This window comes from Terrabacter sp. GCM10028922 (assembly GCF_042666095.1).
Taxonomy (GTDB): Bacteria; Actinomycetota; Actinomycetes; order Actinomycetales; family Dermatophilaceae; genus Terrabacter.
The window spans coordinates 455,919-571,261 of sequence record NZ_JBHTFG010000006.1 but is presented as its reverse complement, the minus strand read 5'-3'; the positions used below and the strand labels follow the sequence as shown (position 1 = coordinate 571,261).

Sequence of the window (115,343 nt, the reverse complement as noted above, 5' to 3'; positions counted from 1 at the left end):
GGCTGCCGGCTCGTCGCCGGTGGCCGGGCGCTGCTCGCGCACGCGGCGCTGCTCGGCCTTGGCCTCAGCCTTCTTCTTCGTCGGGCCGATCACCATGATCATGTTTCGGCCGTCCTGCTTCGGCGCCGACTCGACGAAGCCGAGCTCGGCGATGTCTTCGGCCAGGCGCTCGAGCAGACGGCGCCCGAGCTCGGGACGCGACTGCTCGCGACCGCGGAACATGATCGTCACCTTGACCTTGTCGCCGGCCTTGAGGAACCGCTCGACGTGGCCCTTCTTGGTGCCGTAGTCGTGCGGGTCGATCTTCGGACGGAGCTTGATCTCCTTGATGACCGTGTTGACCTGGTTCTTGCGCGCTTCCCGTGCCTTCATGGCGGCTTCGTACTTGAACTTGCCGAAGTCCATGAGCTTGGCGACCGGCGGCTTGGCCATGGGCGCCACCTCGACGAGGTCGAGATTCGCCTCCTCTGCCAGACGAAGCGCGTCCTCGACGCGGACGATGCCGACCTGCTCGCCGTTAGGGCCAACCAAGCGCACTTCCGGGACCCGGATGCGCTCGTTGATGCGAGGCTCGCTGATGTGGTGCTCCTAAGTTCGATGAATGGGTGACCTGCGGGTCATGCTCTCGTGATGGTGCTGGCGACCATCATGAGAAAGGGCTCCCCGTGAGTGCACGAGGAGCCCAGGTTTGCGAATGCCGTGAGGTGACCTCAGCGGCAGACGGCACAGTCAGCAGGCCTCCCGGAGGAGACATCGAGCCGTGCGACCTTGGACCCGGCAACCTGGTGGTCGACGCGGGTGGAAGCGAGCTTCTCTTGCACGTCCATCTCGTGTCGCTGCTGGAGCGGTGACGTGAGAAGGACTGGTCAGTGCTCCATGCTAGCAGCCGGCACCGCGTGGTCCGAATCGGCGGGGGGCGCCGTCGGGTCGGCCTCGGCCGGGGCACGGCCGCGGCGCCGGGCACCGGCGAGGGTGCCGCCCATCGCGACGAGCACGCCCAGGACCGAGACGACGAGGAAGCCCAGCTGCCAGCCGCCATGGTCTATCGCGAACCCGGCGACCGGGGCACCGACCGCCGAGCCGGCGGTCATGGCGGAGCCGTGCCAGCCCATCATCTCCCCGCGGAACCGCTCGGGCACGACCCGGCTGAGCTGCTCCACGGTGGCGGTGATGGTCGGTGCGCACAGGACACCGGACACCGTGATCAGCACGGCGAAGCTCGGTACGCCGAGCGCGAGGGCCACCGGCGCGGTCGTGGCTGCGAGGCCACCGAGCAGCCAGAAGACCGAGAACGAACGGTGCCAGGCGCCGTAGACGAGCCCGCCGACCAGGGAGCCGGCGCCCCAGAGGGCGAGGATCCAGCCGATCGACTCGGTCGCGCCGAAGGAGCGCAGCGCGGCCACGATGGCCACGTCGGTGCCGCTCAGCACGAGCGTGGAACAGGCTGCGGCCAGGTAGACGGCTGCGACCGGCAGCGTGATGAACCCGCGCCACGCACCGGGAACGGGTGCCGGGTCGAGGCCGGCGCTCTGCGGTGCCGCGTCGGCCGCGAGCTCGGCCACGGCGTCGGGCGCACCCTTGATGGCCGGGTCGGCGAACCACAGCACGCACCCGGCCAGCACGCCGGCCATCTCGACGGTGAACAGCGCCAGGCCGGTGTCCCACGAGGTGGCCAGCCAGACGCCGAGGGCCGGCCCGGCCATGAAGGACAGCTCGGTCCCGGCGGAGTCGAGCGACAGCGCGGTGCGGCGCTGCTGCTCGGGGACGGACCTGATGATGACCTGGCGCAGGATGGAGAAGGTCGGCACGACGAAGAGCCCGGCGAGGGCGGCGAGCGCCATGAGCGGCGCGTAGTCGACCCACGGCGCGATCGACCAGCAGACGGCCTGGATGACCAGTGACGGTGCGACCGTGCGGCGCAGCCCGAGCCGGTCGAGCATCCGCCCGCGCCAGGGACCCGAGATCGCGATGGCCACGGTGGCGGCTGCGGTGACGAGCCCCGCCTCGCCGTAGCTGCGGTCGAGCGCCGAGACGACGTGCAGGGTGAGCAGGACCGTGCCGGCGAACATCGGCACGCGGATGAGGAAGCCGAGCGCGAGGGCGTTGCGTGTGTCACGAACCGCCAGCACGCGCTGGTACTGCCTCACATCCATTGGCCCAGCCTGTCATCCCGCACCCACAGCGGGCACCCGGTTTCCCGGAGGCCGAGCACCCAGGCCACCGACGGCGCGGGGCGCGGGAGGCAGCGCACGGCATACGGCTCGTCCTCTTGTGATCGACGGCGTGGGAGGACAAAGGTGGGGTCATGGCAAAGATGCCCGGCAGATCAGACCTTCCTGCGGCCCCCAATCCCGCCTCGCCGCAGGACATCCGCAACGTCGTGCTGGTCGGCCCCGGCGGGGCCGGCAAGACCGCACTCTTCGAGGCACTCCTCGCAGCGCGCGTGCCCGGTCAGCGGCCGAGCAGCGGGGACCACGTCCGGACCACGACGCTGACCGCCGCGTCGATCGAGTCCGGTGCCGTGACCCTCAACCTGCTCGACACCCCCGGCTATCCCGACTTCGTCGGTGACCTGCGCGCCGGGCTGCGGGCCGCCGATGCGGCGGTCTTCGTCGTGTCGGGCGCCGACGACATCGACCGGCCGGTGTCGCTCCTCTGGCGCGAGTGCGCAGCGGTCGGCATGCCACGGGCCGTCGTCGTGACGCACCTGGACCAGCCGCGGGCCGACTTCGCGGCCACGGTGGAGACGTGCCGACGCACTTTCGGCGACGCGCGCGCCACCCACTGGCCGGTCATCGAGAACGGCTCGGTCACCGGGGTCGTGGGCCTGCTGACGGGAGACACGTCGCAGGAGCACGAGGACGCGCGGACCGCTCTCATCGAGTCGGTCATCGAGGAGTCGGAGGACGCGACCCTGCTCGACCGGTACCTCGAGGGCGAGACCGTCGACACTGAGTCGTTGCTCACCGACCTGAGGGCCGCGATCGCCCTCGGGACGTTCTTCCCCATCGTCCCCGTGTCGCCGCCGACGGGTGCCGGCGTCGAAGAGCTGCTCGGCATGATCGAGAGGGCCTTCCCCGACCCGACCGTGCACCCGCTGCCGGCCGTGACGAGCCCTGTGGGCGGGACCATCAACGACGTCGCGTGCGACCCGTCGCAGCCGCTCGTCGCCGAGGTCGTGCGCACGACCACCGACCCGTACGTCGGCCGGCTGTCGCTCGTGCGTGTCTTCTCCGGCACACTGCGCGTGGACGAGACCGTGCACGTGTCGGGTCACCTCGGCGACTTCGTCGGCCACGAGGTCGCCGGCCACCCGGCTCACGACGACGACGAGCGCGTCGGCCCCCTCGCGTCACCGTTCGTCGAGTCCCACCGTCCGCGCGGTACCGCCATCGCCGGCGACGTCGTGCTCGTCTCGAAGCTCACACGAGCCGAGACCTCGGACACCCTGTCGTCGAGCGAACGGCCGGCGGTCGTCGCTCCGTGGCTGCTGCCCGAACCCCAGCTGCCCGTCGCGATCCGGGCCGCGACGAAGTCCGACGAGGACAAGCTCGCCGGCGCGCTGCAGCGGCTCGTCGCCGAGGACGTGACGATGCGGATGGAACACTCGGCCGAGACCGACCAGGTCGTGCTCTGGACGATGGGACAGGCCCACGTCGACGACCTCATCGGCCGGCTGGCCGAGCGTTACGGCGTCTCCGTGACGGCAGAGCCGTACCGCACTGCCCTGCGGGAGACGTTCGTGCGCAAGTGCTCCGTGCAGGGCCGGCACGTCAAGCAGTCGGGCGGCCACGGCCAGTACGCCGTGTGCTCGATCGAGATCGAGCCGCTGCCCCGGGGCTCCGGCTTCGAGTTCGTCGACAAGGTCGTCGGCGGTTCGGTGCCGCGCCAGTTCATCCCGTCCGTCGAGAAGGGCGCGCGGCTCCAGCTCGAGAAGGGGCTGCTGACCGGCCACCCCGTCGTCGACGTGCGAGTGACCCTCACCGACGGCAAGGCACACTCGGTCGACTCGTCCGACGTCGCGTTCCAGACGGCGGCCGCACTCGCCCTCAAGGAGGCCGCGAACGAGTCGACCATGGCACTGCTGGAGCCGATCGACCGCGTCGACATCACGATCGCGGACGAGTACCTCGGAGCGGTCATGTCGGACCTGCGCGGACGCCGCGGCCAGGTGCTCGGCACCGAACCGGCCGACGACATGGGACCCGAGGGCGGCTGGACGGTGGTGCACGCCGAGGTGCCGCAGTCCGAGCTCTCCCGCTACTCCATCGACCTGCGCTCGGTCTCGCACGGCACGGGCTCGTTCGTGCGCGAGCCGTTGCGCCACGACCTGCTGCCGGCCGACAAGGCGCGCGACCTGCTCAAGGCCTGACGGGGAACGACGGGGACGGCCACGGTGCTCGTGCACCGTGGCCGTCCGCGTCTGCCCGGCACCGGTCAGAGCCGGACGACCATCTTCCCCACGTTCTCGCCGCGCAGGACCCCGAGGAACGCGTCGACGGCGTGGTCGATGCCGTCGGCGAACGTCTCGCGCGAGGTGAGGGTGCCCTCGGCGATCCAGCCGGCTGCCCGCTGGGCGTACTCGCCGCCGAGGTCCCAGTGGTCGCCGACGAGGAAGCCGCTGATGGTGCCGCGCGTCTGGATGAGGCGCGCCAGGTTGCGCGGCCCCGGAGCCGGCTCGGTGGCGTTGTAGACGGAGATGGCGCCGCAGACCGCGATGCGCCCGCCGAGCCGCAGCGAGCCGATCGCCGCCTCGAGGTGCTCGCCACCGACGTTGTCGAAGTAGACGTCGATGCCGTCGGGGGCCGCCTGCCGCAGCAGGTCGGACACCCGACCGTCCTTGTAGTTGAAGGCGGCGTCGAAGCCAAGGTCGTCCAGCAGGTGGTCGACCTTCTCCTGCGAGCCGGCGCTGCCGATGACACGGCTCGCACCGAGCGCCTTCGCGACCTGGCCCACGACACTGCCGACCGCTCCGGCCGCGCCGGACACGAAGACGACGTCGCCCTCCTTGAGGCCCGCGATGCGGGTGAGCCCGGCGTATGCCGTGAGGCCGGTCATGCCGAGCACGCCGAGGTAGGCGGATGCCGGGGCGACGGACGTGTCGACGACGCGCACTGCACCGGCCTCGACGACCGACTCCTCGCGCCAGCCCAGGCCGTGCAGCACGTGGTCGCCGACGGCCACCCCTTGGGCGCGGGACTCGGTCACGACGCCCACCGCGCCGCCGTGCATGCCCTCGCCCAGCGCATACGGCTCGGCGTACGACTTGGCGTCGCTCATCCGGCCACGCATGTAGGGGTCGACCGACATGACCTCGTTGCGGACGCGGACCTGCCCGTCGGCCAAGGTCACGGGCGCGGCCTCCACGAGCTCGAAGTCGTCGTGCGTGGGCCAGCCGACTGGGCGGCTCCTGAGCTGCACCTCACGGGGGTGGGTCATTGGCTCTCCTTCTGGGACAGACGTTCTCGGCATTTTGGCGATCTGGCAGCGGGTCTCGTGATGGCGTTCAGTCGACGACGATCTCGACGGGGATGTTGTCGCGCGTCGCGTTGGAGTACGGGCACACCTGGTGAGCGGTCTCGACCAGCTCGCGACCGAGCTGCGGGTCGATGCCCTCCGGCAGCTCGACGTGGAGCACGACGCCGAGACCGAAACCGCTGCTCGACGAGCCCGAGAGGCTGACGTCCGCGGTCACGGCGACGTCGAAGTCCTCGACCCGGCGCCTGCGCGCGACGAGGCCGAGAGCGCTCGCGAAGCACGCGGCATACCCGGCGGCGAAGAGCTGCTCGGGGTTGGTGCCCTCACCACTGCCACCGAGCTCGCGCGGTGCGGCGAGCGTGACGTCGAGGCGGCCGTCCGACGTGACGGCGCGACCCTCGCGGCCGGAGGCGGTCGCGGAGGCGACGTACTGGGCGGTCTGGGTGATGGTGGTCATCGGGGCTCCTCATATTGTGAACAATTAGATTGTGCGCAATTTGATAGTACAGTGGTGTCATGAGCCCGTCCAATCCGACCTCCCGCGGCGCGAGCGCCCTGAGCCTCGAGCAGCAGATCTGCTACGCGATGCACACGACCGTCCGCGCCTTCGACGCCGTCTACCGCGACCTCCTGTCGGAGCACGGGCTCTCCTACCCGCAGTACATCGCCCTGATGTCCGTCGGGGAGCACGGACCGCTGACCGTCGGGCACCTCGGCGAGCTGATGCACCTCGACTCGGGCACGCTCTCGCCGCTGCTCAAGCGGATGGAGGCCGCCGGCCTCGTCGGGCGGACGCGCGACCCCGAGGACGAGCGGCGTGTCCTCGTCTCGGTCACGTCCGCCGGCCGCGACCGACTGGCCGACCTCGGCGACGTGCCGCGCCAGATCGCCGTGCGCAGCGGCCTGTCACGCAGCCAGCTCATCGACCTCCAGCGGACCCTGCAGGCGGTGACCTCAGCGCTTCAGAACGCTGACGTCTCCACGTGAGATGACCCTCGTCCACGTCCCGCCGGGCTGGTTGCGTAGTGTCCAGGGCCACTTCCACGTGGCACGACGAAGCCGCCCCCACCATCGCGGTGGGGGCGGCTCCCGTTGGGCCTCAACGCGGTTCGTGAACCTGACCCAGCAGGACGAGCGCGCTCAGCCGGCGCTGCTGGGCCCGCGCCCAGAGCAGTCGCGGCACGACCACCGGAACGAGCACCGCGACGACCTGGAGCACCTCGACCATCTCAGTAGATGTTGCTCGGGCGGACCATGCCCTCGGCGAGGTCACCGAAACCGGGTGCCATGATCGCGCCCGGGTGGAAGTCGATCTCCTCGACGATCGCCGTCTCGGTCGTGATCAGCAGAGCCGCGATCGAAGCAGCGCTCTCGAGGGCTGCCCGGGTGACCTTGAGCGGGTCCATGATGCCGAAGTCGAACATGTCGCCGTACGTACCGTCGACGGCGTTGAAACCCTCACCGGTGAGCAGGCTCGACACCGTGGCCACCACCTCGTCGCCCTCGTAGCCGGCGTTGATCGCGATCCACCGCAACGGCTCGGACAGGGCCCGGCGGACCACTTCCCGCCCGATCGCGTCGTCACCGGTCAGCTCGACCCGGGAGACGGCATCCTGCGCCTGGCACAACGCCGCTCCCCCGCCCGCGATGATGCCCTCCTCGAGGGCCGCCCGGGTCGCCGCCAGGGAGTCGTCCACCCGGAGCATGCGCTCCTTGAGCTCCACGCTCGTCGCACCCCCGACCCTGATGACCGCGACACGGCCCGAGAGGCGCGCCGTCCGCAGCTGGAGGCTGTCCTGGTCGGCCTCGATCCGGGCCCGGTCGAACTGTGTCTCCAGCTGACGGATCCGTAACTCGACGAGCGTCGGGTCGCCGTGACCGCCGACGATCGTCGTCGACCCCTCGGTGATGGTGATGCGGTCGCACGATCCGAGGTGGGTGCGCGTCACCTCGCCCAGCTCGAGGCCGGTGTCCTTGGCGACGACCTGCCCGCCGAGCGCGATGGCCAGGTCCTCGAGCTCCGCGACGCGGCGGTGCCCGAACCCGGGCGCCCGCACGACGCACGAGCGCATCGTGTGGTGCATGTTCCCGCCGACCAGCAGCTGCAGAGCCGGTCCGTCGACGTCCTCGGCCAACACGACGAGCGGCCGGTCGGCACGCTTGGCCACCTCGATCGTCGGCATGATGTCCTGCACCTGCGAGATCTTCTTGTTGGTCAGCAGGATGAGCGGGTTCTCGTAGACGGTCTCCATGCGCTCGCGGTCGGTGACCATGTAGCCGGAGATGTAGCCGTGGTCGAACTCGATGCCGTCGACGACCTCCACCGAGAGACCGAGCTCGTCGGACTCCTCGGTCGTCACGACACCTCGCCGTCCCACCGAGCCCACGGCCTCGGCGACGACGTCGCCGATCACGTCGTCGTCGCTCGCGGCCAGAGCCGCGATCCGCCTGAGGTCGTTGGGCCCGCCTACCTCGGCGGCCCAACCGGTCAGCGTCTCGACGACGACGGGCACGGTCCGCTCGATGCCGCGCCGGACACGCATGGGGTTGGCGCCGGCATCCACGGCGCGCAGGCCCTCACGGACCATCGCCTGGGCCAGCACGGTAGCCGTCGTGGTGCCGTCGCCCACGACGCCGTTGGTCTTCATCGCGACCTCCTTGACGAGCTGGGCGCCCATGTTGGCGAACGGGTCCCGCAGCTGGATCTCACGCGCGATCGTGACTCCGTCGTTGGTGATGGTCGGCGGTCCGGTCAGCTTCTCGAGGACGGCGTTGCGTCCCTTCGGGCCGAGCGTCACCTTGACGGCATCCGCCAGGGCGTTGACCCCGGACTCGAGAAGTCGTCGGGCGTCCTTGTTGAAACGCAGTTCCTTGGCCATGGTCTTGTCCTTCGTGATTCGGACGGAGACCCGGCACCGGCCGCTGACAGCCGCCGGTCCCGGTCGCCGTCAGGGGATGAGAATCGCGCGTCCGCGCACGCGTCCGGCGTCGAGGTCGTCGATCGCCTGCTGGAACTCGTCCAGGGGGTACTTCGTGGTGTGGAGCGTGACCTTGCCCTGGGCGGCGAGGACCATGAGCTCCTGCAGGTCGTTGTACGACCCGACGAGGTTGCCGATGAAGCTGATCTCGGTCGAGATGACGTCGATCGTGGGGACGTCGATGTTCTCGCCGTAGCCGACGACGTAGTAGCTCCCGGCCCGCCGCAGCATCGCGGTGCCCTCCCTCGTCGCGCCGCCCTCACCGACGAAGTCGACGACGGCCTCGGCGCCCTTGCCACCCGTCAGCTCGAGCACCTTCTCGACGTGGGTGCCGTCGGCGACGATGCCGTGGTCGGCACCGATCGAGGTGGCGAGCGCCACGGCCTCGGGGTTGCGGTCGACCACGACCACGGTGGCGCCCGAGATCGCCTTCAGCACCTGGATGCCGATGTGGCCGAGGCCACCGGCGCCGATGACGACGCAGACGTCGCCGGGACGCGTGGCACGGGCTGCCTTGGCGGCAGCGTGGTATGCCGTGAGGCCGGCGTCCGCGAGCGCCGCGACGTCCGAGGGCTCGAGGGCGTCGTCGATCCTGACGACGCTCCGCGCGGTGGTCCGCAGGTACTCGGCATAGCCGCCGTTCGTGTCGATGCCCGGGAACCGGCTGTCCTCGCAGTGCACGTCGTCACCGGAACGGCAGGCGCGACAGAGGCCGCACGTGATGAGCGGGTGGAGGATGACCTTGTCGCCGACCGTGACGTTGCTGACGGCGTCGCCGACGGCGTGCACCCAGCCGGCGTTCTCGTGGCCGATCGTGTAGGGCAGGGCGACGCCCGTCTTCTCCTCCCACTGCCCCTCGAGGATGTGGAGGTCGGTGCGGCACACCCCGGCGCCGCCGATCCTGACGATGACGTCGAGAGGTCCCTCGACCTGGGGTTCCGGCACCTCCGTCAGCTGCAGCTTGGTGTGGTAGCCGATGACCTGGACGGCCCTCATGACGTGCTCCTCGTGTCCGTGATGTGCGTGGTGATGCCGGTCGCGTCGCCGTCGGCGTAGCGCGTCGCGAGCAGTCCCCGGCAGAAGTGGGCGTTGCCCTCGATCGAGATGCGCACCGACCGGGCCAGGCGCAGCCGCAGAGGCAGCTCCTCGTCGGGCACGCCGACCCCGCGCTCGTCGACGACGACGGGCTCCGACGGGGCGACGCCCAGACCGATGTCGGTCCGCCGCCGCAGGAGCGCCTCCTTGGTCCGGCCGGCCGGCAGGTCGCGGAGCGTCAGGCGCCCGAGGTCCTCCTGCAGGACCGACCCGGACGTCAGGGCCGCCATGACGCACCGCTCCATCGCTGCCGTGTGGGCCTTGCGCAGGAAGGTCAGCCGCAGGGCGTCGAGGCTCTCCTCCGCCTCGGCCCCGAAGGTGCCCAGGTACCCCGCGTCGGCCGCGATCCCGGCGTTGATCTTGTCGGAGTCGTGGTGGTCGTCGAGCAGCACCGTGACCTCGCCGATGCCCCGGACCCGCCGCAGCGCGTCCTGCGCGTCGGAGACCATGAGGTAGGCGAAGTTCGGCGAGCAGAACGACGTCGGCAGCCGCAGGTGCACCGTGAGCCCGGACGGGTGCAGGGCCACCGAGCGCACGAAGCCGAGCTCGGTGACCGGCTCGTCCAGCTCGGGGTCCATCACGGTGGACAGCGCCGCGATCACGTCGTTCGCCAGGGATGCCCCGTGCCGTGCCGAGGTCCGGCCTCGGGCCGTCGGCGAGGCGGTCGGAGTGGCGACGGCGCTCATGACAGCACGCTCTCCCTGGCACCGGCCGCGACCTCGAGGCCGGGCTCGGGCGTCTCGGCCTCGGGCAGCCGCAGTGCCGCGGGCACGTCCAACCCGTACATCTTGGCGGCGTTGAGCCCGAGGATCTTCTTCTTCGCCGTCGTGGTGAGCGGCGCGTACTCCGTCATGTCCTCGGGGATCTCGAAGTCGACGAACTTCTCGATGAGCCACTTGGGCGTCCACAGGGCGTAGTCGCTCGAGAACTGGATCTTGTCCTCCCCGATCCAGTACATGAGCTCGCCGATGATCTGCGCGAAGTACCGCGGCCTCGTGTGGATGAACGGGATGGCGACGGCGAGACCCGCGTGGACGTTCGTCTCCTGCGTGGCGATCCAGCAGAAGTCCTCCAGTCGCGGCAGGCCGCAGTGCTCGACGACGAAGTTGAGGCCCTGGAAGTCCGTCGCCACCGCGTCAATGTCCGCGACGTCGAACGCGTCACGGTCGAGCGGGATGATCGTCGGGCCCTTGTGGACGTGGATGTTCGTGATGCCGAGCTCCTGGGCGGCCTCGAGGTACCTGTACGACCACCGGTCGGTCAGCTTGTAGCCGCGGGAGTCCCCGTGCCACTCCGCGGTGTAGAGCTTGACGCCCTTGAGACCGAACCGCTCGGCATCGCGCCTCAGCTGGTCCAGGCCCGCCTGCTCGTTGCGCGGGTCGAAGTTGTGGTTGTACGTCAGCCTGTCCGGGTTCGCCTGGGTGAGTGCCCAGGCCTCCTCGGTCTGCCCGAAGCCGTTGGCGTAGAAGTCGCCGAGGAACGCCGGTTGGAAGATGGCGTGGTCGACGTAGCCGTCCTCGAAGAGGTCCTTCATGAGTCGGTCGCCGCCGTAGTAGGTGTAGGTGTCGTAGTCCCACACGACCTCCTCGGGGCTGAGGTTCCGGTGGTAGTCGTAGAAGCAGTCGATGAACTGCTTGCCGTGGATGTTCTTCAGGTTCGACTCGCGGCCGTCCCACAGGGCGACGTGCGCGTCGACGACGTAGTACTTCTCGCCGTTCTTCTCGTACATGGCTTCCTCACTTCGTTGTGCAGGGATGAGACGCGTCGGGGATGGAGCCGGCGGTCTGCGCCGGGATGCCGCTGGGCCGGCTGCGTGGACAGGCCGGGTTCGGGGCCGACCCAGCGGCATACGAGCTCCGTTGCGCGTCAGTCGTCCTCGGTGACTGACGTCAGTGGACGCTGAGGTCGAAGCCGATGTACTCGGCGGCGTCCTCGGGGCTCGCGAAGAGCATCGTCTTGTCGTCGAGGTGGACCATCCGCCCGTAGTGGGTGGAGCTGATCTCCTCGAAGACGGAGCCGTCGAACTCGGTGCCGAGGGCCTCGGACAGCTCCTCGTAGTCGAAGCTGAGCAGCTGGGTGCCGTCGACGCGGATCATCGAGGGGTACTCGGTGAGCTCGACGCCCTCCTTGCGTCCCATGACCTCGGCCACGACGCGACCGACGGGGGTGTTCATCAGGGTGACCCCGCACATGTTGGAGAACGACGCCTCCGAACCGAACTGCATGCTCACTGGTCCAACTCCTTCGGAATGTCGAGCCCGATCTCCTCGAGCAGGGTGCGGAACTTGTCCTTGGCCGCGTCGAGGGACGTGGCGAAGGTGATGGTCTTCTCGGCCGGCTGCGACCAGATCGGCTGCAGCGCGTGTGCCGCGGCGAGACACCTCGGCACCCACGTGGACAGCCACTGGCCGACGAGCTCCTTGTTGGCCGCGCCGTGCTGCTCGTCGCGCACGAGCAGCTGGAAGAGGTTGCGCGACGCCGCGAGGTCACGGGCGTAGTCGTTCTCACCCGTGCCGACGAGCGTCGGGGTGATGTAGTCGCCGTTGCGTGCGGCGATCTGCATGACGAGCTCGCTCCGGAAGAGCTGGCCCACCAGCTGCTCGAAGACGACGTTCGTCGCGAACGTCAGCTCGGCCCAGTCCCCGACCGCGGTGAGCTCCTCCACGGTCTGGCGGGTCGGCTGCCACTCGGGCGCGTTCTGCCAGACGTCTCGATGCGTGCCGCCGTCGAAGCCGATACCCGCCTCCGACAGGTCGAGGTTGAACAGGGCGAGGTCCTGCGCGAACCGCATCTTGTGTGCGGCCGCCACGGCGACGGCGTTGTTGATCATGTTCGTCGGCGCCGACCGTTGGATCGAGGTGAAGACGTGCAGGGCGATGCCGTTCTCGGCGTGCATCCAGGCTCCGAGGTTGCGCTCGATGAACATCACCCAGGCGTGGTTCCACCCCTCGTACGCACCCGCCCGCTTGGCGTTCTCGAGGCACCGGCTCACCTGCCGGACGACCGCCGAGTTGTTGCGGTAGATCGTCTGCTCCCACTCCTCGTTGGGGTCGAGGAAGCGGTGCCAGTCGGAGGACTGGGCCTTGGTCCACTCCTTGGGGTAGCCGCCGGGACCGTTGCCGAAGCCGTAGATCCAGCCCTGCGTCAGGTGGCGGTCAGGGTCGGGCTGCACGTCGACGGTGACGTCCTCGTACATCGTCGCCCGGAGCTTGGCCGGCTCGTAGTAGTTGTAGGTGCGGCTCCTCGAGCTGGGGAACTCCAGGGCGCCTGCCTCGGAGTCCGTGAACTCGATCCTGGGGAAGCTGCGCGTCTTCTGGTCGGTGATGTCAACCATGTCAACTCCGTCATTGGTGTTGTTGTGGGTGTTGGTGATTCGTGGAGGTGAAGCGCTCAGGCGGTGACCGGGCTCGTGAACGAGTCGTGGAAGACCTGGTCTCCGGGCACGCCCTGCGCCTCGAGGAAGAGCAGCGCGGCGTCCACCATGGGCGGCGGGCCGCACAGGTAGACCTCGCACCTCGCCAGCTCGGACTCGCGCCGCGCCACCACGTCGGTGACGTTGCCGGCCTCCGGTGACACGCCCATCGGCATTCCTCCTCGGGACGTGTCGTCGAGCGACTCGGACAGGCACGGGACGAACTCGAAGTCGCGCAGACCCTTTCCGAGAGTGAGGATCTCGTCGACGTAGAAGAGGTCAGCCGCCGTCCGGGCGCCGTAGTAGAAGCGGACCGGACGGGTGCTCTCGGTCTCGTTGAGGTGGCGCAGGAGCGAGAGGATCGGGGCCATCCCCGCCCCTCCCCCGATGCACACGACGGGAAGGACGTGCCCCTCCTTGATCGTGAACGAGCCGTAGGGCCCGTTGACGTGCAGCTCGTCCCCGACCGCGAGGCCGGACGGGCCACCGTCGAGCAGCGCCGAGAACGTCCCGCCCGGGTACTTCTTGATGAGGAACTCGACCTCGCCCGGGGTGGACTGCGTCGTCGCCATGGAGAACGAGCGGTGCTCGTTGGTCCCCGGGATGCCGATGTCGCTGTACTGACCGGGCTTGAACACGTAGGTCGCCGGTTCGACCGCCGTCAGGCGCAACGACACGATGTCGCGCGTCATCGGCTCGATCGCCGTGACCCTGGTGCGGACGTCCTGGATCGGCACCCCGCCGAGCAGCTCGTCCTCGTCGAAGTTGAGCAGCTCGATGGTGCAGTCGCTGAAGGCGTGCGCCCGGCAGAGCAGGACGTAGCCCTCGTCGACCTCGGCGTCGTTGCAGGCGAACGTCGAGTACCGCTCCATCTGGATCTCGCCGTCGAGGACATAGCTCTTGCAGGCCGAGCACTGGCCCTCGCGACACCCGTGCATGAGGTGGATGCCCTGGCGGAACGCGGCGTCGAGGATCTTCTCGTCCTCGCCGACCTCCATCTCGATGTCGACGGGTTCGAAGTAGATCTTGTGGGTGTCGGCCACGGGGGCCTCCTCTCGTATCGGTCCGGGCCCGGCGGTTGCGGGGGTTGGCGGCGCCACTCATCCCTGGCGGCGCCGCCAACCCGATCTGGCGGTGGAGCCGGGCGGCCGGGTGGCGACGGTCGCCGCTCAGGCGACCTTCGTGCCGTTCGCGCGGTACTCCGCGACGTGGGCCTGGCGCTCCGCGTCGGACATCTCGTTGAGGAGCACGTTGGGGCTCATGAACGTGTTGCCGCGGATGTCGTCGAGCGTCCACATCTTCTGGGGGTCGAGGTCGAGGTGCGGCTGCCCGATGAGGGTCTTGCCGTCGTCGCGGACGTAGCCGAGGTCCTTGACGATGTCGGCGAGGTCCTTGTCGTGGTGCAGGGTCTCCCACTCGCGGAAGCCGGTGAGCCGCCCCATGTTCGGCGTCTCACGCCCCTCGTACTCCGACCGGAACGCGACGGCGTCGGTCCAGTAGCACGTCTCCGAGCAGTAGGTCCGCCACTGGTCGTCGACCTTCTCCACGACCATGTCCTCACGGATGAGGGCCGGCACCATGCACGTCCAGCAGCGGTGCGGGTACTGGTAGCCCACGTCCTCGAAGGCGATCGGCTTGTTCCTGCCCGGGTAGGCGAGGCGGTTGTAGCTCTCCCACCACTTGCCGTACTTGCTGTACCACCCGGGGTACTTCTCCTCGAACCACTCGAAGTCCGTGTCCGTCATGGTGTCGATGCGCCAGTAGTTCACCGGCCAGCCCGTGGCGAAGAAGCGGGCGACCTCGTGGACGTAGCCCTTGTTCGTGATCCGGTTCCAGGCCTCCTCGACGAGGTCGTGCGGGATGGTCAGGCCGTACTTCTCGAGCGGCAGCAGGTAGCTGCGGTAGTAGTCGTCGTAGATCCACCGGCGCCACATCTCGGCGTAGCTCTCACGGTCCTTGCGGCGGTCCTTCGTGCCGTACTCGATGAAGGTGCCGATGGCGGCGTCGACGACGCAGTGGTTGTTCCACCACGCGTAGCGCAGGTCGCGCTCGAGGAGCGGCCGGTTGCGCTCGTCGGCCAGGGCCATGAGCAGGATGGAGTAGCCGTTCGAGATGTGCCGTGACTCGTCCGACTGGACCGAGTGGAACACCGTCGGCAGCAGGTAGTCGCCGTTGGCGGCCGCCTCGTCGGGCATCGCCACGAAGAGCGTGTTGGTGAACGCCGTCTCGGCGACGACCGTGAGGTAGATGTTGGCGGCGGTGATCGCGTCGCCGGTGATGAACCCCTCACCGAACTGCCGGCCGATCGTGCCCGCGTAGTTGTTCGCGAACGCCTTCTCCGTCATGTCGAAGCCGGCCGGGTCGATGTACTGGTTCATGTACAGCTTCTTGAGGTTCATCTGGATCGTCGAGTGACGGACCTCGTCGATCATCTGGACCGCGAGCCCGTTGTGGATCTCCGGGTTGGGCACCGCGTCGATCGCCATGGGCATGGCGCGGGCGGCCGAGATCTCGGGGAACGGGATGATCGACAGGAACAGCTTCTGCCACTCGAGCCAACGCTGCTGGACCTGGCGGAACATGTTGCCGCGCACCGCGCCGTCCATCGCGCCGAAGACGCGGTTGTCCTTCTCCTCCTCCATCGGGAAGTAGGACCGCATGATCTGCTTGAGCGGGTCCTTCTTCGGAGCCTTCTCGAACGTGTAGTCCGTGCCGAAGCGCGTCGCGGGCGTCGCGAAGGTCGGCTCCCACGTCAGCTCGGAGATCTTGGCGTGGGCCTTCGTCAGACTCTGTCTGCTCACTCTTGCCTCCTGGTGTCGGGTCGGTCCGGGCGGACCGAGCCGGTTCGGCGGATCGTTTCGCCGTGTGGAAGGAGACTCGCGCCGTGCCGCCGGGGCGGCTGTCTCAATGTGAGAGCGGGCGGCCACCTGACCTGCGCCGTCTCACTTTGAGACGGCCCGTGCGTGCACGCCGAGACGTTCCTTGCCGAAGACGGGGGCCGCACGGACACTGGGCAGAACACGCAGGCGCACCGTCGCGCCGCCAGCCGAGCAAGGAGCTGAGCCGTGGCCCACCGAACCCAGGCAGTCGAGCTCGCCAGGGACCACTTCATCGAGTCGGGTGTCGTGTCCGGGACCGTGCGGGAGGTCGTCGGGCAGTCGTGGCAGCGCAGCACGCAGGCCGGTGTCAACCCCGAGCTCGTCGAGCCTGCGTATGCCGCCGGGCTGGGTGACTCGGACATGCACCGTCTCGTGGGCAACGTGCTCGCGAGCGCCGCCGCGCAGCTCGGGGACGAACCGGTGAGCATGATCTTCGCCGATGCTGCCGGCCACGTGATCCACCGGGCCTGCACCGACTCGGCCCTCGGGAGGCGGCTGGAGCGGGTGAGTCTCGCGCCCGGCTTCACCTACGCGGAGGAGTCGGTCGGGACGAACGGCATCGGCACGACGCTGCTGACGCGCACGCCGACGCTCATCGTCGGCAGCGAGCACTTCACGGAGCCGCTCATGATGTTCGCGTGTGCCGGGGCGCCGGTGCACCACCCGATCAGTGGCGCGCTGGTCGGCGTCCTCGACCTCACGTGCGCAGCCGGCGTCTCCAACGGTCTCCTGCTGTCGTACGCGCGGTCCATCGCCGAGCGCATCGAGGCCGAGATCCTGGCGAAGGTCTCGGTGAGCGAGCTGACCCTGTTGCGCGACTACCTCGCCGCCTGTCGCCACGCGACCGGTCCGGTCCTGGCCCTGGGCGACGAAGTCGTCATGATGAACCGCCTGACGCAGCAACGGCTCGACGTCGCCGACCGCACCGCGCTGGTCGCCCGCACGGGTGACGCCATCGGCGAGAACGCCCCGCTCACGCTCGTCGCCGACCTGCCGAGCGGCACCGTGGCCAGGCTCGACTACCGACCGACCTCGGTGGGTCCGAGGGTCGTCGGCGGGGTCTTCCGCGTGCAGCTGCAGGAGCCCTCCAAGCTCTTGGGCGGCGGAGGGTCGAGGCACCTGCGACCGGTCTCGGTGTCGCTGCCCGGGGTGGCGGGAACGAGCCCGGAGTGGGTCCGGGTCATCCTCCAGCTCCGCGACGCCCATCGCACCGGCGCGTGGGTCGTCGTCGAGGGCGAGCCCGGCGTCGGAGCGTTCTCCGTCGCCCGGGGCATCCACCTGGCGCACTCCCCGGAACGGCACTTCCGGGTGCTCGACGCCGCGGCGTCCGACGCGGACCCGGAGGCCTGGTTCGACGCGCTCGTCGACGAGCTCTCGACCGACGAGGGAACTCTCGTCATCCGTCACCTGGACCGGCTGAACGCCACTCTGGTCGAGTCGGTGGCCTCGCTGCTCGTCGAGCACTCGGACCGCTCGCAGGGTGCCGCCCGCTGGGTCGTGGCCACCCGCACTCCGTCGACGCGCAGCGAGGCCGTCGAGACGCAGGTCGTGCCCTGCTTCGACCGGACCGTGGTGCTCGAGCCGCTGCGCCACCGGCCGGAGGACATCCGGGTCGTCATCCCGCACCTGCTGCGCTCGCTGTCACCGAACCGGGAGCTGCACATCTCGCAGTCGGCCGTCAACCAGCTGACGCGCCATCCGTGGCCGGGGAACGTCGGCCAGCTGCGTGACACCCTGCGCAAGATCGTCACGACCAAGCGCAGCGGCACCATCGAGCTGGCGGACCTCCCCCCGGAGTGCATGGCCGTCGGCCGCCGGAGCCTCACCCCGCTCGAAGCGCTGGAGCGCGACGCGATCACCCGTGCGCTGGACGACCACGGCGGCAACAAGGCGCTCGCGGCGCAGCACCTCGGCATGTCGCGGGCAACGATCTACCGCAAGATCCGCGGCTACATGATCGACCCACGCCCCTGACCCGTCGACGACGGACCGCGCCGAACGCTCAGGGGATCACGATGGAGACGGCGTGGATGAGCATGCCGATGAGGCCGCCGACGAGCGTGCCGTTGATCCGGATGAACTGGAGGTCGCGGCCGACCTGCAGCTCGACCCGCTCGGCGGTCTCCTTGCCGTCCCAGCGCTCGACGGTGTCGCTGATGATGCGCGTCAGCTCGGTGCCGTAGCGGTCGATGGCATAGATCGTCACGTCGCAGATGCGGGCGTCGATGCGCGCGCGCAGTGACCCGTCGGCGAGGAGCCGCTCGGCGAGTGCTGTGACCTCCTGGACGGCCCTGGCTCGCAGCGGCCCGTCCTCGTCTTCGAGGGCCGCGACGACGACGGCACGGAGCGACCCCCACAGCGACATCGCCGTGTCGGCGACCTGCGGATGGGCGAGGACGCGTTCCTTGAGCCGCTCGGCCTTGGCCTGCGTCACGGGGTCGTTCTGGAGGTCGTGGGCCAGGTCGACGAGGAGCTTGTCCAGCGCCTGCCGCACGTCGTGCTGCGGGTCGTTGCGGATGTCGGCGAGCCACTTGAGCGCCTCGATGTGCGCCTTGCGGGCGACGATGTCGTTGATCGCGTCGGGCACCCACGCCGGAGCCCGCTGGGTGATGAGCGACTCGAAGAGGTCCTGGTTGTCGACGAGCCACACGCGCATCTCGTCGAGTGTCAGGTCGACGAGGCCGACGTGCGCCTGGTCGCGGACCACCTGGTCGAGCAGGCCGCCCGCGAGTGAGCTGATCGGTTCCTTGACGAGCCGGGGAAGCACGGCCTGTTCGATGACCGCCCGCACGTCCTCGTCGGGGATGCGGTGCAGGGCGTGCACCGTGACGGTCGCGACCTCGTCGACGAGCCGCTTGGCGTGCCCGGGCGCGAGGGCCCACTCGGCGGCGCGTCGCGTCGGCTCGGCGTCGAGGACGCGTTCGCGGATGATGTCCTCGCGCATGAAGTTCTCGCTGACGAACTCCTCGAGGCTGCGACCGATCATCTCCTTCTTGCGCGGGATGAGCGCCGTGTGCGGGATCGGCAGCCCGAGCGGGTGCCGGAACAGCGCCGTCACGGCGAACCAGTCGGCGCACGCGCCGACCATCGACGCCTCCGCGCCGGCGTTGACGAAGCCGAGGATGCCGTCGTCGTGGCCTCGGGTCAGGACGTAGACGACGGCGGCGAGGACGAGCAGCCCTGTCGCGACGAGGCGCATCCGCCGCAGGTCCCGCCGGCGCTGGGCGTCCAGCGCCGGGTCGACGATGAAGCCGAGCGGCCCACTCGGCATCGGGCGCCGGGTGGCCTGAGCCGACGGGTGCTCGGCCTCGCGCACGTCGGAGGTCGGGGCGGGATCGCGTTCTCGCGTCGCCTGGGGTGTGGTGTCCACGATCGGCACCTCCGCGGGTGGTGTGCTCAGCGCGCCGTCTCGAGCGCGAAGGTCAGAGCATCGATCCTCGCACGGGTCTCGCCGTCGGTCGCGATGCGCTCCCCTATCCGTGTCGCGATCGCGCCGACCCGGTCTGCGTCGAGCCCGGGCTCGAGCGCCAGCACGACACGCAGGACGCCCGCTCCTGCCGGTCCACCCGCCTCGACCCGGTGACCCGACACGTCGGGCTCGGCCGCGACGGCGGCGCGCACGGCGTCCGCCACGTGCGCATCGTGGTGGCTGGGCTGCCACGCGCGCTCCTGGGCGAGCGCCCAGAGCATGCTCGGACGCAGCACCGTGGCGTGCGGCGAGGCCACGTCGACGAGGAGCACCTGGCACTCCTCGCTGATCGCAGCCTGTGCGGCCGCGGCTGCGCGGACCGGCACGGGCCTCGCGTCGGGGTCCCATGCGGCGAGGGCTGCGAGCGAGGTGAACATCGGCAGGGCCCGCGACCCGTCGGGTGACGTGAGCGTCACGGCGGCCATGTCGCTGCGGGTGTCGACGGCGTGCAGTCCCGACTCGTCGACCTCGGAAGCGACGGTCACGATCGGGACGAGCCAGCGGGCGGACGCGACCTGCGCCATGAGGTCCAGCTCGGTCTCGTCGCCCGGATCCGAGTGCGCCCGCACGAGGGCGTCGAGCACTGCGGTGTCGGCCTCGCCGGTGTCGCCGGTGAAGGCGTGCGACGGGATGGACTTGCCCGCCCAGGCCTGCCCGGCCGAGTCGGCGGGACGCCCGTGCTCGTCACGGTGCTCCCGGTGCTGGTGCCGGTGCTCCTGTTCGGGCCCGTGGCCGGGTGCGGGAGTCGTCATGAGCCGGGGCGCCCCGCGACGTCGAGGGCCTCGGGGAGCGTGAACGCGCCGCGGTAGAGCGCCGAGCCGACGATGGCGCCCTCGACACCCTCGCCGACGAGACCCCGGATCGCCTCGATGTCCTCGAGCGTCGACACGCCTCCGCTGGCCACGACGGGCCGGTCGGTGCGCGCGCACACGTCGCGCAGCAGCTGGACGTTCGGGCCCTGGAGCATCCCGTCCTTGTTGACGTCGGTGACGACGTAGCGCGCACAGCCCTCGCGGTCGAGGCGCTCGAGCGTCTCCCACAGGTCGCCTCCCTCACGGGTCCAGCCGCGTGCCGCGAGCGTCGTGCCGCGTACGTCCAGGCCGATGGCGACGCGGTCGCCGTGCGTCGCGATGATCGAGGCCGTCCACTCCGGGTCCTCGAGCGCGGCCGTGCCGATGTTGACCCTGCGGCAGCCCGTCGCGAGGGCTGCATCGAGCGACTCGGTGTCGCGGATGCCGCCCGACAGCTCGACCTGCAGGTCGAGGCGGCCGACGATGGAGGAGATCAGCTCGCGGTTGCTGCCGCGTCCGAACGCGGCGTCGAGGTCGACGAGGTGGATCCACTCGGCACCGGCGTCCTGCCAGGCCTTCGCCGCCTCCCACGGGTCGCCGAACTGGCCGCCGGTGCCGGCGACGCCCCGGACGAGCTGGACCGCCTGCCCGTCGGCGATGTCGACCGCCGGGAGCAGCTCGAGGCGGGGCTGGTCGGTCATGGGTCAGGCGCTCCTTCGGAGGTCGATGATGGACGTCCCGAGTATGCCGCGCGTCCGCCCGGTGCGAGGGACCGGCCCGGTGCGTGGGCGTGCCCACCAGGGCGTCCACGGAGGGGTGCCCACTCGGCTGCCGAGGCGTCGCCGCGGGTGAAAGTGCCCACTCGACGTGGGAGGTGCTCGACAAGCACGTCGAGTGGGCCTTTTCACCCGGCGGGCGGGCTGTGCTCGTCCGGCGGCACGGCCGCGGGATCGGTACTGTCGGGAGCCCCACCGGCCGAGGTGACCTCGGCCCGGTGGCGCCACAGGACGTAGCCGAGCCCGACGACGACCACCAGGGCGATGAGCCCGATGCGCACCGGCCAGGACACGTCGAGGAGCGTCGTGACGACGAGCGTCCCCAGGGCCGTGCCGACCGTGGTCGGCAACCCGGGCCTGCTACGCCGGCGACGCGGGTAGAGCGCGCCGGTCGGGCGCCGGCGGCCCGCCGAGGAAGCCGTGCGCCGGGTCGTCCGACGGCTCGCGCCGGCCGGCTTCGAGCTGGTGCGCCTCGTCTTCCTCGTCGCCACGGCTCCTCCTCGTCGAGGCCGAGCACCCTCGTCAGGAAGGGCCGCTCGGCGTGGTCACAGGCTGCGGACCCAGTTCTCGAGCAGCTGCGCTCCGGCATCGCCGGACTTCTCGGGATGGAACTGTGTCGCGCTCAAGGGGCCATTCTCGACCGCGGCGACGAACTTCGCACCATGCCGCGCCCACGTGACCCGCGGCGCGACCCGCGCGAACGCACCGGTGGGAACGAGCGTCCACTGCTGGACGGCATACGAGTGGACGAAGTAGAACCGCTCCTGCTCGACGCCCGCGAAGAGGCTCGAGCCGTCCGCCACCTCGACCTCCGACCACCCCATGTGCGGGACGATGTCGGCGGGTAGCCGCTCGACCGTGCCGGGCCACTCGCCGAGTCCCTCCAGCGGGCTGCCGGACGGCTCGGTCGACCCGTCGAAGAGCACCTGCATGCCGACGCACACGCCGAGCACGGCACGCCCGCCGCTGAGCCGCCGGTCGATGATGCGCGGCCCGTGGGCGGCCGCGAGCCCGGCCATGCACGCGTGGAAGTTTCCGACGCCGGGCACGAACAGGCCATCGCACTCGAGCGCCCGGACGGGGTCGTCGGTCAGGGTCACGCTCGCCCCGACGCGCTCGAGGGCGCGCACGGCCGAGCGGACGTTGCCACTGCCGTAGTCGAGGACGACGACGTCGGCGCTCATCGAGGAGCCTCCATCGTCAGAGGGCTCCCTTGGCGCTGGGGATGCCGACGACGCGCGGGTCGGGCGCGATCGCGGCACGCAGCGCGCGGGCGACGGCCTTGAACTGCGCCTCGACGATGTGGTGGGGGTCGCGACCGGCGAGGACGCGCACGTGGAGGCACAGGCCCGCGTTGTACGCGAACGACTCGAAGACGTGACGCGTCATCGACCCCGTGAAGTGGCCGCCGATGAGCACGTACTGCTGCCCCTCCGGCTCGCCCTCGTGCACGACGTACGGGCGGCCGGCGACGTCGACGACCGCGTGGCACAGCGCCTCGTCGAGCGGCACGGTGGCGTCGCCGAAGCGTGAGATCCCGGACTTGTCGCCGAGCGCCTCGCGCAACGCCTGGCCGAGGACGATCGCGGTGTCCTCGACGGTGTGGTGCACGTCGACGTCGACATCACCGGTCGCCTTGACCGTGAGGTCGATGAGCGAGTGCTTGCTCAGCGAGTGGAGCATGTGGTCGTAGAAGGGCACACCCGTGGACACGTCGGACGTGCCCGTGCCGTCGAGGTCGAGCCAGAGCTCGACCGACGACTCGGAGGTCGCGCGGGTGATCTTCGCGGTGCGGCTGCTGGGGCTCATGCGTCGGGCTCCTGCCGGTCGACGTGGGTGGGTGCGAGGCGGGTCATGGCCGTGAGGAAGGCGGTCGTCTCGTCGGGGTCGCCCGCCGTGACGCGCAGGTGGTGGGCGATGCCCATGTCGCGTACGAGGACTCCCTCGTCGAGCAGCGCCTGCCACGTGGCCTTCTCGTCGCGCAGGCCGCCGAAGAGCACGAAGTTGCTGTCGCTCGCGACGGGGCGTGCGCCGAGCTCGGCGAGCCGGTCGACGATGCGGTCGCGCTGGTGCTTGATGACCTCGACCGTGCCCAGCATGACGTCGGCGTGCTCGAGCGCGACGCGGGCGATCGTCTGCGTCGGGCTGCTCAGGTGGTAGGGCAGCCGGACGAGGCGCAGCGCGTCGACGAGCTCGGGTGCCGCGACGAGGTAGCCGAGCCGCCCGCCCGCGAAGGCGAACGCCTTGCTCATCGTGCGCGTCACGACGAGCCGAGGGTGGCCGGCCAGGAGGGTCAGCGCGGACCGGGTGCCGGGCCGGGCGAACTCTGCGTAGGCCTCGTCCACCACGACCACGGCGTCGGGAGCTGCGTCGAGGACGGCACCGATGACCTCGAACGGAAGTGCCGTGCCGGTCGGGTTGTTCGGCGAGCACAGGAAGACGATCGACGGGTCGTGCTCGCGCGCCTGGGCCGCCGCGGACTCCGGTGTGAGGTCGAAGGAGTCGGGCTCGCTCGGGGTGCCGCGCAGACCGTCGACCCACGCGGTGCCGTGCGTCTCGCTGATGATGGGGTGCATCGAGTAGCTCGGCGTGAAGCCCAGCGCGACCCGACCGTGGCCGCCGAAGGCCTGCACGACGTGCGAGAGCACCTCGTTGGAGCCGTTGCCCGCCCAGAGCTGCTCGGGTGTCACGGACACGCCGGACTGCTTCTCGACGTATGCCGTCAGCGCCTTGCGCAGGTCGGTGAACTCACGGTCGGGATAACGGTTGAGACCCGCCACCTCGCCCGCGAGCGCCGCGACGACGGCGTCGACGACGACCTGCGGCACCGGGTAGGAGTTCTCGTTGGTGTTGAGCCGCACCGGGACGTCGAGCTGCGGGGCGCCGTAGGGCGTGCGGCCCCTCAGGTCGGGGCGCAGCAGCCGCTGCACCTCGTCCCTCGCCGACGGGCCGGCGGAGGCGGCGCCGCCCTCGGTGCCGGTCACCGCGGCACCTCGTCGCCGAAGCGGGCCGTGACCGCCTCGCCGTGGGCTGGGAGGTCCTCGGCCTGGGCCAGCGTCACGACGTGGCGGGCCACGCCGCGCAGGGCCGCCTCGTCGTAGTCGACGACGTGGATGCCGCGCAGGAAGGACTGCACCGACAGGCCGCTCGAGTGGCAGGCACAGCCGGCCGTGGGCAGCACGTGGTTGGAGCCGGCGGCATAGTCGCCGAGGCTGACCGGGCTGTGCGGGCCGACGAACACGGCTCCTGCGTTGCGCACGCGGGCGGCGACGTCGTCGGCGTCGCGCGTCTGGATCTCGAGGTGCTCGGCGGCATACGCGTTGACGACCTCGAGTCCCGCGTCGACGTCGTCCACGAGAACGATGCGCGACTGGGTGCCCTCGAGCGCCTCGGTGACGCGTTCGGAGTGCTTCGTCGCGGGCACGCGACGGCCGAGGGCGCGCTGGGTCGCCTCGGCGAGCTCCTCGCTGTCGGTGACGAGCACCGACGCCGCGAGGGGGTCGTGCTCGGCCTGGCTGACGAGGTCCGCGGCGACGTGGTCGGGGTCGGCGGAGTCGTCGGCGAGGATCGCGATCTCGGTCGGTCCGGCCTCGGCGTCGATGCCGATGAGGCCTTTGAGGAGGCGCTTCGCGGCGACGACCCAGATGTTGCCGGGGCCGGTGACGAGGGAGACGGGGTCGCAGACGACCTGAGCGCCGTCGACCCTCGCCCATTCGGGGTCGTCGTCGACGAAGCCGTGCGCGAACATCGCGACCGCCTGGGCGCCGCCGACGGCGTACACCTCGTCGACGCCGAGCAGCGCGCACGCCGCGAGGATCGTCGGGTTGGGGTAGCCGGCGAACTCGCCGACGTTCTCGCGCTGCGGCGGGGACGCGACGGCGAGCGAGCCGACCTCGGCCAGCTGGGCCGGGACGACGTTCATGATGACGCTGCTCGGGTAGACGGCGAGGCCACCGGGCACGTAGAGGCCGACGCGGTCGACAGGCACCCACCGCTCGGTCACGGTGCCCCCGGGCACGACGTGGGTCGTCGTGTCGGTGCGCCGCTGGTCGGCGTGCACGATGCGGGCGCGGCGGATGGACTCCTCCAGCGCGGCCCGCAGGTCGGGGTCGAGACGGTCGAGCGCGGCCCGGAGCACGGCCCGCGGCACCCGCAGGTGCGTCGGCCGGACCCCGTCGAACCGCTCACCGAGGTCGCGCAGCGCCGCTGCTCCTCGATGCTCGACGTCCTCGCAGATCGGCCGCACCTGCTCGAGGGCGGCCGTGACGTCGAACTCGGCTCGGGGCAGGGCCCGGCGCAGGAAGCGCACGTCGAGCGTGCGTCCGCGCAGGTCGAGGGAGGACATCATGGGTCAAAGTCTAGGAGGCCCCCTCGCGCGCAGGCGTCGCGGTCTCAGGGTGCGGAGACCGTGACGGACGTACCGTCCGGCCTGCCGAATCCTGACCGGCGACTGGGGAAGGACTGACCAACGGCTGACCCCGGCGCCACGGGGTTTCCACGACGCTCGTGTGGCCGCCGCCCGACCGGGCGGGGCACGCCCGACTCCCCTACCGCACAGGAGATCCCGTGCCCCGTCGTCATTTCCCGGCGCCGCCTCGCGGCCGTCCTCGCAGGCCTCGCCGTCGCCGTCGTCCCCGCCTGCGTCGCGCTCACGACCGCGGCCGGCTCGCCCGCCGCGGCGTTGCCGCCTCCGGCGGCTGCACCGGTCTTCGCCCCAGCCGTGGCGACCGCTGGCCCGCTCACCGTCTCGCAGGCCATCGGGTCGCAGGCCGGCCAGACTTCGAGCGTCCGCGGCTACGTCGTCGGCCAGCCCACCGCGACGAACACGGTGGTGAGGTCGAGCTTCCCCAACGACTACGCCCTCGCGATCGCGGACTCCACGTCGGAGACCTCGACGAGCCGGATGCTCTACGTGCAGATCCCGTCGGCCTTCCGGACCGGCTGGGGGCTGCGCACCAACCCGTCGCTCATGGGACGCCAGATCGACGTGACGGGCGCGCTCACGGCGTACTTCTCGCACCCCGGCATGACCGGCACGACGGCGTTCTCGTTCAGCGGGACCTCGACGAGCACGCCGCCACCGACGACCACCACGACGACGCCCACGACGACCACGACGCCCAGCCCGACCGGGACGTCGAGCCCCTACGACTCGACGTACTGGAAGAGCGCCCTCGGGCTCAGCGGTCCCGCGCTCGAGACGGAGCTGCACCGGATCATCTCGACCGACGTCACGACGCTCTCCTACGACCAGGTGTGGACGGCTCTCAAGGACACCGACCAGGACCCCTCCAACAGCGGCAACGTCATCCTCGTGTACAGCGGTCGCAGCCAGTCCAAGTCGACGAACGGTGGCGGTGTCGACGACTGGAACCGTGAGCACGTCTGGGCCAAGAGCCACGGCGACTTCGGCACGAGCGCCGGCCCCGGCACGGACGTGCACCACCTGCGCCCGGAGGACGTCACCGTCAACTCCGCGCGCGGCAACCTCGACTTCGACCTCGGCGGCTCGCCCGTCTCGCAGGCGCCGGGCAGCTACGCCGACGGCGACTCGTTCGAGCCGCGCAACGCCGTCAAGGGCGACGTGGCCCGGATGATCCTCTACATGTCGGTGCGCTGGGAGGGCGGTGACGGCTTCGCCGACCTCGAGGTCAACGACAAGGTCGCGAACGGCACGGCACCCAACATCGGCAAGCTCTCGGTGCTCAAGCAGTGGAACCTGCAGGACCCGCCGGACGCGTTCGAGAAGCGGCGCAACCAGGTCATCTACGACACGTGGCAGCACAACCGGAACCCGTTCGTCGACCACCCCGAGTGGGTCGGCGCGATCTGGGGCTCCTGACCGACGCCCCGTCGGCGCACCGGGACGGCGGCCGGCTCACGACGTCTGGTCGATGAGCACGGCCGTCTCCCAGGCCCACTGGCGCCACAGGTCGTAGCGACCCGACCGGCCGCCGTGGCCGGCGGCCATCTCCGTGCGGAAGAGGACCTGGGCCGGGTCTGAGGCCTCGAGGTCGGCATGACGCAGCGCCGCGACCCACTTGGCGGGCTCGGTGACGAAGACCCGCGTGTCGTCCAGCCCCGCCGTCACGAGGATGCTCGGGTGCGGTCCCGGACGCACGTTCTCATAGGGGGCGTACGACTTCATCAGGACGTATGCCGTCGGGTCCTCGAGCGGGTTGCCCCACTCCTCCCACTCGACCACGGTGAGGGGCAGGCTGGGGTCGAGCACCGTGGTGAGCGCGTCGACGAACGGGACCTGGGCGTGGACGAAGCGGAACCGCTCGGGCGTCTGGTTCACGACGGCACCGATGAGCAGGCCCCCCGCCGACCCGCCTTCTGCTGCAAGGCGATTGGGTGCGATGAGGCCCATCTCGACCAGGTGGTCGGCGCAGGCGATGAAGTCGCTGAACGTGTTGGGCTTGGACTCGAGCTTGCCGTCGTCGTACCACGAGCGGCCCATCTCGGACCCGCCGCGCACGTGCGCGATGGCGAACACCCACCCGCGGTCGAGCAGCGAGAGCCGGAGCACCGAGAACCACGGATCGCTCGAGATGCCGTAGGCGCCGTACGCGTTGAGCAGGCCGGGTGCCGTGCCGTCGGCAGCCACGTCGTGCCGGTGCACCACGGAGATCGGGATCCTCGTGCCGTCGGGCGCCGTGGCCCACTCGCGCCGCTGTCGGTAGCGTCCGAGGTCGACGTCGCCCCGGAGGTGCTGCTGCTTGAGGAGCGTGAAGGTGCGGGCGCGCACGTCGTAGTCCTGGACGGTGCGGGGCGTCACCAGTGACTCGTGCACGACCTGCAGCGTCGGGGTGCTCGCCTCGGGGTTGACGCCGACGTGGAGCGTGCCGACGGGCTCGCCCACCGCGATGTCGTGCGCCTGGCCCAGACCGTTGGGTGCATCGGGGTCGCGCAGCACGACACGCACGCCGGTGCCACCCTCTCGACGCAGCGACACCGCGATGAAGTCGTCGAATCCCTCTGCGCCCGTGACGTACTCGTCTTCACTCGTGACGCCCAGCGACACCCAGTCGTCCGCTGAGGTGCTCGTCACCGGTGCCACGGCCAGCTCGAAGTTGACCCGGTTGGCGTTGTGGGTCACGAGCAGCTGGTCACCGAACGGCTCGATGTCGTACTCGACGCCTTGGCGCCGCTCGGCGACGACGCGCGGCGTTCCGAGCGGGTCGCCGGCGTCGAGGACCCGGAACTCGCTCGTCGTCTTGGACCCGATGGCGACGATGACGAGCCGGTCGTCGCGGGAGCTGCCGACCCCGACGAAGAAGCGCTCGTCGGTCTCCTCGTGCACCAGGACGTCGGCGTCGGCCGGCGTGCCGAGCTCGTGGCGCCACACCTGGTGCGGGCGCCAGGCGTCGTCGACGCGCGTGTAGAAGAGGTGCTGCTCGTCGAGCGACCACGCGAGGGACCCGCCCGTCTGGCGCACGACGTCGTCGACCACCGCACCGTCGGCGATCCTCCGCACCCGCACGTCGTACCGTTCGTCACCGACGAGGTCGACGGCATACGCGAACAGGTCTCCTGCCGGCGAGACCTCGCTCGCGCCGACGGCGAAGAACTCGTGGTCGCGCCCCTCCTCGTTGTGGTCGAGGAGGACCTCCTCGCCGGCCGGAGGGCGGTCGCCGTCGAGGGTGGGGCGGTCGGGGTGCTCGGAGACGAGGACCCGAGCCTCCACGGCGTACTGCTCGCCCTCGACGGTGCGCGAGTAGTACCACCAGCGCTCGTGCCGCACCGGCACTGAAAGGTCGGTCTCCTCGATGCGCGAGCGGAACTCCTCGAAGATCTCCTCGGCCATCGGCCTCAGGTGCTCGGTGCGCTGGGTCGCGTACGCGTTCTCGGCGGCGAGCAGCTCACGCAGCTCGGGCGAGTCGCGGTCGGCCATCCACGCGTACGGGTCCTCGAAACGGTCGCCGTGGTGCTCGCGCACGACGGGGTCGCGGCGGGCGACGGGCGGCTGCTGCATCCGCGCAGTCTACGAGCGGGCAGACGGAGGCGACGCAGGGCCATTGAGCTGCCGAACGACCGGAGGGCCCGGGACCACGAGGGTCCCGAGCCGCCCGACCTGCCGTGCGATGGTGCGGCGTCAGTGGACGACGACCTGACCCTTGGCCGTCTGCGTGCCGGAGTCGTAGACGACCGAGCCGGAGTCGTCGGTCACGACGAGGCGGAACGTGTCCCTCCTGGCCGTGTCGCTGACGGTGACGACGCCGTGGTAGCCGGTCGTCCCGTTGACGGTGACCGGGCCGGCGAACGTCGCCGTCGTACCGGTCACGACGAGCCAGTCGAACGTGCCCGTCGCCACCGCGAACGCCGTGCCGGCGAGGTCGTACGTGAACGAGCCGGTCGGCTGGGTGCCGCCGCTGGGGTAGCCGACGGACAGCTGGAAGCTGCCCTTGGCCGTGTGCGACGGGTCGGACCTGAGCGCACCGGCCGGTGACTGGATGGTGCCGCCACCCGTGACGAAGCCGGCCGCCGGGTCGTACACGACGACCGTCGTGGTGTCCGTGTCGCCGTTGCCCCACTGGTCGGTGACCGTGACGGTGACGGTGTAGATGCCGGCCGCCGCGTAGACGTGGCTGCCGCTGACGCTCGAGCCGGTCAGGGTGCCGGGCGAGCTCGACCCGTCACCCCACGCGATCGACGCCGTGTGGGTGTCCAACGCGTCGGCGTCGGTGAACGGGGCACTGACTCCGGCCGGCGCGCCGACCGAGACCGCGCCCGACGGACCCGTGACCGTGCCGACGACGGGGGCGACGTTGGTGAGGTCTAGACCGACGACGACCGGGTCGTGGTCGGAGATCCGCAACTCGTCGGGCGCGTACAGACCGGCGACCTGGCCGGCGCTCTTGAACTCGACGTTGTAGTCGAGGACCGAGGGCTCGTCCGCGTTGATGTGCCAGTCGCCGACTCCGGTGACCTGTGCGCGGATCGAGTCAGAACCGAGGGCGTGGTCGAGGTAGCCCCACTGCCCGTCGAAGGCGTAGGAGTACGCCTCGTCACCGGCCCGTTCCGCGATGAGGTTCGTGAAACCGGCGGCCTCGAGCGTCGTGATCGGGTCCTCCTTGGCGTACGAGTTGAGGTCGCCGAGGATGAGCACGTCGGGGTCGCCGGTGCCGGTCGGGTCGGTGCCGAGCCAGTCCGCGAGCAGCGTGGCGGAGACGGTGCGGGCGCGGTTGCAGTTGCCCTGGCCGTCGCCCTGGTCGTCGACGGCGCCGCCGGGGCCGCAGCCGCTGCCCTTGCTCTTGAGGTGGTTCGCGACGGCGACGAACGTCCCGCCGGTCGTGTTGTCGCGGAACGCCTGGGCGAGCGCCGGGCGGTTCTTGGGGCTGTCCGTGCCGGCGTTGACGAAGGCGACCGTGTTGAGCACGGCCGTCGTGCCGACCGGCGTGACCGAGGCCGGTTTGTAGAGCATGCCGACCTTGATCGCGTCGTTGCCCAGCGCGTCGACCTGCCCGGTGCGTGCGTCGGCGTCGACGAACGCCCACGTGCCGTCACCGTCCGCCTCGTTGAGCTTGTCGACGAGGAAGCGCACGGCGCTGTCGGTCCCGTAGCCGTCGTTCTCCATCTCCATGAAGGCGACGACGTCGGCCTCCGTGCCAGAGACTGCGGCGACAGTCTTCCTCCACTGGCGTTCGAGCTCGGTCGCCGAGTTGGCCCCGCGGCAGTCGATCGGCGGGCCGGCCACGCCACCGGTGCAGTTGATGCCGGTCACGTCGAGCGTGTTGAAGAAGTTGAGCAGGTTCATGCCGACGACGCGCGTGTCGCCGCCCACGGCGGGCGGGCTCGTGGGACGCGCGTTGGTGGGCTGGAAGTCCACCGAGCCGCCGAGCGCGTTGAACGGACGGATGCGGTAGGCGTTGGGGCTCGAGGCGTTGCCGCCCCACGTCCAGTTGAGGACGCCGACGATGCCGGTGGCGGTGTCGCCGCCGCGCAGCGTGTTCGACGCGGACAGCGGCTGGCCACCGCGCGCGAACGGGATCGGGTCGGGGTTCTGGAACTGCGACGCGTCGTCGAGGACGATCTTGCGCAGGTTGTTCGCCGCCTGGACGGCGGCGGCGTCGGCGCCCGGGGCTGCGACGTTGGTCGGCTGCTCGAGGCGGCCGCCCTGCGAGAGGGTCACCTGGCCGAATCGGCCGAGCTGGAAGTGCTCGGTCACTGACATCTCCTGAGGAAGCCGCACGAGCATGCCCTCGAAGCGCTCGAGGGCGGTGTCGGACGCGACGGGGAAGGTCACGTCGGTCGGGCTGACGGTGCCCGTGCCGCAGACGGAGATGGTGCCGACACTGACCTGTGTCTGGCCCTGGTTCTCACCGGCCGTGCCGGTGACCGTGACGACGTCACCGAGCTTGACCGTGTTGGCGTTGCTGCCTTCGAAGACGAAGATGCCGTCGGAGGTGTCGGGGTCGTCGTCACCCGTGAGGTCCTGGAGGAAGAAGCCCCGCAGGGCCGGCGCCGCGCCCTCGTAGTCACCGACGACGACACCTCGCGTCGTCACGGTGCCGGTCACTGCGGCGGTCGAGCCGCTCCCCTGGATGGTCGGGATCGGCGTGATCGCGGCCTCGCACGGGTTGGCGGCGGGCACCGTGAAGCGGACGACGACGTCGCTCGCGAGGGTGTCCGGTGGGTCGTTGGTGTCCTGGTCGGCGATCGCCGACGCCGACACCGTCAGTGCGCACGAGTCGCCGGGCGCGAAGTCTGCCGAAGGGTCGAGGGTGAAGCTCGCCCCGCCACCTGCGACCGCGAGGGTCTTCGTGCCGGAGACCGAGCAGGCCAGCGAGAACGCGCCGTCAGCGGCGGTGACGGGCTCTGAGAAGGTCACGGAGAGGTTCGAGTCGACGGCGACGTCGGACGCCCCCTCGGCGGGTGTCGTCGACGTCACGGTCGGCGCGGAGTCGGTGGCCGGCCCTGTCTCGATCGTGTGGCTGCCCAGCCCGTCGAACGTGTTGGTGGCGAAGCCGGTCCACTCCACGGCGGGGTCGAAGGCGTCCGAGCCGGTCGGGTCGCCGGCGACCACGGCAGGCACCCGCCGGATGGTGTTGTCCGTCGTGTTCGTGGGGTCGGTGCCCCAGCCGGCGGCGCCCGGGTCGGTGCCGACCTGACCGATGACGTCGATGACCGTGGTGCCTTTGCGGAGCACGACCGCGTCGTTGCCGTTGTAGGTCACCGAGCCGCTGAGCTGGTCGGCAGCCGCGAGCAGGGTCGCGTCGTTCGTGCTCGTGCTGTTGGCCACGACGTACGCGTCGCCGTCCGCCACCGTGCCGGTGAGGCCGATCGTGGTCCCCGCCGTGGTGCTGCCGTTGGAGAAGACCTGGACGTTGTAGCCGGCGGCCGCGAGGTTCACGCCCGCGCCGGTGCCGTTGTAGACCTCGAAGGCCTTGTTGTTGCTCGATCCCTCGACGTACTCGCTGAAGAACAGCTCCGTCGGGGTCGCCGCTGAGGCCGGTCGGGCCGCGACGAAGGGGGTGACGCCCACGGCGAGCGCAGCGGTGGTGACCGCGGCGACCCTGCGTAGGACGGGACGAGAATGACGCATGGATCTTCCTCCCTGGGACCGGCTCCTCCGCGCGGTCTGCGGTCACCCTAGACCCCGGTCTGCCGTCTCGCGCGTCGAGACGCCGACGGATCTCTGAACGGCCGGTGACATGACAGACCGAGCCGCGCGGGTCGGTCAGAGCTGGGGCAGGCGCCTCGGCCAGGCGGAGAGCGAGCGCCGCGTGACGAACCGTCGGAGGGTCCCGTCGACCGGGTCGTCGAACTCGAGGACGGCCGAGAGCAGCTGCAACGGTGAGCCGAACTCGTCGAGGGGGACGTCGCGCTCGACGGGATAGAGCGGGTCGCCGACGATCGGGATGCCGAGGCCGTTCAGCTGGCATCGCAGCTGGTGCGTGCGTCCGGTGCTCGGCGTCAGCCGGTAGAGGCCGAGCGTCTTCACCACCCCGTCGGCGGCCGGCGCGGTGTCGAGCAGCTCGACGAGGGTCTCGGCGTTCGGCTCGGCGCCCGCCACCTCGTGGGCCTGGTGCGTGCCGTGCTCCTTGACGAGGTGGGTGCGACGCAGGAGCGGAAGCTCGAGGTCGTGTCGCACGGGCGCGACGGCGAGGTACTGCTTGCGCGCGAGACCCTCGGCGAAGACGCGCTGGTAGGGGCCGCGCCAGCGCTGCTCCGTCGTGAACATCAGCACGCCCGCGGTCGGCCGGTCGAGCCGGTGTGCGGGTGTGAGCCGGTCGAGGCCGGTCAGCACGCGCGTCCGCGCGAGGGCGCTCTGCACGACGTGGCGGCCGCGCGGCATGGTGGCCATGGCGTGGGGCTTGTCGACGACGACGATCCGCTCGTCGCCGTGGAGCACGACCGGCTCCTCGGGGTGCACCACCTCGCTCGGGAGGTCGCGGTGCGCCCACACGACGGACTGGGGCACGAAGGGCGCGCCGGGGGCGACCGCCCGACCACCAGCGTCGACGAACTCCCCCGCGGCCAGCATCCGGTCGACCTCGTGCGCCGCCAGTCCCGGCGCGAGTCGCTCGACGAGGTGGTCGCGCAGGGTCGGCCACGGGCCACCCTGCGGCATACGGAAGCGCTGTGCGTCGACGCCGTGGCGCGGCGGCAGGGGCGAGGCCTGGATGGCTCCGCGGGCCACTCAGTCCTCCCCGAGGACGGGCTCGCCCCGCACGATCTCGACGTCGTGGCCCAGGAAGCGTCCGTATGCCGCCGCGGCGCGTTCGACGTCTCGCCACCGTCGCGTGCCGAGCGGAGCGAACGGCGTGACCTCGAGCCGCACGCCGTCGGAGCGCTGCTCGCGCCGCCAGGTGCCGGCGACCTCGCCGTCGACGACGAGCGTCGGCTTGAAGACCATGTTGCGCCCGGGCACGACCCGAGCGACATGCTCCGGTGGGAGGCCCAGGTCGCGGCGCTTGTAGCCGAGGAGGAACTCGTCCCACTGCGGCAGCAGGTGGACGCCGACGTGGCTCGTCGGCGTCTCCGGGGCGTCGACGTGGGTGAGCCACTCGGTGGCGTCGACGACCTCGCGCTCGATGCGGTCACCGAGCACCTCGAGCGCCTCACGGGTGACGGTGAGGGTCTTGTCGAACCAGCCCGCGAGGTCCTTCTCCGTGACGGGTCCGTGGCTCCGGACGTAGCGCTCGGCCATCGTCGCCAACCCCTCTTCGCGGGACACCTTGCGCGACAACGGGACCCACGAGTCGATGAGGACGAAGCTCGGCTGCTTGCCGATGAGCGGACCCTGGCAGAGCAGTCCGGTCATGCAGTGGTGGCCGACGAGGTGGTACGCCCGCTGACCGGTCGGGTCGATGCCCGCGTCGACCAGCATCGCGACGACGTCGGGTCGGCTCATCGGCTCGGTCAGGTGCTCGCGGAAGAGCCGCCCGGCGAGGTCGACGTCGCCATCGCCGAGTCCGAGCTGGGCGTAGCGCGTCGTGAGCGCCGTCCCGCGCGGGGAGGCCAGCAGCTCGCACATCCACCGGGCGTCCTCGGCCGGGACCCAGTGGATCGTGCCGCGCATCGGCCAGGTGCGCACGATCTCGCGGTCGTGCACCGCCTGCTCGACCTCGGCGAGCGTCAGCCCCGAGCGCACGGCCACCGACCAGGCGCCGCTCGCGTAGTCCTGCGCCTGCAGGGCCCCGAGGGTGCGGGCGACCTCCAGCGCCGAGACGGGCGAGGCCGCGGTGCCGAGCGGCGGCGCGAGCCCGAGCGCCGACATCCGCGCCCGGCGCAGGCGCCGTCTCTCGGCAGCCGCCATCAGCTGAGGCAGGCCGGGCCGAGCAGGGCCTTGAGGTCGCCGAAGAGCGCTGACGTCGCGTTGACACGCAGGGAGTCGTCGAGGGACATGAGCACCGACCGGCCGGGCTGGGTCAGCTTGACCTGCACCTCGGTCGCCCCGGGGTGCTCGCCGAGCACCCGCTTGAGGCTCTCGGCGACGGCCGGCGTGGCCCGACCGAGCGGAAGCGTCAGCACGACGGGACCGCGCGGCCCCTCCTTGATGTCGGGGATGGTCAGCTCCTGCGCGAAGACCGAGATCGAGTCGTCGCGGGCGCTGATGCGTCCCTTGACGGCGCAGACGGTGTCCTGGGCGAGCATCGTGGAGTACGTCATGTACGCCGACGGGAAGAAGAGGCACTCGATGGCGCCGTCGAGGTCCTCGACCGTCGCGATGGCCCAGAGGTCGCCCTTCTTCGTGCGCTTGAGCTGGAGGCTCGTGATGAGACCCGCGACCGTGACGGGCGTGCCGTCGGGCTTGGGGTCGTCACCCATGAGCGAGGCGATCGAGGTGTCGGCGTGCGTGGCGAGGATGTGCTCGATGCCGAAGAGCGGGTGGTCGCTGACGTAGAGGCCGAGCATCTCGCGCTCGAACGAGAGCAGGGTGGCCTTGTCCCACTCCATCGTCGGCACGGGCGGCAGGCCGTCGAACGCGTCGGCTCCCCCGCCCTCTGAGGCGTCGTCACCGAAGCTGCCGAAGAGGCTGTCCTGGCCGATGGCCTCCTGCTTCTTGACCTCGACGAGGGCGTCGATGTAGCGCTCGTGCACCTCGACCATGCCGCGACGGCTCTCGCCGAGGGAGTCGAACGCGCCGCCCTTGATCAGCGACTCGATGGTGCGCTTGTTGCAGACGACCGCCGGCACCTTGGAGAGGAAGTCCTTGAAGGAGGCGAAGGCGCCCTTCTCCTCGCGCGCCTTGACGACCGCCTGGACGACGGGCAGGCCGACGTTGCGGATGGCGGCGAGCCCGAACCGGATGTCGGTGCCGACGGCGGCGAAGTTGGCGATCGACTCGTTGACGTCGGGCGGGAGCACCTTGATGCCCATGTGGCGGCACTCGTTGAGGTAGAGCGCCGACTTGTCCTTGTCGTCGCGCACGCTCGTCAGCAGCGCCGCCATGTACTCGGCGGGGTAGTTCGCCTTGAGGTAGCCGGTCCAGTACGACACGAGGCCGTATGCCGCCGTGTGCGCCTTGTTGAACGCGTAGTCGGAGAACGGGACGAGGACGTCCCACAGCGCCTTGACCGAGGCCTCGTTGAAGCCCTGCGCCTTCATGCCGGTGGAGAAGGGGACGTACTCGGCGTCGAGGACCTCCTTCTTCTTCTTGCCCATGGCGCGCCGCAGCAGGTCGGCGCTGCCGAGCGTGTAGCCGGCGAGCTTCTGGGCGATCTCCATGACCTGCTCCTGGTAGATGACCAGGCCGTAGGTCATGCCGAGGATCGGGTCGAGGGCCTGCACCATCTCCGGCTGGAGCTTGCCCTCCAGCTTGGGGTCGAGCGGCGTCAGGGCCTGCTTGCCGTTCTTGCGCAGGGCGAAGTTCGTGTGCGCGTTGACGCCCATCGGACCCGGACGGTAGAGCGCGAGGGCGGCCGAGATGTCCTCGAAGTTGTCGGGCTGCATGAGGCGCAGGAGCGAGCGCATGCCGCCGCCGTCGAGCTGGAAGACGCCGAGGGTGTCCCCACGGCCGAGGAGCTCGTAGGTGGCCTTGTCGTCGAGCGTCTTGGACAGCTCGTCGAGGTCGATGTCCTCGTCGCGGTTGAGCTTGATGTTCTCGATGGCGTCGTCGAGGATCGTGAGGTTGCGCAGCCCGAGGAAGTCCATCTTCACCAGGCCCAGCGACTCGCAGCTGGGGTAGTCGAACTGCGTGATGATCTGCCCGTCCTGCAGGCGCCGCATGATCGGGATGACGTCGACGAGCGGCTCGCTGCTCATGATGACGCCGGCGGCGTGCACGCCCCACTGGCGCTTCAGGCCCTCGAGACCGAGAGCCGTCGCGACGACCTCCTGGGCCTGCGGGTCCTCGGCGTGGACGGCGCGGAAGTCGCCGGCCTCGTTGTAGCGCTTGGAGTCCGGCTTGAAGACGTCGGCGAGCGGCATGCCCTTGCCCATGACGTCGGGCGGCATCGCCTTGGTGAGCTTCTCGCCCATCGCGAACGGGTGACCGAGGACGCGGCTCGCGTCCTTGAGCGCCTGCTTCGCCTTGATCGTGCCGTAGGTGACGATCTGTGCGACGCGCTCCTCGCCGTACTTCTCCGTGACGTAGCGGATCACCTCACCGCGCCGGCGCTCGTCGAAGTCGACGTCGAAGTCGGGCATCGACATGCGCTCGGGGTTGAGGAACCGCTCGAAGATGAGGCCGTGCGGGATCGGGTCGAGGTCGGTGATGCCCATGGCGTACGCGCACATCGAGCCCGCGCCCGAGCCACGGCCGGGGCCGACGCGGATGCCGTTGCGCTTGGCCCAGTTGATGAAGTCGGCGACGACGAGGAAGTACCCCGGGTAACCCTTCGAGACGATGACGTCCTCCTCGAAGGCCGCCTGCTTGCGGGCGTAGTCGGGCACCCCCTCCGGGAAGCGCCGCTGCAGCCCGGTCTCGACCTCCTTGATGAACCACGACGTCTCGTCCTCGCCCTCGGGGACGGGGAAGCGCGGCATGTAGCGCCCCTCCCCCTCCTCGAAGGACACCTCGCAGCGCTCGGCGATCAGGAGCGTGTTGTCGCAGGCCTCGGGCAGCTCGCGCCAGACGTGGCGCATCTCCTGCGCGGACTTGAGGTAGAAGTCGTCGGCGTCGAACTTGAACCGGTTGGGGTCCATCAGGGTCGAGCCGGACTGGACGCAGAGCAGGGCGGCGTGAGCCTTCGCGTCCTCGGCCCGGGTGTAGTGCAGGTCGTTGGTCGCCACGAGTGGGAGCTTGAGGTCGCGGGCCAGGCGGATGAGGTCCTTCTGGGTGCGCCGCTCGATGTCGAGGCCGTGGTCCATCAGCTCGACGTAGACGTTGTCGGCGCCGAAGATGTCGCGCAGCTCACCGGCGACCTCGCGGGCCTCGTCGTACATCCCGAAGCGCAGCTTGGTCTGGATCTCGCTCGAGGGGCAGCCCGTCGTGACGATGAGCCCCTTGCCGTAGGTGGAGAGCAGCTCGCGGTCGATGCGTGGCCACTTCGTGTACACCTGGTCGAGGCTGGCGATCGAGGTCATCCGGAAGAGGTTGTGCATGCCCACGTTGTCCTGCGCGAGCATCGTCATGTGGGTGTAGGCGCCGCTGCCGGAGACGTCGTCGCGTCCACCGTCGCCCCAGCTGACCTTCGTGCGGTCGGTGCGGTGCGTGCCCGGCGTGATGTAGGCCTCGACGCCGATGATCGGTTTGACGCCCGTGCCCTGCGCCTTCTTCCAGAACTCGTAGGCGCCGAAGACGTAGCCGTGGTCGGTCGTCGCGAGCGCCGGCATCCCCATCCTGGCCGCCTCGCTGAACAGGTCGCCGATGCGCGCCGCCCCGTCCAGCATGGAGTACTCCGTGTGCACGTGCAGGTGCACGAAGTTCTGGTCGTTTCGCGGGGCGGATTGGGTCGACATCGTGGATGAGTCTAAGCCTCGCCGCGGACACTCCCCGGCGTGTCGTGACGGGTGTCGTGACAGGTGTCGTGAAGGGTGTCGCGCCCGGAGTCGCGCTGGGGCCGGATGCCGTCTCAGCGGTGCCCGTGAACCGATCCGCGCGTCGCGGTGTAGTGGGTTCGCCGGGACGGCACCATGGCAGGTGGCACCAGGTCGTCGGGTGCGCACGGGAGGTGGAGGAAGAGATCGACAGGCGCGAGCAGGCGGCCGAGGAGGCAGCGGCACTGGCCCGCGTGCGCGCCGGGGACCCGGCGGCATACGCGGCGCTCGTGATGCTCCACGCCCCCATGGCCAAGCGGCTCGCGGTGCTGTCCGGGGCGGGCAGCGAGGCCGACGACGTGGTGCAGGAGGCGTTCGTGAAGGCGTACGAGGCGTTGCCGCGGTTCCGTGAGGGCGCGGGCTTCCGGCCCTGGCTGCTCCGGATCGTCGTCAACGAGACGCGCAACCTGCACCGCGGCCGCTCGCGGCGGGCGCTGCGCGAGCTGCGGGTCGCCACCGAGGACGTGGTCACCCGGACGGTCGACGACCCCGCCGACGCGGCCGTGAGCGCCGATCGCCGCACGGATCTGCTCGACGCCGTCGACACCCTGCCCGACGACCTCCGTGAGGTCGTCACGTGCCGCTACCTGCTCGAGCTGTCGGAGGCCGAGACGGCCGACGCGCTCGGGGTGCCGGCCGGCACCGTGAAGTCGCGCCTGCACCGGGCGCTCGCGTCGTTGCGGGAGGTGATGGCCGATGCCTGACCGCCTCGACCTCGAGGACGAGCTCGTCGCCATGGGCCGCGCGCTGGTCACCGACCCACCGCGTCATGACCTCGCCGCGCTCGTGCTCGCCCGTCTCGAGCCGCTCGCCGACGAGAGGACAGAACGGGTCGCACCGGTCCCACCGGTCCCACCGGTCCCACCGGTCGAACCCGTCGAACCCGTCGAACCCGTCGAACCCGTCGAACCCGTCGAACCTGTCGAGCTGCAGGCGCCCCACGGCGCGCGACCCACGCCCCGTCGCCTCGGCTGGGCTGTCGCCGCGGCCGTCGTGCTCGTCCTCGCCCTCATCCCGCCGGTGCGAGCCGCGGTGCTCGAGCTGCTGCGCATCGGCGGCGTCGTCGTACGCGAGGTGCCAGCACCCCGCACCTCCCCGGCCACAACGCCGAGCAGCCCAGCCTCGACCCCGGTGCCGAGCGGCACCGCGGTGTCCCTCGAGCGGGCCGAGCAGCTCATCGGCGCCGACATCGAGACGCCCGCGTCGCTCGGGCCGCCCTCGTCCGTCGTCGTGGCGCACGAGGGCCGGGTCGCCCTGCTGACGTGGGACTCCCCGTCCGGGAAGACACGTCTCGACGTCTTCGTCGGCTCGTTGTCCTGGGGCTACCTCAAGACGGTGTGGCAGGCGGTCACGCCCACCCGGGTGGCGGAGCACGACGCGGTGTGGCTGGGTTCGCCTCACCTCATCGAGTGGGTCGACCGGAGCGGTCGAACGCACGCAGAGCCGCCGCGCCTCGCGGGACCGACACTCGTCTGGGTCGTTCCCGCTGCCGCCGGCGAGGTGACCTACCGCCTCGAAGGCCCGACCATGCTGACCGATGCCCTCCGGGTCGCCGAGAGCGCTCGGTGACGCGCGCGGCTCTTCCCCCGAGAACGCTTCGGAGAACCTCTCGCGCCGCAGCGGTGTTGACGACGTGTCGACCCACTGCCCCAGGAGGAGAACATGCGCAGACTCGCCGCCCTCGCCGCCGCCCTCGCCGCGGCCCTGCTCGTCCTCACCGCCCCACCGGCCTCCGCCGGCGGACCGACCTCGGTCCTCGTCGTCAACTACGAAGGGGCACGCGCCGCGGGCGCCCTCACGGGCAGCACCGCGTACGCCGACCTCGAGAAGGCCCTCGACCCCTACACGCCGCCGACAGGTGAGCGGACCTCGCCGGCCTCGTTCATGGCCACCCAGGTCCGCCTCACGTGGATGATCCATGACGTCACCCCGTGGCGTGTCGACGCCGTCATCATCGACGGCGACGACGTGTGGGTCGAGACGGCCATGGACTCGGGGACCGGCGATGGTCTGTTCAACGTGCCCTCGGTGCGCCACCGCCCGCGTGACCCTGCCCTTCTCATGTCCACGCTCGGGGCGCTCGGGGTGCTCGGTGAGAAGCCGGCCGGCTCTGCTCGACCCGAGGCATCCGCTCCCGCGACGGCGCCCGACGCTGCAGCAGCCGACACCGCCTCTGCTGCGCGGACCACCGGCGACGCGACCGGCGCACCCACCGCGACCGGTTCACCCGTCACGGCCGCCGTCCCCTGGTGGGGCACGACTGCCGCGGCCGTGCTGGCCCTCGGCCTCGGCCTCGTCCTGGGTCGACGGGTCCGACCGCGAGGTGCTCCGGGTGCTCTTGGCCCACTCGCGGGCGACAGCACCGACCACGCCAGCAAGCACGCCGGCGGCGGCGCCGAACGCCCCACCAACGGCCGCGCCAACCACGCCGCACACCACACCGACACCGAACGCGTGGCTCCGGTGGGCTTCACGGCCGACCCCGACCGTATCCGTGGCTGACCCGACCCGACCCGACCCGACCCGACCCGACCCGACCGGAACCCTCCGTCGAGTGGGCACTTTCACCCGCCTCCCGGGCGGGTGAAAGTGCCCACTCGACGCAAAGAGGAGGCGGCTGGGGTGGTACACCCCGCTGGCGCGTCGGACGCCGCGGAACGCATACCCAAGCCCTGTTCAGACCTTCACGTTCCAGTCGAGGGTGATGGTCAGAACGTCGCGACGATGTCCAGCGCGAGCTGGAGGTCGTCGGGGTAGGGGCTCTCGAAGTGGACGTACTCCCCCGTGCCCGGGTGCTCGAACCCGAGACCTACGGCGTGCAGCCACTGCCGGTCGAGCCTGAGGCGCGCGGCCAGCTTCGGGTCGGCGCCGTAGGTCGGGTCGCCGCAGCAGGGGTGGTGCAACGCCGCGAAGTGCACGCGGATCTGGTGGGTGCGGCCGGTCTCGAGGTGGATGTCGAGCAGGCTCGCGTGCCGGAACGCCTCGATGACCTCGTAGTGCGTCACCGACGGCTTGCCGCTCTTCATCACCGCGAACTTGTAGTCGTGGCCCGGGTGTCGGCCGATGGGTGCCTCGATGGTGCCGACGACAGGGTCGGGCAGGCCCTGGACGAGCGCGTGGTAGGTCTTGTCGACCGTGCGGCTCCGGAAGGCGTGCTTGAGGCGGGAGTACGCGTACTCGCTCTTGGCCACGACCATGAGACCCGACGTACCCACGTCGAGGCGGCTGACGACGCCCTGGCGCTCGGGGGCACCGGACGTCGAGATGCGGTAGCCGGCGGCGGCGAGGCCGCCGACGACGTCGGGCCCCGACCAGCCGACGCTCGGGTGGGCTGCGACGCCGACCGGCTTGTCCACCACCACGATGTCGTCGTCGTCGTGGATGATCGTCATTCCGGGCACGGGCTGGGCGATGACGGCGAGGCTGGGGCTGTCCTCCGCGCGCGGCAGCGACACCTCGAGCATCGAACCGGCCGAGAGCCGTTCGGACTTGGCGACGGCCTTGCCGTCGAGGACCACGTGGCCGTCGGCGGCGAGGTCTGCAGCCTTGGTGCGCGACACACCGAACAGGCGCGCCACACCCGCGTCGACTCGCTCACCCTCGAGGCCGTCAGGAACCAGGACGGTGCGCACGTCAGGCATCATCGCCCCCGGCCTCACGTCGGGAGTCCGGTTGGTGGGCACCCTCGCCGGCGGCTCCGGCCGGCGCCGCTGCCGCGCGGTGCTCGCGGCGGCCGTCCACACCGATGCCGAGCATCGCCAGCACGACGATGAGACCGGCCGCGGACACGATCCAGATGTCGGCGACGTTGCCGATGAACCAGCGGTTGTAGTCGATGAAGTCGACGACGTGGCCCTGGCCGCCGCCGGGCGGCCGGACGAAGCGGTCGGTGATGTTGCCGACCGCGCTCCCGAGCAGCAGGCCGAGCGCGACGGCCCACGCCCGCGACCCGAGCTGCCGGGCCACGACGATGATCGCGACGAGCACCGCGAGCGCGATGCCGGTCATGACCCACGTGTTGCTCGCACCGAGCGAGAGGGCCGCACCGGGGTTGCCGATGAGCTTGAAACGGATGACCTCGCCGACGAAGGGGCGTGGCTCTCCGTCCGCGAGGACGTCGAGGGCGACCAGCTTGGACAGCTGGTCACTGAGGTAGGCGAGGACCGCGACGACTCCGAGCACGACGAACAGCCGCTTGCGCCGGGCTGGCGTCGGGCGGCTGTTGTCTGCGGTTGTCGAGCTCACGGTCTCCGGGGTGGACACGCCGTCGACGCCCGCTCGGGGCGTCGACGTGGCGTGGCTGGGCGTCAGTGGCGGTCTTGCTTCTCCTGGCATGTCATGCACAGGGTCGCACGAGGACGGGCCTGAAGTCGAAGCTTGCCGATCGGGTTGCCGCAGTTCTCGCAGATGCCGTAGGTTCCCGCGTCGAGCTGCTCGAGGGCGTGCTCGGCCTGGCGCAGGCTCGCGCGAGCATTGGCCGCCACCGAGATCTCGTGCTCGCGCTCGGCCGTCTTGGCACCCGCATCGGCCTGGTCGTCACCCGAGCCGTCGCCCGACGCGCGCAGCAGGTCGTCGAGCTCGTCCTCGGCGAGCTTGAGCTCGACACGGTGCTGCTCGATCTCCTCGAGCAGGACCTCACGGACCTCGCCGATCTCCTCCTCGCTCCAAGGGCTCTCGTCGTCCTTGACCTTGAGGCGCCCGGCGATGGTGCCGGCACTGGTCTTTGTCGCGGTCGCCCTCCGGCTCCCGCTGGCCGCAGCAGTCTTCGTGGCGGCCTTCTTCGCGCTCGCGCGCGCTCCTGCGGTGGAACTCGTCGTCACTGCTGCCTTCTTGGTTCGTGGGGAGACCGTGGTGGTCTTCTTGCTGGTTGTCTTCTTGCTGGTGGTCGTCGGGCTGGCGGTCTTCTTCGCCGAGCTCTTCGCCGGTGCCTTCTTGGCCGGTGCCTTCTTGGCCGGTGCCTTCTTGGCCGGTGCCTTCTTGGCCGGCGTCGCCTGCTTCACGGCCGTCGTCTTCTTCGCGGCCTTCTTGACGGCCGTCGTCTTCTTCGCGGCCTTCTTCACGGCCGTCGCCCTCTTCACGGCCGACGTCTTCTTCGCGGCCTTCTTCACGGCCGACGCCTTCTTGGCGGCGGCTGTCCTCGTCGTCTTCTTCGCGGTCTGCGTGGTCGCCGTGGTCGGCTTCGTGACGGGCGCCTGCTTCGATGTCGACGGTGCGGCCTTCTTCGCCGCGGTGCTCTTCACCGCGGTGCTCTTCACCGCGGCCTTCTCTCCAGCCGCCTTCGTCGCAGTGGCTTTCATACCCGATCTCGACGTCGCCGCCTTCGCGACCGACTTCGCTGCGGGTTTGGCGGCCGCTGTGGAGGTGCTCCGCTTCGACGTCGCCTTCGCCGGCGCAGCCTTCTTCGCCGCGGTCGTCCTGCTCGCGGTGGACCGCCTGGCCGCGGTGCTCGCCGCTGCCGTCGTCTTCTTCGCCGCCATCAGATCCTCCGTCGCTCATGCCGTCGACGCTGACAAGTGGGGCTGACAATAAGCCCCGTACGGGTCGTTCACAAACAGGAAACGCACACGCGGGCGAACTGTTCGCCCCTCGATACGACGAAGGCCGCCCGGGAGGGTCTCCCGGACGGCCTGCGTGCGTCTGTTCGAGGTGGGTCTCAGCCCTGGTTGCCGTCTCCGGCGCCGGCGTGGGCCGGCTCCTGGACGCTCGAGTCGAGGTCGTGCAGCTGACCCTCGATGTAGGACTTGAGGTTGGTGCGGTAGTTCTTCTCGAAGCCGCGCAGCTCCGCGATCTTGCGGTCGAGCAGGCCCTTCTGCTTGTCGAGCTCCTCGAGGAGCGCCGCCTTCTTCTGCTGCGCCTCGGCCACCATGCCCGTGGCGCGCTCGCGAGCCTCGGTCAGCAGCTCGTCCCGCTTGGCGGTGGCCTCGGCGATCATCTGGTCGCGCTGGCCGGTGGCCTCGGCGATCATCTGGTCGCGCTGTGCGGCCGCGGCCGTCGAGATCTGCTCAGCCTGCTGGGTCGCCTCGTCGTGACGGGCCTGGCCGGTGTTGACGAGCTCGTCGTGACGGGCCTGAGCCGCGGCGATCAGATCGCGGTGGCGGTTCTCGGCCTCGGAGATCAGCTCGTTGCGGCGGGTCTCGCCGGCCGCGACGTGCTCGTCGTGGAGTCGCTGCGCGAGGGCGATGACGCCGGCGGCGTCGAGGTTGCCGGAAGCCGCGGCGGCCGAGGCCGGCGCGGCTGCGGCCGGGGCGGCCTTGGCGGCCCTCGTGGCCTCCTCGTGCTGGCGGGCGGCGTTGGCCGCCTCTTCGCGCTGGCGGGCCGCGTTGGCGGCCTCCTCGCGATGGCGGGCCGCGGCCGCGGCCATGGCCTCCGCGTCGGCCTGCGCCTTCGCAGCGCGCTCCTCGGCGGCGCGGGCGTTCTCCTGCGCCTTGGTGAGCTTGGCCTCGGCGTCGGCGACCTGCGAGTTGAGGCCGTTGAGCTTGGTCTGGGCGTCGTTGAGGGCCTGCGAGTCGACGGCGGACTTGGCGGCCGCCTCGGCGCGGTCGGCCTCGGCCTTGGCCCGCTCGATCCGCTCCTTGGCGGCACGCTCGGCGTTGTCGGCGTCGGCCTTGGCCTTGGCGGCGCGGTCGGTTGCCGCCTTGAAGGCCCGCTCCGCGTCCTGGATCTTCGCGGTGAGCCCCCCGAGCTTGGCGTCGTCGCCGGGTCGGCCGACAGCCGGCATGGCCGCTGTCGGGCCGTCGGCACGGACGGCCGACTGGTTCTTGCTCGCGCGGCAGTCGTTGAGCTGCTTCAGGTAGTCGTCACGCTGCTCGATGAGCGAACGCATCTCCGCCACGATCTCGTCCAGGAAGTCGTCAACGTCCCGCTCCTCGTAGCCACGACGAAACTGCGTGGTCTGGAAGTGCTTGTTGAGCACCTGTTCAGGCGTAAGCGCCATGTGTCACCTCGATACAGACGTAATGGTTCGGGTCAACGGTATCTAACGTTCCGGTCACGAACCAAAGCCATGCTCACCGATCCGTGTGAGGACAGCCACGCAGCTGCATGCGCGTCGCTGTCGCGGATCGGTCAGAAGAAGCTCGGCACGTTGAGAGCGAGAGAGGTCAGCAGCATCAGGACGAGGAAGCTGAGGTCGAGTCGTACGCCTCCGAGGCTAGGTGACGGGATCACCTTGCGCAGGGCACGCAGCGGCGGGTCGGTCACGGTGTAGACAGCTTCGGCCAGGACGAGGACGACCCCGCTCGGTCGCCAGGACCGAGCCAGCACCTGCACCCAGTCGATGACGAAGCGACCGATGAGGGCGATGAAGAAGGTGAAGACCACCACCCCGTAGATCGTCCAGAACGCATCCATGTCCGTCAGTGTCGCTGATGTCGGCGTGTGGGTGTGAACCGGGGTGCGAAAAGTGTCGCCGACCGGTCAGCTCTGGTTGAAGAACCCGCGGGTGGAGGCGGCCGGAGCCTCGGGCTCGTCGGCGGAGATCTCCACGTGCGCCGGGGACAGGAGGAAGACCTTGGAGGTCACCCGCTCGATCGTGCCGTGCAGGCCGAAGACGAGGCCGGCGGCGAAGTCGACGAGGCGCTTGGCATCGGCGTCGTCCATGTCGCTGAGGTTCATGATGACCGGCACCTGGTCGCGGAACCACTCGCCGATGTTCTTGGCCTCGTTGTAGGTGCGCGGGTGGATCGTCGTGATCCGGTTGAGCGAGCCGACCTCGACATCGCGGACGACGGCGGCGACGGGACGTCTGGTGGGCAGCTGGGTCACGGCAGCGGTGTGCTCGGGCTCGTCGTCGTAGCGGTCGGACTCGTCGTAGGCGTCGTAGTCGTCGTAACGGTCATGACGCTGGTCCTCCTCACTGAGTCCGAGGTACACCATCGTCTTGCGCAGTGCCCCTGCCATGGCCAACTCCCAAACGCTCGATTGCGGTCGCTCACGACGTTACAGAAGTGACGGGCGTGATCCGAGGATTGCGCTACCGACACGCAGGTGTGTCGCTCCGTGCCGCAGCCCGGCCTCGAGGTCCCCGCTCATGCCCGCCGAGATCCACTCCGCTGCCGGGTGCCGCCCGCGTATGCCGTCCGCGACCTCGCGCAGCCGCGCGAAGCACTCGTCGGGGTCGGCCCCGAGCGGCGCGACCGCCATGACGCCCTTGAGCGACAGCAGTCCCTGTGCGGCGACCGCGTCGGCGAGGTCGTCCACGTCCTCGGGCAGCACGCCACCGCGCGCCGTGTCTCCGTCGAGGCTCACCTGGAGCATCACCTGCACGGCCCGGTCGGCGACGTGGGCACCCTTGGCGAGACCGGTGACGAGCTTGGTGCGGTCGACGGACTGGACCACGTCGGCGTAGCCGGCGACGTGCCCGGCCTTGTTGCTCTGCAGCCGTCCGATGAAGTGGAGCGTCGGGGGCTGCTCCCCCGCCCCGGAGAGGAGGCGGCGGACCTCCTGGAACTTCTCGGCCGCCTCCTGGTCGCGGTTCTCGCCGAAGTGACGCACGCCGAGGCGGTGCAGCAGCAGGACGTCGGACACGGGGAAGTACTTCGTCACCACGACGAGCGTGACGTCGTCGGGGTCGCGCCCGGCCTCGGCGCAGCCCCGCGAGATGCGTTCGTGCACGGCGGCGAGGTTGTCGCGGAGCTGCTCGTGACGCTCCCGGTCTTCGCAGTGGTGCCGCTCGTCGCGCTGCAGGCGGTCGTGGGTCATGCGGGTGCCGACCGTCGGGTGATGACCCCGGCGAACCGGCCGGTGCGGCCGTCGCGCCGGTAGGAGTAGAGGTCGCCACTCTCGCGGGTGCAGCCCGGCACCCAGTGGACACCGACGCCCGCGGTCGCGAGCTGCTCGACGACGCCCGCCGAGACGTCGATCGCGTGGGTGCCGGTCCACGACCGCGCAGCCGATGCGCGAGCGGCCTCGGCGGCCGCGAGCGCCATGTGCTCGGGCACCTCGTAGCAGCGACCGCACACCGAGGGACCGACGACCGCGGAGATGGCGGAGGCGCCGAGGTCGCGCATGGCTGCAACCGCGCGACCGACCACTCCGGCCACCAGGCCAGGACGGCCCGCGTGGATCGCGCCGAGGACGCCGGCGCGGGCATCGTGCAGCAGCACGGGGACGCAGTCGGCCACGAGCACGGCCAACGCGAGTCCGGGTGCGCGCGTGACCACTCCGTCGACCGGGGGCGGTTCACCCGTCCAGGGTCCGTCCACCTCGGCGACCTCGGCGCCGTGCACCTGGTTCATGAAGACGAGCCGCTCGCGCGGCAGGTTGACCTCCGCCGCCAGGGCCTCGCGGTTGGACGCGACGTCCGCCGGGTCGTCGCCGACATGACCTCCGAGGTTGAGGCCGGCATACGGCCCGCGCCCCCGGCCCGCGGAGCGACCGGTGAAGCCGAGCTCGACGGGTCCGGCATCGACGTCGGTCGCGATGGTGGAGCGCCAGTAGAACACGGTCACAACCTATCGCCGGGTGCGAACGTCACGACCGACGGGCGGGAGGCGCAGGGTGCGCCTCCCGCCCGTCGCGGAGGTCCGTGGCCGAACCCGTCGGCTACTTGAGGAAGTCCGGCACGTCGAGGTCGTCGCCCTCGTCGAACGTGACCTGCCGCGGCGGCTGCTGGACCGGCTGGCCCGCGGGCGTCGGCGTGTGGTGCTGCGACTGGTGGACGGGCTGCGCCGGCTGCTGGGTGGGCAGCTGCTGGGACGCCGGGGCGGAGTGGGCCTGCGGCGCGGGCACCGAGTGCTGTTGCTGGGCCTGCGGTGCGGGCGACTGCTGGGCCGGCTGCTGCGCGACCCCGTTGGAGTGCTGCGGCTGGGGCTGCTGCGTGGCGGCGGCGGGCCGCTGCTGCGCCTGCTGCGAACGTCCGACGACCTGGCCGAGCGCACGGTCGTCGTGGCGCTGGCTGGGGCCGCCGCCGTCGAAGCCAGCCGCGATGACCGTGACCCGGACCTCGTCGCCGAGGGCGTCGTCGATCACCGCGCCGAAGATGATGTTGGCCTCGGGGTGCGCCGCCTCCTGGACGAGGCGTGCAGCCTCGTTGATCTCGAAGAGACCGAGGTCGCTGCCACCCTGGATCGACAGCAGCACGCCGTGGGCGCCGTCGATGGACGCCTCGAGCAGCGGGCTGCTGATGGCGAGCTCGGCGGCCTGGACCGCACGGTCCTCACCGCGGGCGGAACCGATGCCCATGAGCGCCGACCCGGCGCCCTGCATGACGGACTTGACGTCGGCGAAGTCGAGGTTGATCAGGCCCGGAGTCGTGATGAGGTCGGTGATGCCCTGGACACCCGAGAGGAGCACCTGGTCGGCCGAGCGGAACGCGTCCATCATCGAGACGTTGCGGTCGCTGATCGACAGGAGCCGGTCGTTGGGGATGACGATCAGGGTGTCGACCTCCTCGCGGAGGCTGCCGATGCCCGACTCGGCCTGGTTGGCGCGGCGCCGGCCCTCGAAGGTGAACGGGCGCGTCACGACGCCGATGGTCAGGGCGCCGAGCTGGCGCGCGATGCGGGCCACGACGGGAGCCCCGCCCGTGCCGGTGCCGCCGCCCTCGCCCGCCGTCACGAAGACCATGTCGGCCCCCTTCAGGACCTCCTCGATCTCCTCGGCGTGGTCCTCGGCGGCCTTCTTGCCGACCTCGGGGTCGGCGCCCGCGCCGAGGCCCCGCGTGAGCTCGCGGCCCACGTCGAGCTTGACGTCGGCGTCGCTCATGAGCAACGCCTGGGCGTCGGTGTTGATGGCGATGAACTCGACGCCCTTGAGGCCGACCTCGATCATGCGATTGATGGCATTGACGCCGCCGCCGCCGATGCCGACGACCTTGATGACGGCCAAGTAGTTCTGCGGTGCTGCTGCCACGAGAGTGGGCCTTCCTGACTGGTGGTGCCGGTGCTGCGATGGTCTGGGGGACGAGCGGTGCGTGGTTTTCGTCGGTGTGGCGCGGCTCGCTCCGAGCCTGTAAGCCCTCAAACCTTAAACGTAGACATAAAGGTTACAGTTTGGTCACGAACCAGTGCCCCGACGGTATGACGACGGGCAGGGTCGATCAACCCACGTCGCGGCGTGTCGCCGCGGGGATTGCCCCTTTTCCCGGAGTCAGGCACCACGGGCCACACCAGCACCACCGGACACTCCCGCGGGAGCGCCGCGGACCACTGTGCCATGCCACGGCCGAGGGGCTCTCAGCGGGTGACGGGAGATGCCGGGACGCTGACGTCGATCGTCGAACCCGGTTCTCGCAGAAGGATCTTCACGAGCTGGGCCTTGCGTTCACCATCACCGGCACCGCCCCAGACGACCGTCTTGGAGCGCTCCCCCTTGGCCGTGACGGTGAACGACACCTGGTCGGCCGCCGAGACGGAGACGCCAGAGACGTCGGCACGCAGCGCGGGGTCGAGCGAGCGCAGCGCCTGCACGGCTGCCGTGACGCCGGCCTTCGTCACCTGGGCCGCGCCGGAGCTCACGAGCGGGACGCCGTCGGGCGCGGCGTCGACGGTGCGGAAGGCGAAGCCGTCACGGTCCACGACGTCCACCTGACCCTGAGGGTTGCGGACCGCGAGGACGGCCACACGCGGCGTCACCTCGATGACGACGGTGTCGGGCAGGCTGCGGCTCACGGACACGGCGCTCCAGGCACGCCCGTCGACGATGCGCTGCGTGACCTCGTCGGTGTCGACGCGCATGAGCGGCCCGCCGAGCGGGACCTTCGCGATCGAGCGGACCTGCGCAGCCGAAGCCCCCTTGACGCCGACGACCTCGACCTTGCTCGCGGTCAGGACGCTGCTGAACCAACCGAGCCAGGCCAGGAACCCCGCGACGAGCAGGACCGCGACGAGGATCGCCGCGACGAGCCGTGGCCGCCGCCGCGCGGCGGCCGCCCGACGTTCGAAGCGGGTGCGCGAGGAGGCGAGCCCCGTGCCCGCGACCCGTCGGCGCACCGTGCCCCGGTCGGGCGTCATGGCGCCGCACCCCGGAGGATCCGCAGCACCTCCGGGCCGACCATCGTCACGTCACCGGCGCCGACGGTGAGCACGAGGTCACCGGGACCGACGAGGCCGGCCACATACCCGGCCACCTCCGACCATGACGCGACGTAGTGCACCTCGACCTCCGGCCGGGCGGCCGTCACGGCGTCGGCGACGAGCCGTCCGGACACCCCGGGGACGGGGTCCTCGCGGGCCGCGTAGACATCCATGACGACCACGACGTCGGCCGGCGACAGCCCCGCTCCGAGCTGCGTCGCGAAGTCCCTCGTGCGGCTGTAGAGGTGGGGCTGGAAGACGACGACGAGGCGTCCGGTGTCACCGACGAGGTCCTTCGCGGTCTCGACCACGGCCGTGACCTTGCCGGCGTTGTGGGCGTAGTCGTCGACGACGACGACGCCGCCGGCCTCGCCCTTGGGCTCGAAGCGGCGACGCGTGCCCGTGAAGGACGCGAGCCCCGCGAGCACCCGCTCCGGAGCCTGGCCGAGGCCGTGGACGGCCGCAGCGTACGCGGCTGCCGCGTTGAGCGCGTTGTGCCGTCCCGGCACGCCGAGCGTCATCCTGCGCTCCACGCCGCCGTCGGAGACCGTCACGGACGACGTCACGCCGTCCTGGTGGTGCCCGCTCAGGACGACGTCCGCGCCCGGGTCGAAGCCGTAGGTGACGACTCGAGTCCCTCGCGCACGGGCGCGCTCGGCGAGGTCCACCGCGCCGGCGTCGTCCGCGCACGTGACGAGCAGGCCGCCCGGTCGGATCGTGCCCACGAAGGCGTCGTAGGCCGCCTGCACAACAGTGAAGTTCGAGTAGAAGTCGAGGTGGTCGGGCTGCACGTTCGTCACGATCGCGACCTCGGGCCGGTACACGACGAAGGAGCCGTCGCTCTCGTCGGCCTCGACGACGAAGACGTCGTCAGAACCGTCGTGGGCGTTGGTGCCGTGCTTGGCGAGCTCTCCCCCGACCGCGAACGACGGGTCGAGCCCGCAGCCCTGCAGGGCCACGGTGAGCATCGACGTCGTCGTGGTCTTGCCGTTGGCGCCCGCGACGGCCACGGGACGTCGACCCTGCATCAGCGCCGCGAGTCCCTGCGCCCGGTGCAGCACCGGCACGCCCCGCTCACGCGCGGCGACGAGCTCGACGTTGTCATCGCGGATCGAGGAGCTCATGACGATGGCGTCGGCGCGCTCCTGGTGACCCTCGTGGAAGCCCACCCAGACGCCCGCGCCCTCGCTCTCGAGCGCCTTGAGGACGGGGACGTCCTTGGCGTCGCTGCCGGTGACGCGGATACCGCGCGCGAGCATGATGCGCGCGACGCCGGACATCCCCGCACCGCCGATCGCGAGGAAGTGGACGCGTCCCAGGTCGTCGGTGCTCGGCACGGGAGCGCGGAAGTCGAACCTCGCGGCGGCGAACGGGTCGTCGACGGAGGGGGTGCGCGGGGTCTGGGTCACGGGTTCTTCCTGGTCTCTGCTGCCCGGTCGACGAGGTCGGCGAGCTTCTCGTCGGCGGCCGGTTCACCGAGCGACCTCGCGGCGGCTGCCATCCGGGACACCCGCTCACCGTCGGTGGCGAGGGCGAGCAGCTCGGCGTCGATCCACTCGGGTGTGAAGGCGGCGTCGTCGACGAGCAGTCCGCCACCCGCCGCGACGACATCGGCCGCGTTGAGGCGCTGCTCCCCGTTGCCGACGGGCAGCGGTACGTAGACGGCCGGAAGCCCCACCGCCGTGAGCTCGCACACCGTGTTGGCACCCGAGCGCGCCACGACGAGGTCGGCGGCGGCATACGCGAGCTCCATGCGGTCGGCGTACGGGACGACGACGTACGGCGCCCCGGCCTCGGGCACCTCGGCGACGAAGTCCTTGCCGAGGCCGGTTACGTGGAGCACCTGGATGCCCCCGCGGCTGAGCTGGGCGACTCGCGCGCGAAAGGCGTCGTTGAGCCGCTGCGCACCGAGGGAGCCACCCGTGACGAGCACGGTCGGCCACTCGGGCGCCAGCCCGAAGTGTTCGAGCGCCTCGCCCCGAAGGGCCGACCTGTCGAGCGTCGCGACCTCGCGGCGGAGCGGCATACCGACGCGCTGTGCGTGCGGCAGCGACGTGCTGGAGAAGGTCGTGGCGACGGCGGCGGCCCAGTGGGCACCGACGCGGTTGGCGATCCCGGCGCGGGCGTTCTGCTCGTGGACGACGATCGGGACGCGGCGACGGCGTGCCGCCACGTAGGCGGGCGTGCTCACGTAGCCGCCGAAGCCGACGACGACCTCCGCGCCCGTGTCGTCGATGGCGGCACCCGCCGCGTCGACGGCGGCCTTGAGCCGGCCCGGAAGGCGCAGCAGCTCAAGGCTCGGGCGCCGGGGCAGCGGCACCTTCGGCACGACGCGCAGCTCGTAGCCGCGCGCTGGCACCAGGCGGGCCTCGAGGCCCTCCTGCGTGCCCAGCGCGGTCACCCTCAGGTCGGGGTGGCGGCGCCGGAGCGCGTCGGCGAGGGCGAGCAGCGGCGACACGTGGCCGGCACTGCCGCCCCCGGCGAGCAGGACGGAGGTGGGCGAGGACAGGGGGATCACCGACTTCTGCGACGTTGCGGGACGGACCGGACGCGGGAGGGAAGCACCGCGAGGGACCGACGGATCATGCTCGGGCGGGCATCGAGAAGGGCCTTGCAGCCGGGCTCGTTGCGCGCGAAGGACAGCAGTATGCCGAGGGCGAGCAGGGTCGTCACGAGTGACGACCCACCCGCGGACACCAGTGGGAGCGGAACGCCGATGACGGGGAAGAGCCCGATGACGGCACCGATGTTGATGACGGCCTGGCCGAGCAGCCAGGCCATGATGCCGAAGCCGGCGATGCGCACGAAGCGGTCCTGGGTGCGGCTGACGAGCCGGAAGCAGGCCCACGCCAGGATGCTGAAGAGCAACAGGATCATGAGCGTGCCGGGCAGGCCGAGCTCCTCGCCGATGATCGCGAAGATGAAGTCGTTGTGGGCCTCCGAGAGCCACTCCCACTTCTCCTTCGACGCGCCGAGCCCGACCCCCCACCATCCGCCGTCGGCGAGCGCGTACATGCCGTGCACCGACTGGCCGCACCAGCCGTCGGGGTCGGCCTGGCAGGACGGGTCGAGCCAGTTGGCGATGCGGCTCGTGCGGTTGCTGCTGCCCGTCACCATGAGCCCGACGCCCGCGGCCGCGAGCGCGCCGCCCAGGGCGAAGACTCTCTTCGGGGCGCCGGCGACGAGCAGGACGGCCGCGACGATGACGAGCACGACGATGGCCGTGCCGAGGTCGTGGCCCGCGAGGATGAGGCCGATGACGACGGTCGCGATCGGCACGAGGTAGGGCAGCACCACGTGGAGGAGGCTCGCGATGCGCGACGACTTGTTGGCGAAGACGACGGCGCCGACGAGGACGAGCCCGACCTTCGCGAACTCCGCCGGCTGGAACTGCAGGGGCCCGAGCGCGAGCCAGTTGCGGTTGCCGTTGACGGTCTTGCCGAACGGGATGACGGCGGCGAGCAGCACGACGGACACGAGCATCGTCGGGAAGGCGAGCCGCTTCCACCACCGCACGTCGAGGCGGCTGGCCACACCGGCCCCGACGGCGCCGACGACCGCGAAGAGCAGCTGTCGCACGAACACGGAGTAGGACGCCTCGTCGGCGAGCAGCGCCTCGACGCTCGAGGCGGAGAACACCATGATCAGGCCGAAGACCACGAGCGTCGACGTGGCGCCGAGGATGAGGTAGTAGGTCGTCAGCGGCGACTCGAGCTTGCCGATGACGGGCAGCGACCGCGGCCCGCTCGTCGCAGCCGACCCCCCGCCCTTCTCGTCGGCGGTGGTCGCGCTCACTGCAGCCCCCCGTGTGCCTCCAGGTGCCGCCGGACCGCCTCCTCGAAGGCGTCTCCGCGGGCTCCGTAGTTCGTGAACATGTCCATGGACGCGGCGGCGGGCGCGAGCAGCACGACGTCACCCGGCTGGGCGAGGCGTGCGGCCTCCCTCACGACACGGTCCATGACACCAGTGTCCGTCTCGGACACGTCCACGACGGGGACATCCGGCGCGTGTCGGGAAAGGGCCTGCGCGATCTGGTCGCGGTCGGCGCCCAGCAGGACGACGCCGCGCAGGCGAGAGGCCATCTCCTCGACGAGGCTGTCGACGTCGGCACCCTTGAGCAGTCCACCCGCGACCCAGACGACGGAGTCGAACGAGCGGATCGCCGCCGCGGCCGCGTGCGGGTTGGTCGCCTTCGAGTCGTTGACGAACCGGACGCCCTTGACCGTGGCGATCTCGGCGATGCGGTGGCGGTCGGGACGGAAGGCACGCAGCCCGTCGCGGACCGCGAGGGGCCCGACCCCGTAGGCGCGGGCGAGCGCGGCCGCGGCGAGCGCGTTGGCGATGTAGTGCGGCGCCACCGAGGGCGCGTCGCCCTTGAGGTCGGCGATGGTGCACAGCTCCGCCGCCGAGCGCTGCCGCTGCTCGACGAACGCCCGGTCGGCGAGGACGTCCTCGACGATGCCGACCATCGAGGGCGCCGGTATGCCGGTCGTGAACCCGATCGCCCGACACCCCTCGACGACGTTGGCCTCCATCACGAGCTGCTCGGTCTGGATGTCGGCGACGTTGTAGATGCAGGCGAGGTGCGTGTTCTCGTAGATCTTGCCCTTGGCCCGGAGGTACTCGGCGTAGCTGCCGTGCCAGTCGATGTGGTCGGGCGCGACGTTGAGCACGGCCGAGGCCACGGCCGAGATCGAGCGCTGCCAGTGCAGCTGGAAGCTCGAGAGCTCCACGGCCAGCACGTCGTACGGCTCGGGGTGGAGCACCGCCTCCAGGAGCGGCGTGCCGACGTTGCCCGCAGAGGTCGCCCGCAGTCCTGCGTGGCGCAGGATGGAGGCGAGCATGTTGACGGTCGTCGTCTTGCCGTTGGTGCCCGTCACGGTGAGCCACGGCGCGGCGCCCTGCTCGGCGCGCATGCGCCAGGCGAGCTCGACCTCGCCCCATACGGGGATGCCGGCCGTGGCCGCCGCGAGCATGAGCGGGTCGTGGGGTGGGACCCCGGGCGAGGTGACGACGAGCTCGGTGCCCTCGGGCGGCGCGACGAGGTGCTCGGGACCGAGCCGCACGTCGACGTCGAGGATGCCGAGGATGGTGGCCCGTTCCGTGATGGCGTCGGTCACGTCGCGCGAGACCGCCGTGACGCGGGCGCCGCGCTCGGCGAGGGCGTCCGCGGCGGCGAAGCCGGACACGCCGAGGCCGACGACGAGGACGTTGATCCCCGACCAGTCGGCGTCGCGGTGGGTCAGCCCCGCACGGGGCTCGTAGGTCGGGTCGAAGCTCACTGGGAACCCACCACCCACTCGGCGTAGAAGACGCCGAGACCGAACGCGACGAAGAGCCCGGCGATGATCCAGAAGCGCACCACCACCGTCACCTCGTTCCAGCCGACCATCTCGAAGTGGTGGTGGAGCGGTGCCATCCGGAGCACCCGTTTACCGGTGGTCTTGAACGAGGCCACCTGGGCGACGACGGAGAGCGTCTCGAGGACGAACATCCCGCCGAGGATGATGAGCAGGAACTCGGTGTGGGTGGTGATCGCGAGGCCGGCGAGCGCGCCCCCTAGCGCCAGCGACCCGGTGTCGCCCATGAAGATCTTCGCGGGTGTCGCGTTCCACCAGAGGAACCCGAAGCAGGCACCCATCCCGGCCGCGGCGACGAGTGCGAGGTCGTGCGAGTCGCGCACCTCGTAGCACTTGATTCCCGGGTTGGTCTGGCAGTTCTGGTTGAAGGTCCAGATGCTGATGAGGACGTACGCCCCGAAGACCATCGTCGACACGCCAGTGGCGAGGCCGTCGAGACCGTCGGTGAGGTTCACCCCGTTGGACGCGCCGGCGATCATGACGTTGGCGAAGATGACGAAGAGGATGACGCCGACGACGGTGCTGCCACCCAGCGCGAGGCTGATGTTCGTGTCGCGGACGAAGGAGACGAGCAGCGAGGCAGGCGTGCGGTACTGCTCGTTGGGGTACTGCAGCGCGAGCCCCGCGAAGATGATGCCCACGAGCGCCTGGCCGATGAGCTTCTGCTTGGAGCGCAGACCGAGGCTGCGCTGCTTGCTGATCTTGATGAAGTCGTCGAGGAACCCGACGAACCCGAGGCCGGCCATGAGGAAGAGGACGAGCAGGCCGCTCGCCGTCGGCGGGTTGAGCGTCAGCAGGTGGGCGAGGGCGTACGCCCCGAGCGTGGCCGCGAGGATGACCGCGCCGCCCATGGTCGGGGTGCCGCGCTTCGTGTGGTGAGAGGTGGGGCCGTCGTCACGGATGAACTGCCCGTACCCCCGCTTGACGAGGAACTTGATGAACAACGGTGTGCCGAAGAGCGAGATCAGCAGCGATATGGAGGCTGCGAGGAGGACACCCTTCACCGCTGAGCCGCCTCTCGGGTCGTGGCAGGGGCCGTGACCGCGGACTCTCGGCCATCGTCGGGCGCGCCCGGCGCGTCGGGCTCGCCGCCCTCGGCTGCGAGCCGGTCGCCGAGCCAGCGCAGTCCGCTGTCCCGGCTGGACTTGAGCAGCACGACGTCGCCCGGGTGCACGCGCTCGGCCAGCAGGTCGTGGGCAGCGTCCGTGTCCGGCACCCACTCGGCCCCCGGGAAGGCGTCGGCGAGAGGACGGGCCCCCTCGCCGACGGCCACGACGTGGTCGAACGTCAGCCGGGCGGCATACGCTCCCACGGCTGCGTGCTCGACGTCGCTGTCGGGGCCGAGCTCTAGCATCCCCCCGAGGACGGCCCACCGCTTCCCCGTCACGCGCATCGCGGCGACGGCGTCGAGGGCGGCCCGCATGGAGTCCGGGTTGGCGTTGTACGCGTCGTTGACGACGAGGACACCGTCGGGCCGGTCGGTCATCTCCATCCGCCACCGGCTCACGGCCTCGGCGGCGCCGAGCCCGGCGACGACCTGGTCGAGCGACAGGCCGAGCTCGAGCGCCGCAGCGGCGACGGCCAGCGAGTTGCCGACGTGGTGGGCACCGCTCTGGCGCAACGAGACCCGCGCCGTGCCCTGCGGGCACACGAGGGTGTATGCCGCCCTGCCGCGCTCATCGAGGACGACGTCCTCCGCGCGGACGTCGGCGTGCGGGGACAGGCCGACGAGCTGGACGCGCGATGCCAGACCGCGAGCCATCGCAGCGACGACGGGGTCGTCGGCGTTGAGGACGGAGAGGCCCTCGGCCGGGACGGCGAGGGGCAGCTCGGACTTGGCGCGTGCGATGTTCTCGCGCGAGCCGAACTCGCCGACGTGGGCGGTGCCGACGTTGAGGACGATCGCGACCTGCGGCGGCGCGATGCGGGTGAGGTAGTCGATGTGGCCGATGCCGCGGGCACCCATCTCGGCGACGAGGAAGCGGGTGGTCGGCGTGACGCGGCAGACCGTCAACGGCACTCCGATCTCCCCGTTGAGCGAGTTGACGGGGGCCACCGTCTCGGCCACCGAGGACAGCACGGCCGCGAGGAGGTCCTTGGCGCTCGTCTTGCCGGACGACCCGGTGATGCCGATGACCCGCAGCTCGGGTGCCCGCTCGACGACGCCGCGTGCAATGCGGCCGAAGGCGGTCTGCACGTCGTCGACGACGACGCACGGCACGCCCTCGACGACCCGAGACGTGAGGGCGGCGACGGCTCCGGCCGCGACGGCCGACGCGACGAAGTCGTGCCCGTCGGCGCTCTCGCCGACACGCGCCACGTAGAGGCTGCCCGGACCGCACTCGCGCGAGTCGGTCGTCACGGTGCCGTCGACGACGACGGCATCGGGGGTGTCGGTGCCGTGCACCTGACCACCGGTCAGGTCACGGATCTCACTGAGGGACAGCGCGATCACGAGCTCACCCCTGAGGAGGTGACGGCTGCGAGGGCGGCGCGTACAGCGTCGCGGTCGTCGAACGGGTGCTTCACTCCGTGGATCTCCTGACCCTTCTCGTGTCCCTTGCCGAGCACCACGACGGTGTCGACGGGGCGGCTCTCCCCCGTGCCGACCACCGCGAGCGCGATGGCCTCGACGATGGCGCTGGAGCGCGTCCCGCCGTCGATGATCTCGAAGGCTCGGCCCGTGCCACCACGGACCTCCTCCTGCGCGCCCGCGATGACGGCCGAGCGGATCTCGGCGGCGTCCTCGGAGCGCGGGTTGTCGTCGGTGACGACGACGACATCGGCCTGCCGTGCCGCGGCGGCGCCCATGGCGGGCCGCTTGCCCCGGTCGCGGTCGCCGCCGGCGCCGAGGACGGCGATGAGCCGGCCCTCGGTGGAGGGGCGCAGTGCGGCGAGAGCGGCGTCGACGGCGTCCGGCGTGTGGGCGAAGTCGACGACGCAGCGCGGGCCGTCCGACCCGCCGGGTGCGACGACCTCCATCCGGCCCGGCACATCCGGTGCGACGGCCATGGCGGCCTCGACGGATGACGGCTCGAGTCCGATGCCGAGCAGGGCCAGCGCCGCCAGGGCGGTGTTGGCGACGTTGAAGTGTCCGGGCAGGTGCGCGACGAGCGACAGGGAGGCACCGGTGGCGGCCTGGTCGAGGGTGAAGGCCCCCGCCCCGCCTTCGACGACGGTCCAGTCGGCGGCCGCGCCGGGCCTCGTGGCCAGGGTCGTCGTCGGGATGCCGGACTCGGCGGCGAGGCGCGCGCCCCACGCGTCGTCGATGCAGACGACGCCCGCTCGGGCGCGCCGCGGCGTGAAGAGTGACGCCTTGGCGCCGAAGTAGTCGTCCATCGACGAGTGGAAGTCGAGGTGGTCCTGGGAGAGGTTCGTGAACAGGGCGACGTCGTAGACGACGCCGTCGACGCGGTGCATCGCGAGGGCGTGGCTCGAGACCTCCATGACGCAGGCGTCCACGCCGCGCTCACGCATGACGGCGAGGATGGCGTGCAGGTCCGTCGCCTCGGGCGTCGTGCGCACCGACTCGATGTGCTCGTCACCGATGCGCGTCTCGACGGTGCCGATGAGGCCCGTGCGCTGGCCGTTGGCGCGCAGCGCCGACTCGACGAGGTATGCCGTCGTCGTCTTGCCGTTGGTGCCCGTCACGCCAACCATCGTCAGCTGCTCCGAGGGCGCGCCGTAGACGTGGGCCGCGACGTCGCCGAGGACGCCGCGCGGGTCGGGCACCACGACGACGGGCACGAGCGTCTCCTGCTCCCTGGCCAGGGCGAGGCCGTCCGCGTCGGTCAGGACGGCGACGGCACCAGCCGCGACGGCATCGGCGAGGAAGCGCGCGCCGTGGACGTTGAAGCCCGGGAGGGCGGCATACAGGTCGCCCGGGACGACGGACCGGCTGTCGAGCGTGACCCCAGTCACGACGACGTCGGCGACGTCGCCGCCCCCGATCCGGGCGGACAGGTCGCGGAGACTCACGCCCGACGTCGCGGGTCGAAGGGGGGAAGGTGACACGTCATCCCAACTTACAGGCCATCCCGCTTCGCCCGCGCATTGCTGATCACGTCCGGGTCGTCGGACGACAGCGGCTTGTCGGCCCACACGTGGTAGTCGAGCGTCGACTTGGTGCTCGGGGCGGCGCCGGAGCGCTCGAGCAGGTAGGACATCACCTGGTTGAAGACGGGACCGGCGAGCGCGCCGCCGAACATGCCGGCGCTGGGCTTCTGGATGAAGACTGCGACGACGTACTTCGGGGCCTCGGCGGGGGCGAACCCGATGAACGAGGCCGTGAACCCGTTGTAGCGGCCGAGCTTCTCGTCGTAGCGGTCGGCGGTGCCGGTCTTGCCTGCGACGCGGTAGCCCTTGATCCGCGCTGCGCTGGCCGTGCCGTTCTCGCCCGTGACCTCCTCCATCATCCGCGAGAGCTTGACGGCGGTGTCCTGGCTCACGACCCGCGAGGGCTTGGTCGCGGGTGACGGGATGAAGGTGCCGCTCTCGTTGACCGTGCCCTCGACGAGCGACGGCGCCACGCGGACACCCTTGTTGGCGACCGTCTGGAACACGCTCGCCTGCTGGATGGCGGTCACGGCGTACCCCTGGCCGAAGAGCACGGTGTAGCGACGCGTCGAGACCCAGTCCTTGGCGCCGGCGAGCAGGCCCGCGGACTCACCCGGGAAGCCCACCGGCGTCTTGGTGCCGACCCCGAACTTGCGGTAGAACGCCTCCATGTCGGCCGGCGACACCCGCTCGCCGATGAGGATCGTGCCCATGTTGGAGGACTTCGCGAGCACGCCGGTGGCCGTCATGTTCTCGACGCCGTGCGCTTCGTGGTCCTTGAACGACGTGCCGGAGCGGGGCAGACGCGGCGGGATGATGACGCCCGTGTCGGGCGTGATGACGCCCTTCTCCAGGGCGGCCGCCATCGTCATGAGCTTGCCCGTCGAACCGGGCTCGAACGCGTCGTTGAAGGCGAAGTTGCCGAGGTTGGCCTTCTTCGCGTCGGCGAGGTCGTTGGGGTCGAAGCTCGGATAGCTCGCGGCTGCCCGCACCTTGCCCGTCGCTACCTCGAGGACGACGGCGGTCCCCGACTCGGCGCCGACGGCCGTGACCTGCTTGGCGAGGGCGTTCTGGGCGTACCACTGGAGGTCGGCGTCGATGGTGAGCCGGACGTCGCGACCGTTGGCGACAGGGGTGTCGACCCGCTGCGAGCCCGGGATGATGTAGCCGTCACGGGCCCGCTCGGCGACGCTGACGCCTGGCGTGCCGGCGAGGGTCCGGTCGAGCATCTGCTCGATGCCTCCCGCACCGCTCTGGTCGTCGGGGCGGACGAAGCCGACGAGCTGTCCGAGGGCCATCGAGGTCGGGTAGATGCGCTGGGCCGTGCGCTCGCCCGTGATGCCGGGGATGCCGAGGGCCCGGATCTCGCGGTAGACGGCGGGGTTGACCTCCTTCTTCACGACGACGTAGCGGGTGCCCGACCTCGTGAAGAGCTTCGTCAGCGCCGACGGCGTCATCTCGAGGAGGGGGGCGAGGTCGCCGGCCGCGCGGCTGACTCCGACCTTCGTGCGCACACCGTCGACCTTCACGGTGTACTCGGGAATGATCTTCGGGTCAGCGGCGATGGTGAACCGCTCGACCGAGTCGGCGAGCACCTGCCCGTTGGTGTCGAGGATCTGCCCACGCATGGCCGGCGTGGTCGTCTTGACCGACCGCTTGAACTGCGCCGCCTCCTGCGTCGCCGAGGCGTCGAACGCCTGGATGCGGAGCAGCTGGCCGGCGAAGATCGTGAAGACGAAGAGGAGTGCGACGAACATGACCCGCGCGCGGCGGCGCGGGTTGGCTCGGGAGATCTTGAGCGGCCGGCGGGGCCCACGGGGCCCCCGCGGGCCACCGGCCCGCCAGGACGCGGCGGCCCGCTTCGGCGCGGGCCCTCGCCCCCGGCTCTGGGTGGACTGGCGTGGCGACTGTCGTGTGGGCTGTCCCTTGGACGTCCGCGCGGAGGTCTCGGCCGACCGCCGGGAGCGCCCCGTGGAACCCCGACTGCTGGTCCCCGGAGCCCCACGGCCGGTGCTGCGAGCCGGGGCGGGACGGCCCGTTCCGGTGCACGCCGGTGCCGCGCCGCGACCGGCGCGTGAACCGCCTGCGGCCGTGCCGCCTGCGGCCGCGGCGCGGGCGGGCGGGGTGCGTGCTGGCGTCCCGGCTCGCGTGCCGGTGGCAGCCTTGGCCGCCCCCTGGCGCCCCTGCCGGGTCTGTCCCTGCTGCCCACCCTGCTGCCTACCCTGCTGCCCGCTCTGCTGCCCGGCGCGCACCTGGCTGCCCTGGGTGGAGCGGGTCCGGGTACCTCGTGCGGGCGTAGCGCCGCGACCGGCCCGTCCAGGGTCGGTGCCTCGGGTCGGCGTCACGGGTTCACCTCGTCGCTGTCTGCTCGGTCTGCTCGGTCTGCACGATGTGCCGGGTCTACTCGGCCTGTCCGGTCGGCCCGTTCGGGGCCGTGCCCGTCGGCTGGCCCGTCGACGCGCCGGGTGTCGTGCCAAGTGTGGGCGTCGAACCCGTCCCGGCCGCGGCACCCGGCAGTGTCGGCGTGGCGGCCTCGTCGGGCTTGGTCTTCGCTGCCTTGTCGGCCTCTCTCGCCGCGTCCCTGGCATCCGCGCCGGCGGCCTTGCTCGCCTTGGTCGCCGAGGCGAGGACCTTCTTGACCTTGGCGGTGACCGTGGGCGGCGTCGGGCTCGTGACGATGGGGAACGCGTTGTTCTTCGTCGCCGGCTCCGGCTCACCGGACACGGTCCCCTTGGCGAGGTCGATGTAGCCCCGAGTGTTCATCCGGACCATGCCGATCTCTGACGCGTTCCGGGCCAGGGCGCCGGTCGCCGAGGCGCGGTCGATCTCCTCCTGGAGGTTGCTCGCCGTGTCGCTGAGCCGGGCGGACTCGCGCTGCAGGTCGCCGAGCGCGAGAGAGCCCTGCGCGAGGGCGGTGTTGAGCAGGAGCAGGGCGATCAGGCCGGCAATCAGCAGCGCGATGCAGATCGTGGCGAAGGCGCCGTTGCCGGTGTGCGTGATCCGCGTCGGGATGACACGCAGCGGCGTCGGGGCGGGGCCCCGTCGCGGTGCGCGCAGCGGCCTGGCCGTGGCGGTCATCTGGCTCATCGGGTCGGTCCCTTTCTGGTCCTGCTGGCTGAGGTGCGCGTGGAGGTGTCCCGCACGCGCTCTGCGACGCGAAGCCGGGCCGAGGCGGCCCGTGGGTTCGTGGTGACCTCGTCGTCGCTGGGCGCCTCGGCGCCGCGGGTGACGAGGGACAGGTATGCCGCGTGCTCCGGGAGCTCGACGGGCAGACCCGGCGGCGTGCTCGAGGTCGCCCCCGCGGCGAAGGCACGCTTCGTGGCGCGATCCTCGAGCGAGTGGTACGACAGGACTGCGATGCGGCCGCCGACGGCGAGGACGTCGATCGCCTCGTCGATGGCGCGGCTCCAGACGGCCAGCTCGTCGTTGACCTCGATGCGCAGGGCCTGGAAGGTCCGCTTGGCCGGGTGACCGCTCTGGCGCTGCGAGGCCATCGGGATGACGCGGCGCAGCAGCTCGACGAGACGACCCGAGGTCGTGAACCGCTCGGTGGCACGGTCACGCACGACCGCGGAGGCGATCTTGCGTGCGAAGCGTTCCTCGCCGTAGTCGCGCAGGATCCGGGTCAGGTCCTCGACGGAGTACGTGTTGAGCACATCAGCGGCGGTCTGTCCCGTCGACTGGTCCATGCGCATGTCGAGGGGGGCGTCGACGCGGTAGGCGAAGCCGCGGTCTGCCTCGTCGAGCTGCAGCGAGCTGACACCGAGGTCGAAGAGGATGCCGTTCACGGCGGGCACGTCGAGGCCGGCGACGACCTCGGCGATCTCGTCGTACACGGCGTGCACCGGCCGGAACCGGTCGCCGAACCGGGCCAGGCGCTCCTCGGACAGGGCGAGGGCCTCGCGGTCGCGGTCGATGCCGACCACGACGCAGTCGGGGAAGCGCTCGAGGACGCCCTCGGCATGGCCGCCCATGCCGAGCGTCCCGTCGACGTGCACCGCGCCGGGCCGGTCGAGGGCCGGCGCGAGCAGGTCGAGGATCCGGTCGCGCATGACGGGGACGTGTCGTCCCTGCGCCGGTCCTCGGTCGGTCATGGTGCGTCCTTCACGCTCGTGCTGTTTGGTGCACATGTGCTTCATGTGGCTGCTGGTGCTGATGTGACTTAGGTGGAGATAGGGGTCTGCCGTGCGGGGTGAAGGTGGAGGTGTAGCCGCTGGTGCCGACGGGTGGAGGAGGCCGGTCGGTGGTGACGTGCAGTCGAGACTGGTGGAGGTGGTCACCTGGGGGCTGGTCCCCATCCGCTGCCTCGCCCGGGACGGGGGAAGTCGTCCCGGGAGTGGAGCGGCTGGAGGCCGGCACTCAGGTGCCGTTCGGTCGGCTGCGACGGTGGCGGGGAAGGTCAGGTGGCGCTGAATGGGCGTGGGTGCTCGAGGGGTTATCCGGAGCTCAGAAGAGCCCGGGGATCACCTCCTCGGCCGTGTCGGCGAAGCTCTGTTCCGTCTGCTCGAGGTAGGCGTTCCAGACCGCGCTGTCCCAGACCTCGAGGCGTGAGCCGGCGCCGATGACCGTGACTTCGCGGTCGAGGCCGGCGTACTGGCGCAGGTTGGCCGGGATGGTGAACCGGCCCTGCTTGTCGGGGATCTCGTCGGACGCGCCGGAGAGGAAGACGCGCATGTAGTCGCGGGCGGCCTTGCTCGTCGTCGGGGCCTGACGCATCTGCTCGGCCACCTTGACGAACTCGTCCATCGGGTAGATGAACAGGCTCCGCTCCTGGCCGCGCGTGACGACGAGGCCGCCCGCCATCCGCTCGCGGTACTTCGCGGGCAGGAAGAGCCGACCCTTCTCGTCGAGCCGGGGCGTGTGCGTCCCGAGAAACATGGTCCGCCACCTCCCCTTTTTCGACCCTGGGCGTCCCTCTGTCGTACCTTGTTGCCCCACCGTACTCCACTTTGCTCCACCATCCACCAGCTTTCGTCGAAATTGACTTGGCGCGTCGCGTGTTTGCGCAGGTCAGGTGGGGTGGAGCGAAGTGGAGCCGCTTGACGGGCCCACACGACAGTCGCCCCCGCAGGACCAGGCCGCGGACGCCGCGCATCACCGCGCGGGCACCACACAGCGAGCAACTCGTGCTCGGCGCCGAGCTGGTCGGCCCCGGAAACGAACCGAACCGTCCCTCCGGTCGTTGGCGGTGGAGGAAAGTGGAAGGCAGCACCACGGCTCGCGGGCTCCAGATCTCCATCCGGTCTCGACCGGAGCAGACCTATCGGCGCCTAGGGTCCATGGGAGAAGATCACCTGACGGGTCGCGCACCCGCCACGAGCAGGGCTGCGCCACGACATGGGGACGAACAGCGGAGGACAGAGTGACGACGACGGAGACCGGGCTCGAGACCACGGCAGCACCTGGGCTGGCCGACCTCGACCTCATCCACGGGGTGGCCGACCGGCTCATGGGGGCGATGACGAGTGTCATCGAGGGCAAGCCGGAGGTCGTCCGCACGACCGTGACCGTGCTCTTCGCCGGCGGTCACCTGCTCATCGAGGACGTGCCCGGGGTCGGCAAGACGATGCTCGCCAAGGCGCTCGCCCGGTCGATCGACGCGACCGTCCGGCGCATCCAGTTCACCCCCGACCTGCTGCCGAGCGACGTGACGGGCGTCAGCATCTTCAACCAGGACGCGCGACGCTTCGAGTTCCGCCCCGGCGCGATCTTCGCCAACGTCGTCGTCGGCGACGAGATCAACCGCGCCTCCCCCAAGACGCAGTCGGCCCTGCTCGAGTCGATGGAGGAGCGCCAGGTCACGGTCGACGGCACGACGTACACCCTCCAGGCGCCGTTCATCGTGATGGCGACGCAGAACCCCATCGAGATGGAGGGCACCTACCCCCTCCCGGAGGCACAGCGCGACCGCTTCATGGCGCGCATCTCGATGGGCTACCCCGCGCCCAGCGCCGAGCTCGAGCTGCTCGAGTCGCACGGCGCGCGATCGCCGCTCGACGACCTCAACCCGGTGACAGACGCCGAGACGATCAACCGTGTCGTGCAGGCCGTGACGCGGGTCCACGCGAGCCCGGCCGTGCGCCAGTACATCGTCGACCTCGTGACGCGCACGCGCTCCACGACGGCGCTGCGGCTCGGCGCCTCACCGCGTGCCGCGCTCCACCTGCTCCGGGCCTCCCGGGCGTTCGCCGCGCTCGAGGGCCGTGACCACGTCATCCCGGACGACGTCCAGGTGCTCGCCGGCCCCGTGCTGGCCCACCGCCTCATGCCCTCGAGCGAGACCCAGCTCGCCCGCCGCACGACCGCCGAAGTGGTCATCGACCTGCTGCGTCAGGTGCCGGTGCCACCGACAGCCCGCTGAACGGAGGGGCCGTGCGCGCACTGCGCAGCGTCCTGACGACGAGGGGCCGGGCCTTCCTGGGCTCGGGGATCACCCTCGCCCTCGCCGGGATCATCTTCGGCTTCCGCGACCTCACGCGCTTCGGCGTCCTGCTCGTCGCGCTTCCTGTCATCTCCAGCGTCCTGGTTCGCACGCGCAAGACGCGTATGCGCATCGAGCGGCACACGCACCCGGAGCGGATCAGCGTCGGGCAGGACGCCCACGTGACGCTCTCCTTCGAGAACGTCTCCACGAGCACGACGCCGATCTTCCTCGCCGAAGAGCGCCTCGACTACGTCCTCGGCGACCGCCCGCGGTTCGTCGTCGGCCGCATCCCACCGGGGCGCGTACGCGCCATCGACTATGCCGTGCGCTCGCACCTGCGCGGGCGTCACCACCTCGGCCCGCTCGGGGTGCAGGTGCAGGACCCGTTCGGCCTCGCGAACCGCAACGCGGTGCTCGAGGGCAGGGCCGACCTCGTCGTGCTCCCCGCCGTCCACCCGCTCTCGTCCAACCGTCAACCGAGCGCGGGCGTCGGGTCCGAGGGCGAGCAGGCGCACCTCATCGCCCTGCACGGCGAGGACGACGTGACCATCCGTGAGTACCGCGACGGCGACGACCTGCGCCGCATCCACTGGCCGGCAACCGCGCGCACGGGCGACCTCATGGTCCGCCAGGAGGACCGGCCCGCGCAGCGTCGCGCCGTCGTCATGATCGACCCGAGGCCGTCCGCGCACGGCGGCGCCGGCGCCACGAGCTCGTTCGAGTGGGCGGTGACCGCTGCCGCGTCCGTGGCGGTCCACCTGTGCGAGTCCGGGTATGCCGTCCACCTCGTCTGCGCCGAGACCGTCGAGACGGCACGGGCGGCCGACACGATGACCGTCGACGAGATCCTCGACGTGCTGGCCGTGACGACCATGCGCGACGACACGGGCGAGGACGAAATTCTCCGCGCCGCACAGGCCCTCGCTGCCGCCGGCGGCTTCCTCGTCGCGATCGTCGGCCCCTCAGGTCGCGACGTCACCTCGCGGGTCGCCAGCCTGCGTCAGCCCGGCACGACCGGTCTCGCTCTCCTCCTCGACGCCCGTGGCTTCGGCTCGACCGACGCAGAGGACGTCGACCCGCACGTCGACACGCTGCGCCTCGCCGGGTGGCGGGCCGTGGCCGTCCGACGTGACGAGGACGTCGCCCACGCCTGGGCCGTCCTCACCGCCGCCACCGTGGGAGGCAGCCGATGACCCGCCGTCGCTGGAGGATCACCCTCCTCGGCGCTCTCGCGACGCTGAGCGCGATCTACCCCATCACGAGCCTCTTCGTGCAGACGAGCTGGCTGGGGGACGCGATGTTCACGATCGCGCTCGTCGCCGCCCTCGGCCTCGTGGCACGGGGACTCACACGTTCGCGGTCTCTCGTCGTCGTGGTCCAGGTGCTCGTCACCGCCTACGTCGTCCTCGCGCGCCACCTCGACGAGACGTTCAGCTACTTCCTGCCCACGCCGACAACGCTCGAGGAGGCCAACTCGCTCGGCCTGCAGGCCCTCGAGACCGTCCAGCGCTACTCGGCTCCGGCACCCCTCAACAGCGGCGTCACCTTCTGCCTCGTGGTCGCGGTCGCGGTCGTCGCCATCGCCGTCGACGCGATGGCCGCCACCTGGCGCAGTCCGGCCGCTGCCGGGCTCCCGCTCCTCACGGCATACCTCATCACCGCGGCCAACGGTCAGTCGGCGCTGGCGCTGCGCTACTTCGTCATCCCCGTGCTGCTGTGGCTCATCATGCTGCACACGACTGCGCGGACGCAGTTCGGCCGGTGGGGGACGGCGAACGCAGCCGACGAGAGCGAGATCGACGAGGCCGCGCACGACCGGGATGCGTTGCGCTCGTTCACCGCCGGCGCGCTCAAGCTCGGCGCCCTGGGCGTCGTCTTCGCCGTCCTCGTGCCTGCGATCGTCCCGCACTTCCCGCCCCGCTACCTCACGGAGGGGCTCGGCCGAGCGGGCGGCGGGGGCGGCGAGGGCTCCGTCGGCTTCAACGACACCCTCGACCTGTCGCGCAGTCTCAACAACCAGGACCCGTCGCCCGTGCTCACCTACACGACGACCGCGTTCACGCGCCCTCCCTTGCGGGTACTCGCGACCTCCTACTACTCGCGCGGTCAGTGGTCCACCGTGGGGACGACCGGCAACCGCCCGGACAACCCCTCACCTCCGCCCCCGCCGTCCCAGCGCCGCGACTACGACCTCACGGTCACCAACAACACGCTCGCCGCACCCCGCATCGCCGCGCCCTACCCCGTCGTCGCGGTCGCCATGGAGGGCACACCGTGGTCCATCGACCCCGTCACCCGAGACGTGCGCGTCGACGGCCCCGTCAGCAGCTACCGGGTGACGTACGCCGACTTCGCGCCGCCGCCACCACAGCTGCGTGACTCGGGCACGCCCGACTCCCCCGACATCACCGACGACGACCTCGCCATCCCGGACCGGTCGCGCGACCTCATCGAACGCTGGGCCGCCGAGGTCGTCGAGGACGCGGACAACCCGCTCGACCGGGCGATCCGGATCCAGAACCACCTGCGCGACACGAGCATCTACACGTACTCGCTCGACCTGGGCGAGCCGTTGCGCGACGCCGAAGGGCGCCTGCTCGAGCCGATCCAGAACTTCTACCAGACCCGTCGCGGGTACTGCGTCCAGTTCGCGACCGCGATGATCATGATGGCCCGCGCCCAGGGCATCCCCGCCCGCATGGCCATCGGCTACCTACCCGGGCAGCCGTCCGAGAACAGCCAGTACGTCGTGCGCAACAGCGACGCCCACGCGTGGCCCGAGCTCTACTTCCAGGGCTACGGCTGGCTCCGCTTCGAGCCGACGCCGGGTGCCCGCTCCGGCACACCGCCGCCCTACGCCGTGCTCGGCGCGGACTCCGGGTCCACCCGGGGTGGCCGCGACGTCGAGGAGACGACCTCGGGTCGGGGCTCCTCGGCCTCCGCCACGACGTCGACCTCTGCGACCGCCGCGCCGGTCCAGCAGCAGCAGACCCTGCTCGACGCCATCGGCTCGGCCTTCACCCTGCGCAACGTCGTGACGTTCGTCGCTGTCCTCGTCGGGCTGCTCGCGGCGTTCGTCATGCCGATCACGGCGTGGTTGCTCCGCCTGCGCCGACGGCGCGCGGCCGTGACCCAGCAGGAGCTCATCGAGGCGGAGTGGCTCGACCTGACCTCCCACCTCGGCGACCTGGGCCTCACCGCCCCGAACGGCGTGACCCTGCGGCAGCTGCGCGAACGCTACGTGACCGACGGGCACCTCGATGGCGAGGACGCGACCACGATGCGTCGGGTGACCGCGACCCTGGAGAAGTCGCGCTACGACCGTCCTGAGCGTACGACGCCGCAGGAGGCCTTCCGCCTCCACCACGACATCCGCTCGATCCGGCGGAAGATCGGCCGCACCCGTGCCTGGCAGACGCGCGTCCGGTCGTTCGTGTGGCCCGAGGCCGGGGTGTCGTTCTGGCGGGGGCTGCCCGACCGGCTGTTCCCCCGCCGCCGCTGACCGGCCCGCGCAACCGCCCGCACCTGCGGAAAGGGCACGGCATACGAGAAGGAGCCCACGACGACGTGTCGTGGGCTCCTTCTCGTGCGGCTGAGGCGACCTCAGTCGAGGTAGTCGCGCAGGACCTGGCTGCGGCTCGGGTGACGCAGCTTGCTCATCGTCTTCGACTCGATCTGGCGGATGCGCTCACGCGTCACGCCGTAGACCTTGCCGATCTCGTCGAGCGTCTTCGGCTGTCCGTCGGTCAGGCCGAACCGCATCGAGACGACGCCGGCCTCGCGCTCGGACAACGTGTCGAGCACCGAGTGCAGCTGCTCCTGCAGGAGCGTGAAGCTGACGGCGTCGGCCGGGACGACGGCCTCGGAGTCCTCGATGAGGTCACCGAACTCGCTGTCGCCGTCCTCACCGAGCGGCGTGTGCAGGGAGATGGGCTCGCGGCCGTACTTCTGGACCTCGACGACCTTCTCGGGCGTCATGTCGAGCTCCTTGGCCAGCTCCTCCGGGGTGGGCTCGCGCCCGAGGTCCTGGAGCATCTGGCGCTGCACGCGGGCGAGCTTGTTGATGACCTCGACCATGTGGACGGGGATGCGGATCGTGCGCGCCTGGTCGGCCATGGCGCGGGTGATGGCCTGGCGGATCCACCACGTCGCGTACGTCGAGAACTTGTAGCCCTTGGTGTAGTCGAACTTCTCGACCGCACGGATGAGGCCGAGGTTGCCCTCCTGGATGAGGTCGAGGAAGAGCATGCCGCGACCGGTGTAGCGCTTGGCGAGCGAGACGACCAGTCGCAGGTTGGCCTCGAGCAGGTGGTTCTTGGCCTTCTTGCCGTCCTGGGCGATCCACCACAGCTCGCGCTTGAGCTTCATCTCGATCTTGTCGCCGGAGTTGAGCTTCTCCTCGGCGAACAGGCCGGCCTCGATGCGCTTGGCGAGCTCGACCTCCTGCTCGGCGTTGAGGAGGGCGACCTTGCCGATCTGCTTGAGGTAGTCCTTGACCGGGTCGGCGGTGGCGCCGGCCGTGACGACCTGCTGCGCCGGGGCGTCGTCCTCGTCGTCGTCACGGATGACGAAGCCGGACTCCTCCGTCTCGTCGCCCTTTGCAGTGGCGGGAGCGGCGTCGTCGTCGTCGGCGGCGGCGTCGGGTGCTTCGACGTCGACCTCCACCTCCACGAGCTCGGCTTCAGGGGCGTCATCGGGCTCGACGTCCTCGAGCTCGTCGTTCTCGTCGCCCGCTGCGCCGCCCGCGTCAGCGGACTTCGCCGCGCCCTTCGCGGCGGTCTTCTTGGTCGCGGCCGTCGACCCCGGCTTGGCGGTCGTCTTCTTGGCGGCGGCCTTGGCGACACCCGCGTTGGTCACCGCCTTCGTCGGTGCCTTGTCCGCGGCCGCCTTCGTCGTGCTCTTCGCGGCGGGCTTGGCGGCCGATGCCGTCTCGTCGTCCGACCCCGGCTTGGCGGTCGTCTTCTTGGCGGCGGTCTTCGTCGTCGCGGTCGTCGTCCGCGCTGCGGACTTCGTCGCGGCGGCAGTCGTGCTGCGTGCGGTGGCCACGGTGCCTCCCTTGGTCCCTGAACGGGTCTTCTTCGTCGTGCTGGAGTGCGGCGCGTCGACGACGATCTCGATGTCGTGGGCCTCGAGGGTCGTGAGGACCGGCTTCATCTGCTTGAGGTCGAGGTCAGCCTCGGCCTGGGCGCGCGCGATCTCCGTGCCGGTGATGGTGCCGTTGGTGCTGCCCTTGACCAGGAGTTGCATGATCGCCTCGTGCTGGAACACTTTCGGCAGGGTCTTCGGAGCTCCAGCGGATGTTGCCTTGGGCACGGATGCAGTCGCCTTTCGTCGCGAGTCTCGTCAGATGGGCGCGCCGATTCCGGGCATGCATCATCACAACGAACGAGAATGGGGGTTGGTGCCGGAGGAGCTTGGCCAGTTGGAGTCGATCCCTGGTTCGATCTCTCGGTGCGCCTCGTGCGATCCGGTACTCGGACATTATAAAGCGGCATACGCCGTGCGGGCGAACGCGCGCCGAACGCGCGTGCCTGAAGCGCCGCCAGTCGACTGCGGGCAAAGGCCCGTCAGGCCGTCGATGCACGGCCGTCGGGCCGTGGGGAGGCGTCAGTCGCCCTTGACGGCGAGGACGGGGCAGCTCGCGTCGAGCAGGATCCGCTGGGCGTTGGAGCCGAGGATGAGCTTGCCGACCGGGCTGCGACGGCGCAGACCGATGACGATGAAGTCGGCCTTCTCCTCCTCGGCGACCGAGATGAGGTCTTCGGCCGGGTCGTTGCCACGGACGAGCTGGCGCACCTCGTGCTCCAGGCCCTTCTCCTCGAGCATGGACTGCACGCGCTCGAGCTCGGTCTCGAACTGGCTGGCCTCGTTGGCGTCGAAGTCCTTGCCACCGCGGTGCGAGCTGATGACGACGAGCTTCGTGCCTCTCAGGACGCACTCGTCGGCGGCTCGTTTGAGAGCCGCACGACCTTCCTTGGTGGCGACATAACCAACGACGATGGCCACTTTCCCGGACCTCCTTGGGACGGAAACAAGCAGTGCTCGCACCGTACCCGATATCAGCCCGCGCGGCGCGTCGCCGGCGAACCGCCGCCGCCCTCAGCGGGCGTCGCGGGCGAGGGCGTCGCGGATGATGCGACCGACCTGGTCCTCCTCGATGAGGAAGCCGTCGTGGCCGAACACCGAGGTGATGTGCTCGCGCGTCGAGCCCGGCAGGGCGGCGTGCAGCTCGTCGGCCAGACGGGGCGGGTAGAGCCGGTCGGTGTCGACGGAGACGACGGTGCAGTCAGCCGTCACCCGGGCAAGGGCCGGCTCGAGCCCACCGCGGTCGCGGCCGACGTCGTGGGAGTTCATCGCCTCGGTCAGCACGACGTAGGAGTTGGCGTCGAACCGGCGAGCGAGCTTGCCGGCGTGGTGGTCGAGGTAGGACTCGACGGCGAACCGTCCGCGGTCCCCTGCTCGCAGCGGGTCCTCGCCCAGCTGGGCAGCACGCCCGAAGCGGTCGGCGAGCTCGTTCTCGGTGCGGTAGGTCACGTGCGCGATGCGCCGTGCCAGCCCCAGGCCGGTCACCGGCCGCCGGCCGGTCGAGTAGTAGTCCCCGCCGACGTAGTCGGGGTCGTGGCGGATGGCGAGCAGCTGAGGCTGGCACCACGCGATCTGGTCGGCGGTCGCGTAGGCCGTCGATGCGATGACGATGCAGCGGTCCACGGCATCGGGATAGGTGACGGCCCACTCGATGGCGCGCATCCCACCCATCGAGCCACCGACCACGCCGGCGAGGCGGTCGATGCCCAGCCGGTCGAGCAGGGCCCGCTCGGCGGCGACCTGGTCACGGACGGTCACGTAGGGGAAGCGGCTGCCCCACGGCTGGCCGTCCGGCGCGACGCTCGACGGGCCGGTGCTGCCCTGACAGCCGCCGAGGACGTTGGAGGCGATGACGAACCACCGCTCGGGGTCGACGGGGCTGTCCGGCCCGATGAGGGCGTTCCACCAACCCGGTGACGCGTGGCCGTCGCCGGCCTCGCCGATGACGTGGCTGTCGCCGGTCAGGGCGTGCTCGACGAGGATGACGTTGTCGCCGGCCTCGTTGAGCCGACCCCAGGTCTCGTAGGCGATGCGGACGTCGGGCAGCACCCCGCCCCGCTCGAGCTCGACGTCGCCGATGTCGACGAACGCCCGGTCGCCGACAGGGTCACCCTCGCGCCAGGCGCCGTCCGGACGGGCGGTGTCGTGGGCGGCAGGAGCAGTGGGCGTGGGACCATCACCGACCTGGGTGCCCGCCGTAGCCAGGCGCGCGGGGCGCCGCGTGCTGTGCGTCCGGTGGGTGACTGCCATCGGGGTACTCCTCGGTGCTCGCGCTTGCTCACACCCGGGACGGGGCGTGGCCTGGTCCTCACCCGGGGCACCCCACCGCGAAGGAGGGTTGCCGACCAGCGAGCCGGGGCTTGCCACTGGTACTCATGACCTGCCCCAACCATACGCGAGACGCTGACGCGGCACCGCTGGTCGTTCCACGACATGGACGCCCGGGACGCAAGGTCACGGCAACACCAGCGACACCAGCGACAACAGCAGGTTGAGCGCCCGCCGCTCCGGCTGGCCGGGGCGCCCGCTCACACGGCCTCGCCCACCGGGAGACGTGCCACGAGCCGCGTGAGCACACGCTCGTGTGCGCTCACGCGCACCGACGGGGCCGTATGCCGTGGTCCAGCGACTCGCGGACGAGCTGGCTCAGGCGGTGGTCCGGCTCGAGTGCGAGTGCGCGGTCGACGGCGACCCCGGCCCGGGCCCCGTCGCCGATCCACCACGCGAGCGAGGCAACCACCGACAGGAGCGGGGCCGCATGAGCCGCAGGCGTGAGCCGGCACACCTCCTCGAGGCGGGCCAGCATCAGACGCGGCACTGCTGCCTCGTCCCAGTCGCCCCAGTCAACGGCGTCCCTGCCGTCGACATCGCAGTCGCCACCGTCTCCGCCGTCGCCGTCGCCGTCGCCGTCGTCCTCGGCGTCGTCGTCCCAGTCGTCGTCCCCGTCGTCGTCCCCGCTCACGATCCGCAGGATGCGGGCGAGCTCCGCGTCGGGACCTGACCAGGGCACGTTCGGCTCGTCTGGCGGCCGCGCACCGGCCGCAGGCACGCGCAGGTCAGGCCCCAGGAAGATCTCCAGCATCGCGACGAGCTCCACCGGGAAGGCGTCGAGCGGCACCGACCCGGGACACAACCACCCGACGACCGCGTCGCGGACCTGGAGGTCGCGCAGGGGCCCCACGATCGAGGGCAGCCAGTGCTCCATCCCGAAACCCACGATGTCGCCGTGCAGCACGCCACCCCAGGCGAGGAGCATGTCGTTGACGAGGAACTGGCGCGCCGTCGGGTCACCTCCGTCGAGCACGGTCAGGCAGCGGCCCTCCGAGCCGCCGGCCCCGGCCCGATCCCTCTGCGCCGGCGCCGCGCCCGCGCCCGCGCCCGCGCGAGGCTCCTGACGTGGGTCGCGGACGACACACCCGGCGGCCGCATACCGGCGCTGCCAGTCCTCGATCGCGGCCAGCGTCAGGTCGTGGCGCGGCTCGGTCGGCGACAGTGGCTCGACGAGGGCCCCCAGGCCCTCACGGTCGGGCAGCACCGCGCGGCCGAGCGCCACGTAGCTCGCGACGGCCGGCACGTCCGCCTCCTCGGGTAGCAGCCGGCCCTCCTCTGGGCAGCAGTCGCATCCGACGGCATACCAGCGGCCGTCGCGGACGACGAGCCGCTCGCGCACGACGACGCGCGCTGCCTCGAACCCCGCCGCCAGCGCATCGAGGAGCGGAAGGGCCTCGCCGGCCTCGTCCTCGAAACCCACGACGGCCACCGACGAGGGCGACCCGGTGAGCAGGGTCGGAAGGGTCTGCGCGACGACCACTCCCGCGAGGTCGACGTCGACGACGTCCAGCCGGGCGACGAGCCCGAGGCGTTTGCCGTGGAAGCACACCACGACGACGCTCCGCACCGGCTGGAAGCCAAGGTGGAAGGGGATGATGGTCAGCAGCTCGGCTGGCCCGGACAGTGAGATCGTCGGCATGAGCCGAGCCTCGCCGCGGCCGCGAGCCTGCGACAGGGTGGCGAGCATCCTGTGGACCACGGCCGTGGTCGACGAGGGAGGTGTGGACCGACGCCCTTGGACCGAGCGAGCGAGTCAGCGTTCGAGGCGCTTGCGCACCGTCTCCAGGACGTAGTCGGTCGCGGCCTGGCGCATCCCCTCCGGGAGGCGGATGCGCTCGGGGCGCCCGGGCCCGGACTCGGCGGTCCCGCGGCTCCCGAGACCCCCTTGCGCGCCGGGGCGGGACGCACCGCCAGCCACCCGGCTGACCCGCGCGACGAGACGACCGCGCCCCGCAGCGCCCGTCAGGTCACGGTCACGCCGCAGGCCCTCGTCCGCTCCCCCGGCCCGGGCGGGAGTGGCCACGTCCGGCCCTCCCGACCCCACCGTCGAACCGCGCACCGTCGCCCGGGAGGCGGCAGACGAAGCGCCCGCTGGACGACCCCAACCCGCCGCCCGCCCAGCGCCGGCGCCGGCCCGGTGGATGCCCTGCCCGATCTCCCACGCGATGAAACGGTCGGTCTCCTCGACGAACGCCTTGATCGCCCACGAGATGACGACGGCGTCGTCGGCGGCACCGAGGACGGGCAGGACCGCCTCGGGCAGCAGGTCGACCGGAGAGGCGACGTAGACGACCGCCCCCGCGACGAGGGCCAGCCGCTTCATGGTCGTGCCGGCATACGTCCCGTCGACCGTAGAGCGCACGAGCCGCGGCACGGCGTGCACGCGCTCGGAGAGGCTCGGTGCGCCCGGACGCGTCGAGGCGCGGACGACGGAGGCGATGGTGGCAGCCATCTTGATGCGGGACGCGGACTTCATGCCGGGCCCAACGAGCGGGCGGCCGGGCCGATTCCCCGGTGCGAGCGGCGTTGCGAAACGGTGATCTGCGTGCTCCTCACGGACGTGGCGTACCCATTCGCCGCGGTCGCGCGGCGCGAACGCGGCGCGTCACGGGCCGAAGGTCTCGACGGGTGGGAACTCCTTGGCGGCCTGCTTGCCGATGCGGTTGAGCATGTACACGTCGACGCCCGCGCCCACGAGGCCGCCGACGACCGGGACCGCCCGCCCGAGCTTGGCGAACGTGCCCTGTCCGATGCGGCCGAGCAGCCGGAAGCCGACGGCCTTGTTCAGCACCATGAGTGCCGGTGCGGGGAGCCGGTTGAACGCGAGCGACGACAGCTTGCCGCCTGCGGCCTGCAGGCCGGCCTTCTTGAGCAGGTCGTCGCTGTCGGCGCCGACGAGCGTGAGCAGCACGGCCGAGCGGATCTCGGGCTGGTTGATGTCGTAGCCGCGCACCTTCGCCGTGGCCGCCGTCATCCGTGTCGCGAGCAGGTAGAACTCGAGGACGTTGGCGGGCAAGGAGATCGGCATGGTGAAGAACCCACCGAGGCCCGTCGCGAAACCACCGACCGCGCCGAGCTGGCGGTGGTCGCGCACGATGACTCGAAGCGCCTGCTCGCGGTCGCCGCGCGCGTGCTTCAAGGCGGTGGCGGCGACGTCGTGCGCCGAGTCGAAGGGGCCCTTGCCGTCGATACCGACGTCGAGGAGGCGCTCGATGAGGCGGGTGGCCGCTCCTGAGAGGCCGCCTCCAGCGGGAACGGCGGCGCGTTGGAGGGCGCCCGGGTCCTTGGCTCTGCGCACCTCGCTGGCTGCGGCGTCCGATGCCTCGACGGTCTCGTCCTTGCCCCATCCGAAGATGCCCATCGGCTCCACCCCTTGTCCGAAGTCCTCGTGCGAGCCCCTGTGTGTGGCGTCGCACCCGCAGAACGCCACCGTATGCCGGATGGGTCGCCTGTGGCATCCTCGCGCCCTCCCGAAGTGGTCGCGGGTCGGGGACGGCCCCGTCGGCGACCTCTCGTAGGGTCGCTCCCATGGGCGAGATCGACGGGCGGGGCAGTCACGGCGTCGGGTCGATCCTCGGCGTGCCGCTCGAGCAGCTGCACCGCGACCGCACCTCCGTCAAGTGGCGCCGCTACGGGCCCGACGTCATACCCATGTGGATCGCCGAGATGGACTGCGCGCCCTGCCCCGCCGTCGTCCACGCCGTGAGCGAGGCGGTGGCGCGCGGCGACACCGGCTACGCCATGACCGAGGCGTATGCCGGGGAGTTCGCCTCGCTCGCCGAGGCCGAGTGGGGATGGACGGTGGAGCCGGCGACGACGACCCGCGTCACGGACGTGCTGACGGGTGTCACCCACGTGCTGCGCCTTCTCACCGACGACGGTGGCCCGGTCGTCGTGAGCCCACCGGTATACAACGCGTTCTTCGACGTCATAGAGGCATGCGGTCGCCGCGTCGTCGAGGCTCCGCTCGACGAGAACCACCGGCTCGACTTCGACTGTCTGGCAAGGGTTTTCGCCGAAGTGACGGCACGGCGAGATCGAGCGGTGTACCTGCTGTGCAACCCGCACAACCCCACCGGCACGGTCCACACGTCGGCGGAGCTCGAGTCCCTCGCCGCACTCGCGGACGAGCACGGCGTCAGGGTCGTGTCCGACGAGATCCACGCTCCGCTCGTCATGCCGACCAGCACCTTCACGCCGTACCTCACCGTGAATGGCTCCGAGCAGGGGGTCGTGGTCACCTCCGCGAGCAAGGCGTGGAACCTCGCGGGTCTCAAGGCGGCGATCATCGTGCCGGGACGCGAGGCCGTCGCCGACCTGCGGCGCCTCCACCCCTTCGTGACGTTCGGCGCCAGCCACCTGGGCGTCATCGCGCAGACCGCTGCCTACCGCGACGGCCGCGAGTGGGTCCACCGCCTCGTCGGCGAGCTCGACGCCAACCGGCGCCTTCTCGCCGACCTGGTCGCGGAGCACCTCCCCGGCGTGCGGCTCTTCCTCCCGGAGGCGACCTTCCTCGCGTGGCTCGACCTCGAGGGGCTCGGCCTCGGCGACGACCCGGCGGGCGAGCTGCTGCGCCGCGCGCATGTGGCTCTCTCCCCCGGCACCATCTTCGGCGCCATCGGGCACGGGCACGCGCGGCTGAACTACGGCACGTCTCCCGACGTCCTACGCGAGGCCATCGGCCGTATCGCGAGTTCTCTTGACTGACAACGTGTCCCGCCCTCCGCACGTCGCGCTCGTTGTGGGGCCTCATGGTGCGTACGCCCTCGGTCCGGGTATCGACGAGCCATGGGCCCCGGCGGACGTCTCCGGTCGGTTCACCGAGGCGACGCGCCGCCTGGCCCCCCGGTGGGTCGTCTGGTCTGCGGCCTCGTCCTTGCGCGGCGTCGTCGCGGCCGGGGTCGACGTCAGCCGCACGTGGGACCTCGCTGAGGCTCACCGGCTCATCCACGGCGGCTGGTGGGCGAGCCCCGGGCACGTCGTCGCAGGCTGCCGTGGCCTCGACGAGGCGGGCGTGCCGGCCCCGCGGTCGCCGCGGCTGACCGGCTTCGACGGCGACCTCTTCGACGTCGCCGCGGGCGAGGACACCGCGCTGCTCACCGGCGACGGACACCTGCGCGCCGACGCCCTGTCCTGGGCCTCCGACGACAGTCGGCTGCGTCAGCTCGGCGAGCTCGCCCTCGAGTGCCGGTCGTCACAGCGAGAGGCGCTCGAGCGCATCGGCGGGTCGCACGCGCCCCGGCTGGAGCGCACGGTCTGGTCGGAGTCTGCCGCCGCGGTGCTCTGCCTCGAGCTCGAGCGTGACGGCCTGCCCGTCGACCGTGCGGCCGCCGAGGACCTCATCGCCTCGTCCGCCGGACCGCGGCCGCAGGACGACACGCACGCGGCCTCGATCCGCGCCGAGCGTGACGCCGCCGTGCTGCGCCACGCCCCGGGCCGTGAGCGCACCGACCTGCGCAACCCCGGCCAGGTGCGCGACCTGCTCCTGTCGGTCGGCGTCGACGTGCCGAGCACGCGCGCCTGGGTGCTCGAGCCCTACCGGCACACCCACCCTCTCGTCGACGCGCTCCTGCGGTGGCGCAAGGACGAGCGCATCGCGACGACCTACGGCTACCGCTGGCTCGACGACCACGTCGGTCCCGACGACCGTCTCCGTGGTGGCTGGACGGCCTGCGACGGGGCCGCCGGGCGCATGACGGCGCAGAACGGCCTGCACAACCTCCCCGCTCCCCTGCGACCCGCGATCCGCGCCGCCCCCGGTCACGTCTTCGTGCGCGCCGACCTGGGACAGATCGAGCCTCGCGTGCTCGCCGTCGTGAGCGCTGACCGGGCTTTCGCCGAGGCGACCCGCGCCGACGACCTCTACGCGCCCGTCGCTGCCAAGCTCGGCGCCGACCGCCCCAAGGCGAAGGTCGCCGTGCTGGCCGCGATGTACGGCCAGCGCTCCGGAGCCGCCGGTGAGGCGCTCAAGGACCTCGAGCGCGCGTACCCGGTCGCGATGGGCCTGCTCGACCGGGCCTATGCCGACGGTGTCGCGCGGCGTCCGGTCCGCACGTGGGGAGGCCGGTTGATCCGCTTCGGCGGCATACCGGTCGGCGCGACCCCGACGCCGGGCACAGCCGCCACCGACAGAGCCGCTCCCGACTCCGGTGAGACCTCGGCGACCGGGGCCGACGGCGCGCGCGGGCGATACGCCCGCAACGCGATCATCCAGGGGTCGGCGGCCGAGCTCTTCAAGGCCTGGGCCGCGACGGTGCGGCACGCGGTGCGTCCGCTGGGCGGCCAGATCGTGCTCTGCCTGCACGACGAGCTGCTCGTCCACGTTCCCGAACGACACGCCGAGGAAGCCGCGGCTGCGGTCGAGCAGACACTCACGAGCGCCGCCCGCACCTGGGCGGGCACCGACGAGGTGCGGTTCGTGGCCGACACGTCGGTCGTGCGCCGGTGGAGCGAGGCCAAGGACTGACCCCCAGCCTCCCCCGTCGACAGGCCAACACCTGCTGCCCCCGACACGTCGAGAGGCCAACACCTGCTGCCAGAGGCCGCCAGAGCTGGCCTCTCGACGGTCAGTGCTCGTCGTCGGTGACGTCCTTGAGGAAGGCCTCGAACTCCGCACCGATCTCGTCGGCGGTGGGCAGCTCGGAGAGGTCGGTCGCGAGCAGGCTGCGCTGCTTGCGTCCTTCGAGGAACGTGTCGTACTGCTGCTCGAGGGCCCGGACGACGGCGGTGATCTCGTCGGACTCCTCCATCTGGCGCGTGATCTCGGCGCGGTTGAGGCCTGCGGTCGCGGCCAGCTCGCGCAGGTCGAGGTCGAGACCCGTCGCCGCACGGACCCGTTCGAGGCCGAGCACCGCGGCGTCGGCGAACTCGGTCTGTCCGAGGTAGTGCGGCACGTGCACCGCGAAACCGATGGCGTCGAGACCCGCCTCGCCGAGCCGGAACTCGAGCAGCGACGAGAAGCTCGCCGGCACCTGGACCGTGCCGAACGCCGGGTCGTTGCCCGTGACGAGGCGCGGGTTGGTGCCGTGGGCCGTGACCCCGAGCGGACGCGTGTGCGGGACCGCCATGGGGATGCCGTGCACGCTCACAGTCAGGCCGACGCCGAACGCGTGGATGAGGGAGGTCGTCGCCTCGACCATGCGGTTCCACTGGTAGTCGGGCTCGGGCCCGACGAGCAGCAGGAACGGCGTCCCCTCCTTGTCGACGACTCGGTGCAGCAGCAGGCTCGGGTCGTCGTAGCTGGCCCAGTGGTCGCGGTCGAACACCATGACGGGCCGGCGCCCGCGGTAGTCGAGCAGCTGGTCGACGTCGAAGGAGGCGATGACGCGGGACTCGTGCGTCTCGAGGAGGTGGTCGGCCATGAGTCGTTGCGTGTGGCCGGCATCGATGAATCCACCGAGGGCGACGACGAGCACCGAGGCCTGCAGCTCCTGGAGGATGCTCGGTGAGGTGTCGCTCTCGAACTGGAAGAGCTCGGTCGGGTCCTGCACGGGTCTGGCCTTTCGTCGTACGCGGTCCATGGGTCCAACGTCCCGCTGGACACCATGATTCCCGGGTCAGCCGATCCTGGCGATGGCCTTGAGGATGCGCTGAGGCGAGACGCTGTGTGCCGTGCCGATCGTCTGCGCGAAGAGCGACACCCGCAGCTCCTCGATCATCCAGCCGATGTCGACGACGTCGGCGCGGCCGCGTTGTGCGGGGCGGAGGCGGTCGAGCAGGTCGGCGTAGCGGCCCTCGACGAGGTCGACCTGCTCGAGCGCCTGCGCGTCGCGCGCGAGGTTGGCGGGTGCCTTGTCGAGACGGTGCGTGATGGCGCGCAGGTAGCGGTCGAGGTCGGGCAGCCGCCGCAGGCCGGTGTCGGCCACGAAGCCGGGCCGGACGAGCTCACGCAGCTGCGCCCGCACGTCCGCGAGCATCGGTCGGATGGTGGGGCTGCTCGACCGGTCGAGCTCCGCGAGTCGGTTCGTCAGTGCGAGGTGCTTGGCCAGGATCGGCTCGACGAGACCGACGACGTGCACGACCTTGGCGGTGGTGTGGGTACGCACGGCCGACAGCGCCCACTCGAAGTCCTCCCGCGTGCGCACCGTGTGGTCAGCCCTGTCGGTGACCGCGTCGTCGCGGATCGCGTCGATCGCGGCGGCGAGGCAGTCGTCGAGCAGGGCGGGCACGCTGCCGTGCGGGTTGTGTCCGAGCGCGAGCTTCTGGGTGTTCGTCAGCCGCGCGAGGATCTGTTTCCACGGTGGGGTGATGCCGAGCAGGAGGAGCCGGCGCACGCCGAGACGGTGCTCGGCGTCGGCCTCGGCACGGGTCGGCAGGACCCGCAGGTCGACGGCCGCACCCGTGTCGACGAGGGCCGGGTAGCCCTGGACGCCGCTGTCGCTCTCGAAGGACTCGGCCACGCCCTCGTCGGGGAACGCGGTCAGACCGGTGCGCTCCACACCGGACCCGGCCCGGCTCACCTGGCGCCGCAGCTGCGGGGTGGCCGCGTCGCGGACCGCCTCGAGGTCCTTGCCTGTCGCGACAGGTCGGCCGTCGGGGCCGTCCACCTGGAAGGTGACGGTGAGGTGCGGGAGCACGCGCTCGACGTCGAAGTCGTCGGGTGTGACCACGACGCCGGCTCGGCGGCGCAGCACGGTCGCGAGCACCGGGAGAAGGGGACCGCTCGCCGGGTCGAGCTCGGGCAGCACCGCCCGCGCGTGGTCGGGCGCGGGCACGAGGTGGCGGCGGACTCCCTTGGGGAGACTGCGGATCAGTGCGGTGACGAGCTCCTCACGGAAGCCCGGCACCTGCCAGTCGAAGCCATCGGGGGTCACCTGGTTGAGGCGCTCGACCGGAATGTGCACGGTGACGCCGTCCTGGGCCGAGCCCGGCTCGAACTGGTACGTGACGGGTAGGACGTTCTCACCCTGAGTCCACGTCGTGGGGTGGTCGTCGTCGGCGAGGCTGCCGGCGCTCTCGCGGAGCAGCAGCTCCTCCGTGAAGGTCAGCAGGTCGGGCGACTCGCGGCGGGCCTTCTTCCACCACGTGTCGAAGTGCCGGCCCGACACCACCTCGGCGGGGATCCGCTTGTCGTAGAAGGCGACCAACGTGCTGTCGTCGACGACGATGTCGCGCCGACGGGTCCGCGCCTCGAGCTCCCCGAGCCGCTCGACGAGCGCCGCGTTGGCCTGGAGGAAGCCGTGCTCGGTGTTCCAGTCCCCCTCGACGAGCGCGTGCCGGATGAAGAGGTCGCGGGCGAGCTCGGGGTCGACGCTTCCGAGACCGACCACCCGCCCGACGACGAGCGGTACCCCGTAGAGCGTCACGCGCTCTGTCGCGACCGCCGAGCCTCGGCGTCCCGACCAGCGCGGCTCGGAGTACTGGCGCTTCACGAGGTGCTCGCCGAGCTGTTCGGCCCAGACGGGGTCGATGCGGGCGTTCATCCGGGCCCACAGTCGGGTCGTCTCGACGAGCTCCTCGGCCATGACGAACTGGGGCTGCTTGCGGAAGAGCGCCGAGCCGGGGCTGATGCCGAAGCGCGCACCCCGCGCGCCGGCATACTCCCGCTTCTGCTCGTCGCGCACGCCGACGTGCGAGAGGAGGCCGGCGAGGAGCGACTGGTGCACGGCGTCGCTGTCGACCTCGCCGTGGACGCTGCCGCGGCTGACGTCGAGGCCGGCCTGCTTCGCTGCCTGCTTGACCTGTGTGTGGAGGTCCTGCCACTCGCGTACGCGGAGGTAGTGGAGGAACTCGTTCTTGCACATGCGACGGAAGGCGCTGGAGCTCAAGGCTTTCTGCTGTTCCTTGAGGTAGCTCCAGAGGTTGAGCCAGCCGAGGAAGTCGCTCGTCTCGTCAGCGAAGCGCTTGTGCGCCGCGTTCGCGAGCTCCTGCTTCTCCTGCGGTCGCTCGCGGGGGTCCTGGATCGACAGCGCCGCGACGATGACGAGGACCTCCCTCAGCACGCCCCGCTTGTCCGCCTCGAGCACCATGCGTGCGTGTCTCGGGTCGATGGGCAGCATCGCGATCGTGCGGCCGTATGCCGTGAGGCGGCGTCCCGGACGCCGGCGCCCACGCCCGCCGGGATGGCTGTCCTCCTCGGGCTCGAACGCCTGGAGCTCCTCGAGCAGTCGGACACCGTCGGTGATCTGGCGCGAGTCGGGTGGGTCGACGAACGGGAACCTGGCGATGTCGCCGAGACCCAGACTCGTCATCTGGAGGATGACGGAGGCGAGGTTCGTGCGCAGGATCTCCGGGTCGGTGAACTCCGGGCGGCTGTCGAAGTCGTCTTCGGCGTAGAGGCGGATCGCGATGCCGTCGGAGACGCGGCCGCAGCGCCCGGAGCGCTGGTTGGCCGACGCCTGGCTGATCGGCTCGATCGGGAGTCGCTGGACCTTCGTGCGCTGGCTGTAGCGGCTGATGCGCGCGGTGCCGGTGTCGATGACGTAGCGGATGCCGGGAACCGTCAGCGATGTCTCGGCGACGTTGGTGGCCAGGACGATTCGTCGACCGGTGTGGGGAGAGAAGACGCGGTGCTGCTCCGCTGCGGACAGCCGGCCGTAGAGCGGCACCACCTCGGTGACCGGCAGCTTCATGCCGTTGAGCGCGTCGGCGGCGTCGCGGATCTCGCGCTCGCCGGAGAAGAAGACGAGGATGTCGCTGCTCGTGCCGGAGTGACGCTCGGTCCAGAGCTCCTCGACGGCCTCGCACACGCCGGTGACCATGTCTCGCTCGTCGTCGTCGGGCCGGTCGGGGTCGACGAGCGGCCGGTAGCGGATCTCGACGGGGAAGGTGCGGCCCGACACCTCGATGATGGGGGCGGGCTCCCCCGTGCGGGGGTCGGCGAAGTGCTGGGCGAACTTCTCCGGGTCGATCGTCGCCGAGGTGATGACGACCTTGAGGTCGGGTCGGCGCGGCAGCAGCTGCTTGAGGTAGCCGAGGATGAAGTCGATGTTGAGGCTGCGCTCGTGGGCCTCGTCGATGATGATCGTGTCGTAGCGGCGCAGCTCGCGGTCGCGCTGCATCTCGGCGAGCAGGATGCCGTCGGTCATGACCTTGACGAGGGTGTCGCGGCTGCTCTGGTCGGTGAACCGGACCTGGTAGCCGACGGCAGTGCCGAGCTCGGCCCCGAGCTCGTCGGAGAGTCGCTCCGCGACGGCGCGAGCGGCGATGCGCCGGGGCTGGGTGTGGCCGATGAGGCCGTCGAGGCCGCGGCCGAGCTCGAGGCAGATCTTGGGGATCTGGGTCGTCTTGCCCGAGCCGGTCTCACCCGCGATGACGACGACCTGGTGGTCGCGGATCGCGGCGGCGATGTCGTCGCGCCGGTCGACGACGGGAAGGTGCTCGGGATAGGTGATGGGTGGCACCGTGGCGGCACGCGCGACTCGACGTGCCTCGAGCTGCTCGGGGGTCAGCCCACGCCCGCCCGACCTGCGGTTGCCCTGGTCGCCCCCCGCACGGGGCTGGTCCGCTCGCGCACTGCCGGTGGCTACACCGCGCTCGCCCGGTGGCCTGCCGGCCTCGCCAGGCGGTGTGCCCGGTTCGCCCGGCGGTCTGCCCGGCTCGCCCGGCCCTGGTCGCCGACGCCCTCGCCTGCGGGGTGGCCGCGAGCGCGCCGGGGCGGAGGCGGGCTCGTCGGGCATGACCGACAGGATAGGCGGGACGGTGGGGTGGCTCCGAACGGATAACCCGTGGCGTGACCTGCCGGCGCGCGTCGCTCCTCGGTCCTTCGGGCTGCTCGCGCCCCGGCCCCGCCGGATGCCGGCCGGCACGTCACCTCGGGGAACGCCTCGGCGGCTCAGGTTGTCTGACTTGCGACGACGCGGGCACGCGAGGACCTACCGTGGTCCCACCCGTCGAAGCGAGGCAGCCTTGACCGACCACGGCACTCCGCGTCCGTACCTCCCGGACCCGCAGCGCGACCGGCACGTCTCCTTTCCCGACGAGCCGCCGGACCAGCGTTCGAGGGTGGGGTCGCTGCCTCCCGAGGCGTGGGCGCCGCGCCCGTCCGGGCCTGCAGCAGCGCAGCGGCCACCGGTCCCGCGCAGGTCGAGCAACCGCGGAGCGGGCCTGATCGCGGCCCTCGTCGTCGTGCCGCTCTTCTTCGGGATCGTGAACAGCGGCGCGAGCGGCTCGTCGTCCGCAGAGGACGGGTACGCCGTCGAGATGGGCAGCGACCAGTGGCGCGGCGACGGCGGGACGTATGTCGGTGCCGAAGGGCTGACCATCCAGCCGGTCGCCGACGAGGCGAGCGCGGTCCCACTGCTGTCCGAGGCGACGACGGTCCAAGGTGTTCCCGCTGACACCGCGCAGGTGCGCATCGAGGTCGCCGGCACACACGAGTCGGTCGACTTCGAGGTCGTCGGTCCCGACGGCGGCGTCCTCGAGAACACGGTCGACGAGCCGCTCCCCCTCGCCCGCATCGCCACCAAGCCCCCCGACGACCGCGTGACCATGCACGTCCACGCCAAGGACGCGTCAGGCGACACCGAGCTCCAGTGCCGCATCTACGCGGGTACCGTCCTCGTGGCCCTGGACACGGGGCGATCGAACGTCACCTGCACGGTCACATGGTGACGGCGGAACCCACGCAGACGACGCACACGAGACAGGGGACGACGTGTCAGAGAACCCACCGCACCCGCCGGACGCACCCGGCGTCGACCCGGAGGTGCGCCTCGACCCGACGCGCGACGCCGCCGGTGAGGAGACCGGGCCGGCAGAGCCCGCCGACCTGCCCGCCGACCCGCCGACCGGCGTGGGGATCGATGGCGGGGTGCACGCGTACGGCGTCGGCTTCGGAGTACAGCCACCGCCGCAGCCGAGCTGGGTGCCGCCGAGGGCCGCGCCGGGCCACCCGGCGACGGGTGAGGCCTCACCATGGACTCCTCACGCGCCGACACGCCCCGTCCGCACCGTCACGCTCGGCGGTGCGGTGGGTCGGGCGCTCGGTGGTCGGGTCCAGGCTTGGCACGTCGTCGCGGCGGCGGCCGGCCTGCTCATCCCGGTCGGGTTCGCCCTCGCGTCGAGCCTCGGAAGCGACCTCGAGCCGATCGACCGTCCCGTGGTCGGCGTGACCCGCAGCCGCCCGCTCGTCACGCCCACCTTCCAGGCGCCGTCCATCACCCTGCTGCCGGGCCAGCCGCCGTCGAAGCGAACGCCCAGCGCGTCGATCGGGGTGCCGCAGACGACGCCGACGACACGGTCGGTCATGACCGCTCCTCCACCGGTGATCCCGGTCCCGGCCCTGCCTGTCACGCCGGTGCCGACGGACGCCACGAGGGTCCGCTTCGAGGCGTACGCGGAGAAGGGCGCGCGGATCGAGGTGTCAGTGTCGGACGCAGGGCACCAGCCGTACGACTACCCCGTCCAGGCGTCGCCGCTCGCGTTCGAGACGACCATCTCCCCGAACGTCTCGAGCAACGACTACGTCAGCATGCGCGTGCGCATCCACGACCCGAGCGGGTCGGGTTCGCGCGGCTCGGTCTCCTGCCGTGTCCTGGTCGACGGCATCGTCGTGAGGAGCCAGCAGGGCCGCGGGTACGCGACGTGCCACCTCATGCCGTACTACGAGATCAGGCGTCCCTGATCGGTCGACGGTTCAGACGTCGGCGTCGTCCGCCGAAGCACGAGCGGCCTTGCGGCGCTTGTTGATCGCGATCCGCGCTGCCATGGCCTTCTGGAACGCGAGGTGCCAGAAGCGGCTGATGACGAGCTCGCGCTCCCCGACCATCTCGACGACGTCGGCGCCCGCCCCGAGCTTGAAGAGCAGCAGACCCGTGAGCGGGCTCGTCGCCCCCAGCGAGGTGTTGAAGCCACGAAGGTCGTAGGCCTCGCAGCCGGCGGCGGCCGCGTCGCGGATCGCCTGCCACTGCAGGGCGTTCGAGGCACGCGCGTCGCGGTTGCGCTCGGTCGAGCCGCCGTAGAGGTAGGAGAACGTGCGCCCGAAGCGGATCATGAGCGCGGACGCGAGGACGTCGCCGTCGACGTGGGCCTCGTAGAAGCGTGCCGAGACCGGACCGTCCTCGGATGCGAACGAGCGCGCCATGACCTCGAAGTAGGCCTTGGGCCGGGGCAGGAAGTTGTCGCGCTGCGCCGACTCGACGTAGAGGTCGTGGAACGTGTCGAGCCCCTCGGGTCCGACGGCACGCACCTGCACGCCGGCCTTCTCGGCCTTCTTGACGTTGCGGCGCCACTGCTGGTTCATGCCCTTGAGCAGGTCGGCCTCGGAGCGGCCACGCAGGTCGACGATGCACAGCAGACGGGGCTGGCCCACGGCGACACCGTCGGCGCCGAGCGGCAGCCAGTCGTGGGCATCGAGCCAGGCCTCGAGGCTGCGGGCGGCCGGGTTGTCGACGGCCGTCGGCAGGCTCGTGAAGCTGAGCAGCCCGTTGTCGAGCACCTGCTTCTTGACCGGGTCTCGGTCCCAGATGCGCGACACCACGGGGAAGCCGAGTCGCAGGGCGAACGCCTTCGTGCCCTTGGCCCACACGACGAGCGGGTCGATCCAGGCGGCCGGGTCGCCGGCGACGACGTCCCACGGCAGGCCTGGGCCCTCCGGGAGGTAGGCGTACGAGCGCGACAGCCGCGGGATGGTCCGGGAGAGGACCGTCCCTGCCCCCACACGGCGGCCGGCCGCGTCGAACCAGCCGAGATGGGTGCGGCGCCACCCCGCCTTCGCTCGGCCCCAGGCCGGCGTCTGCAGGAAGCTGCCGCCGACCTCGAGCAGGGTCTCGACGGCCTCGTCGGCACTGATCTCGCGGACCGTGAGCGGACCGGTGACAGGAGTCGGCTCCGGCACGGGGGCAGGGGTCGGCGCGGTGGCAGGGGTCTGCTCGGTCATGGCCGCAACCCTATCGGCGCCGGATCAGTCCGCAGACCGCGCAGGCTGCCCACCGCCCAGGCCGGATGCCGCCGTGGCACGGGCCGTGCGCCGGATCCACCACAGGCCGAGCAGTGGCAGCAGGAGCGGGACGTAGCCGTAGCCGGAGCCGAAGTGCGACCACACCGTCTTGTCCGGGAAGGCCGACGGGACGGCATACGAGATGGCCCCGACGACGAGCACGCCGAGCAGCTCGACGGTGAGCGCGATCGTCGCGAGGCGCACCGACGCCCGGTCGCCGCGGGCGAGGCCCACCGTCGCCACCACGTAGATGACGGCCGCGAGGGCCGAGAGGATGTACGACACGGGCGCGCGGTCGAAGTACTCGCTGATCTGCAGGATCGACCGACCCGTCGCGGCGAGCGCCAGGAGGCCGTAGACGGCGACGAGGAGGCGGCCGAAGCCGTGCCCGGTGTGCGGGCGCTCCTGCTGGGAGCCGGTGGACGAGGTGCCGCTGTCAGGGCCGTCGTCAGGCATTGAGCGTCCAGACCTGCTGCAGGCGTGCCAGGAGGATCGCCACGACGACGGCCCCTCCGAGCACGACCGCCATGGCCCACTGCGTCTTCTCCTTGATGGCGATGACGACGACGGCGGGCAGCACGAGCAGCACGGTGAAGAGGTAGGCGATGAAGGTCGCCCGCTCCGCTCCGTCGTCGATGGCAGATGCCTTCGTGAGCCCGACGACGAGCTGGCCGAGCAGGCCGAGCTCGGTGGCCGCGGCGACGAGGACCAGCGGGTCGTCCACGAGGCGGCGACGCAGGAGGTGGTGGACGGCCAACAGGCCGACCACGCCGCTCGCGACGAGCAGCACGACGGTCAGGGGTTGGAGCACCCGAGAAGCCTACGGGGTCACTGTGGGACCCACCGACGTCCGGTAGGTGCCGGGGCGGAGGGTAGTTTTCGTCACGACGACCACCCCCGCCGGCGCGACCGGTCCCACCCCGAGGAGCACTCGTGTCGATCCGCCCGATCGCCGTGGACCGCGCTGCCGGGGTGCTGCTCGGCGAGGCGTGCGGTGACGCGCTGGGTGTCCCCTACGAGATGGCCGCCCCACCGGTCGGCGAGGCCGTCATGAAGGGCGGTGGCCTCGGACCGTACGAGCCGGGTGAGTGGAGCGACGACACGCAGATGACGTTGTGCGTCGCGCGGATCTCGGCCCAGGGCATCGACCTGGCCTCGCCCGAGGGTCTCGACGCCGTCGCGGAGGCGTTCACGGCCTGGCTCGACGGCGGCGCGACCGATGTCGGGGTGCAGACGCGGTCGGTGCTGACCGACGCGAAGCACCTCGCCGGCCCACCACACGAGCGCCTGACCAGGGCCAGCGAGGCGCTGCACGCGCGCACGGGTCTGACAGCCGGCAACGGGGCCCTGATGCGCACACCGATCGTCGGGCTCTCGACCCTCGACGACCGCCAGGCGACGGCTCGTGCGGCGCGCTCGATCGCCCTGCTCACCCATGCGGACCCACTCGCCGGCGACTCGGCGGTGCTGTGGTCCGAGGCGATCCGCGTCGCCGTTACCGAGGGAAGGCTCGACCTCGCCGCCGGCCTCGACCTCGTCACCCCGGCGAACGTCGGACGGTGGGGCGACTGGATCGAGGCCGCGACCGGCGCAGAACCCGGCCGGTTCGGCGACAACGGCTACGCCGTGACGGCCCTGCAGGACGCCTGGGCCGCGATCACGACCACCGACCGCGGCGACGGCTCGGCCATGCATCTGCAGCGGGGTCTGCAGGCGGCGGTCCGCGCCGGCCACGACACCGACACGGTCGCCGCCATCGCGGGCTCGCTGCTGGGTGCCCGCTACGGCGCGTCCTCGGTCCCGACCCAGTGGCGCCGCATGGTGCACGGTTGGCCGGGCCTGCGCGCCCATGACCTCGTCGAGCTCGCCGTGTCGACCTCCGTCGGAGGCCGCCGTGTCGACGAGTGGCCGTCGGTCGAGTCGATGCGCGACCCCAACGTTCTCGTCCTGGGGATTCCGCACCCCATCGACCCCGACATCGTGCTCGGCACGATCAGCGACCTCGGCCGCGTCCGGGAGCTCGACGTGCAGGCCATCGTGTCGCTGTGCCCCCTGGGGCTGCGGGACATCCCGGCGGAGGGCATGACGGCGCGCGACCACATCGAGTTCTGGATCAACGACGAGGACGAGGAAGAGTCCAACCCGCACCTGGACTTCGTCCTCGACGACGCCTCGTCGGCCCTCCGGCAGTTCCGGGCCGAGGGCAAGCGGGTGCTCGTCCACTGCGGACGCGGCACGCAGCGGACTCCCGCAGTCGCCCTGCGGTATGCCGTCGACCTCGGTGTGGCGCCCGAGCTCGCAGAGCGCTCGATCCGCGACGCCCTGCCGCACATCCGCGGCGAGGGCCGGCTCTGGCACGTCGCGGCGCACGGGGCCTGACGGCCTGCTCGCGGCGGGCGCGTCGTCAGACGGTCTTGGCCTCGTCGACGTAGCGGCACAGGGCGTTGACGGCGCGAAGCTCCTCGGGCGTGTGCACCGCGGCGTCGGTGAGCATGGGACTGCCGACGACGACCGCCATGGCACGGGCCCGCGAGATCGCGACGTTGAGCCGGTGCAGGTCATAGAGGAACGAGACCCCGCGCGGCGCGAGGGCCGCCGTCGTGCTCGCCATCGAGTAGATGACGACCGCGCCCTGCTGTCCCTGGAACTTGTCGACGGTGCCGACGCGCGCGCCCTCGGGCAGTGCCGCGGCAAGCGTCGCCACGTGCGCGTTGTAGGGGGCGACGACGAGGACGTCGTCGAGCTCGACCGGCTTCGTCTCGCCGTCCGCGGTGGTCCACGTGCCGCGCAGGAGGTCGGCGAGCAGGTCGCGCACGACCGCGGCCTCCTGCGGGCTGGACTGCTCGCAGAGCCGTTCGTGCTCCACCGGCACCCAGCGGAGCCCGTCCCCGGACAGCGCACCGGGCGCGTCGACGGAGAGCCGTTCGCGACCCGGCGCCGACTCGAGCCTGCCCTCGTAGGCGAGCTCGGACACGAATGCCGTCAACGTGGGGTGCATCCGGTGGGTGCGGTCGAGGAACACACCGCGGTCTGCCGGGATGACGTCGTGGACGCCGTCGTCGCCGGTGCGCAGGTGGTCGAGGGCGGACACGCCCGAGCCGTAGGGGTGGACGGCCTTGGTCGGCTGGGTCAGCTGCTGCGGGTCACCGAGCAGCACGAGGGACCTGGCTGACGGGGCGACGGCGACAGCGTTGGCGAGCGAGAACTGGCCGGCCTCGTCGATGACGAGCACGTCGACCGCGTCGACCATGTCGTCGCGCGACCACAGCCAGGCCGTGCCGCCGACGAGCCTCGCCTCGCCGCTCGCGAGCGCGGCCGCGATCTCGGCGTTGTCGGACGTGTGCCGGATCAGGGCGTTGGGGTCGTCGGGCTCGACGCCCTCCTCGGCGTTCGTGCCGTCCTTGTGCCACGCGGGGCGCGCGACCTCGTCGAGGAGGTGGAGCACGACGGCGTGCGACTGCGCCGTCACGCCGACCCGCAGGCCGGCGTCGAGCAGCTCGCGGATGAGCGCGGACCCGGCATACGTCTTGCCCGTGCCGGGCGGACCCTGGACCGCGAGCACCTCGCCGTCGAGCGCCCGCCCGACGCGCACGACGACGTCCTTCGGCGACTCACCGTCGCGGACCGCCAGCGCCTCGGCTGTGGGGACGACGCGGCCGATGAGGCGCGTCGCGAGGTTGGTGCCCCCTTCGAGGGCGAGCTGACCGGTGCGCGCGATGCTCGCCCGGAGCACCTGGTCCATGACCGGCCCGGGGCCACCGAGCCCGCGCGGCCGGGGCGGCTCGAGCGACTTCTTCATCGACAGCTCTATCCAACCCTCGACCGGGTCGAGGTCGACGACCTTGCCGACCGGGACGTGAGTGTCGACGTCGGGGACGTACTTGCCGACCGAGACCTTGCAGTCCTGCGGCGGGAACGGGTAGCGCCAGACCCTCGAGAGCTTGACGACACGCATGGGTACGGGCTCGCCGAGGTCGCCGATCGCCGTGGCGTCCTCGACGAGCTCGGCCGTCTCGAGCTCCTTGTAGCGGAAGAAGTCCCACCACTCGGGACGCTTCTCGCGCCGGTGCCAGCCCACGAGACCGGCGAGCAGGAGCCCGCCGGGCCGTCCGGACTCGACGAGCCGCTCGGCCAGGTCGATCTCGGCGCGCTCCTCGTCGCTGATCGGGCGGAGCTGCTCGGGCACCGGACGGGCCAGCATGTGACCGGCGCGTTCGAGCTCGCGGCGACGCTCCTCCAGCCAGTCGTGCAGGGCGAGCGTGGAGCGGACGTCCTCCTCGTTGTAGCGCCGGATGTCGTCGAGGATCGTCTGGTCGGGGTGACCCTCGTCGCGACCGGCCAGCCAGCGTTCGTACTCGACGACCGACGACAGACCGTCGGCGACACCGTCTCCCTGGGCCTTGCGGGTGTGCCCCCAGTAGAACTCCTCGAGCTTCTTGATCGAGTAGGAGCCCTTGCTGATGCGCACCCCCTGACGGACCACCGCGTAGAGGTCGACGAAGACCTCGTGACGCAGGAGCTGGTCGAGCTCGGCCTCGCGCGTCGCGTGCTGGCCGACGAGGCGCTTGAGCGCCGTCGTCTCGTAGGGGGCGTAGTGGTAGACGTGGAAGCCCGGGTGGCGCTGCCAGCGCTCGGTCAGCCAGTCGACGAGCTGGGTCGTGAGGCTCCCCTCCTCGGCGAAGTCGTGCGCCCAGAACGCGACGAACTCGCCCTGCCGGGTCCAGATGCCGGCGAGGTACTCGCGGCCGGCCCCGCCCTCGGCCCATGGGTCGCCCTCGAAGTCGAGGTAGACGTCGCCCTCGTCGGGCTCGGGCAGCATCTGCAGGCCGCGTGCCGGCTCAGGCGCCAGCAGCTCGTACTGCGCCTGCCCCGTGTCGCGCTCGGCGACCTGCAGCCGCGCCTGCTGGAGCAACCGGCGCCGCGTCGACACCGAGAGACCCGCGGCGAGCTGCTCCTCGCTGGACTCGGCCAGCGCACGCAGCGTCGGGATGCCGAGGTCGATGAGCGCCGCACGGTGGTCGGCCCGCATGCCCGCGACCTGGATGAGGTCGTCGCGGTCGAGCCACTCCTGGGCGCAGCGCTCCTTCCAACGGCACTGGCCGCAGTGCTGGACGCGCGCGGACTCGGTCTGGCGCGGGTTGGCGATCGCGTCGAGCAGCTCCGCGCGCCGGCGGCGCGCGTAGGGGGCGACGTCGACGAGCCGCCACGGGTGCGCCTCGGTGTCGCCGGTCACGACCGTCAGCCACTGCGGGGGCACGCCCTGGAGCGTCTCGAGGCGCGCGGCATACGTGGCCATCTGGAGCAGCGCCGGCACCTTGAGCCGGCGGGCGAGCTTGGTGTCGGCGATGTCGTAGCGCCACGGCCCGAGGTCGCTGCGCTCCCCGTCCGACAGGTCGACTCGGAGCAGGAAGTCGGCCAGACCCACCCAGTGGCCGTCGTAGAACGTCGCCTGGTAGACGACGTCGACGCCGCGGCGCATGGCTTCGAGCGTCGCCGCCTCGGCGGCAGCGCCCCGCACGCCGAGGGCGGCGACGTCTTCCACGACCCGGCCCTCGGACCGAAGCTGCTCGAGGTAGGCGCGCTCGTGGTCGAGGCCCTTGGCGAAGACGAGGTTGAGCGAGTCGTCGGCACCGCTCGGGCGGGTACCGCCGGCGAACGGGGCGTCGAGCGCCTCGAGGTCGAGCGTCGTGATGTGGGCGCAGGCAACGTGCTTCGTCAGGTCCGTGGGGCTGAGGACCAGGTGCCCGTCGATGCGCTGCATGGAGCCGAGTATGCCGTCCGCCTCCGACACCCCTCGGACGGCGGCACGCTCGCCGCGCACGAGCCCGGGAACCGGGATAGGTTGCACGCGGCGTGGCAGGCAACTCGGGGGCGAGCGTCCCTGCGCACGCGATGCAACGACGCGTCGCGCGCGAACGGAGCCGCGCCAGGAGGATGACTTGTCCATCAACTCTCGGGGACCGCGGCGCTGGCGTCGCGGACTGCTTGGCTCGGTGAGCGCAGGTGCCGTCACGGCCCTCGTCGCCGCGACTCTCGGGGCCGCGCCGGTGGCGGCGAGCCCCGACCCGTCCCTGAAGCACCGCAGCGACGCCTCGGTGCCGGACGACGTGTTGGGCGCCGGCTCGTTCGGCCTCGGGACGAAGCGCGTCGCCGGCGACACCGTCGACCCGGCGCTCCGCAAGGCAACCGGCAGCGTCGACGTCATGATCGAGCTCGACGCCGCTCCCGCCACGACGGCCTTCGGCCAGGCTCGCGGACGCGGCCTCGCCGCGGCGAAGAGCGCAGCGCGCAGCCAGACCTCGGCGGTCAAGGCCGCCCAGACGCGGGTCGAGTCGCGCTTCGGCGACGCCGCCACACGCGCCCGCACCCTGTACAAGGCGCACGCGGCCTACTCCGGCATCGCCGTGCGCACCGACGCGAGCCGCCTCACGGCACTCGCCGCGATCCCGGGCGTCAAGGCGATCCACCGGCTGACCCCCAAGGAGGCGACGAACAGCTCGTCGGTGCCGCTCATCGGTGCCCCCGAGGTCTGGCAGGCCCCGAAGGCACAGACGGGCAAGGGAGTCCGGGTCGGCATCATCGACACCGGAATCGACTACACGCACGCCGACTTCGGCGGCCCGGGCAGCACGGCCGCCTTCGAGGAGGCCAAGGGGTCCGACGCCTTCACTCCCACCGCCAAGGTCGTCGGGGGGTACGACTTCGCCGGCGACGCGTACGACGGCGACGACCCCACCTCGGTCCCCGCCCCGGACGCCAACCCGCTCGACTGCAACGGGCACGGCTCTCACGTCGCCGGCACGACCGCCGGCATCGGCGTCGCCGCCGACGGCACGACGTGGACCGGCGGTTACTCCTCCGACATCGACCCGGCCGCGCTGGACATCGGCCCGGGCGTTGCGCCCGAGGCGAGCCTCTACGCGCTCAAGGTGTTCGGCTGCGACGGGTCGACGAACGTCGTCGGCCAGGCCCTCGACTGGGCGGCCGACCCCAACGGCGACGGTGACCTCACCGACCACCTCGACGTCGTCAACATGTCCCTCGGCAGCTCCTACGGCTCCCCGCAGGACCCTGATGCCGTCGCCGCCAACAACCTCGCCGCACTCGGCACCGTCGTCGTGGCCTCCATCGGCAACTCGGGTGACGTCTACGAGGTCGGCGGCTCCCCCGGCAACGCCCCGCGCGTCCTCGCGGTCGCGGCCAGCGACGACGGCAACGACGTCGTCGACGGCCTGAAGGTCGACTCCCCGGCCGGCATCGAGCCGGACGACACCGTCGACGGCAAGCCGGACAACGTCTTCGCCTCGCTCAAGTCGGTGGCGTACGACTGGGTGGACAAGCCCGGTGTGACAAACACCCCGGTCGTCGCGGTCGGTGACTGGTCCAAGCCTGCGGCCGACGACAACAACACCGACGGCTGCTCTGCGTACTCCGACGCCGACAAGGCGCTCGTCGACGGCAAGGTCGTCCTGCAGACGTGGCTCGACGGCAACGGCCGCCGTTGCGGCTCCGCGGCGCGCGCCCAGCTCGCCGAGGACGCCGGTGCGGTCGGTGTCATCTACGGCAGCGACGTCAACGCCTTCTCGGCCGGCGTCACGGGTGACGCCGACATCCCCGCGATGCTCGCCGTCAACCAGGCGACGAAGGCCATCAAGGCGCAGCTCGACACCTCCACCGAGGTCCGCGCCACGATGACGAACGCCCTGCGCAACTCCGTGTCGATCAGCAACCCCAGGGCCGTCGACCAGGTCGCCGGCTTCTCGTCGCGGGGAGTCGGGGTCGCGGGCGGCATCAAGCCCGATGTCGCCGCCCCGGGCGTGACGACGTTCTCCGCAGCGGTCGGCACCGGCAACGAGGGCATCGCCGAGAGCGGCACCTCGATGGCCGCGCCGCACGTCGCCGGCGAGGCCGCCCTCGTGCGCGGCTCGCACCCGGCCTGGTCGGTCGAGGAGGTCAAGGCCGCCATCATGAACACCGCGACCCAGGACGTCTTCGTCGGGCCCGACCACACGGGCGACGTCTACGGCCCGGAGCGGGTCGGCGCCGGTCGGGTCCGCGCAGACGCGGCCGTCGGCACAGGCACCCTCGCCTACGTCACCGACGACAAGGGCGCCGTGAGCGTCTCGTTCGGCCCGGTCGCCGTCACCGCCCCGACCCAGACGCTGACCAGGACGGTCCGCATCGTCAACAAGCGGCCCGTGACATCGGCGTCGTACCTCCTGTCGTACGCCCCGGCGCACGAGACCCCCGGCGTCACCTACACGTTCAGCCCGTCCCAGGTGCGGGTGCCGGCTGGCGGCTCGGTCGACGTGACCGTCACCGCGACGTTCACCCGGTCGGCCCTGCGAGCCGTGCCGGACCCGACGACCGAGGCCGACCCCCTGGGCGCTGACCTCCAGCGCAGCTACCGGGCCGACGCGAGCGGCCGAATGGTGCTCGAGCCGGTGCGCGGCACTCCGGGGGGCGAGCTGCGGGTCCCGGTCTGGTCGGCGCCGCGTGCGGCCTCCACCATGGCCTCACCGTCGAGCACCACCGTGACCAAGAACGCCGGCCTGCCGGCCGGTGTCGCCACGTCGATGCTTCCCCTCACGGGCACCGGTATCGACCAGGGCAGCGGCACGACGGGCTACACCTCGACCGTGTCGACGTTCCAGCTGCAGGGCACCAGCCCGCGCATCGTGGACTGCTCGTCGACCAGGGTCGTGGACTGCGTCGACACGGCCGACGACCGTGGGGCTGACCTGCGCTACGTCGGCGCGGCTTCCGACGCCCCAGCCGCCGGTGACCTGGCGGACGCGCTGCTGACCTTCGGGATCACCACGCAGGGCCCGTGGCGGACGCCGGCCTCCTCCACGGAGTTCGACGTCTTCCTCGACACGGACGCCGACGGCACGGCCGACGCTGCCGTCTACAACACGAGGCTCGCGACGGCGACCGACGACTACGACTACTTCGTGTCGGAGCTCGCCGACCTGCGCCCGGGCGACGGCTACGGCGAGGTGCTCGACCAGCAGCTGCTCAACGGCATCGACGGGTCCTTCGACACGAACGCCTTCAACAGCGACTCGCTCGTGCTGCCGGTGTCGGTCGCTGCCCTCCAGGACGCCGGCCTCGTCTCCGGCACGGCGCCGAGGCTGCGCTACTGGGTGAGCTCGTTCAGCCAGAGCGGTGCCGTCGACTCGGTCGGCTCGGCCACCAAGCCGATGACGATCAGCCTGGCCTCCCCCGGCCTGTCGGCCTACGGCGACTTCGGCACGCTGCTGAGCACCGACCTCCCGGGCGAGCAGCTCGAGGTCCGTCGCGACGAGGCGTCGGCGAAGGTCGACAAGCCGCAGGGCCTGCTCCTGATGCACCACCTCAACGCGAACGGCTCGCGCGCCAAGGTCGTCACGGTGCGCACGACCTCGACGACGAAGCTCACGGCCAGCCCGACGAGCCACACGTACGGCGGCCGGACGACGCTGACCGCGACCGTCTCCCCGTCGAGCGCCACGGGCACCGTGACGTTCGGCTGGAACGGCAAGCCGCTGCGCACCGTCGCCGTCTCGGGCGGCAAGGCGGTCCTGCCCGTCACGGGCCTGCCGCGGGGCACGCAGTCGTTCACGGCGCGCTACTCCGGCGACGCGCAGACGCTCGCGAGCAGCTCGGCGACGGTGAAGGTCACCGTGAAGGGCCTGGCTAGCCGGACGACGCTCAGCTCGAACCACACGAGCTACCGCTACGGCGGACGGCCCGTCCTGACCGCCATGGTCTCGCCCACGGCAGCGATCGGCACGGTCACCTTCCGCGACGGCACGCGCGTCCTCGGCACGTCGACCGTCTCGAGGGGCAGGGCCACGCTGTGGGCGCCGGTCCTCTCGCGCGGCACGCACTCCGTGAAGGCGACCTACAACGGCTCGCGGGGCTACAACCCGTCGGCTTCGACCGCGGTGACCCTCCGCGTGAGCTGAGGTAGCAGCCGCACCATCGCGATGACGTATGCCGTCCGGCTGAGCACGCCGGACGGCATACGTCTGCCTGGGGTTCCTTGGGGCACGGTGGTGCACGAAGGCCGGGCGGCCCGACGGCGCAAGGCAGTACGGTCGGTCCATGTCCCTAGCCACGTACAAGGACCTGTGCATCGACGCGGCCGACCCGCACGCGCTCTCGGCCTTCTGGGGGCCGCTGCTCGGGTGGGAGTCGCACCCGCACGACGACGGTGACTCGTGCCTGCGCGTCGGTGACGAGGTCAAGGTCTGGATCAACCGGGTGCCCGAGCCGAAGACCGTGAAGAACCGGTTGCACCTCGACGTGAACGCCGAGTCGCTGCAGCCGGCTCTCGACGCGGGTGCCACGGTGCACGACGAGCAGCCACGGTGGACGGTGCTGCTGGACCCGGACGGCCAGGAGTTCTGCGTCTTCGTCCGCGACGAACCGGTGACCCAGCCGTTCTACGAGCTCGTGTGGGACGTCACGGGCGACGAGGATGCGGCGTTCCGGCTCGCGCAGTGGTGGGCCGAGACGCTCGGCGCCACCGCGGTCCGCGACGAGGGATGGAGCCACGTCGAGGGCATCGCCGGCCTGCCCTGTGAGTCGATCGTGTTCCAGCCCGTGCCCGAGGACAAGACGACGAAGAACCGGATCCACGTCGACGTGACCGCCGACGGGATCGGACCCCTCGTCGCTGCGGGCGCCACCTCGGTGCGCGAGAAGGGCGAGGACGGCATCGGCTGGACCGTCATGGTCGACCCGGCCGGTAACGAGTTCTGCGCCTTCACGCCGGGCTGAGGCCGCCGGCACACCTCCGGCCACACCTCCGGGCACAACCCCGGGCACAGCCCCGGGCACGGCCCCGGGTACACAGGAAGGCGGCCCTCCGAGGAGGACCGCCTTGCTGCTCGGGCCCGGGAAGCCGGGCCCTTGCTGGTGACCGTGTGAGGGACCGCGGCCACCGACCCGGCTCACCGCAGGATGCCGTTACCGACGTGGCGGCCCCACCACTTGCCAAGGCCCCAGGTGTCCCCGGCGAGCGTCGCGGCGAGAACCGCGATGCCCAGTGCCTCGATCCAGTGGCTGTCGACGAGCGGGTTCGTGTAGGCGCGGGTGGTGCCGAGGGGGAACTCCGCGAGGTACATCAGCGCGAGGAGGAGGCCGGCGGTCCAGGCGGCGATCTTGAGGCCGGCGCCGAAGAGGACTGCCACGCCGATGCCGAGCAGGCCGACCATGAACAGCCAGTCGGCCCAGGGACCGGCGATGTTCTTGAAGAAGCCTCCGAACGGGCCTTCGGCGCCCTTCATGAAGCCTTGCGCGGGGGTGCCGCCGTCGAGCCATCCCTTGTCGGCTGCGGTGCGGTAGCCCAGGCCGAAGAGCTTGTCGAAGAAGGGCCAGATGAAGGTGACGCCGAGCACGATGCGCAGACCGGCGAGCAGACGACGGGCCACGACCGAGCGGACCACCTCCTCCTGGAACGTCACGACGCCCTTCGTCGGGTCGTGGGCGGGCGACGTCGCGGTGTCGTCTGTGTCGCGGTGGATGGTGGCCATCGATCTCAACTCCAGAACCTGGTGTGTGTTCCGGCAGCTTCTCTGTCGGTACTACAAAGCGTAGTAGTGGAGGACCGGCACGCGCCACCGAACAGCGTGTGATCTGTGAGACAGCGGCCGAGAGCGCGTCAGCGGCGCGACCGGATCAGGGTCGGGACCTCGAACTCCCTTGGGGCGTCGGCGAGCTCCCGTACCAGGTCGGAGAGCGCGTCGAGCGACTTGCACACGGCGGCATACGACCCGTCGAGCCGGATCGGGCGACAGAGGATGCGCGTGCCGGCGTTGCGGATGACGATCTCCGACTCGGGCGCCCGGTCGCTGTTGCAGTGCACGAGCAGGCCGGTGGGCAGTCCCATGGCCGTCGTGTAGGCGACGAGCTCGAGGTAGTCACGCGAGGCCATGTAGCCGTCGGCACCCATCGAGTACTTCGCGTCACCAACGAGGACGACGTCGGCGCCGCGGCGCACGACGAGGTCGGGAGCCATCGTGACGGCACGGCCCTCGTCGAGCCACACGTCCTCGTCGCCCACGATGCGCATCTCGGGCGACAGGCGAAGGTCGAGCTCCTGGGCGATCCAGCGCTGGAAGAGGTCGTCCATGTCGACCATGAGGCTGTTCGCCTGCTGGTCACCGGCCTCGTGGCTCAGCGACATCGCCTGCAGGACGAGTCGGCTGAGGCGCATCGCGTCCTCGTAGTGCTCGTTGAGACGCGTGATCGGCAGCGGTGCGGTGTGCTTCGTCGCGGGCGTGTCGGCGACGCCGTCGAACCGGCCGAGCACGCGCAGCGCCTCGCGGCGCACGTGGGGCGCGAGCTGCGGCCAGCTGAGCATCGCCTGGAGGGTGCACCGGAACAGCTGGTTCTCGACGATGTCGGCGGTGAAGTCGTCGAAGCGGCACTGCGGCTCGGCCGCGCTCCACGGTCGGCGCGCGAACTCCTCCACGAGCAGGCGCCCGCGAATCGTGCGCATCCGCTCCTCGCGCGCCACGTAGCCGTGGACGAGGCCGCGCATCGTCGCCGAGTCGATGAGCCGGATCGCGAAGTAGGCGACGCCGTCGATGAGCTCGTCGGTGTCGCTCCACGTCACGTGCTCGTGGTCGAACGCGTCGGGCGAGACGCCGGCGCCGAGCATGGCGAAGAAGTTCGTGACCGAGACCTTCGGCATGACACGCACGACGAGACCCGGGACGGCGAGCGCCCCGACCCAGCTCGTCGCCCCGATCGTGACGACGTCGGGGTCGGCGGTCGCATGGATGACGAGCCGCTCGCCCGCTGCCGCCACGAGCGCCGCGCGGGTGTCGCGGGACAGCCGGACCGGCCCCGAGCGTCCGTGCTCGGGGATCGGGGCCAGCTCGATCGTCATGCGGCGGGTCAGGATCTCGTCAGGTCGAACTGGCCGTAGCGCGCCTTGACGTTGTCCCAACGGAACTGGGCCAGCTCGTGCTCGCGGCCGTAGAGCTGGTCCTCGATGAAGGGGTAGACGTTGTAGTCCCAGATGCGACGCAGCGTCGCCTCGTCCCCGTCGAGACCAGGGCGCATGAAGTAGCTGTGGCCGATCTGCAGGTGCGGACCGCGCAGCGCCCGACGCAGGTCCTCGTTGACGCGGTCGACGAGCTCAGCGACCCAGACGGGACCGTCGTGGGCCTCGAGCCAGCGACGGAGCAGCCCCTCCATGGGCCCGTCGTGGGGCATGAACGGCACGAAGTCGAACCGGCGGCGCAGGGCGGCGTCGACGAGTGCGATCGACCTGTCGGCGGTGTTCATGGTGCCGATGAAGTAGAGGTTCGGCGGTAGCTCGAAGCCCTCGTCGGGTCGGTAGCTCGTCTTGACCGAGTGCGAGCGGTACTCGAGGAGGAACAGCAGCTCACCGAAGACGCGCGGCAGGTTGGCGCGGTTGATCTCGTCGATGATCATGATGTGCGGCGTCAGCGGGTCGGCCTCGGCTGCCTCCGCGAGGAGGGCGAGCGGTCCCTTGCGCAGCTCGTACACCATCTGGCCCTGGTGGTCGATCTGCGGGCGGAAGCCCTCGAAGAAGTCCTCGTAGCTGCTGCTCGGGTGGAACTGGACGATGTCGCGTTTCGCCGGGTCTGGCTGCAGGGCCAGTGCGAAACGCTGGGCCAGGTAGGTCTTGCCGGTGCCGGGCGGGCCGTAGAAGATGACCTGCTTCTTCTCCTCGAGCAGCGCCCGGATCTCGCGGAGGAAGTCCTCCTCGATGAGCAGCTCCTGCGCGGCCTCGCCGAGCGCGTCGTGGTCGGGCATGAGCGCCTTGTCGGAGCGGCGCATGAGCCAGTACGCGAGCTGTGCCTGGCCCCAGGGGTCGTCCGGGAGGAGCGGGTCGAGGGTCTGCTTGAGCAGGGCGTTCGTCTCGACGTGCGTGCGACCCCGGGACTTGCCCTCGGTCCAGCGCGCCGGCCCCCCGAGCCGGCCGAGCATCGCGATCTTGCCGGAGTCGCCGCCGAGGGTGAACAGCGGGAGCCAGTGCTCCGGGTGCGCGATGGAGAAGAGCTTGAGCACGACGCTCTCGCCGAAACCCTGCACCGGCACGTCGTCGGAGCCGAGGACGCGGTTGATCCGCTCCTCGTCGCGACCCTCGCCCCAGAGCAGGTCGCGGACCATGACGCGCAGCTCGTCGATCCCCGCCGCGTCGAGGGCGTTGATGCTGCTGATGAGGACGGACTGCGCGCCGATGTCGCCGTAGCCGCGGGTCGACACGATGCGCTTGAAGGTCGGCAGGTCGAAGTCCTCGAGCCCCTCACGCGACAGGCATGCGGCGAAGACCCTCCGCTGCTCCTGGTGCCAGGCGTCGCGCTCGCTCGGGTAGGGCCGGTCGGTCTTGAAGATCTCGACCTCGCTCTCCAGGTCGACCATGGCGGCCAGCTCGAGGCTCGGGTCGTCCAGCGGGCCCCGCTGGCTCGAGGTCATGAACCGCAGCAGCGGCGTCAGGGTGCGGGCCGTCGCGATGATGTCGTCTGCGAAGTCGGCGCGGCCGAGCGCCTCCTCGCCCTTCCACCACCGGCCGACGAACGTCTCTCCCGACGGGTACTCGCGGCCCACGGGCTCGAGGCGGTCGGGCCGGCCGTCGTCGTGGACGCGGATGAAGGTCAGCCCGCGGGGCAGGTGCTCCTGCACGATCGTGCCGACCTCGCGGTGCTGCTGGTCGGACTCGCCCTCCCAGCCACCATGCAGACCGAACGCGACACCCGAGGGGGTGACCCAGAGGCGGAAGCCGGGAGCGCCGGCACCGCCCACGAGGATCCAGGCGGCATACAGGTCCGAGCGGTACGCCGCGTCCTCACCGGGGTGGTGCTGCAGCGCGAGCGTGGGGGCCTCGAGGTACAGGCCGGTCTCGCCGGAGAGCCGTTCGATGAGGCTGTCGGAAAGATGGTCGGCCTCGCCACGCAGCTGGCGGGCGAGGTCGGCTGCACGTTCCTCGCGCTTGCCGCTCGAGTAGCCGGTGGCCGGGCGGAAGTCCGCCGCGATCTCGGCGGCCTCGACGCACACGTCGAGCGCCTTGGGTGCGACGCCGACGAACGCCTCCGTCTCCTTGAGGTACCAGAGGATGCGCGCGGCATACCGCGGGTCCTCGGGACGCAGCGCCGCGCACAGGTCGGCGAACGCGACATACCGTTCCGCGTGGCTCAGGCCGCGCTCGAGCCAACCGAGCCGCTGGAGCATGTGCGGCGCGTTCTCCCACATGAGCGGCCACGCGCCGCCGTCGTCGGTCGACCAGAAGAGCGAGAGGACGTATGCCGTGTGGGCCGGTCCCGGGGCACGCTGACCGCGAGCGCCACCGCGGGCGAGGAACGCCTCCATGGCCTGGAGCTTGTCGGCGGCGTCCTGCGGGGAGGCCGGCGTCTGCAGGGCCAGCTTGAGCAGGTCGACGACCTCGGCGTACTCCTCCTCGGCGCGGCGGACGAGCGAGGCCAGCCAGGGCCCGCCCAAGGCGGCGAAGCCGACGTAGGGCCCGTCCTTGCGGGCCCACTGGTTCATCGCCTCCTTGAAGGCGACGAGGTCGCTGCTGGCGACGAGGTCGGCCAGGATCTCGCGCAGCTCGCCGTTGCGGGCGGCGCGCTCCGAGTCGAGCTCGGCGAAGAGGGCCTGGGCGTCCTTGTCGGCCTCGGCGGCACGCTCGATGAGCGCGTACTTCGCGCGCCAACGCTTGACGTCGACGCTGTCGGTGCGAGACATGGGGCTCCCTTGCACGCCCACTTCTTGGGCGAAATAGCTACTGCGCGCGTGGAGGTGCGCGCAGGACCGCGAAAAGGTTACCTGCCAGTCGCCCGTGCTCCGAAACTCGTGGGTGTCGCCCATGACCCCCGCGATCGCAGCGTCGAACGGCCCCTGACGGCAGCGAAGCGCCACCATTGTCGCCCGTCCTCGTGGGCACTTCGAAGGCGGGGGGTGCCTGTGGACGACGTGGCGTGCACGAGGTGCGGGTCGGGCAGGATCGTGAGAAGTTGCCGAGGTGGACGAAGGGTGCGAAACGCCCCTTCGCCTCGTAACCGCACGATGATCGACGATCGACAGGGGACGCCGATGACCGCAGCCGCACGCCCGGACCGACTGCGCCGACGCCGCACGCTGCTTCCGTATGCCGCCGCGCTGGCTGCTCTGCTCACCGTCACTGCCTGCACCGGCGGCGACCCCGGTCCGACGGCGACGACGCCGCCGGTCAGCACCACGTCGACGTCGACGACGGCGTCAGCGCCCCAGTCCACCACCGCGAGCCCGACGACGTCCGTGGACCCCGTCCTGGCCAAGATCCCCGCTGCTGCGCGGGAGAACGACGAAGACGGTGGCGCCGCGTACGTCCGCTACTACTTCAAACAACTCAACGTTGCATTCCGTTCGGCCGATAGTTCAGCAATCGAGCACCTTGCGTCGCCTGATTGCGTCACTTGCGTCGCCTTCTCCGATGGCGTGAGGCAACTGAAAGAAAAGGGTCGACGATACGGCGCGGACCTCGTCACAGTCTCAAACGTGTCACCACTCAACTTCACCGACGGAAATCGGCAGGTTCTATTAGACATCGACCAGCAAGCAGTGCCAATCCTGAACGCCTCTGGCGCCCGCGTGGACGTAACGCCAACGGGAAGAGCGTCATTCTTGGCTTCTCTGACGTTCCGTGACGATCACTGGACGATTAGCCGTTTGCAGAAGGTCAAGACGTGAAATATTGCAAACTGGCCGCCGCAGCGGTCCTCGTGGCGCTGACTCCTGCTACACCTGCCTCGGCTTCCGACAGGCCAAAGCCGGGCGAGCCGTGCGGGCTCGTCGTGCAATGCGATGTCGATGACACCGCTGCGCTCGCCAAGCTCATGCCGAGGTCCGAAGTCTTGGCCCTTGAGAAATTCCCCGGAGATAAGGGCAGCCCAGTCGTCGACCGCCCAGCAGACGCTCCACGCTACGAATACATATCCCTGAATGACTGTCCGCAGGCCAAGCCCGACAGCGCCACCGAGCAAGTTTCCTGTACACACGCTCTACGAGACTGTCCCGAAGGTGAGCTCGGGCCGCTTCTTCGCATCTGGCGACGCACGATCACGGCAGGTGAGGTGACCGAACCCTGGCGCACTCGGGGCCTGACCTGTGCCTCGGATGTGGCGCCGGGGGCGCGGCCGACGTTGACGATGGCTGATCTGAAGGCCCAGTTCATGCGGACGCCGTGGTCGAAGCCGCAGATCTCGAGCCAGCCCGCGGGCAACACGACGCTCGTCAACCTCCGCACGTTCTACAAGGTCAACTGGACGGGCAAGGGGTTCCAGCCAGGTGAGGTCGACCGCTCCGTCCTGCGTGGGATCCCCGTGCAGATCCGTCCCAAGCTCATCGGGTTCACCTACGTGTTCGGCGACGGGTCGAGTGTCGGCCCGACGACCTCGAGCGGCGGCGTCTACCCGGACGGCGACATCACCCACGTCTACCGGTCGAAGGGGACGTTCCCGGTGCACGTCGACACGAAGTTCGGCGCTGAGTTCAGCCTCGACGGGTCGACGTGGGACGAGATCCCGTCAACCGTGACCGTGGCAGGACCCAGCACGACGGTGACGGTCCGGCAGGCCAAGAGCGTCCTCGTCAACCGCTGACCCATCCGTGCCGGCCCACGCCGAACCGCCGGGAAGGGCGGGCACTGTGCTCGGGCACGCTGTGCACTGGGTCGCTGGATGACTCAGGCGGAGCTCCGGGCCCGCGGGCGAGGTCATGCCCCTGGTGAGTCACCTGATGACTCAGTGCACAGGGGATGACTCGGTCCACCTCGAGGGCCAGACCCGCGAGCACGGCCGCTAGCGGGATCAGGGCGCTTCAGTCCAGCGCGCTTCAGCTCGGAGGATCTCAGCCCGGCGCACCTCAGTCCGGCGCACTTCGGTCGCGAGCGCGCGGGTCCTCGGCTGGTTCGCCGTTTGGTGAGGGCGCCGTGGCTTCGGACTCGGCCTCGACGGCAGCCACGGTCTCGGGCTCGCCGACCCCCGCGACGTCACCAGTCGGGGTGGCCGCACGCACGGGTGGGATGTTCACGGTTCGTGCGACCTCGGCGTCAACTTCGTCGTGGGCCAGCAGGGCGTCCTCGTCCTCGGCGTCGCGCATCCAGCCCTCGGCAGGCCCGATCTCCGCAGACGGTGGTGTGGGCGTGCCACCGAACGCGCTGGAGTCGTCGCCCTCGTCAGTCTGGTCGACGCGATCGAGGTCCTCGGGTCGGTCCGCCTCGCGGCGCGCGGTCAGGACCCACGTGACCGCGGCGCCGAGAACGGCGGCGGCCCCCACGAGCAGCCACGTCATCGCAGGACCTCCCTGGAGCCGTCCCGCGCGACCCGCCCGCGGACCGCGATCGCGACGAGGGACCCCAGGACGAAGCCCACGACGCTCCACAGGAAGACGCTGAGGAAGCCACGGTCGTTCAGGCCGACCAGACCGAGGGCGGTGCTCACCACGACGAGCGCCGCCCACCACGCCACTCCGAGGTCCACGCGCTCACGCGGTCGCGCGGTGACCGCCCTGCTCGCGTGCGCGTTCACGGCCATCGCTCCTCCACGGGTCGGCGTCACGGCCGCGACAGCGACCGCTCTCTGGACGCTACCCCCGTACCCGCACAGGGGGCGAGGGGACGTCGCCGCCGCTTCCGCCGGCCTCGACGTCCCCCTCGCCACCTGGCTCACGCCGCGGCGCTGTCGCCCTCCGCGGGAAGGACCGCCACCGCTTCCGGGGCCGCGATGGCCACGCCCTGCAGCGTGAACCCGGCAGTGCGGCAGGCTCCTTCGAACGCGGCGCGCAGGTCGCGGTCTCGCGGCGTCGGCGTGACCCGGCCCGGCCGGGCGATGACCATCACGACGTCGTGCACGTCGTGACGGGCCACCTCGGACAGGAGGAGAGTCACGCCCTCGAGCACCTGCGCCACGTCGACGCGGCGCGGCTCGTCGGGCAGGCAGATGGGTTGGAGCAGCCTGCCGTTCGGGTGGCAGAGCAGCAGGTACGTCGCCCCCTCGGACCGTGACTGCTCCGTCGCGATGAGGTCGACGACCCCTTCGAAGACGTCCGGGTCGGTGATCGGTCGCTGGGCCCAGTCCCTGGGAAGTTCGTCGAAGCGCATGCGTCGAGGATGGCTGCCACCGGTGACAGCCGGTGCCCGTCGTCCACACCCCTCCGGCCGGCGGCCTCACGCTTCCCGTCACATGGGTGGCGTGTACCGCCCGTCGATCACGGTCCAGCCGCCGTCCACGAAGAGCTGGCTGCCGGTGACGAACGACGACGCGTCGGAGGCGAGGTACACCACGGCTCCGGCCAGCTCGTCCGGCCGCGACCAACGGCCCAGGGCGCTCTTGCTCGCGTACGCCTCCGACCACTCGGGTACCGCCCGGATCTGCGCCGTGAGCGGCGTGTCGACGATGCCGGGCGCGATGGCATTCACCCGCACCCCCTGCTGCCCCAGCTCGGCCGCAGCCGTGCGCAGCAGCTGCACGAGACCCGCCTTCGTCGCCGCGTAGACGCCCTGGCCGGGCTCCACCGTCACGGCCCGGATGGAGCTGAAGCCGATGATGCTGCCACGCCCGCGCTGCGCCATCCCGGCCCCGAAGGCCCGCACGAGGTCGAACGAGGCACGCAGGTTGAGTCCGACGACACGGTCGAACTCCTCCCCGGTGTAGTCCAGCACGCGCTTGCGCACGTTCGTCGCCGCGGTGAAGACGAGGATGTCGACGTCGCCGAGGTCGACCGCCGCCCGCGCCACGGCATCGGCGTCCATGACGTCCAGCTCGTATGCCGCGGAGCCCGCTCCCAGGGCTGCCGTCTGCTCAGCGGCCGGCAGGTCACGGTCGACACAGACGACCTCGGCGCCCTGCGCCGCGAGGGCCAGGGCGCTCTCGCGTCCGATACCGCTTCCGGCACCGACGACGACGGCACGACGCCCGTCGAGCCGGAAGAGCCGGGTGTAGTCGGGTCGGTCGGTCACGGTGCTGCCCCCTCTCCGATGGCAGGGGCCGGTGTCGTGGCCGTCGGCGTCGACGCCGATGGCCGGATGATCGCCATTCGCGTCACGGTCAGCTCCTCGATGGCGAAGCGAGGACCCTCGCGCCCGACACCGCTGTCCTTGACACCGCCGTAGGGCATCACGTCGGAGCGGAACCCCGGCACCTCGTTGACGACCACCCCGCCGGTCTCGATGCGGTCGATCGCGGTGAACGCGCTGCCGAGCCCCTCGGTGAAGACGCTCGCGTGCAGGCCGTACCGCGACCTGTTCACCACCTCGATCGCGGCGTCGAGGTCCGGCACCGAGCGCACCACGACGACAGGGCCGAAGACCTCCTCGTCCCACGCGAGCTCACCGTCAGGCACGTCGAGCAGCACCGTGGGCTCGATGATGCCGTCGCGCACCGAGCCACCGTGCACCACCGTCGCTCCGGCGCGCCGCGCCGTCTCGACCCAAGACATCACACGCTCGGTCGACCGCGCGTCGATGAGCGCCGACACCCGCGTCGTCTCGTCACGCGGGTCCCCGACGACGACCTCGGCCATCCGGGCCGACAGCGCCTCCAGGAAGGCGGCCCTCGCCTCCTCGACGACGACGACCCGCTGCACGCTGATGCAGGCCTGGCCGGAGGCGTAGTAGCCGCCTCGCACGACCGCGTTCGCAGCCGCCTCGACATTCGCATCGGCCGCGACCACGAGGGCCGAGTTCGAACCCAGCTCGAGCAGCACCTTGGTCGGCGCGGCGTCACGGGCGATGGCGTGACCGACCGCGGCGGAGCCCGTGAACGACACGGCGCCGACCCGCCGGTCGGTCGTCAGGGCGACCCCGACGTCGACCCCGCCCGTGACGAGCTGCACGGCGCCGCGCGGCGCACCCGCGGCGGCCAGCGCCTCGCGCACGATGTGCACGAGCCAGAGCGTGGCGAGCGGGGTCTGCGGCGCCGGCTTGATGATGACCGGGCAACCGGCCGCGAGGGCTGGCGCGAGCTTGTGCGTCGCCAGCAGCAGCGGGTAGTTGTAGCCGGCGATGCCGACGACCACGCCGATCGGCTTGCGGACCCAGAAGCCGATCAGCCCCTCGCCGCTCGGCAGGAGGTCGAGCGGCACGGTCTCCCCGTGCAGCCTGGCGACCTCCTCGGCCGCGGTGGCCAGCGTGAGAAGAGTGCGGTCGACCTCCACCCGGCAGTCGACGAGCGGTTTGCCCGTCTCCAGCACGAGCAGCCGCTCGAACTCCACGCGCCGCTCGGCAACGACACGGTGCGCCTCGGCCAGTGCCGTCCGGCGCACGTGCGACGGCAGCGAGCCGACGCGCTCACGCAGTTGGAAGGCATGCGAGACCGCTTGCCTGGCAAGCTCGCTGGTTCCGACCGGCGCATCGGCGACACGCTCGCCCGTGAACGGGAAGGTCACGGCCGTGGTCTGTTCGACGTCGACCCACGAGTCGCCGACGGGCAGGCCGGATGGATGTTCTGGCGTGTGGATGGTGGTCACCGTCCGTCTCCCAGTAGGTCCGAGGCGCCGGCGCCCTCGAGGGCACGGCGCATGCTGGGCGCCGCCCGGAGGAGGCGCTGGGTGTAGGGGTGCTGCGGGTCGTCGAAGATCTGCTCCGTCGGCCCGGTCTCGACGATCTCGCCGTCGCTCATGACGGCGACCCGGTCACAGACGTGTCGCACCACCGAGAGGTCGTGCGAGACGAAGACCAAGGTGAGGCCCAGGTCGCCCACGAGGTCGATGATGAGGTTGAGCACCTGAGCGCGCACGGACACGTCGAGGGCGCTGACCGGCTCGTCCGCGAGCAGGATCGACGGAGAAGGGGCGAGAGCGCGCGCGATGGAGATGCGTTGGCGCTGGCCGCCGGAGAACTGGTGCGGGAAGCGGTCAGCCGCCTCGGCCGGCAGCCCGACGGCATCGAGCAGCTCTGCCACCCGCTTCGCCTGACCCGGAAGCCGTTGCGCGACAAGCGGCTCGGCGATGATGTCGCGCACTCGCATGCGCGGGTCGAGCGAGCCCATCGGGTCCTGGAACACGAGCTGGAGGTTCGACCGGAGGAAACCGAGGTCGCTCTCGCGCCGGCCCGTGACCTCCATGCCCTCGACGAAGATCTCCCCGCTCGTCGGCCGGTCGAGGGCCGCGAGCAACCGCATCAGCGTCGACTTGCCGCACCCCGACTCCCCCACGATCCCGAAGCGCTCACCGCGCTCGACGTCGAACGACACGCCCTTGAGCGCCTCGACGACGGGACCCTTCTGCCGCAGGGACGTTCGGGGCCGGTGGTACGACCGACGCACGTCGCTCACGCTGATCGCCGCGGTCATCGCGCGACCTCCTGTCCGGCGGGGTGGATGCACGCGTACCCGTGGCCGGGATCGCTGCCGGTCCACGGCGGCAGCACGGCGCACTCGCTCGTGGCGTAGTCGCACCGGCTGCGGAACACGCAGCCGTCCGGGAACGCCCCGGCCGGCGGCACCGAGCCGCGGATCGTGGGCAGTCGGCCGCCGGGCTCTGCGGTGTCGAGGTCGGATGCCGCGAGCAGGCCCTGCGTGTACCGGTGCCGAGGGCGGCGGAAGACCTCCTCGACCGGCCCGGCCTCGACGACCCGGCCGCCGTACATGACCAGCACCCGCTCGCACACGGTGGCGACGACCGACAGGTCGTGCGTGATGAAGAGCATGGCCGCATCGCGTGCCGTGACGCCGCGGACGATGAGGTCGAGCACACGTGCCTGCACGGTCACGTCGAGGGCCGTCGTCGGCTCGTCGCAGACGAGCAGGGCCGGGTCGTTGGCCAGTGCGATGGCGAGGACCACGCGCTGGCGCTGGCCACCCGAGAGCTGGTGCGGGTAGGCGCGAGCGGCGTCGGCCGGGTTCGGCAGACCCACCTGGTCGAGCAGCTCGACCGTCCGGCTGCGCACTCCGGCGCGGTCGGTACGGGCCCCGCCGGCACGCGATGACCGGCCGGCGTGGATGGTGATCGCCTCCGCGACCTGGTCGCCGACGCGCATCGTCGGGTTGAGCGCCGTCATCGGCTCCTGGAACACCATCGCGACGTCCCGCCCCCGCACCTGCGCGAGGTCGCGCTCGCGCGCACCGACGAGGTCGTACCCCACACCGGCGAGGCGCACCGAGCCGCCGATCCGGGCGTCCTCGGGAAGCAGCCCGAGCAGCGCGAGGCTCGTCAGCGACTTGCCCGACCCGGACTCCCCGATGAGCCCGACGCGCTCGCCGCGGTCGATGGTGAAGCTGACGTCGTGCAGCAGGTGGAACCGCCCGAGCCGCACGTCGAGACCCTCCACGTCGAGCACTCTCGAAGAGCCGGATACCGCTGGGCTCTGTTGCGTTGCAACGGCGCTCATCGTCGGTCCTCCAGTCGCGGGTCGTAGTGGTCGCGCAGGCCGTCACCGAGCAGGTTGAACCCGAGCACGGCCAGCGCGATGGCGACGCCCGGGATGATGGCGAGGCGCGGGGCCGCGAAGAGCAGCTCCTGGCTCTCCTGGAGCATCCGGCCCCAGCTCGGCGTCGGCGGGGGCGTTCCGTAACCGAGGAACGACAGGGCGGCCTCGGCCAGCACGGCGATGGCGAAGGAGACCGACGCCTGCACGATGACGAGCCCGCTGACGTTGGGCAGCACGTGGCGCAGCCCGATCGCCCACGGCCCGCGCCCGGCCGCGCGCGCCGCCAGGACGTACTCGGTGCTGAGCACCTGGAGCGCGCCACTGCGCACCAGACGCACGAAGCTCGGCACGGACGCGATGCCGATGGCGACCATCGCGACGAGGGTGCTGCCCCCGTACACGGCGGTGAACATGATGGCGAGGAGCAGCGCGGGGAAGGCGAGCAGCAGGTCGATGCCGCGCATCAGCGTCTCGCCGAGCCACCGCGGCGCCATCGCGGCGACGATGCCGAGCGGCACGCCGATGACCCCGGCGACGCCGACCGCGACGATGCCGACGAAGAGGGTCGTGCGGGCCCCGACGAGAATCTGGCTGAGAACGTCGCGGCCGAGCTTGTCGGTGCCGAGGAGGTGCCCGGCGTCGCCCACGCCACGCAGCCGTGCGGCGGCGTCGACGAACGTCGGGTCGTACGGCGTCCACACGAACGAGACGACCGCCATGAGTGCGACGAGGCCGACGATCGCGGCTCCGACGAAGAAGCTGGCACCCGGCCGGCGGCGCACCGGCGAGCCGGCGACAGCGACGTCCACCACGGGGACTGCCGAGACGGGAGCGTCGAGCGACGCTGCCGGACGGATCGGTTCGGAGCTCATCGGGCAGCCACCTTCAGTCTCGGGTCGATGACGAGGTAGAGCAGGTCGACGACGAAGTTGACGAACAGCACGGCGAAGACGAGGAGCATGACGACGTCCTGGACGAAGATCAGGTCGCGGTTGCTCACCTGGTCGAGGAGCAGGCTGCCGAGACCCGGGATGACGAACACCCGCTCGACGACGACAGCCCCGATGAGCAGGGTCGCGAGCTGAAGGGCGAGGACCGTCACGACCGGGATGGCGGCGTTGCGGAATCCGTGCCGCCGCAGGGCCCGCGCCCGGCTGAGCCCCTTCGCCCGCGCGGTGCGGATGTAGTCCTCCCGCTGCACGTCGAGGATGGCGCTGCGCACGTAGCGCGTCAGCACCGCCCCCTGGACGAGGCCGAGGGACAGCACGGGCAGGATGAGCTGGCGCAGGAACTGGGCGGGGTCCTCGTTCGGCGGTGTCCAGCCGTTGGCCGGCAGCCACTGCAGCTTCACGGCGAACACGGTGATGAGCAGGATGCCGGCGAGGAACGCGGGCACGGCGACACCCACCTGCGAGATGGCCGAGAGGACGAGGCCGCTCGGTCGGCGGTGGCGCAGCGCCATCAGCGTGCCGAACGGCACGGCGATGACGACGGCGAGCACCATCGCGCAGATGACGAGCCACATCGTCACCTGCAGGCGGTCGACGATCTGCGGAGCGATCTCGGCCCTGGACACGTAGCTCGTGCCGAGGTCGAACCGCACGAGCCCACCGACCCAGGAGAGGTACTGGGCCACGAGGGGGCGGTCGAGCCCGAACTCCTGGCGCAGCTGGGTGACCGCCGCCTCCGACGCGTTGACGCCGAGGGCGACGCGGGCGGGGTCGCCCGGCAGCAGCACCATGAAGGCGAAGACGAGCACGGAGCTGACGACGAGGCTGGCGAGCAGGATCGCGGTGCGTCTGACGATCTGGAGCAGCATGGTGTCCTGTCGAGGTCGCGCGGCGGGTGGAGGTGGTCGGGGTGGAGTCGGTCGAGTGAGAGGCTGCGATGCCCCGGCCGGCGACGCGGCCGGGGCGTCACACGTCAGGAGCGGGCGAGACCGCTCAGGTCGAACGACTCGGTGATGGCGTTCTTCGGCAGGCCGGTGATGCCCTTCTCGGCGACGATGAGGTTCGGCAGCAGGAAGAGGAAGTCGCCGGCGGCATCCTGCGACAGCTCCTTGGCGGCCTTCTTCATGAGCGTCACCTGCTCCTCCGGTGTGCCGGCGTCGGCGGCTGCGAGGTCGCTCTGCAGCTGCTTGTTGTCGTAGCGCGTGTAGTACTTCGGGTCACCGAACACGGCGGGCAGGTCGCGCGGCTCGACGTGCGCGACGATCGACATGTCGTAGTCGGCGTCGGTGAACACCGTCGTCAGCCACACGGCCGGGAACTCGAGCTGGTCGAGGGTCACCTTGAAGCCGGCCTGCTCGAGCTGGCTCTTGACGACCTGGCCGCATGAGACGGCGTAGGGCAGCGACGGGATGCGCAGTCGCACCGGCGTGGCAGCCGCGTTCGTCTCGGCGACGAGAGCCTTGGCCTTCGCGAGGTCGTGCGGGTACAGGCTGGTCAGGTCCTCGTACCACGGGTCGGTCGGCGGCACCATGCTGCCGATCAGGGTGCCTCGCCCCGCCCAGCAGGTGTCGAGCAGGGCCTTGTGGTCGATGGCGTACCGCGCCGCCTGGCGCACCTTGAGGTCGTCGAACGGTGCCTTGCCGTTGTTGAACGAGAGCAGCACCTCGCCGTTCGTCGTGCCCTCGATGATCTGGTACTTGTCGTTGCCCTCGAACTGCGCGAGCGACTCCGGTGCCTGCACCGTGCCGATGACGTTGATCGTGCCCGTGAGCAGGGCGTTGTTGAGCGCCGTCGGGTCCTTGAAGTACTTGAGCGTGACCTGCTCGAAGTACGGCTTGGTGCCCCAGTAGCTCGGGTTCGCCTTGAGGCTGATGGAGTCGCCCCGCTTCCACGTCTGGAAGACGTACGGGCCGGTGCCCACGGGCTTCGTGGCGAGGTCGGCCACGCCCTTCTCGGTCATCATCGCGCCGACGCGGGTCGACATCTTGTAGAGCCAGTTGTTGCTCGGCTTGCTGAGCGTCACCTGCAGCTGCGTGTCACTGAGCGCCTTGGCGTCCTGCACAACCTCCATCGACGCCTTGAGGGAGACCGTCCAGTCCGTCTTGACCCGGTTGATCGAGAACGCGGCGTCCTTGGCCGTGAAGGGCTGCCCGTCGCTGAACTTCGCGTTGTCGACGAGGTCGAAGGTGTAGGTCTTGCCGTCGTCGCTGACCTTGTACGCCTTGGCGAGGGCCGGCTTGATCTGTCCGTCCTGGTCGACCTTGACGAGCGTCTCGTAGACGTTGTCGAGGAGGGCCTGCGGGATCGCGGCGCCGTCCTTCGTGGTGAAGTCGAGGCTGGCAGGCTCCGCGACGAGGCCGACGGTGAGGTTCTTGTCGGCCCCTGCTCCACCGTTGCCACCGGTGCCGCCGGACGTCGACGTGCCCGACCCGGCCGAGCAGGCGGCCGTGAGGGCGAGGAGCAGGACGCTGGCCGCTGCCATGCCCGTGCGGGTGTGCTTCATCGTGTCTCCATCTCGTGCAGGACCGCGGCGCCGAGCTGGGAGGTGCTCGCCGAGCCACCGAGGTCT

93 protein-coding genes and 1 riboswitch (2 of these 94 cut by a window edge) are annotated in these 115,343 nt (G+C 71.1%); of the genes, 20 read left to right on the top strand and 73 right to left on the bottom strand.

Annotated features, from left to right (window positions below; genetic code table 11):
• Positions 1–531 carry the 5' portion of a translation initiation factor IF-3 gene (gene infC / locus ACFQU3_RS07445; RefSeq protein WP_385908240.1) on the bottom strand. Its footprint begins 39 nt before the window's first position, so 531 of the gene's 570 nt are visible here — the first part of the coding sequence; the start codon lies at positions 529–531; its stop codon lies off the left edge, out of view.
• Between the two features lie 335 nt (positions 532–866).
• The gene (locus ACFQU3_RS07440; RefSeq protein ID WP_385908238.1) at positions 867–2,153 is read right to left on the bottom strand and encodes an MFS transporter; all 1,287 of its coding nucleotides are present in this window, start codon (positions 2,151–2,153) and stop codon (positions 867–869) included.
• A gap of 152 nt (positions 2,154–2,305) precedes the next feature.
• On the opposite strand from ACFQU3_RS07440, the gene ACFQU3_RS07435 reads away from it, so the two are divergent.
• On the top strand, positions 2,306–4,372 hold the full coding sequence (locus tag ACFQU3_RS07435) for an elongation factor G-like protein EF-G2 (protein WP_385908236.1): 2,067 nt from the start codon (positions 2,306–2,308) through the stop codon (positions 4,370–4,372).
• Positions 4,373–4,437: 65 nt separating this feature from the next.
• On the opposite strand, the gene ACFQU3_RS07430 is transcribed toward ACFQU3_RS07435, so the two are convergent.
• Positions 4,438–5,439, bottom strand: a complete 1,002-nt coding sequence (locus ACFQU3_RS07430) for an NADP-dependent oxidoreductase (protein WP_385908234.1) — start codon at positions 5,437–5,439, stop codon at positions 4,438–4,440.
• A 67-nt stretch (positions 5,440–5,506) separates the two neighbouring features.
• A complete protein-coding gene (locus ACFQU3_RS07425) occupies positions 5,507–5,935 on the bottom strand; it encodes an organic hydroperoxide resistance protein (RefSeq protein WP_385908232.1) in 429 nt (142 codons plus the stop codon).
• Positions 5,936–5,994: 59 nt separating this feature from the next.
• On the opposite strand from ACFQU3_RS07425, the gene ACFQU3_RS07420 reads away from it, so the two are divergent.
• On the top strand, positions 5,995–6,465 hold the full coding sequence (locus ACFQU3_RS07420; protein WP_385908230.1) for a MarR family winged helix-turn-helix transcriptional regulator: 471 nt from the start codon (positions 5,995–5,997) through the stop codon (positions 6,463–6,465).
• A 112-nt stretch (positions 6,466–6,577) separates the two neighbouring features.
• Here ACFQU3_RS07420 and ACFQU3_RS07415 read toward each other — a convergent pair whose 3' ends face one another.
• The 9 genes from ACFQU3_RS07415 to ACFQU3_RS07375 form a co-directional block, all read right to left on the bottom strand.
• Positions 6,578–6,706, bottom strand: coding sequence for a hypothetical protein (locus tag ACFQU3_RS07415; RefSeq protein ID WP_385908229.1), 129 nt, complete (start codon positions 6,704–6,706; stop codon positions 6,578–6,580).
• A 1-nt stretch (position 6,707) separates the two neighbouring features.
• Positions 6,708–8,357, bottom strand: a complete 1,650-nt coding sequence (gene groL / locus ACFQU3_RS07410) for a chaperonin GroEL (RefSeq protein ID WP_385908227.1) — start codon at positions 8,355–8,357, stop codon at positions 6,708–6,710.
• Positions 8,358–8,426: 69 nt separating this feature from the next.
• Positions 8,427–9,452, bottom strand: coding sequence for an NAD(P)-dependent alcohol dehydrogenase (locus ACFQU3_RS07405; protein WP_385908225.1), 1,026 nt, complete (start codon positions 9,450–9,452; stop codon positions 8,427–8,429).
• Entirely contained in the window at positions 9,449–10,237 is a 789-nt protein-coding gene (locus ACFQU3_RS07400) for an iron-sulfur cluster assembly protein (protein WP_385908223.1), read from the bottom strand. The genes ACFQU3_RS07405 and ACFQU3_RS07400 overlap by 4 nt, the downstream gene beginning before the upstream one ends.
• Positions 10,234–11,280, bottom strand: coding sequence for an amidohydrolase family protein (locus ACFQU3_RS07395; protein WP_385908221.1), 1,047 nt, complete (start codon positions 11,278–11,280; stop codon positions 10,234–10,236). The genes ACFQU3_RS07400 and ACFQU3_RS07395 overlap by 4 nt, the downstream gene beginning before the upstream one ends.
• A gap of 160 nt (positions 11,281–11,440) precedes the next feature.
• A complete protein-coding gene (gene mimD, locus ACFQU3_RS07390; protein ID WP_385908290.1) occupies positions 11,441–11,776 on the bottom strand; it encodes a propane 2-monooxygenase effector subunit MimD in 336 nt (111 codons plus the stop codon).
• 2 nt (positions 11,777–11,778) lie between these two features.
• Positions 11,779–12,885, bottom strand: coding sequence for an aromatic/alkene monooxygenase hydroxylase subunit beta (locus ACFQU3_RS07385; RefSeq protein ID WP_385908219.1), 1,107 nt, complete (start codon positions 12,883–12,885; stop codon positions 11,779–11,781).
• A 56-nt stretch (positions 12,886–12,941) separates the two neighbouring features.
• On the bottom strand, positions 12,942–14,006 hold the full coding sequence (locus ACFQU3_RS07380; protein WP_385908217.1) for a 2Fe-2S iron-sulfur cluster-binding protein: 1,065 nt from the start codon (positions 14,004–14,006) through the stop codon (positions 12,942–12,944).
• A gap of 126 nt (positions 14,007–14,132) precedes the next feature.
• A complete protein-coding gene (locus ACFQU3_RS07375; protein WP_385908215.1) occupies positions 14,133–15,764 on the bottom strand; it encodes a hypothetical protein in 1,632 nt (543 codons plus the stop codon).
• Between the two features lie 264 nt (positions 15,765–16,028).
• Between ACFQU3_RS07375 and ACFQU3_RS07370 the strand changes: the two genes are divergently transcribed.
• The gene (locus tag ACFQU3_RS07370) at positions 16,029–17,816 is read left to right on the top strand and encodes a sigma-54-dependent Fis family transcriptional regulator (protein ID WP_385908213.1); all 1,788 of its coding nucleotides are present in this window, start codon (positions 16,029–16,031) and stop codon (positions 17,814–17,816) included.
• Between the two features lie 28 nt (positions 17,817–17,844).
• Here ACFQU3_RS07370 and ACFQU3_RS07365 read toward each other — a convergent pair whose 3' ends face one another.
• The 8 genes from ACFQU3_RS07365 to hisD all read right to left on the bottom strand — a co-directional run bounded on the left by ACFQU3_RS07365 (position 17,845) and on the right by hisD (position 25,226).
• On the bottom strand, positions 17,845–19,212 hold the full coding sequence (locus ACFQU3_RS07365; RefSeq protein WP_385908211.1) for a DUF445 domain-containing protein: 1,368 nt from the start codon (positions 19,210–19,212) through the stop codon (positions 17,845–17,847).
• Between the two features lie 26 nt (positions 19,213–19,238).
• The gene (locus tag ACFQU3_RS07360; protein ID WP_385908210.1) at positions 19,239–20,063 is read right to left on the bottom strand and encodes an SseB family protein; all 825 of its coding nucleotides are present in this window, start codon (positions 20,061–20,063) and stop codon (positions 19,239–19,241) included.
• On the bottom strand, positions 20,060–20,803 hold the full coding sequence (priA, locus tag ACFQU3_RS07355; protein WP_385908208.1) for a bifunctional 1-(5-phosphoribosyl)-5-((5-phosphoribosylamino)methylideneamino)imidazole-4-carboxamide isomerase/phosphoribosylanthranilate isomerase PriA: 744 nt from the start codon (positions 20,801–20,803) through the stop codon (positions 20,060–20,062). Before priA ends, ACFQU3_RS07360 begins: the two co-directional genes overlap by 4 nt.
• Before the next feature lie 203 nt (positions 20,804–21,006).
• Positions 21,007–21,369, bottom strand: a complete 363-nt coding sequence (locus tag ACFQU3_RS07350; protein ID WP_385908206.1) for a hypothetical protein — start codon at positions 21,367–21,369, stop codon at positions 21,007–21,009.
• Positions 21,370–21,423: 54 nt separating this feature from the next.
• Positions 21,424–22,062 (bottom strand): imidazole glycerol phosphate synthase subunit HisH, encoded by a 639-nt coding sequence (gene hisH, locus ACFQU3_RS07345; protein WP_385908204.1) that lies wholly within the window; start codon positions 22,060–22,062, stop codon positions 21,424–21,426.
• Between the two features lie 16 nt (positions 22,063–22,078).
• Positions 22,079–22,687: an imidazoleglycerol-phosphate dehydratase HisB gene (hisB, locus tag ACFQU3_RS07340; RefSeq protein ID WP_385908202.1), complete on the bottom strand. Its 609-nt coding sequence runs from the start codon at positions 22,685–22,687 to the stop codon at positions 22,079–22,081.
• Positions 22,684–23,862 carry a histidinol-phosphate transaminase gene (locus ACFQU3_RS07335; RefSeq protein WP_385908200.1) on the bottom strand — a complete coding sequence of 393 codons (1,179 nt, stop codon included), beginning with the start codon at positions 23,860–23,862 and terminating at the stop codon, positions 22,684–22,686. Before ACFQU3_RS07335 ends, hisB begins: the two co-directional genes overlap by 4 nt.
• On the bottom strand, positions 23,859–25,226 hold the full coding sequence (gene hisD / locus ACFQU3_RS07330) for a histidinol dehydrogenase (protein WP_385908198.1): 1,368 nt from the start codon (positions 25,224–25,226) through the stop codon (positions 23,859–23,861). Before hisD ends, ACFQU3_RS07335 begins: the two co-directional genes overlap by 4 nt.
• A 372-nt stretch (positions 25,227–25,598) precedes the next feature.
• On the opposite strand from hisD, the gene ACFQU3_RS07325 reads away from it, so the two are divergent.
• Positions 25,599–26,720: an endonuclease gene (locus ACFQU3_RS07325; RefSeq protein ID WP_385908196.1), complete on the top strand. Its 1,122-nt coding sequence runs from the start codon at positions 25,599–25,601 to the stop codon at positions 26,718–26,720.
• Positions 26,721–26,756: 36 nt separating this feature from the next.
• Here the strand turns inward: ACFQU3_RS07325 and ACFQU3_RS07320 are convergent, their stop codons facing one another.
• From ACFQU3_RS07320 to dnaE, 5 genes are all read right to left on the bottom strand, one after another.
• Entirely contained in the window at positions 26,757–28,856 is a 2,100-nt protein-coding gene (locus ACFQU3_RS07320) for a S9 family peptidase (RefSeq protein ID WP_385908194.1), read from the bottom strand.
• A 120-nt stretch (positions 28,857–28,976) separates the two neighbouring features.
• On the bottom strand, positions 28,977–32,426 hold the full coding sequence (locus tag ACFQU3_RS07315; protein WP_385908192.1) for an ExeM/NucH family extracellular endonuclease: 3,450 nt from the start codon (positions 32,424–32,426) through the stop codon (positions 28,977–28,979).
• A gap of 135 nt (positions 32,427–32,561) precedes the next feature.
• Positions 32,562–33,524 carry a pseudouridine synthase gene (locus tag ACFQU3_RS07310; RefSeq protein ID WP_385908190.1) on the bottom strand — a complete coding sequence of 321 codons (963 nt, stop codon included), beginning with the start codon at positions 33,522–33,524 and terminating at the stop codon, positions 32,562–32,564.
• Complete coding sequence (locus ACFQU3_RS07305) at positions 33,525–34,643, bottom strand: winged helix DNA-binding domain-containing protein (protein ID WP_385908189.1); 1,119 nt, start codon at positions 34,641–34,643, stop codon at positions 33,525–33,527.
• Positions 34,643–38,230 carry a DNA polymerase III subunit alpha gene (dnaE, locus tag ACFQU3_RS07300; protein WP_385908187.1) on the bottom strand — a complete coding sequence of 1,196 codons (3,588 nt, stop codon included), beginning with the start codon at positions 38,228–38,230 and terminating at the stop codon, positions 34,643–34,645. Before dnaE ends, ACFQU3_RS07305 begins: the two co-directional genes overlap by 1 nt.
• 212 nt (positions 38,231–38,442) lie before the next feature.
• On the opposite strand from dnaE, the gene ACFQU3_RS07295 reads away from it, so the two are divergent.
• The 3 genes from ACFQU3_RS07295 (at position 38,443) to ACFQU3_RS07285 (ending at position 40,810) form a co-directional block, all read left to right on the top strand.
• Complete coding sequence (locus tag ACFQU3_RS07295; RefSeq protein ID WP_385908185.1) at positions 38,443–39,012, top strand: RNA polymerase sigma factor; 570 nt, start codon at positions 38,443–38,445, stop codon at positions 39,010–39,012.
• Entirely contained in the window at positions 39,005–39,877 is an 873-nt protein-coding gene (locus ACFQU3_RS07290) for a hypothetical protein (protein ID WP_385908183.1), read from the top strand. The genes ACFQU3_RS07295 and ACFQU3_RS07290 overlap by 8 nt, the downstream gene beginning before the upstream one ends.
• A gap of 93 nt (positions 39,878–39,970) precedes the next feature.
• Positions 39,971–40,810, top strand: coding sequence for a hypothetical protein (locus ACFQU3_RS07285; protein WP_385908181.1), 840 nt, complete (start codon positions 39,971–39,973; stop codon positions 40,808–40,810).
• Between the two features lie 206 nt (positions 40,811–41,016).
• Here ACFQU3_RS07285 and ACFQU3_RS07280 read toward each other — a convergent pair whose 3' ends face one another.
• From ACFQU3_RS07280 to ACFQU3_RS07270, 3 genes are all read right to left on the bottom strand, one after another.
• Positions 41,017–41,949 carry an RluA family pseudouridine synthase gene (locus ACFQU3_RS07280; protein WP_385908288.1) on the bottom strand — a complete coding sequence of 311 codons (933 nt, stop codon included), beginning with the start codon at positions 41,947–41,949 and terminating at the stop codon, positions 41,017–41,019.
• Positions 41,942–42,553, bottom strand: coding sequence for a signal peptidase II (gene lspA, locus ACFQU3_RS07275; RefSeq protein ID WP_385908180.1), 612 nt, complete (start codon positions 42,551–42,553; stop codon positions 41,942–41,944). Before lspA ends, ACFQU3_RS07280 begins: the two co-directional genes overlap by 8 nt.
• 62 nt (positions 42,554–42,615) lie before the next feature.
• Positions 42,616–43,368, bottom strand: coding sequence for a TraR/DksA family transcriptional regulator (locus ACFQU3_RS07270; RefSeq protein WP_385908178.1), 753 nt, complete (start codon positions 43,366–43,368; stop codon positions 42,616–42,618).
• Here ACFQU3_RS07270 and ACFQU3_RS07265 point away from each other — a divergent pair.
• Positions 43,334–43,831, top strand: a complete 498-nt coding sequence (locus tag ACFQU3_RS07265) for a hypothetical protein (protein ID WP_385908176.1) — start codon at positions 43,334–43,336, stop codon at positions 43,829–43,831. The two genes, ACFQU3_RS07270 and ACFQU3_RS07265, sit on opposite strands and share 35 nt — an antisense overlap.
• A 130-nt stretch (positions 43,832–43,961) precedes the next feature.
• On the opposite strand, the gene ACFQU3_RS07260 is transcribed toward ACFQU3_RS07265, so the two are convergent.
• The 18 genes from ACFQU3_RS07260 to mraZ all read right to left on the bottom strand — a co-directional run bounded on the left by ACFQU3_RS07260 (position 43,962) and on the right by mraZ (position 64,616).
• Complete coding sequence (locus tag ACFQU3_RS07260) at positions 43,962–45,242, bottom strand: DivIVA domain-containing protein (protein ID WP_385908175.1); 1,281 nt, start codon at positions 45,240–45,242, stop codon at positions 43,962–43,964.
• Positions 45,243–45,373: 131 nt separating this feature from the next.
• Positions 45,374–45,658 (bottom strand): YggT family protein, encoded by a 285-nt coding sequence (locus ACFQU3_RS07255; protein WP_150988137.1) that lies wholly within the window; start codon positions 45,656–45,658, stop codon positions 45,374–45,376.
• A 66-nt stretch (positions 45,659–45,724) separates the two neighbouring features.
• Complete coding sequence (locus ACFQU3_RS07250) at positions 45,725–46,207, bottom strand: cell division protein SepF (RefSeq protein WP_188031698.1); 483 nt, start codon at positions 46,205–46,207, stop codon at positions 45,725–45,727.
• A gap of 39 nt (positions 46,208–46,246) precedes the next feature.
• Positions 46,247–47,008, bottom strand: a complete 762-nt coding sequence (locus tag ACFQU3_RS07245) for a YggS family pyridoxal phosphate-dependent enzyme (RefSeq protein ID WP_385908172.1) — start codon at positions 47,006–47,008, stop codon at positions 46,247–46,249.
• Positions 47,005–47,751: a peptidoglycan editing factor PgeF gene (pgeF, locus tag ACFQU3_RS07240; RefSeq protein ID WP_385908170.1), complete on the bottom strand. Its 747-nt coding sequence runs from the start codon at positions 47,749–47,751 to the stop codon at positions 47,005–47,007. The genes ACFQU3_RS07245 and pgeF overlap by 4 nt, the downstream gene beginning before the upstream one ends.
• Before the next feature lie 100 nt (positions 47,752–47,851).
• On the bottom strand, positions 47,852–49,159 hold the full coding sequence (ftsZ, locus tag ACFQU3_RS07235) for a cell division protein FtsZ (RefSeq protein WP_385908169.1): 1,308 nt from the start codon (positions 49,157–49,159) through the stop codon (positions 47,852–47,854).
• A 323-nt stretch (positions 49,160–49,482) separates the two neighbouring features.
• Complete coding sequence (locus ACFQU3_RS07230; RefSeq protein ID WP_385908167.1) at positions 49,483–50,259, bottom strand: cell division protein FtsQ/DivIB; 777 nt, start codon at positions 50,257–50,259, stop codon at positions 49,483–49,485.
• On the bottom strand, positions 50,256–51,731 hold the full coding sequence (murC, locus tag ACFQU3_RS07225) for a UDP-N-acetylmuramate--L-alanine ligase (protein ID WP_385908165.1): 1,476 nt from the start codon (positions 51,729–51,731) through the stop codon (positions 50,256–50,258). The genes ACFQU3_RS07230 and murC overlap by 4 nt, the downstream gene beginning before the upstream one ends.
• Positions 51,728–52,840: an undecaprenyldiphospho-muramoylpentapeptide beta-N-acetylglucosaminyltransferase gene (murG, locus tag ACFQU3_RS07220; RefSeq protein WP_385908164.1), complete on the bottom strand. Its 1,113-nt coding sequence runs from the start codon at positions 52,838–52,840 to the stop codon at positions 51,728–51,730. Before murG ends, murC begins: the two co-directional genes overlap by 4 nt.
• On the bottom strand, positions 52,837–54,117 hold the full coding sequence (gene ftsW, locus ACFQU3_RS07215) for a putative lipid II flippase FtsW (protein WP_385908162.1): 1,281 nt from the start codon (positions 54,115–54,117) through the stop codon (positions 52,837–52,839). The genes murG and ftsW overlap by 4 nt, the downstream gene beginning before the upstream one ends.
• On the bottom strand, positions 54,114–55,604 hold the full coding sequence (gene murD / locus ACFQU3_RS07210; protein ID WP_385908160.1) for a UDP-N-acetylmuramoyl-L-alanine--D-glutamate ligase: 1,491 nt from the start codon (positions 55,602–55,604) through the stop codon (positions 54,114–54,116). Before murD ends, ftsW begins: the two co-directional genes overlap by 4 nt.
• Positions 55,601–56,686: a phospho-N-acetylmuramoyl-pentapeptide-transferase gene (mraY, locus tag ACFQU3_RS07205; RefSeq protein WP_385908158.1), complete on the bottom strand. Its 1,086-nt coding sequence runs from the start codon at positions 56,684–56,686 to the stop codon at positions 55,601–55,603. Before mraY ends, murD begins: the two co-directional genes overlap by 4 nt.
• A complete protein-coding gene (murF, locus tag ACFQU3_RS07200; RefSeq protein WP_385908156.1) occupies positions 56,683–58,137 on the bottom strand; it encodes a UDP-N-acetylmuramoyl-tripeptide--D-alanyl-D-alanine ligase in 1,455 nt (484 codons plus the stop codon). Before murF ends, mraY begins: the two co-directional genes overlap by 4 nt.
• Positions 58,134–59,660: a UDP-N-acetylmuramoyl-L-alanyl-D-glutamate--2,6-diaminopimelate ligase gene (locus ACFQU3_RS07195; protein WP_385908155.1), complete on the bottom strand. Its 1,527-nt coding sequence runs from the start codon at positions 59,658–59,660 to the stop codon at positions 58,134–58,136. Before ACFQU3_RS07195 ends, murF begins: the two co-directional genes overlap by 4 nt.
• A gap of 47 nt (positions 59,661–59,707) precedes the next feature.
• A complete protein-coding gene (locus ACFQU3_RS07190) occupies positions 59,708–61,495 on the bottom strand; it encodes a peptidoglycan D,D-transpeptidase FtsI family protein (protein WP_385908153.1) in 1,788 nt (595 codons plus the stop codon).
• A gap of 643 nt (positions 61,496–62,138) precedes the next feature.
• A complete protein-coding gene (locus ACFQU3_RS07185) occupies positions 62,139–62,825 on the bottom strand; it encodes a hypothetical protein (protein WP_385908151.1) in 687 nt (228 codons plus the stop codon).
• Positions 62,822–63,832: a 16S rRNA (cytosine(1402)-N(4))-methyltransferase RsmH gene (gene rsmH / locus ACFQU3_RS07180; protein WP_385908149.1), complete on the bottom strand. Its 1,011-nt coding sequence runs from the start codon at positions 63,830–63,832 to the stop codon at positions 62,822–62,824. Before rsmH ends, ACFQU3_RS07185 begins: the two co-directional genes overlap by 4 nt.
• 352 nt (positions 63,833–64,184) lie before the next feature.
• Positions 64,185–64,616, bottom strand: coding sequence for a division/cell wall cluster transcriptional repressor MraZ (gene mraZ, locus ACFQU3_RS07175; RefSeq protein WP_385908147.1), 432 nt, complete (start codon positions 64,614–64,616; stop codon positions 64,185–64,187).
• A 484-nt stretch (positions 64,617–65,100) separates the two neighbouring features.
• Here mraZ and ACFQU3_RS07170 point away from each other — a divergent pair, with 484 nt between their 5' ends.
• Genes ACFQU3_RS07170 through ACFQU3_RS07160 form a run of 3 tightly spaced genes read left to right on the top strand, consistent with a single transcriptional unit; the run spans position 65,101 to position 69,664 of the window.
• On the top strand, positions 65,101–66,099 hold the full coding sequence (locus ACFQU3_RS07170) for an AAA family ATPase (RefSeq protein WP_385908146.1): 999 nt from the start codon (positions 65,101–65,103) through the stop codon (positions 66,097–66,099).
• A gap of 11 nt (positions 66,100–66,110) precedes the next feature.
• Complete coding sequence (locus tag ACFQU3_RS07165; protein ID WP_385908144.1) at positions 66,111–67,355, top strand: DUF58 domain-containing protein; 1,245 nt, start codon at positions 66,111–66,113, stop codon at positions 67,353–67,355.
• A complete protein-coding gene (locus tag ACFQU3_RS07160; protein ID WP_385908142.1) occupies positions 67,352–69,664 on the top strand; it encodes a transglutaminaseTgpA domain-containing protein in 2,313 nt (770 codons plus the stop codon). Before ACFQU3_RS07165 ends, ACFQU3_RS07160 begins: the two co-directional genes overlap by 4 nt.
• Positions 69,665–69,765: 101 nt before the next feature.
• Here the strand turns inward: ACFQU3_RS07160 and ACFQU3_RS07155 are convergent, their stop codons facing one another.
• The 6 genes from ACFQU3_RS07155 to ACFQU3_RS07130 form a co-directional block, all read right to left on the bottom strand.
• Positions 69,766–71,430, bottom strand: coding sequence for an RNA polymerase sigma factor (locus ACFQU3_RS07155; protein WP_385908140.1), 1,665 nt, complete (start codon positions 71,428–71,430; stop codon positions 69,766–69,768).
• 339 nt (positions 71,431–71,769) lie between these two features.
• Positions 71,770–72,168, bottom strand: coding sequence for a universal stress protein (locus tag ACFQU3_RS07150; protein ID WP_385908138.1), 399 nt, complete (start codon positions 72,166–72,168; stop codon positions 71,770–71,772).
• A 93-nt stretch (positions 72,169–72,261) separates the two neighbouring features.
• On the bottom strand, positions 72,262–73,497 hold the full coding sequence (locus ACFQU3_RS07145; RefSeq protein ID WP_385908137.1) for a homoserine O-acetyltransferase: 1,236 nt from the start codon (positions 73,495–73,497) through the stop codon (positions 72,262–72,264).
• A gap of 15 nt (positions 73,498–73,512) precedes the next feature.
• Positions 73,513–73,628: riboswitch (SAM riboswitch) on the bottom strand.
• Positions 73,629–73,837: 209 nt separating this feature from the next.
• Positions 73,838–75,217 (bottom strand): DUF4192 family protein, encoded by a 1,380-nt coding sequence (locus ACFQU3_RS07140; protein ID WP_385908135.1) that lies wholly within the window; start codon positions 75,215–75,217, stop codon positions 73,838–73,840.
• Positions 75,218–75,331: 114 nt separating this feature from the next.
• Positions 75,332–76,054, bottom strand: coding sequence for a YkvA family protein (locus ACFQU3_RS07135; RefSeq protein ID WP_385908133.1), 723 nt, complete (start codon positions 76,052–76,054; stop codon positions 75,332–75,334).
• 129 nt (positions 76,055–76,183) lie between these two features.
• Positions 76,184–76,939, bottom strand: coding sequence for an EcsC family protein (locus ACFQU3_RS07130; RefSeq protein WP_385908131.1), 756 nt, complete (start codon positions 76,937–76,939; stop codon positions 76,184–76,186).
• A gap of 167 nt (positions 76,940–77,106) precedes the next feature.
• On the opposite strand from ACFQU3_RS07130, the gene ACFQU3_RS07125 reads away from it, so the two are divergent.
• A complete protein-coding gene (locus tag ACFQU3_RS07125) occupies positions 77,107–78,285 on the top strand; it encodes a MalY/PatB family protein (RefSeq protein ID WP_385908129.1) in 1,179 nt (392 codons plus the stop codon).
• A gap of 4 nt (positions 78,286–78,289) precedes the next feature.
• Positions 78,290–80,044, top strand: coding sequence for a DNA polymerase (locus ACFQU3_RS07120; RefSeq protein ID WP_385908127.1), 1,755 nt, complete (start codon positions 78,290–78,292; stop codon positions 80,042–80,044).
• Positions 80,045–80,144: 100 nt separating this feature from the next.
• On the opposite strand, the gene ACFQU3_RS07115 is transcribed toward ACFQU3_RS07120, so the two are convergent.
• Together ACFQU3_RS07115 and hrpA are read right to left on the bottom strand one after the other, a co-directional pair.
• Complete coding sequence (locus ACFQU3_RS07115) at positions 80,145–81,068, bottom strand: PAC2 family protein (protein WP_385908125.1); 924 nt, start codon at positions 81,066–81,068, stop codon at positions 80,145–80,147.
• Between the two features lie 66 nt (positions 81,069–81,134).
• The gene (gene hrpA, locus ACFQU3_RS07110) at positions 81,135–85,196 is read right to left on the bottom strand and encodes an ATP-dependent RNA helicase HrpA (RefSeq protein ID WP_385908123.1); all 4,062 of its coding nucleotides are present in this window, start codon (positions 85,194–85,196) and stop codon (positions 81,135–81,137) included.
• 229 nt (positions 85,197–85,425) lie between these two features.
• Between hrpA and ACFQU3_RS07105 the strand changes: the two genes are divergently transcribed.
• Both ACFQU3_RS07105 and ACFQU3_RS07100 read left to right on the top strand, forming a co-directional pair.
• Complete coding sequence (locus tag ACFQU3_RS07105) at positions 85,426–86,130, top strand: hypothetical protein (protein WP_385908121.1); 705 nt, start codon at positions 85,426–85,428, stop codon at positions 86,128–86,130.
• Between the two features lie 43 nt (positions 86,131–86,173).
• A complete protein-coding gene (locus tag ACFQU3_RS07100) occupies positions 86,174–87,142 on the top strand; it encodes a hypothetical protein (protein ID WP_385908119.1) in 969 nt (322 codons plus the stop codon).
• A 12-nt stretch (positions 87,143–87,154) separates the two neighbouring features.
• On the opposite strand, the gene ACFQU3_RS07095 is transcribed toward ACFQU3_RS07100, so the two are convergent.
• From ACFQU3_RS07095 to ACFQU3_RS07085, 3 genes are read right to left on the bottom strand one after another with little or no spacing between them, the layout of a single operon-like run.
• Entirely contained in the window at positions 87,155–88,396 is a 1,242-nt protein-coding gene (locus tag ACFQU3_RS07095; RefSeq protein WP_385908117.1) for a lipid II:glycine glycyltransferase FemX, read from the bottom strand.
• Positions 88,397–88,420: 24 nt separating this feature from the next.
• Complete coding sequence (locus tag ACFQU3_RS07090) at positions 88,421–88,912, bottom strand: hypothetical protein (RefSeq protein WP_385908115.1); 492 nt, start codon at positions 88,910–88,912, stop codon at positions 88,421–88,423.
• Positions 88,905–89,267: a hypothetical protein gene (locus tag ACFQU3_RS07085; protein ID WP_385908113.1), complete on the bottom strand. Its 363-nt coding sequence runs from the start codon at positions 89,265–89,267 to the stop codon at positions 88,905–88,907. The genes ACFQU3_RS07090 and ACFQU3_RS07085 overlap by 8 nt, the downstream gene beginning before the upstream one ends.
• A gap of 122 nt (positions 89,268–89,389) precedes the next feature.
• On the opposite strand from ACFQU3_RS07085, the gene ACFQU3_RS07080 reads away from it, so the two are divergent.
• A complete protein-coding gene (locus ACFQU3_RS07080; protein ID WP_385908111.1) occupies positions 89,390–90,835 on the top strand; it encodes an ADP-ribosylglycohydrolase family protein in 1,446 nt (481 codons plus the stop codon).
• A gap of 25 nt (positions 90,836–90,860) precedes the next feature.
• Here the strand turns inward: ACFQU3_RS07080 and ACFQU3_RS07075 are convergent, their stop codons facing one another.
• Positions 90,861–94,217 carry a TM0106 family RecB-like putative nuclease gene (locus ACFQU3_RS07075; protein ID WP_385908109.1) on the bottom strand — a complete coding sequence of 1,119 codons (3,357 nt, stop codon included), beginning with the start codon at positions 94,215–94,217 and terminating at the stop codon, positions 90,861–90,863.
• Between the two features lie 232 nt (positions 94,218–94,449).
• Between ACFQU3_RS07075 and ACFQU3_RS07070 the strand changes: the two genes are divergently transcribed.
• Entirely contained in the window at positions 94,450–98,406 is a 3,957-nt protein-coding gene (locus ACFQU3_RS07070) for a S8 family serine peptidase (RefSeq protein WP_385908107.1), read from the top strand.
• Between the two features lie 139 nt (positions 98,407–98,545).
• A complete protein-coding gene (locus ACFQU3_RS07065; RefSeq protein ID WP_385908105.1) occupies positions 98,546–99,223 on the top strand; it encodes a VOC family protein in 678 nt (225 codons plus the stop codon).
• A gap of 173 nt (positions 99,224–99,396) precedes the next feature.
• Here the strand turns inward: ACFQU3_RS07065 and ACFQU3_RS07060 are convergent, their stop codons facing one another.
• The 3 genes from ACFQU3_RS07060 to ACFQU3_RS07050 form a co-directional block, all read right to left on the bottom strand.
• On the bottom strand, positions 99,397–99,978 hold the full coding sequence (locus ACFQU3_RS07060) for a DoxX family protein (protein WP_385908103.1): 582 nt from the start codon (positions 99,976–99,978) through the stop codon (positions 99,397–99,399).
• Positions 99,979–100,106: 128 nt separating this feature from the next.
• Entirely contained in the window at positions 100,107–101,339 is a 1,233-nt protein-coding gene (locus tag ACFQU3_RS07055; RefSeq protein ID WP_385908102.1) for an McrC family protein, read from the bottom strand.
• A gap of 8 nt (positions 101,340–101,347) precedes the next feature.
• Positions 101,348–104,164 carry an McrB family protein gene (locus ACFQU3_RS07050; protein WP_385908100.1) on the bottom strand — a complete coding sequence of 939 codons (2,817 nt, stop codon included), beginning with the start codon at positions 104,162–104,164 and terminating at the stop codon, positions 101,348–101,350.
• Positions 104,165–104,512: 348 nt separating this feature from the next.
• On the opposite strand from ACFQU3_RS07050, the gene ACFQU3_RS07045 reads away from it, so the two are divergent.
• Both ACFQU3_RS07045 and ACFQU3_RS07040 read left to right on the top strand, forming a co-directional pair.
• The gene (locus ACFQU3_RS07045) at positions 104,513–105,148 is read left to right on the top strand and encodes a DUF6318 family protein (RefSeq protein ID WP_385908098.1); all 636 of its coding nucleotides are present in this window, start codon (positions 104,513–104,515) and stop codon (positions 105,146–105,148) included.
• A 458-nt stretch (positions 105,149–105,606) separates the two neighbouring features.
• Complete coding sequence (locus ACFQU3_RS07040) at positions 105,607–106,059, top strand: hypothetical protein (RefSeq protein ID WP_385908096.1); 453 nt, start codon at positions 105,607–105,609, stop codon at positions 106,057–106,059.
• 262 nt (positions 106,060–106,321) lie between these two features.
• On the opposite strand, the gene ACFQU3_RS07035 is transcribed toward ACFQU3_RS07040, so the two are convergent.
• The 11 genes from ACFQU3_RS07035 to ACFQU3_RS06985 all read right to left on the bottom strand — a co-directional run.
• Complete coding sequence (locus tag ACFQU3_RS07035) at positions 106,322–106,750, bottom strand: hypothetical protein (RefSeq protein WP_385908094.1); 429 nt, start codon at positions 106,748–106,750, stop codon at positions 106,322–106,324.
• Positions 106,747–106,986 (bottom strand): hypothetical protein, encoded by a 240-nt coding sequence (locus ACFQU3_RS07030; RefSeq protein WP_385908092.1) that lies wholly within the window; start codon positions 106,984–106,986, stop codon positions 106,747–106,749. Before ACFQU3_RS07030 ends, ACFQU3_RS07035 begins: the two co-directional genes overlap by 4 nt.
• 137 nt (positions 106,987–107,123) lie before the next feature.
• Positions 107,124–107,558, bottom strand: coding sequence for a hypothetical protein (locus tag ACFQU3_RS07025; RefSeq protein WP_385908090.1), 435 nt, complete (start codon positions 107,556–107,558; stop codon positions 107,124–107,126).
• A 78-nt stretch (positions 107,559–107,636) separates the two neighbouring features.
• The gene (locus ACFQU3_RS07020) at positions 107,637–108,416 is read right to left on the bottom strand and encodes an SDR family NAD(P)-dependent oxidoreductase (protein WP_385908088.1); all 780 of its coding nucleotides are present in this window, start codon (positions 108,414–108,416) and stop codon (positions 107,637–107,639) included.
• A complete protein-coding gene (locus ACFQU3_RS07015) occupies positions 108,413–109,924 on the bottom strand; it encodes an aldehyde dehydrogenase family protein (protein WP_385908086.1) in 1,512 nt (503 codons plus the stop codon). Before ACFQU3_RS07015 ends, ACFQU3_RS07020 begins: the two co-directional genes overlap by 4 nt.
• Entirely contained in the window at positions 109,921–110,748 is an 828-nt protein-coding gene (locus ACFQU3_RS07010; RefSeq protein ID WP_385908084.1) for an ATP-binding cassette domain-containing protein, read from the bottom strand. The genes ACFQU3_RS07015 and ACFQU3_RS07010 overlap by 4 nt, the downstream gene beginning before the upstream one ends.
• The gene (locus ACFQU3_RS07005; protein ID WP_385908082.1) at positions 110,745–111,725 is read right to left on the bottom strand and encodes an ABC transporter ATP-binding protein; all 981 of its coding nucleotides are present in this window, start codon (positions 111,723–111,725) and stop codon (positions 110,745–110,747) included. Before ACFQU3_RS07005 ends, ACFQU3_RS07010 begins: the two co-directional genes overlap by 4 nt.
• 56 nt (positions 111,726–111,781) lie before the next feature.
• Positions 111,782–112,696: an ABC transporter permease gene (locus tag ACFQU3_RS07000; protein ID WP_385908081.1), complete on the bottom strand. Its 915-nt coding sequence runs from the start codon at positions 112,694–112,696 to the stop codon at positions 111,782–111,784.
• Complete coding sequence (locus ACFQU3_RS06995) at positions 112,693–113,643, bottom strand: ABC transporter permease (RefSeq protein ID WP_385908080.1); 951 nt, start codon at positions 113,641–113,643, stop codon at positions 112,693–112,695. The genes ACFQU3_RS07000 and ACFQU3_RS06995 overlap by 4 nt, the downstream gene beginning before the upstream one ends.
• A 104-nt stretch (positions 113,644–113,747) precedes the next feature.
• Positions 113,748–115,277, bottom strand: a complete 1,530-nt coding sequence (locus ACFQU3_RS06990; RefSeq protein ID WP_385908078.1) for an ABC transporter substrate-binding protein — start codon at positions 115,275–115,277, stop codon at positions 113,748–113,750.
• A protein-coding gene (locus ACFQU3_RS06985) for an isocitrate/isopropylmalate dehydrogenase family protein (protein WP_385908076.1) crosses the window boundary here: on the bottom strand, positions 115,274–115,343 show its end. It continues 986 nt past the right edge of the window; the window shows 70 of its 1,056 coding nt (coding positions 987–1,056); its start codon lies beyond the right edge, outside the window; the stop codon is at positions 115,274–115,276. The genes ACFQU3_RS06990 and ACFQU3_RS06985 overlap by 4 nt, the downstream gene beginning before the upstream one ends.

What these genes read in the sequence shown, in the direction of transcription:
- ACFQU3_RS07440 (WP_385908238.1), bottom strand. Translation starts at nt 2,153, where the DNA reads ATGGATGTGAGGCAGTACCAGCGCGTGCTGGCGGTTCGTGACACACGC.
- ACFQU3_RS07435 (WP_385908236.1), top strand. Translation starts at nt 2,306, where the DNA reads ATGGCAAAGATGCCCGGCAGATCAGACCTTCCTGCGGCCCCCAATCCC.
- ACFQU3_RS07430 (WP_385908234.1), bottom strand. Translation starts at nt 5,439, where the DNA reads ATGACCCACCCCCGTGAGGTGCAGCTCAGGAGCCGCCCAGTCGGCTGG.
- ACFQU3_RS07425 (WP_385908232.1), bottom strand. Translation starts at nt 5,935, where the DNA reads ATGACCACCATCACCCAGACCGCCCAGTACGTCGCCTCCGCGACCGCC.
- ACFQU3_RS07420 (WP_385908230.1), top strand. Translation starts at nt 5,995, where the DNA reads ATGAGCCCGTCCAATCCGACCTCCCGCGGCGCGAGCGCCCTGAGCCTC.
- ACFQU3_RS07415 (WP_385908229.1), bottom strand. Translation starts at nt 6,706, where the DNA reads ATGGTCGAGGTGCTCCAGGTCGTCGCGGTGCTCGTTCCGGTGGTCGTG.
- groL (WP_385908227.1), bottom strand. Translation starts at nt 8,357, where the DNA reads ATGGCCAAGGAACTGCGTTTCAACAAGGACGCCCGACGACTTCTCGAG.
- ACFQU3_RS07405 (WP_385908225.1), bottom strand. Translation starts at nt 9,452, where the DNA reads ATGAGGGCCGTCCAGGTCATCGGCTACCACACCAAGCTGCAGCTGACG.
- ACFQU3_RS07400 (WP_385908223.1), bottom strand. Translation starts at nt 10,237, where the DNA reads ATGAGCGCCGTCGCCACTCCGACCGCCTCGCCGACGGCCCGAGGCCGG.
- ACFQU3_RS07395 (WP_385908221.1), bottom strand. Translation starts at nt 11,280, where the DNA reads ATGTACGAGAAGAACGGCGAGAAGTACTACGTCGTCGACGCGCACGTC.
- mimD (WP_385908290.1), bottom strand. Translation starts at nt 11,776, where the DNA reads ATGCAGTTCGGTTCGGAGGCGTCGTTCTCCAACATGTGCGGGGTCACC.
- ACFQU3_RS07385 (WP_385908219.1), bottom strand. Translation starts at nt 12,885, where the DNA reads ATGGTTGACATCACCGACCAGAAGACGCGCAGCTTCCCCAGGATCGAG.
- ACFQU3_RS07360 (WP_385908210.1), bottom strand. Translation starts at nt 20,063, where the DNA reads ATGACGACTCCCGCACCCGGCCACGGGCCCGAACAGGAGCACCGGCAC.
- priA (WP_385908208.1), bottom strand. Translation starts at nt 20,803, where the DNA reads ATGACCGACCAGCCCCGCCTCGAGCTGCTCCCGGCGGTCGACATCGCC.
- hisH (WP_385908204.1), bottom strand. Translation starts at nt 22,062, where the DNA reads ATGAGCGCCGACGTCGTCGTCCTCGACTACGGCAGTGGCAACGTCCGC.
- hisB (WP_385908202.1), bottom strand. Translation starts at nt 22,687, where the DNA reads ATGAGCCCCAGCAGCCGCACCGCGAAGATCACCCGCGCGACCTCCGAG.
- hisD (WP_385908198.1), bottom strand. Translation starts at nt 25,226, where the DNA reads ATGATGTCCTCCCTCGACCTGCGCGGACGCACGCTCGACGTGCGCTTC.
- ACFQU3_RS07320 (WP_385908194.1), bottom strand. Translation starts at nt 28,856, where the DNA reads ATGCAGCAGCCGCCCGTCGCCCGCCGCGACCCCGTCGTGCGCGAGCAC.
- ACFQU3_RS07315 (WP_385908192.1), bottom strand. Translation starts at nt 32,426, where the DNA reads ATGCGTCATTCTCGTCCCGTCCTACGCAGGGTCGCCGCGGTCACCACC.
- ACFQU3_RS07305 (WP_385908189.1), bottom strand. Translation starts at nt 34,643, where the DNA reads ATGGCGGCTGCCGAGAGACGGCGCCTGCGCCGGGCGCGGATGTCGGCG.
- dnaE (WP_385908187.1), bottom strand. Translation starts at nt 38,230, where the DNA reads ATGTCGACCCAATCCGCCCCGCGAAACGACCAGAACTTCGTGCACCTG.
- ACFQU3_RS07290 (WP_385908183.1), top strand. Translation starts at nt 39,005, where the DNA reads ATGCCTGACCGCCTCGACCTCGAGGACGAGCTCGTCGCCATGGGCCGC.
- ACFQU3_RS07285 (WP_385908181.1), top strand. Translation starts at nt 39,971, where the DNA reads ATGCGCAGACTCGCCGCCCTCGCCGCCGCCCTCGCCGCGGCCCTGCTC.
- ACFQU3_RS07280 (WP_385908288.1), bottom strand. Translation starts at nt 41,949, where the DNA reads ATGCCTGACGTGCGCACCGTCCTGGTTCCTGACGGCCTCGAGGGTGAG.
- ACFQU3_RS07260 (WP_385908175.1), bottom strand. Translation starts at nt 45,242, where the DNA reads ATGGCGCTTACGCCTGAACAGGTGCTCAACAAGCACTTCCAGACCACG.
- ACFQU3_RS07255 (WP_150988137.1), bottom strand. Translation starts at nt 45,658, where the DNA reads ATGGATGCGTTCTGGACGATCTACGGGGTGGTGGTCTTCACCTTCTTC.
- ACFQU3_RS07250 (WP_188031698.1), bottom strand. Translation starts at nt 46,207, where the DNA reads ATGGCAGGGGCACTGCGCAAGACGATGGTGTACCTCGGACTCAGTGAG.
- ACFQU3_RS07245 (WP_385908172.1), bottom strand. Translation starts at nt 47,008, where the DNA reads ATGACCCACGACCGCCTGCAGCGCGACGAGCGGCACCACTGCGAAGAC.
- ACFQU3_RS07230 (WP_385908167.1), bottom strand. Translation starts at nt 50,259, where the DNA reads ATGACGCCCGACCGGGGCACGGTGCGCCGACGGGTCGCGGGCACGGGG.
- ACFQU3_RS07190 (WP_385908153.1), bottom strand. Translation starts at nt 61,495, where the DNA reads ATGTTCGTCGCACTCCTCTTCGTCTTCACGATCTTCGCCGGCCAGCTG.
- ACFQU3_RS07185 (WP_385908151.1), bottom strand. Translation starts at nt 62,825, where the DNA reads ATGAGCCAGATGACCGCCACGGCCAGGCCGCTGCGCGCACCGCGACGG.
- rsmH (WP_385908149.1), bottom strand. Translation starts at nt 63,832, where the DNA reads ATGACCGACCGAGGACCGGCGCAGGGACGACACGTCCCCGTCATGCGC.
- mraZ (WP_385908147.1), bottom strand. Translation starts at nt 64,616, where the DNA reads ATGTTTCTCGGGACGCACACGCCCCGGCTCGACGAGAAGGGTCGGCTC.
- ACFQU3_RS07160 (WP_385908142.1), top strand. Translation starts at nt 67,352, where the DNA reads ATGACCCGCCGTCGCTGGAGGATCACCCTCCTCGGCGCTCTCGCGACG.
- ACFQU3_RS07145 (WP_385908137.1), bottom strand. Translation starts at nt 73,497, where the DNA reads ATGGCAGTCACCCACCGGACGCACAGCACGCGGCGCCCCGCGCGCCTG.
- ACFQU3_RS07140 (WP_385908135.1), bottom strand. Translation starts at nt 75,217, where the DNA reads ATGCCGACGATCTCACTGTCCGGGCCAGCCGAGCTGCTGACCATCATC.
- ACFQU3_RS07135 (WP_385908133.1), bottom strand. Translation starts at nt 76,054, where the DNA reads ATGAAGTCCGCGTCCCGCATCAAGATGGCTGCCACCATCGCCTCCGTC.
- ACFQU3_RS07130 (WP_385908131.1), bottom strand. Translation starts at nt 76,939, where the DNA reads ATGGGCATCTTCGGATGGGGCAAGGACGAGACCGTCGAGGCATCGGAC.
- ACFQU3_RS07125 (WP_385908129.1), top strand. Translation starts at nt 77,107, where the DNA reads ATGGGCGAGATCGACGGGCGGGGCAGTCACGGCGTCGGGTCGATCCTC.
- hrpA (WP_385908123.1), bottom strand. Translation starts at nt 85,196, where the DNA reads ATGCCCGACGAGCCCGCCTCCGCCCCGGCGCGCTCGCGGCCACCCCGC.
- ACFQU3_RS07095 (WP_385908117.1), bottom strand. Translation starts at nt 88,396, where the DNA reads ATGACCGAGCAGACCCCTGCCACCGCGCCGACCCCTGCCCCCGTGCCG.
- ACFQU3_RS07090 (WP_385908115.1), bottom strand. Translation starts at nt 88,912, where the DNA reads ATGCCTGACGACGGCCCTGACAGCGGCACCTCGTCCACCGGCTCCCAG.
- ACFQU3_RS07075 (WP_385908109.1), bottom strand. Translation starts at nt 94,217, where the DNA reads ATGCAGCGCATCGACGGGCACCTGGTCCTCAGCCCCACGGACCTGACG.
- ACFQU3_RS07065 (WP_385908105.1), top strand. Translation starts at nt 98,546, where the DNA reads ATGTCCCTAGCCACGTACAAGGACCTGTGCATCGACGCGGCCGACCCG.
- ACFQU3_RS07060 (WP_385908103.1), bottom strand. Translation starts at nt 99,978, where the DNA reads ATGGCCACCATCCACCGCGACACAGACGACACCGCGACGTCGCCCGCC.
- ACFQU3_RS07055 (WP_385908102.1), bottom strand. Translation starts at nt 101,339, where the DNA reads ATGACGATCGAGCTGGCCCCGATCCCCGAGCACGGACGCTCGGGGCCG.
- ACFQU3_RS07050 (WP_385908100.1), bottom strand. Translation starts at nt 104,164, where the DNA reads ATGTCTCGCACCGACAGCGTCGACGTCAAGCGTTGGCGCGCGAAGTAC.
- ACFQU3_RS07045 (WP_385908098.1), top strand. Translation starts at nt 104,513, where the DNA reads ATGACCGCAGCCGCACGCCCGGACCGACTGCGCCGACGCCGCACGCTG.
- ACFQU3_RS07040 (WP_385908096.1), top strand. Translation starts at nt 105,607, where the DNA reads ATGGCTGATCTGAAGGCCCAGTTCATGCGGACGCCGTGGTCGAAGCCG.
- ACFQU3_RS07035 (WP_385908094.1), bottom strand. Translation starts at nt 106,750, where the DNA reads ATGACGTGGCTGCTCGTGGGGGCCGCCGCCGTTCTCGGCGCCGCGGTC.
- ACFQU3_RS07025 (WP_385908090.1), bottom strand. Translation starts at nt 107,558, where the DNA reads ATGCGCTTCGACGAACTTCCCAGGGACTGGGCCCAGCGACCGATCACC.
- ACFQU3_RS07010 (WP_385908084.1), bottom strand. Translation starts at nt 110,748, where the DNA reads ATGACCGCGGCGATCAGCGTGAGCGACGTGCGTCGGTCGTACCACCGG.
- ACFQU3_RS07000 (WP_385908081.1), bottom strand. Translation starts at nt 112,696, where the DNA reads ATGAGCTCCGAACCGATCCGTCCGGCAGCGTCGCTCGACGCTCCCGTC.
- ACFQU3_RS06995 (WP_385908080.1), bottom strand. Translation starts at nt 113,643, where the DNA reads ATGCTGCTCCAGATCGTCAGACGCACCGCGATCCTGCTCGCCAGCCTC.
- ACFQU3_RS06990 (WP_385908078.1), bottom strand. Translation starts at nt 115,277, where the DNA reads ATGAAGCACACCCGCACGGGCATGGCAGCGGCCAGCGTCCTGCTCCTC.